A 108,752-nucleotide genomic window follows, 5' to 3' on the forward strand; every position below is an offset into this window, starting at 1 on the left:
ACAGGGAAAATGCATTCCAAATGTAGGAGCTGCCGAAGGCTGCGATCTTTTGATCTTGAATGAAGCCCGACCGGCTTGAACGGGCCGGGCTTTTTACTGATTACTCAGTGGCGAGCACGCCACGACGCACTTGGTCACGCTCGATCGATTCGAACAAGGCCTTGAAGTTGCCCTCGCCGAAACCATCGTCACCCTTGCGCTGGATGAACTCGAAGAACACCGGGCCCATCAGGGTTTCCGAGAAGATCTGCAACAGCAGACGCTTGTCACCCTGCTCCGACGCGCCATCGAGCAGAATGCCGCGCGATTGCAGTTGATCGACCGGCTCGCCGTGGTTCGGCAGGCGTCCTTCGAGCATTTCGTAATAGGTATCCGGCGGCGCGGTCATGAAGCGCATGCCGATCTTCTTCAACTGATCCCAAGTCTTGATCAGGTCGTCAGTGAGGAACGCAACGTGCTGGATGCCTTCACCGTTGAACTGCATCAGAAACTCTTCGATCTGCCCGGCACCCTTCGACGATTCTTCGTTGAGCGGGATGCGGATCATGCCGTCCGGCGCGGTCATCGCTTTCGAGGTCAGGCCAGTGTATTCGCCCTTGATGTCGAAGTAGCGGATCTCGCGGAAGTTGAACAGCTTTTCGTAGAAGTTCGCCCAGTAGGCCATGCGACCGCGATACACGTTGTGCGTCAGGTGGTCGATGATCTTCAGGCCGGCACCGACCGGGTTGCGTTCAACGCCTTCGAGAAACACGAAGTCGATGTCATAGATCGAGCTGCCTTCACCGAAACGGTCGATCAGGTACAGTGGCGCGCCGCCAATACCTTTGATCGCTGGCAGGTTCAGTTCCATCGGACCGGTTTCGATGTGGATCGGCTGAGCGCCAAGTTCCAGTGCGCGGTTGTAGGCTTTTTGCGAATCCATGACGCGGAACGCCATGCCGCACACCGACGGGCCGTGTTCGGCCGCGAAGTACGAAGCGACGCTGTTGGGTTCGTTGTTGAGGATCAGATTGATCGCGCCCTGACGGTACAGATGCACGTTCTTGGAACGGTGCGTGGCGACTTTGGTGAAGCCCATGATCTCGAAGATCGGCTCCAGGGTGCCCGGCACCGGAGAGGCGAGCTCGATGAATTCAAAGCCCATCAGGCCCATTGGGTTTTCGTATAAATCTGCCATGGTGGCACCTCATCATTTCTTATCAATTAACCAGGGTTATTTGTCAGTCATGTGAGGTCGGTGGGTGGCGCGCAGGAGATGCCGCGCACACTGCGGGCAAGGAAGTCACCGTAGATCAGTTGAAACCCGAATATCTTCATTGTCGACCCAAGGCTCTTGCGGGCGAGGCTTCTGCTGCCAGAAGACGATTATTATTGTATGCGTAAACCGATTCTACACAGCGTAAATAGGCTTGTCTGCCCTCTCTATAAAATCCGCTTTTTTCTGACCGGTGCAAGGGGTTTGTTGCACAGGTAGATGCCCGCAAGGATCAGCGCGCCGCCCAGGCACATTGCCGGCGTTAGCTGCTCGCCGAGCAGCAACGCCGCGAATATCACGGCGGTCAGCGGATTGAGCGCGATAAACACCCCAGAGCGGGTCGCACCGATCTTGCGGATGCCGTCGTAGTAGCCGATGTAGGCCAGTGCTGAACCAAGGACGCCGAGGTAGACCAGGCTCAGCCACTGCGGCGTACCAAGCTCCAGTAGCGCCGGCCAGTTCAACTCACCCCGCACCAGTGCCAGCGCGCAGAGCATCAAGGTGCCGAGCAGAATCGAATAGGTCACAGTTTGCATCGGACCCAGAGTCTGGTTGAGGTTTCGGGAAAACAACGAATAAACACCCCAGCCCAACACACAACCGAAAATCAACAAATCTCCGATCCAGGCATCCGCTGTCGTGGCGAGCAATTGTGGATTGCGACTGACAATCACCAGACTGGCTCCGGCGATGCAGATCGCGATACCCATCACTTTCAACCGGCTCAAACGCTCCTTGAACAGCATCCATGATGCCAGTCCGATGACTGCCGGATTCAACGCAACAATCAACGAGGCCCGCGATGCATTGATGTAACGCAGCCCATAAAAGAAGCACAGGTTGTAAAAGAAAATTCCGAAAAACCCCAGCAGCGTCAGTTGCAGCCATTGCCGTGGCGTCGGTCGCGCCATTGGAATCCGCGCCACACATAGAAAGCTCAGCAATGCAGCGCTGGCCAGCAGAAAGCGCAGGCTGGCGGCAAACAGCGGACTCAAACCACCGGCCAAGTAGCGTCCGGCAACGAACGTCCCGCCCCAAATCATGGTGACGGCTGCCAGCGTCAGGTAGACCGGCAGGTCGGACGCGGTGGTGGAGGTTTGTTCGAATTGCCGCATGATGCACCCGACGAAAAAGCTTGAGGATGACGTATCATTCACCTCATTCAACCTCATCGTAAAATGAGCAAACACTCATGACCCTGACCCAATTGGAGATCTTCTCGCGGGTAGCCGAACTGCGCGGCTTTACCCTCGCGGCCCAACGTCTGGGCATCACCCAATCCGCCGTCTCTCACGCGATGAAATCCCTCGAACAAGAACTTGGCGTTGAGCTGCTGCGCCGGCACCAGTCGCAAGTCGAACTCAGCGACATTGGCGAGCAGTTGCTACTGCGGGCGCGGGCGATGCTCGGCCTCGCCAACACCTTGCGCCAGGAAGCGGCGGATGCGCGCGGGATGAAAAGCGGCACGTTGCGCATCGGTTCGTTCGGCCCGACGTCATCGATCAAGTTGCTGCCGGCGATTCTTGAGCCCTTTCGCCGGGCGCATCCGGGCATCGAAGTGCACATCGATGAAGGCCCGGACCGGCAGGTCTTGCAGTGGCTGGAAGAGCGACGCATTGACGTCGGTTTCGTGGTGTTGCCGGAAGAGCGTTTCGACACGTTTGCCTTGGGTGAAGATCAAATGGTCGCCCTGCTCCCCCTCGGCCATCACTTGGCGGGGCGTCCGGCGGTAAGCCTGAAGGATCTGTGCAGCGATCCGTTTGTGCTGACCGAGGCCGGGTCATCGGAATTGGTGTCGCGGTTGTTCATCGCTGCGCGCCTGCAACCGAACATCCGTTTCCGCTGCTCGCAACTGCTCAGCACCCTCGCCACCGTGGCGCGTGGCGAGGCGATTACGGTCGTAGCCGAAGGCTCATTACCCGATGAGGCGAACCCGCAATACGTTAAAGTGCCGCTGCTGCCCATGGTGCAGCGTCAAGTCGGTCTCGCCGTCCTTGATCGGCGCCAGGCATCACCGGCGACACACGCCTTTATCGAACTGGCCAGGCGAATCCACCGGCCGTGAGCGGCGCAAGCGGCATCTGCCATCTATTCTCCCTCTGGCTGAAAACGCATTTCAACGGCGCGCCGTTCGGCCTGCGTTCAAGCGCCTCACCCCATCGCGACAGGATGCGCCCATGCCGTTGACCGTCAGACCGCGCCGCAAGCGCAGCACCCGCATCGCCATCACCCTGTTGAGTGGTCTGCTGCCAATATTGCTGGGTAGCGTGATTCTTTACATGCAAGCCGAACGCACCCTTGAGCAGAGCGCACGGCACACTGCCGATGAGGCCCTGCGCCAGTTCGAATTGATGCTCGACAACACTGCGCAAGCGGCGCGGGACTTGTTGCCGCTGGCCGGTGAAACCTGCGAAGAAGTCAAACTGGCCTTGCGCGAACAAGTGACGCGTCGCCCTTTCGTGCGCTCGACCAATCTGGTGTGGGACAACAATCTTTACTGCAGTTCGCTGTTCGGTGACTTCAAAGAGGCCGTCAACGAGGGGGATTATCACGAAGGCAAGTTGTGGCTCATGAACGGTAACCCGGTGACGCCCAATACCGCGCTGCTGGTGTATCGCCTCAGCGATGGTCGCGGCGGCGCCCTGACCACATTGGATGGCTACCACTTGAGTAACATTTTGCGCTTGATCGGCCGAGAGACCCTGCTGCTACTGCAAGTGGGCAACAACTGGCTATCGGCCGACGGTCAAGTTCACCAAGGCCCCCTGCCGCCTCTACCTGTAGCGCAAAGCATGCTGGTGTCCCCGGATCATGCGTTCAGCGTTTCCGCCGGTTTCCCAAAGGGAGAAACCTGGCGCTACATGGCTGACGAGTACCCACCGCTGTTCAGTCTGCTGATCTTTTTTGGCGCGGTCTCGGGTGCGATTGGCCATGTCGTTCAAAAACGCTCGACTTCGCCCAGCCATGAAATGCTTCGCGCGCTGGAGGCCGGTGAATTCATTCCTTATTTCCAGCCGGTGGTTTACGGCGATAGCAAAAAGTGGTCGGGCGCCGAAGTATTGATGCGCTGGAACCATCCCAAAGAAGGACTGGTGCGCCCGGACCTGTTTATTCCGTTTGCCGAGCACTCGGGGCTGATCGTACCGATGACCCGCGCCTTGATGCAGCAGACGGCCGCCCTGCTGGGCCCGCAATCAGCAGTGTTTGCGCAGCCTTTCCGTATCAGCATCAATATTACGGCAAGCCACTGCCGGGATCTGGAACTGGTCGAAGACTGCCGTGAATTCCTCGCCGCCTTCATCCCTGGCAGTATCAGCCTGGTTTTGGAACTGACCGAACGCGAACTGATCGAGCCCACCGACATTACCCTTCAACTGTTCGAACAACTGCATGCCTTGGGGGTAATGATCGCGATCGATGATTTCGGCACCGGTCACTCGAGCCTGGGTTACTTGCGTAAATTCAATGTCGACTTTCTCAAGATCGACCAGAGTTTCGTCGCCATGATCGGCATCGACGCACTGTCGCGTCATATCCTGGACACAATCATCGAACTCTCGGCCAAGCTTGATCTGGGTATTGTTGCCGAAGGTGTCGAAACACAGGAACAGGCCGATTACCTGACCGCTCATCACGTTAACTTTCTGCAAGGCTATCTGTTCGGCAAGCCCATGCCGGCGGCTGAATTTCTTCGCGCATTAAGTCATGATTAACTAATCAGGTTTATGCCGGCCATGCCGACGAAGCGCCCCAAATTGATTCAAAAGACCACTGTTGTTACATGAAGACAACATCAGGATTTACTCTTGGCGCATTAACTACTACAATTTTTTCAACCTGAGCAAAATTCGCAGGTGAGCCATTTATCACCGAGTCGCTTCAAGGCTCTTGGCTTATAGCTTTGTTTGCGGTTGGTATCAGCCAAACACACTATTGGAGTAAAGATATTGTCCAGACTCGCTGAATTTCGTGCAGCCGAAAAGGCCCTTCAGGAACAGCTCAAGCAGCTGGAATCGCTGAAGAACGATGCCGGGCTCAAGAAAGAAATCGAATTCGAAGAAAAGCTCCAGGGGCTGATGAAAACTTATGGCAAAGGCCTGAAAGACATCGTTGCCATTCTCGATCCGAACCCGGCCAAGTCGGCCCTGCAAGCGTCTGCGGCTCCAAAGACCCGTCGCGCTCGCGTGGTCAAGGTTTACCAGAACCCTCACACCGGCGAACTGATTGAAACCAAAGGCGGCAACCACCGCGGGCTGAAAGCCTGGAAAGAACAATACGGTGCTGCCACTGTTGATTCCTGGTTGCGCGGTTAACTTTTTAACGGCCACAAAAAAGCCCTGCATCTCGCAGGGCTTTTTTGTTGACAATATCTAACAAATGAAATGAATTTCATCGAACAAGTTGCGACAACCGTGTAACGTCCTTGAAGCAGATAGCTAAACATTTTGCTGCTCAATGTTGCAGCAGAAGGCCAATGTTAAACTTTGTGCTTAATCCCTTCGAGTATCTAATCTCGACCGCGTTTAGATCCGACGAATTAAAGTTTCAGGCTGTTTCTCACCTCGACTATTTCGTCTGCGCTCGCCTTATAAACCTCCGCCTGACCGGCGTAGGAAAGAACATAAGCCTTATCCGCCTCGACCGCCGCTACCAGCGTTTGCGATAACACATGTCGACCGTTTTCCGTGATCGTGCAAGTCGACTCCAGCGCTGGCAAAGAGCCGAGCGTCGCCGGGTGGACCTTGTTGCAGACACTCTGATAACCGCCCTGGAAAAAATCCTTCTGGATCGATTTACGCATCTCCAGCAGCACACCTTGCAAGTTGACCTGATGCCCTGCCTCAACCTGAGTCATGGTCAACTCCATGACCATTACCTGATTGCCTTCGCCATCATTCTTCACCGCCCGCTGCCGAGAAACCTGCGGTGACACGTCAGGGAGCGCCTCGACTTCCCAGCCGGCCGGCCAGGTAATGCTCGGTTCGCCCGCAATCACCGGCGCTACGATCAGAGACAAGGCAAAAAAAACAAACAGGGATTTAAACAGTCGGATCATTACCGGACGCACTCGAAGATTGAACGGCAAAGTCTGAGCCCCGCCCGCCCGCAGGGCAAGCCCGCCCTTTCATTTGGCGATGCTGGCAGGCATGCGTATCATTGCGTCCATTCACTCGCCCATAGCTATTGGAGGGCCCATGAGCCTGCAAGAACTGAACACTTTCCCCGGCGTCACTGCCACGCCAGACAGCGCAACCCGCAACTTTGTCTTCAACCACACCATGCTGCGTGTAAAAGACATCACCAAGTCCCTGGACTTCTACACCCGCGTGCTGGGTTTCTCGCTGGTTGAAAAGCGCGACTTCGCGGAAGCCGAGTTCAGCTTGTACTTCCTCGCCCTGGTCGACAAATCCCAGATCCCGGCGGATGCCGCGGCACGCACCGAGTGGATGAAGTCGATCCCTGGCATTCTGGAGCTGACCCACAACCACGGCACCGAAAACGATGCTGACTTTGCCTATCACAACGGCAACACCGATCCGCGTGGTTTTGGCCACATCTGCATCTCGGTGCCGGACATTGTTGCCGCTTGCGCGCGCTTTGAAGAGTTGGGCTGCGACTTCCAGAAGCGCCTGACCGATGGCCGCATGAAAAGCCTGGCGTTCATCAAGGATCCGGATGGCTACTGGGTCGAGATCATCCAGCCAGCGCCGCTGTAAAAGATCGCAGGCATCACCAGTTCCGACACAATCTCTGTAGGAGCTGCCGCAGGCTGCGATCTTTTGCTCCAGGCATAAAAAAACCCGTGATCATTCACGGGTTTTTTCATTTCTGCCAGGACGTTTAAGCCGGAGCAGACGTGCGAATCAAGTGATCAAACGCGCTCAGCGAAGCCTTGGCGCCCTCGCCCACCGCGATCACGATCTGCTTGTACGGCACAGTGGTTACATCGCCGGCAGCGAAGATGCCCGGAATCGACGTTTCACCACGGTTATCGACGATGATTTCGCCACGTGGCGACAGCTCGATGGTGCCCTTCAGCCAGTCAGTGTTCGGCAGCAGACCGATCTGGACGAAGATCCCTTCCAGCTCGACCGTGCGCAACTCGTCAGTGTTGCGATCCTTGTAGCGCAGGCCGTTGACCTTCTCGCCATTACCGGTGACTTCAGTGGTTTGCGCACTGGTGATCACGGTGACGTTCGGCAAGCTGTGCAGTTTGCGCTGCAATACAGCGTCGGCGCGCAATTGCACGTCGAACTCCAGCAGCGTTACGTGCGACACGATGCCGGCCAGGTCGATGGCCGCTTCAACGCCGGAGTTACCGCCGCCGATCACCGCCACACGCTTGCCTTTGAACAGCGGGCCGTCGCAGTGCGGGCAGTACGCTACGCCTTTGTTGCGATATTCCTGCTCGCCCGGCACGTTCATTTCACGCCAGCGCGCACCGGTCGCCAGGATCACGCTCTTGGCTTTGAGGGTCGCGCCGCTGGCGAAGCGGACCTCGTGCAATTCGCCGTTTTTGCCCGGGATCAGCTTGTCGGCACGCTGCAAGTTCATGATGTCGACGTCGTATTGCTTGACGTGCTCTTCCAGCGCCGTGGCGAGTTTCGGCCCTTCGGTTTCCTGCACGGAAATGAAGTTCTCGATGGCCATGGTATCGAGCACCTGACCGCCGAAACGCTCAGCCGCAACACCGGTGCGGATGCCTTTACGTGCAGCGTAAATCGCCGCCGAAGCACCGGCCGGGCCACCGCCGACGACCAATACGTCGAAGGCTTCTTTCGCGCTGATTTTCTCGGCCTGACGCTCGATGGCGCCGGTGTCGAGTTTGGCGAGAATCTCTTCCAGACCCATGCGGCCCTGACCGAAATTCTCACCGTTGAGGTAGATGCTCGGCACCGCCATGATCTTGCGATCATTGACTTCATCCTGGAACAGCGCGCCGTCGATGGCGACGTGGCGGATATTCGGGTTAAGCACGGCCATCAGGTTCAGCGCCTGCACCACGTCCGGGCAGTTCTGGCAAGACAGCGAGAAATAGGTCTCGAAGCTGAACTCACCTTTGAGCGAGCGAATCTGCTCGATCACTTCAACACTGGCTTTCGATGGGTGACCGCCGACTTGCAGCAAGGCCAGTACCAGCGAGGTGAACTCGTGGCCCATCGGGATCCCGGCGAAACGCAGACTGATGTCAGCGCCCGGGCGGTTGATCGAGAACGATGGTTTGCGGGCATCGTCACCGCTGTCGATCAGGGTAATTTGGCTCGAAAGACTGGCAACGTCTTTCAGCAGTTCCAGCATTTCACGGGATTTCGCACCGTCGTCGAGGGAAGCAACGATCTCGATCGGCTGGGTGACCCGTTCCAGGTACGATTTCAACTGGGCTTTAAGATTGGCGTCCAACATACGGGCGATTTCCTTTATTTGAGGCGAAAAAAAGCCCGAGCGAATCTCGCCCGGGCATTTTTAGGGGGCGGTGCAGCGAACTTAAAGAGGTGCGGCGTACCGCCCTGAGTTGCGTGTCACAGACTTAGATCTTGCCGACCAGGTCCAGGGACGGTGCCAAAGTGGCCTCGCCTTCTTTCCACTTGGCTGGGCAAACTTCGCCTGGGTGTGCAGCAACGTACTGAGCAGCTTTGATTTTGCGCAGCAACTCGGAAGCGTCACGGCCAACGCCGCCATCGTTCAGTTCAACGATTTTGATCTGGCCTTCAGGGTTGATCACGAAGGTGCCACGGTCAGCCAGGCCAACTTCTTCGATCAGCACGTCGAAGTTGCGGGAGATGGCGTGGGTCGGGTCGCCGATCATGGTGTATTCGATTTTGCCGATAGCTGGCGAAGTGTTATGCCAGGCAGCGTGGGCAAAGTGGGTGTCGGTGGAAACGCTGTAGATCTCTACGCCCAGTTTCTGGAAGGCAGCGTAGTTGTCAGCCAGGTCTTCCAGCTCGGTTGGGCAAACGAAGGTGAAGTCGGCTGGGTAGAAGAACACGACCGACCACTTGCCTTTCAGGTCAGCGTCCGAGACTTGAACGAAGTCGCCGTTTTTGAACGCGGTAGCTTTGAACGGTTTTACTTGGCTGTTGATGATAGGCATTGATGACTCTCCGTCAGGGGTTGTGAATTCGATGGGTGAATCCTACCCACTCACTCGACGGATGGCTCATTGGCAAACCTCATACTCCTGATTTGTTTTCGCTATTAGCCGACTGTATTAATAGAAGAAAACGATCTCTACGACGAAGCCGGGTTATCCATAATCCGAGCCATCCCCTGGAATGGGCTGGCTTCAACATAGCGCATGGCGGACTTCATGTCCTTCCAGCCGACGTAGCTCATCAGCGATTTCAGATCCCAGCCACTTTGATGCGCCCACGTGGCAAAGCCGCGACGCAGGGAATGGCTGGTGTAGTTTTCGGCGGCGATCCCGGCGCGCTGCAAGGCCTGACGTAGCAGAGGAATGATGCTGTTGGCATGCAGGCCCTCTTCGTTGAGATTGCCCCAGCGGTCGATACTGCGGAAAGCCGGACCGCGAACCAATGCGGCTTCGGTGATCCAGTCGATGTAGGCCTGCACTGGGCAGAGCTTGAGCAGCGCCGGGGCCTGATAGGTCTGCCCGAGGTTTTCCCGATCACCTTTGCTGCGCGGCAAATACAAGGTGATGCCTTTGCCGGCGTGTGCCTGCACATGTTCGATTCGCAGGCGGCACAGCTCATCGCTGCGGAAGCCGCGCCAGAATCCCAACAGGATCAGTGCTCGGTCGCGATAAGCCTTGAGCAGTGACGGACGGTCCTGCTGCTCTCTCGCGGCTTGCGCTTCTTGCTCCAGCCAATCGACAACTCGCTGCAGATCCTGCAACTGCAACGGCTCAGCTTGTTTCTCCTGCGCCGGGTGCAATGCGCGGATGCCTTTGAATACCTTGCGCACCACTGGCGATTTGGTCGGGTCGGCAAAGCCTTGGCTGTTGTGCCATTGCGCCAGTGCAGAAAGGCGCAGCTTCAGCGTGTTGATCGACAGCTCGCCGGCGTGCGCCACCAGATACCGCGCGACGCTGTCAGCCGTCGCCGGCAAGAACCCGCCCCACTTCACCTCAAAATGTTCAATGGCCGCGCGATAGCTACGGCGCGTGTTGTCACGGGTGGCGGCTTGAAGATAGCGATCCAGATCGCTCATAGGCTGTTTTCTCGCTGGCGTACTGTTGCAGACATGCGGATGCGTATTTTGCCCCCTGACATTGGGTAATACCAGTATATCCCGTGTCTTTTATTTCAAAGGTTTACCTTTATTTTCAGGATGGTACACTGCGTACTTTAGTGGCATGTACCACAGTACGAAACCGTAGGAGTTCACATGGCCCGTGGCGGCATTACCAAAGCACTGGTGCAGATCGCGCGCACAGCGATCCTCGCCCGTGGCGAACACCCGAGCATTGATGCAGTACGCATTGAAATGGGCAATACCGGCTCGAAAACCACGATCCATCGTTATTTGAAAGAGCTGGATGACGGCGCGCAGCCGATTGAAGCGTCGGCAGAACCGATCGATGACGAACTCACCGCGCTGGTCTCTCGCCTCGCCCAGCGCCTGAAAGAACAAGCGCAAGAGCCCATCGAACAGGCTCGCGAGCAGTTCGAAGAACAGCGTGAGGCCCTGGAATCAGAGTTGAAGCAAGTTCGTCAGGCACTGGAAAAAATCGAGCACGAACACAGCATTCAAGGTGCAGCGCTGGAGCGCGAATCCGAAGCACTGAACAACACCCGCTCGATGTTGCAGACCGAACAAACCCGCAACGCCGGGCTGAACCAGGCGTTGGCCGACTTTGAATTGCGCCTGCAGGATAAGGATGAGCAGATCCGCTCACTGGAAGAAAAGCACCTGCACGCTCGCGATGCGCTGGAACACTATCGCAACGCCGCCAGAGAACAGCGCGAGCAGGAACAGAGTCGCCACGAAAGTCAGATGCAACAGGTTCAAGCCGAACTGCGTCAAGCGCAGCAAAGCGCACTGGTCCGCCAGGACGAAATCACGCAACTGCACCGTGATAATGAACGCCTGCTGACCGAGAACCGCGGCACCCAGCGCGAATTGAGCCTGACGCAGGATCAGCTCAAGCAGAGCAATCAGCGCCAGGATCAACTGCTCGAGCAAGCGACCCGCGTCGACAGCGAACGCACCCTCCTCCAGGAACGTTTGCGCGTAGCCACGCTGGAAAGCCAGACGCTTAAGCAAAACGTCGAGGAGCAGACGCTGCTTAGTCAGTCACTGGAAAAGGAATTGAGCAAGACTCAAGCGAGTCTGGAAGAAAGCCAGCGCCTGGCAGCCACCGTTGCGGCAGCGCCAGACACAGGCAAACCGAACGACGCTTAAGCGCCGACCGGTGTACGCATGGTGACAAACTCTTCGGCGGCCGTCGGGTGCACCCCGATCGTGTCGTCGAAGTCACGCTTGGTCGCGCCAGCCTTCAGCGCAATTGCCAGACCCTGGACGATTTCACCAGCGTCCGGACCCACCATGTGGCAGCCGAGCACTTTGTCGGTCTTGCCGTCGACCACCAGCTTCATCAGGGTTTTTTCCTGACATTCAGTCAGCGTCAGTTTCATCGGGCGGAAACGGCTTTCGAAAACCACCACATCGTGGCCAGCCTCGCGCGCTTCCTCTTCGGTCAAACCGACCGTGCCGATGTTCGGCAGGCTGAACACCGCCGTCGGGATCATCTTGTAATCCACCGGACGGTATTGCTCAGGTTTGAACAGACGTCGCGCCACGGCCATGCCTTCCGCCAACGCCACAGGCGTCAGCTGTACACGACCGATGACATCGCCCAGCGCCAGAATCGATGGCTCGCTGGTCTGATATTGCTCGTCGACTTTGATAAAGCCTTTGTCGGTGAGCTGCACATCGGTGTTCTCCAGCCCCAGATTATCGAGCATCGGACGGCGACCGGTTGCATAGAAAATGCAATCCGCTTCCAGAACTCGGCCATCTTTGAGCGTGGCTTTCAAGCTGCCGTCAGCCTGTTTGTCGATACGCGCGATGTCGGCATTGAATTGCAGATCCAGACCACGTTTGGTCAACTCTTCCTGCAAATGCTTGCGCACCGAACCGTCGAAGCCGCGCAGGAACAGATCACCGCGATACAGCAGCGTGGTGTTGGCGCCTAGACCGTGGAAGATCCCGGCGAATTCGACCGCGATGTAACCGCCGCCAACCACCAGCACCCGCTCAGGCAGCTCTTTTAGGAAGAACGCTTCGTTCGAACCGATTGCATGCTCGCGCCCCGGAATCTCCGGAATCTGCGGCCAGCCACCGGTGGCGATCAGAATATTTTTCGCGGTATAGCGCTCGCCATTCACTTCAACTTCATGCGGGCCAACGATCTTCGCGTGCGCTTCATGCAAGGTCACGCCGCTGTTGACCAGCAAGTTGCGATAAATGCCGTTGAGGCGGTTGATCTCGCGATCCTTGTTGGCGATCAGCGTCGCCCAATCGAAATTCGCCTCACCCAGACTCCAGCCGAAGCCGGACGCCTGCTCAAATTCTTCGGCGAAATGCGCGCCGTACACCAACAGTTTCTTCGGCACGCAGCCGACGTTGACACAGGTCCCGCCCAGATAACGGCTCTCCGCCACCGCCACTTTCGCACCGAATCCGGCCGCAAAACGCGCAGCGCGCACACCGCCGGAACCGGCACCAATCACATAAAGGTCAAAATCGTAGGCCATTTCTATCTCCTCGGCAGGGGATCAGCATACCTGCAGCCATCCATTGGGCAAGCGCTGCCAACCATATAAGGGCGGAAAATGAAAAAGCCACCCGGAGGTGGCTTTTTCGTGCAGACCCATCAAGCGCTGTTAATAAGCCTTGCCAGTCTTGTAGAAGTTCTCGAAGCAGAAGTTGGTCGCTTCGATGTAGCCTTCAGCACCACCGCAGTCGAAACGCTTGCCTTTGAACTTGTAGGCCATCACGCAGCCGTTCTGGGCTTGTTTCATCAGGGCGTCGGTGATTTGGATTTCGCCGCCCTTGCCTGGCTCGGTCTGTTCGATCAGGTCGAAGATGTCCGGGGTCAGGATGTAACGACCGATGATCGCCAGGTTCGACGGTGCGTCTTCAGGCTTTGGCTTCTCGACCATGCTGTGAACGCGGTAGATGTCGTCACGGATCATCTCGCCAGCGATAACGCCATATTTGCTGGTTTCCTGCGGATCGACTTCCTGGATGGCGATGATCGAGCAGCGGAACTGCTTGTACAGCTTGACCATCTGGGTCAGAACGCCGTCGCCGTCGAGGTTGACGCACAGGTCGTCCGCCAGTACCACGGCGAACGGTTCGTCACCGATCAGCGGGCGACCGGTCAGGATCGCGTGACCCAAGCCTTTCATTTCGGTCTGACGGGTGTAGGAGAACGAGCACTCGTCGAGCAGTTTGCGGATACCGACCAGGTATTTCTCTTTGTCGGTGCCTTTGATCTGGTTTTCCAGCTCGTAGCTGATGTCGAAGTGGTCTTCCAGAGCGCGCTTGCCACGACCGGTAACGATGGAGATTTCTGTCAGGCCAGCATCCAGAGCTTCTTCAACGCCGTACTGGATCAGTGGCTTGTTTACCACCGGCAGCATTTCTTTGGGCATGGCTTTAGTCGCTGGCAGGAAGCGAGTACCGTAACCGGCTGCTGGGAACAAGCATTTCTTGATCATATAAGTCCTTGAAAGGGCTGTGTGTACGAGTTTCGGCGCAGTCTAATCAGGCGGCGTGCGCCTTACAATGCCCCGCACTGGCTAACCGATGCCATCATAGAGAAATATTCTCGCCGATAGTTCCATCCGCCTTTTTGCGTGGCTCGATCAGCGTAGCTCAAAGACGTCGACAAACTGCACCACCATACGCTCATCGCCCCCTAATGCGAGCAATTGCCGGTATCATGGCGACTTTGAACCAGCGAACGAGACAGATAGATGGCTGCGGTAAAAATCGTCAACGGGTATGTGATCGACAAGAAGGACGGCAAGTGGACGCTGACCACTACCAATGGCGAGCACATCGCCGGTCCATTCGACAGCGAGCAAATGGCGACGGATGTGGCATCGGTGTTTACCGACACGCCGGCATCGTCGAAGCGTCGCGGCAAAGATCAGGACTGATCGGTGTCGACATGCCCTCAGCCCTGCCCTCGCGCAGGGCTTTTTTGTGCCTACGTCAAAACAAGTGGCCAATCGCTATAACCTTTTCATTGCGGCGCTGTCAGAGCGTCTAGTCCCCTCCTAGCTGAAGACGACACACACCATGAATATGAATAAATGGCTGCCCCTGATTGCGGTGCTGATGTTGAGCGGCTGCGCGACCTCTGAAACCGCCTACCTGAACAATGGCGAGCAAGGTCTGAGCATCGACTGCTCTGGCGAAGCCAATTCCTGGGCCACGTGCTACGAAAAAGCCGATGCATCCTGCGCCGGAACCGGCTATCGCATTGTTGGCACGGACGGCACACCTCAGCCCAAAGAGAGCGACAAAACTCTGGGCGTGGACGTTGGCAACTATAAGACCCGCAGCGTGCTGGTGGTTTGCAAGTAAGCGTTACATGTGGATTTCGGCGAACTTGATCCCAAGACCGCGCACGACTTCGATCAGATCGTCGAGCCGGTTGAATGACTCGACTTCGTCGTTATCGTCCACCAGAAAATAACTGCGTCCGGCGCTTTTCTTGAAAAACACAATCCACTCGCCCGGATTGGCCGGATTCTGAATCACATGGGTGGCCGAGATCAGGCCCTCTACGTGGCGTTCCCTTACTTGCTCTCGCTTCATCGCGACTCCAGAAATGAAAATGCCGTCACAGCATGGCTGTGACGGCATCGGTGCTGATAGCGAATAGTCTATCAGCCGGAAATGCACGCAGTGGCGGCCTTCTGCACATCCTTGGGGCGAACCGGCACATTGGACATGCGCTCGTGCAACTTGATGCTGCTGCCGCCGGAGCGATCCTCGATATCGAACACCGCCGCCGGGCCGGAGGACAGCTTGCCTGGAACGATCACGCGAACCCCGTCCTTCTGTGGCTGTACCTGCAGCGCGCCACGGCTGTCGGCGAGCTGATCGGTCAGGCACTGGGCATACTCATGGGGCTTCTTGCCGGAGATCACATTCATGGTCGGCAACGTTTCATTGATTTCCGAAACATTTGCACAGCCACCCATCATCAGAACCAACGGCAGACACACCACACCCCACTTCATACAAAACCTCCGTTAAAGACCGTCCGACAGCACAAATGCTGTTTTTCTCCGGGGCCTTCTGCATTTAACCCGCATCCAATCGCGAATATCTGTTCAAAATTGTCAAACCAATGCCCGACGGCCAGATAATAACCCGTGCGGGCTGATAAACTGCGCCAATCGACAAGCTATCGTTTTGATTTTGTAGAAAAAGCCCTTCTGGAGGCGCCCATGAAATTTATTCACCAGCGCGAGCACCTCAACGAAGACGACATCGTCGTCATCCAATGCTCGCAAATGTGCAACATCCGTTTGATGAACGACGCCAACTTCCGCAGCTTCAAGAATGGCGGTCGTCACACCTACCACGGCGGCGCATTTGATACCTTCCCGGCCCGCATTACCGCGCCGAGCACCGGTTTCTGGAACATCACCATCGACACCGTCAACCGCCGCGCGATCAGCGTCACGCGCAAGCCGACACTGACCCACTCGATCAAGATCATCCGTCGTTCCAGCACTAAACTTAGCTGAAACACTTGGCTCATTCAGACAGGAAAGCATGAACGTGGCCCAAACGACCAAATACGTCATCAAGTACAAGCTCAATGGTGAACGCCGCTTCGAATTCGCTCAGCTGGTGAACGGCAGCGAAGAAGAAGCCAAGGCTGAGTTGGACAAGCTGCACGACCAGACCGATGTGATCAGCGATATCGCCGTCAGCAAAGCCCTGTAAGGCATCGCTGAAGTTTGCCCCCAAAACCTGCGATCACTTGAGCGCCCTGTATCCGCAGGCCGAACCGTTTCGTTCGCAGGTCATCATGGCCCGTCACGATGTCAGTCGCCTGCACAGTGGAAATCGGCATACCCTAGGCATCATCTTCCACGATGCGTCATAACCGCCATGCAACCGAGCAATTTTGACCTGTTCGCCGAACACGAACCCGAACAACAGCCGCGACGCGAGCAGATTGGTGAGCAATCGTGGCTGCTGCGCGGATTCGCTCTGGGCGTGATCGATCAACTGCTACCAGCCTTGAACACGGTCCTTGCCGAAGCGCCCTTGCGCCACATGGTCACTCCGGGCGGCTTCAGCATGTCGGTGGGCACCAGCAGTTGCGGTGAACTCGGCTGGATCACTGATCGCAGCGGCTACCGTTATTCCAGCGTCGATCCGCTCAGTGGATTGCCGTGGCCGCGAATGCCTTCAGTGTTTGCCGAACTCGCACATGCAGCGGCCGAGGCCGCCGGGTTTGCTGCATTCGACGCCGATTCCTGCCTGATCAACCGCTATGTTCCCGGCGCCAAGATGTCATTGCATCAGGACAAAGACGAAAACGCCTACAGTGCGCCGATCGTTTCGCTGTCACTCGGCTTGCCGGCGATGTTTCTGTTCGGCGGTTTCAAGCGTCGCGACAAACAACAGAAGATACCGTTACTGCACGGCGATATGGTGGTTTGGGGCGGGGTTGATCGCTTGCGCTTTCATGGTGTGTTGCCGATCAAGCAAGGTCGGCATCCGCGCCTTGGCGAGCAACGGATCAACCTGACGTTCCGCGTTGCCGGATGACGCAAAAATTTGACCGCAAGGCTCGGAGTGTTGCGATCATCGGCGCTGGTTAACCTGAATCAAACAGGTCAACGGATCACCCCTCATGAAAACGCTTTCGCCCCCTCTCACTACCGAAAACGATCCACGCTGGGCGGCTGTTGTTGCACGCGATTCGCGAGCGGACGGGCACTTCGTCTACGCGGTGAAAACCACTGGTATTTATTGCCGCCCTAGCAGTCTGGCGCGTTTGCCAAAACCGCAGAACGTCGAATTTTTCGACACTGCCGAACAGGCTGAAGCAGCAGGTTACCGACCGAGCAAACGCGCCAGCAAGGATCAGAGCGACGTTGCCGCACAACATGCCGCCACCGTAGCGACCGCGTGCCAGCAGATTGCATCCGCCGAGACGTTGCCGACACTCAATGAGCTGGCCGAAACCGCCGGGCTCAGCCCGTTCCATTTTCATCGGGTCTTCAAAGCAGGGACAGGCTTGACGCCCAAAGGCTACGCAGCCGCTCACCGTTCGCGCAAAGTGCGTGAACGTCTCGCCGATGGCGGCTCCGTGACAGATGCGTTGTACGACGCCGGTTTCAACTCCAACAGCCGGTTTTACGAAGCGGCGGATCAACTGCTGGGCATGAAGCCCCGCGATTACCGGTCTGCCGGGCAGAACAACGACATTCGTTTCGCCGTCGGCCAATGCTCGCTGGGCGCGATCCTGGTTGCCCAAAGTGAACGTGGCGTTTGCGCGATCTTGTTGGGTGACGACCCACATCAACTGGTGTGTGATCTGCAGGATCAGTTTCGCAAGGCGAATCTGATTGGCGCCGACAGCTGCTTCGAACAACTGATCGCCGAAGTCGTGGGTTTCATCGAAGCGCCGGCCATCGGCCTTGATCTGCCGCTGGATGTCAGAGGCACGGCGTTTCAGGAGCGCGTGTGGCAGGCGTTGCGCGAAATCCCGGCAGGCAGCACCGCCAGTTACGCCGAGATAGCCCAGCGCATTGGTGCACCGACTTCAATGCGTGCGGTGGCGCAAGCCTGTGGAGCTAACCGCCTGGCAGTGGCCATCCCTTGCCACCGTGTGGTCCGCAGCGACGGCAATCTCTCGGGCTATCGCTGGGGTGTCGAGCGCAAACGTCAATTGCTTGAGCGCGAAACCCAGCCTTGATATCGCGACTGACTCGGGGCCGTTATGGGCCTCGAAGTCAGTGGCGTTTCGATTGACGTGCGCTCGTTGCTTCAACGATTGACATCAACCACAACCCTGCCACGCAGCTTTCCGGCGAGTAGTTCTGGCGCGGCAGCGATCGCTTCGCTCAGCGCGATTTCGTGGCTGATCAAGTCCAGCAACGAGAAGTCCAGATCCTTGGCCAAACGCCCCCAGGCCTCCAGCCGGCGGGCCTTGGGTTGGGTCACACTGTTGATGCCCGCCAGAGTTACACCGCGCAAAATGAACGGCGCCACCGACGCAGGGAAATCCATGCCCTGCGCCAGACCGCACGCGGCAACGGTGCCCTCGGCGCGGGTGCTGGCGCAGGCGTTGGCCAAGGTGTGGCTGCCGACTGAGTCGATGACGCCTGCCCAACGTTCCTTGGCCAACGGTTTACCGGGCTCGGACAAGGTCGCGCGGTCGATGATTTCGCTGGCACCCAACTGCTTCAGGTATTCGTGCTCGGCCACCCGGCCAGTCGACGCCACCACTCGATAGCCAAGCTTGCTGAGCAGCGCGATGGCAAAACTGCCGACGCCGCCATTGGCGCCGGTCACCAGTATTTCCCCTTGCTGCGGCGTCACGCCGTTACGCTCCAACGCCAGGATGCACAGCATTGCCGTGTAACCGGCGGTACCGACGGCCATGGCTTGGGCTGCGGTAAAAGCCTTGGGCAAAGGGATCAGCCAGTCGCCATTGAGTCGCGCTTTCTGCGCCAGACCGCCCCAATGGTTTTCGCCAACGCCCCACCCATTGAGCACCACCTGATCGCCCACTTTATAGTCAGGGTGCGCGCTGGTTTCCACCGTCCCGGCCAGATCGATGCCTGGCACCATCGGAAACTTGCGCACCACCGGGCTGCTGCCGGTGATGGCCAAGCCGTCCTTGAAGTTCAGGGTGCTGTAGGCAACCCGCACCGTCACGTCACCTTCAGGCAACTGATCGTCGTTGAGTGGCTGCACGTTGGCGCGGTAACCGCTGTCGTCTTTGTTGATCACAATGGCGTTGAACATGATGGTCTCCAGTGACAGGTTTCAGAGTCTCGTGCCTTGAAATACCACATCGCAACACATTGCCACACTCGACTTTCCGCCAAACCGTGAATCGGCCGGGTATTTCCATCGCGGGCGACTATGCTTTTTCGACGGCCGTGCTTTCGCGGTTATTTGTTCAGAAATCGGCCTGTCGATGGAGCTGACGATGTCTTACCCGCGTGCATTTTTGCTGTTGTTGATGCTGTCCCTGATGACCGTCGGAAATGCCTGGGCGGCGACTCCGGCGAAGGCAGTCGATGCCGCGCCAAGCGAGCCGACGTGGCCTCAGGTGATCACCAGCGGCAAAGCCAAATTGACGGTGTACCAACCGCAACTCGACAGTTGGGACGGCTATACCCTCAATGCTCGCGCGGCCGTCGAAGCGACCGACGCCGATGGCAAAGCGACCTACGGGATTGTGCAATTCAGTGCGCACACGCTGGTCGACAAAGCCACACGCTGGGTCGCCCTCGACCAATACAAAATCATCAAGGCTGACTTCCCGGCAGATGCCAGTCAGTCCGCAACCTGGCTGGCGGCACTGCAGAAAGACGCCGAAAGCCGCAAGAAAACCATTTCTCTGGATCAACTCGAGGCGGCGGTTAGCGTACTCTCGGCGGAGCAAAAGGCCGAAAGCGCGCCACTGGAAAACACACCGCCAACCATCATCAGCTCGGATGTTCCGGCGCTGCTGGTGTATATCGATGGCGATGCGGCTTACCGCCCCGTCGAAGGCACGGAGTTGCAACGAGTCATAAACACACGCCCGTTGCTGCTCAAGGACGGGCAAGGCAAGCATTACCTGCACGTCTTCGATGGCTGGATGAGCGCCGACCAGGTGAACGGTGACTACACCCGTGTGGCGGCTCCGCCAGCCGATCTGGCGAAAGCCAAACAGGCCGCGATCAAGAGTCGCCAGGTGGATCTGCTGACCGGTCAGAGCGACCCGAAAGACAAAATTCCCAGCCTGGCCAAGCCACCACAGCCGAAGATATTCGTGGCCACGACACCCACGGAATTGCTCGTCACCGACGGCGCGCCGCAATGGCTGCCCATTCAGGGCACAAGCCTGTTGTATGTGAGCAACACCACCGGACATATCTTCAAGGAAATCGGTGACCAGAACAGTTACGTGCTGATTTCCGGACGCTGGTTTCGCGCCAGCGACATGAACGGGCCGTGGACCTTCACCCCGGCAAACAAGCTGCCGGCCGACTTTGCCAACATCCCCGACGACAGCCCGAAAGAAAACGTCAAAGCTTCTGTCGCTGGCACACCGCAGGCCAAAGAAGCCGCCATCGCCGCGACGATTCCACAGACCTCGGCGATCAAGAAAAGCGCAGTGAAAATGACGGCACCGCAGTTCGACGGCGAACCGCAACTCAACGCCATCAACAGCACGCCACTGCAATACGTGGTCAACAGCGCCACACCAATCATTCGTGTCGACAGCAACAGTTGGTGGGCGGTGGAAAACGGCATCTGGTTCACGTCCACCACGGTCAACGGCCCATGGGCCGTGGCCAGCTCGGTGCCCGCGGTGATCTACTCGATCCCGCCAAGCTCACCGATGCATTACCTGACCTATGTGAAAGTCTACGAGTCCAGCGGTGACACGGTTGTCGTTGGCTATACGCCGGGATACCAAGGCTCGAACCTTGACCCTGCTACCGGCGTGGTGGTGTATGGCACCGGTTATCCGTACACACCGTGGGTGGGCAGCGTCTGGTACGGGCCGCCAGTGACTTATGGTTTCGGCGTCGCAATTCGCTATACACCGTGGACCGGTTGGACCTTCGGTTTCGGCTTCGGCTGGAGCTGGGGCGGCAGCACGGTTGCCATGGGCTGGGGCTGGGGCGCGTATCCGTGGTGGGGCAATTACGGCTGGGGGTATGCGTGGGGCCCTCACCTGTATCCGGCGCCGCTAGCCTGGGGCGGCGCAGCTTATGGCTATCACGGCGGTGCCGTCGCCTGGGGCCCCGGCGGCTGGGCGGGCACTACCGGCAACATCTACCACCAATGGGGAGATCGGGCCACGGTCAGCCGATACGGTGCGGGCTACAACGCCTGGACCGGCAATCGCTGGGCCGGTCAGGTCGGCTCTTCCTATAACTCACGCACTGGGGTGGCGGCCGCCGGTCAACGAGGCGCCGTGCATAACGTCTATACCGGCAATTATGCCGCCGGGCACAGCGGTGAAATCGGAGGGCCGAATGGCGGCGCGATCGCCGGAGGTCGGGTAACCGCCGGCAACGTGCGCAACGGCAGCCAGGTCACGGCCAATCGCGGCGCCGTCTACAACCCCAACACGGGCAACACCACGCAGTTTGGCGGCATCCATGGGCGCAATGGCGGCGCTGCTCATTATGGCGACAACGTGTACGCCGGCCATGACGGCAACGTCTATAAAAAGACCGACAACGGCTGGCAATCGATGGTCGGTGGCGGCGCGACGCGAACGGCGCCGATTAACAACAATGCGCAGTTGCAAAACCTCAACCGCGATTCCGCCGCGCGCAATTTCGGTAATCAGCGCACCAACAATTTTCACAGCTCCTCGCAATTCATGAACCACTCGTTTGGCGGTGGCGGAGGTGGTGGCTTCCATCGGCGCTGAAAAACTGCACAAGATGTTCTGAATTTCAGACTGGCTCTGGATCCGGTTTAACTGTTAAAAACCGGATCAGCCTTACCTGCCCGTTTCGTCGTTCGGAGAACCGTTTTCATGAGCCAATGGCCAGACACCCGCATTCTCGACCTGCTTGGCATCGAGCTGCCAATCATCCAGGGCCCAATGGCCGGTGCCACGAACTCGTCGATGGTGATTGCGGTGTGCAATGCCGGCGGCCTGGGGTCGATGCCGGCGGCGATGCTCAGCGTCGAGCAATTGCGCGAAGAGCTGAGGACGATTCGTCAGCACACCAACAAGCCGTTCAATGTGAATTTCTTCTGCCATAAACCGCCCGCCGCCGATGAGCAACGCGCCCTAGACTGGAAGAACTTGCTGGAGCCGTATTACCGCGAACTGGGTGCCGACTTCGATGCACCGACACCGGTCTCCAATCGCGCGCCATTTGATGCAGCGGCGTGCGAGGTGGTGGAAGCGTTTCGGCCCGAGGTGGTGAGCTTCCATTTTGGCTTGCCGGAAAAAGCCCTGCTTGATCGGGTCAAGGCAACCGGGGCAAAAATCCTCTCTTCTGCCACTACGGTCGATGAGGCCGTGTGGCTGGAGCAAAACGGCTGCGATGCGATCATTGCCATGGGCTATGAAGCGGGTGGCCATCGCGGGATGTTTCTCAGTGATGATCTGAGCACCCAGGTCGGCACGTTCGCGTTGGTACCACAAGTGGTCGATGCCGTAGACATTCCAGTGATCGCGGCTGGGGCGATTGGCGATGCTCGCGGGGTCGCGGCGGCATTCATGTTGGGGGCGTCGGCGGTTCAAGTCGGCACCGCGTATCTGTTCACGCCAGAAGCAAAGGTCAGCGCCTCGCACCACAATGCGCTGCGCACGGCAAAGGAAAGTGAGACAGCTATCACCAATATTTTTACCGGGAGACCGGCGCGGGGCATTCTCAATCGAGTCATGCGCGAACTCGGGCCGATGTCAGCGCAAGCGCCGGCATTTCCACTGGCCGGCGGTGCCTTGATGCCGTTGCGAACGAAAGATGACGCGCAATTCGCCAACCTTTGGGCCGGTCAGGCACTCACGTTGGGCAAGGAAGTCAGCAGCGCCGAATTGACCCGGATATTGGCAGAAGGCGCTTTGGAAAAACTCGCTCGCCGATAACGTGAACCCAGCGAACCAATGGTTGCGCTACGCCAGTTTCAACCAGCACTTCCCGTTTAACGGCATTTCGCTATATATTTCGCTATATAGCGAAATCACCCCTCGCATCGGCGCAGTCCACCACCACCAACAATAACTGCACCCTGCACTGCCAACAACGGAGCTGTTACATGACCATTCGTGCCTCACGTTTTGCCCCCACCTGCCTGGCTTCTTTGCTCGCCGTCTTCGCCGTTGGCGCTGTTCAGGCCGATGAGGTGCAGGTGGCTGTTGCCGCTAACTTCACCGCTCCAATCCAGGCTATCGCCGCCGATTTCGAAAAGGACACCGGGCACAAACTGGTCGCCGCCTATGGCGCCACCGGCCAGTTCTACACCCAGATCAAGAATGGCGCGCCATTCGAAGTGTTCCTCTCGGCCGACGACACCACACCAGAAAAACTCGAAAAAGAAGGCGATACCGTCAAAGGCTCGCGCTTCACTTACGCCATCGGCACCCTGGCGCTCTGGTCGGCCAAAGAAGGTTATGTCGACGCAAAAGGCGAAGTGTTGAAGAAAAACGAGTACCAGCACCTGTCCATCGCTAACCCGAAAGCTGCGCCGTACGGTCTGGCTGCCACGCAAGTGCTGGAAAAACTCAAACTGACCGAAGCGACCAAAGCCAAGATCGTTGAAGGCCAGAACATCACCCAAGCGTATCAGTTCGTCTCCACCGGCAACGCCGAGTTGGGCTTCGTCGCCCTGTCGCAGATCTACAAGGACGGCAAAGTCAGCAGCGGTTCGGCGTGGATCGTCCCGGCCAACATGCACGACCCGATCAAACAGGACGCTGTGATTCTGAACAAAGGCAAGGACAACGCCGCAGCCAAGGCGCTGGTTGAATACCTCAAAGGCCCGAAAGCCGCTGCGGTGATCAAGTCCTACGGTTACCAGCTCTAAAATGTCGCTGACGAGTGCCGATTTCGCGGCGATCTGGCTGACCCTGAAACTGGCGTCCCTGACCACCGCGATCCTGCTGGTGATCGGCACTCCGATTGCCCTGTGGTTGTCGCGCAGCCGTTCATGGCTGCGCGGTCCCATCGGGGCAATCGTCGCCCTACCCCTTGTATTGCCGCCCACCGTTATCGGTTTCTATCTGCTGTTGATGATGGGCCCGCACGGCTTCCTCGGCCAGTTCACCCAATGGCTGGGCTTGGGCACCCTGACTTTCAGCTTCACCGGACTGGTGATTGGCTCGGTGATCTATTCCATGCCGTTCGTGGTGCAACCGTTGCAAAACGCGTTCTCGGCGATCGGCACTCGCCCACTGGAAGTGGCCGCGACTTTGCGCGCCAATCCGTGGGACACGTTTTTCAGCGTGATTCTGCCTCTGGCACGCCCTGGCTTTGTGACTGCGGCGATCCTCGGCTTCGCCCATACGGTCGGCGAATTCGGCGTGGTGCTGATGATCGGCGGCAACATTCCCGACAAGACTCGCGTGGTCTCGGTGCAAATCTACGACCACGTCGAAGCCATGGAATACGCGCAGGCCCATTGGCTGGCCGGCGCGATGCTGGTGTTTTCGTTCCTGGTGTTGCTGGCGCTGTACTCCAGCCGCAAGACTCGCGCTGGCTGGAGCTGATCGATGATTGATGCACGCCTGAAACTCGCTTACTCCGGCTTTGACCTGGACGTTGACCTGCATCTGCCCGGTCGCGGTGTTTCTGCACTGTTCGGTCACTCCGGCTCCGGCAAAACCACGTGCCTGCGCTGCATCGCCGGGCTTGAACGTGCCGAGCAGGGGTTCGTTCAGATCAACGACGAAGTCTGGCAGGACAGCGAAAAAGGAATCTTCGTCCCGCCGCACAAACGTGCACTCGGTTATGTGTTTCAGGAAGCCAGCCTGTTCCCGCACTTGTCAGTACTGGCCAATCTGCAATTCGGCCTCAAACGCATCGCCAGATCGCAGCGTCGAGTGGACATGGCTCAAGCCACCGAACTGCTCGGCATTGGCCATTTGCTGGAAAGACATCCGCAACATCTGTCCGGTGGCGAGCGTCAGCGCGTCGGCATCGCCCGCGCCCTGTTGACCAGCCCGAAACTGCTGCTGATGGATGAACCGCTGGCCGCCCTCGACAGTCAGCGCAAAAGCGAAATCCTGCCGTACCTGCAACGCCTGCATGACGAACTGGATATCCCGGTGCTTTACGTTAGCCATGCGCAAGATGAAGTCGCCCGACTGGCCGATCATCTGGTGCTGCTCAGCGACGGCAAAGCCCTGGCCAGTGGTCCAATCGCTGAAACCCTTGCGCGTCTTGACCTGCCGTTAGCGATGGGCGACGACGCAGGCGTGATCATCGAAGGTCAGGTCAGCGCTTACGATGCCGACTATCAACTGCTTAGCCTGCAACTGCCGGCGACCGAGATGAACATCCGTGTGACGCATGCGCCGATGGCTGTTGGCCAAGCCCTGCGTTGCAAGGTGCAGGCACGCGACATCAGCCTGAGCCTGCACAACAGCGAGTTCAGCAGCATCCTCAATCGCCTGCCGGTCACCGTCGTCAGCGAGCACGCGGCGGACAACGCCGCCCATGTGCTGATCCGCCTCGACGCTGGTGGCACGCCGCTGCTGGCACGGATTACGCGTTTCTCCCGAGATCAACTCGGCGTACATCCCGGCCAAAAACTCTGGGCGCAGATCAAAGCGGTGGCGGTACTCGCGTAAATCCTTCGGCACGACGGCAACGGTGCGCGGTCAATCGTTTACAGACCGCCGCGCTACCCAAGGAAGCCGCCATGCCAGACACCGCGCTGACCGACGCCCTGCCATCCGACCTGCACTATGTCGATGACACCCAACCCGGTATTACCCGCAAGAAACTGCGTGGCAAATTCAGCTATTTCGATCCGTCAGGTCAGCGGATTACCGACCCGGACGAGATCAAACGCATCAACGCCCTCGCCGTGCCACCGGCCTACATCGACGTATGGATTTGCGCCGACCCGCGCGGCCATCTGCAAGCCACCGGTATCGATGCCCGTGGCCGCAAGCAATATCGCTATCACCCGCGCTGGCGCGAAGTGCGCGACGCCGACAAGTATTCGCGCTTGCGCGAGTTCGGTCTGGCCTTACCGAAGTTGCGCAAACAGCTCGAAACCTTGCTGGCCGCGCCGGGGTTCAGTCGCGACAAAGTCATGGCCACGGTGATCACGCTACTCGACGCCACGCTGATCCGCGTCGGCAATTCGCAATACGCACGGGATAATCGCTCCTACGGTCTGACCACCCTGCGCAGCCGCCATGTTGAGGTTAACGGCAGCGCAATTCTCTTCCAGTTTCGCGGCAAAAGCGGCATCGAGCACCAGATCACCGTCAAGGATCGACGCTTGGCGCGCATCATCAAGCGCTGCCTGGAAATTCCCGGTCAGAACCTTTTTCAGTATCTGGATGAGCACGGCGAACGCCACACCGTCAGTTCGTCCGATGTGAATGCGTATCTGCAAACCCTGACCGGCGCTGACTTCACGGCCAAGGACTACCGCACCTGGGCCGGTAGCGCTCTGGCGCTGGCGGTTTTGCGCGAACTGACCCACGAGAGCGAGACCGAAGCCAAGCGCCATGTGGTGGAAATGGTCAAAGGGGTTGCCAAGCAGTTGGGCAACACGCCGGCCGTATGTCGCAAGTGCTATATCCACCCGGCCGTGGTGGAAAAATTCATGCTCGGCGCCCTCGCAGAATTGCCGCGACCACGCGTGCGTAAAGGGCTGCGTCCCGAAGAAGTAGCCTTGGCGATGTTCCTCGAGCGCATGAGTGAGGTGACAGACGTGCCTTGATCCCTGCGGCAACGTCCTCTAGGCTAGCCACCTTTCCCTCCCTCCGGATGACCGCAGAAGTGAACAACCCAGCCTTCTAAAAATGCCCTCGCGACACGCCGCTCTTGGCGTTTTGTCAGTTTTTACGACATTTTTTGGAGGTGCCGATGACTCACGTCTCGCGTACGCCCGCTCTCGTCTCTCTGAATCAAACGAGTTTTCAGTTCGCTAATGGCGAGACGATTTTCGATGCCCTGAATCTCACATACGATCATCAATCGACCGCTATCGTCGGCCGCAATGGTGTTGGCAAAAGTGTCCTTGCACGCCTGATCGCCGGGCAATTGCAACCCACCGCCGGCACTGTCATCCACTACGCAACCGCGCATTACGTTGCGCAATCATTTGTCGCAACTCCTGGGCAAACCGTTGACGAGGCAACCGGCACTGCGTCGACCCTAGCGGCATTGGAGCGGTTGAATCTGGGCAGCGCCTCCGTAGACGATTTCGACCTGATCGGCGAGCGCTGGGATCTACCGGAACGCCTGCGCCAGAGCCTCGATGAGGCTGGCCTGGAACACATCACTGCAGCAGATCTGACAGAGAACCTCAGTGGCGGTCAGCAAGCCCGAATCGCCCTGATCGGCGCGCTGTTGAGCAACGCGCAATTGTTGGTGCTGGATGAACCGACCAACCATCTCGACAAGGCAGGTCGCGCATGGCTGATGAACAGACTTGAACAATGGCGCGGCGGCTTGATCGTCGTCAGCCATGACCGCCAACTACTGGAACAGATGCAGCGCATCGTTGAACTCACGCCGTCGGGTACGAACGTTTTCAGTGGCCGCTATTCACAATTTGTTGAGCAGCGCCAAACCCAGCGCGACGCTGCCCAGGCGCAGCTCGATCAGGCGCGAAGCGAACGCCAACGTGAACGATCACGGCTGCAGCGTGAGCACGACACGATCCAGCGACACGCGGCGGGCAGTCGACGCAACGCGCAAACCGCCAACGTTTCCGGCTTTGAACGCGCGGCCCTGAAGGCTGCAGCGAGAGACATCATGGGGCAGGTCAAAACCGGCCATCAAACGCGCAAATCTGATCTGGATGCACGCGTCCGTGAGGCTTACGCCAAGGTCTTGCCCGACGATGGCGTGCTGATTAACCTGCCGGGTAGCGTTGTGCCAAGTACCCGTCAGGTCTGCACGTTGAAGGACGACAGTTGCCATGGTTGGCCGCCGATGCGCTGGCATCCCGCCTGAGTCTGGCTGTCTATGGACCGATGCGCATCGCCGTCAGTGGCCCCAACGGTTGCGGCAAATCGACTTTACTGAAAATGCTCGCGACAGAACTGCATCCGGTGAGTGGTGAATGTGTAACTCGCGTGCCGTATGCCTTTCTCGATCAGCAGTTGCGACTGCTCATGAGCGAACTTCAATCGTCGAGCAGTTGCAGGCGCAGCAAACACCGTTGAACGAAGGCACTTTGCGCAGCTATCTCGCCCAGTTGCAACTGGATGCGCGGCGTGCGACTCAACCCTGTGCCTTGCTCAGTGGCGGTGAGCGATTGAAGGCGGCCCTCGCCCTCGCGTTGTGGCGCAAGACCCCAGCGCAGCTATTGCTGCTCGATGAGCCGACCAATTATTTGGATCTGCCATCGGCGGCGGCTTTCGAACAGGCCTTGCAGACTTTTCCTGGTGCCATTGTCGCGGTTTCCCATGATCAGGCGTTTCTGCAGGCGTTGAATCCAAGCCACCACTTGCACTGGCAGCCCGATGGCTGGCACCTGCAACCGACGAGCTGAGCTGTCTATTTTTTGCACGATTGCTGAGGGCTTCTATAGTTGATCTGACACGAATCAGCTGCGGTGACGCCATGGAAGACATTTTCGTCGTGAAGCGTTGCAACAAGATCATCATTCACGGTCGACGCGCCGGAGAAGCCCAGCATGAACCTGCCGAAGCGATTGGCTGGTTTCGCATCTGCGACACCCGCACGGGCGGTTTCATCGGCGATGGCTACGACCTGGAGCTGGACGCACACGTCGAATGTCAGCGCCTCAACGCAGCCAGTTCCCCATCACCGGCCCGCCTGTTTTCCGGCTGATGCCGCTCTAAACCGGGTCTATACTGAAACCAGCTGATGGAGCAGCGCCCCACGGCAGAATGCTCGCGACTCGCGGGCTTTTTGCTGCAGCTCAGGTTTCATAGAACGGAGGTGTTCCATGTCCGAAAAAGAGTCCATCACCACCCTCCTCACCTTGCTCGACGCCCGACAAGCGCGCCTCGCAGCCGCCTGTAAAGAGATCGCCGACTGGGTCGACCATCAAGGCGGGCATCCGACGGCGCTGCGCATCCGAGATCGTCTGAACGACATCGAAAAAGACGCGCCGCTGATCCGCAATACGCTGTCGTCACTCAAGCCTGTCGATCGGCCACTGCCACGATTCAGATAAGTACTTGCAGCGACACCTCGGTATACGAGCGTTTGATTTTCAGGAACGCCTGCTTTCGCACGTGGTCAAAAAATGTACACGTCACGAAGGAGGCGACTGATGGTTATTCATTTCAGTATCGACGGACATCTGGCCTGTGGACACAAAGGCCAACATCTCACGGCAAGTCGCGAACTCAATCGCGTCAAATGCCGCAGCTGTCGCAACACAGATGCGTATAAACAAGCCCGCAAAGATCAACGAAACGCGGCACGCCGCGAGTCCCGCCAAGGCAAAACTGCGCACAGCGCGGTGAGCTGGCGCAACGAGTGGCAGCAACGCCTGACGGCGATGTCTGGCCGCCAACGCTTACCGCGGGGGTTCGCTCGCCAGGCTTACGTTTAAGCGTTCAAAAATAGAAAAAGGGTCGAATAATTCGACCCTTTTTTAATGTCTGCAACTTATTTTACTCAAGGCAAAAAATAAGGGCTTGCATGAAGACATTCATGCAAGCCCTTGATATTCATAGTGCCCGAAGCCGGAATCGAACCGGCACGCCCTTACGAGCGGGGGATTTTAAGTCCCGAGTGAAAATCAATCAGGCCGCACCTTGTGATAGGTTTTCTGGTCCGCAATCAACCTTGAAAGGCTGCCATGCAGCCCAATGTTTCCGCATCTCTTGAAATGATTGCGGCCCGAAAAAAAGGCTCTGAAATCCACGTAAAGTTTCTTGTCTTATCGGCTATTGCAGACTCGCGGTATACCGATTCTGCATGATTCAGCGGTTTACCCTCCTCCGGCGTTCTGCCGACAATGAATCCCCCTGCTACTCTGGTTTCGTCCACGGAGGAAACCAATATGCCGAATTCAGATCTGCTCCCTTCCCTGCTATTCAAGATCAACGAAAATCAGCTCGCCCTCGAAGCCGCCATCATGGAGCTATCGAATTGGGTCGAGCAGCGTGGATCGGCCGACGTCGCCGAGAACGTCCGCGGCGCCCTATGGGCGATCGACAAAAATGAAGAGTTCATCAAGATGACTTTGGCTGTATTGATGACCCCTGACTGACACTTCGTCGCCTCCCCCTCGCCCGGCTGCCTCGCCTCGATTACTGTATATCCAAACAGTAATCAGCAAGGCACCTCCGTGGACCCCCTCTATATAGAAGACACAGACGATTGGCTCGGGAACCCTGAGCCTATCGAGACCTGCCGGCACCAGCTCCGGATGTACGAAAACGAATTCGAATCCCTGACGCTCAAGCTGGACCGAGCACTGGAGAACATTCAGGGCTTGGTCAAAGATAATGACGCACTCAGGCAGGAAATGGCTTCGTTGCGCACAAAGCTGGTATCAGCCGAAACCGAGGCGGCGGACGCCAAGCGGCGCGCCGTGGATATCGAGACGAAAAGCAACTGGGAGTTGATGGCGAAAGGCAGGCACATCAGCGAGCTGACTACCCAGATCCGAATCCTCAATGGAGACAGTCCGTTCAAAGACCCCTTCCCTCATCAGCGCGAAACCGACCGCACGTAATCCTGGCATGCCTGTAGCGCGATCAGTCCACGGTCGCCGGTGTCGGTGATGGCGACAATTCGTTGAGCATGCGCCGGGTCAAGTCGGGCGCGTACGGCTGCATGATCCACGCCGCCGGCGCCGGTGGCGGCAGACACTGAACAGCCACCGGCTGAATCCGCGGCGATGAGGACTGACAGCCGCACATCAGCAGTGGCAAGGCGATCGCGCAGGCGAGCCTGATCGTTTTGTGCATTGGTCATTTTCTCGAAGTGGGTTTTATCGCTGGCCACCAGCTTCTGCTCGAGCGCGATGCGCTTGTCCTGCTCGGCTTGTTGCGCGGTGGCGCCGACCACGGCCAGTTGATTGAGAGTTTCGGCGCTCAGCCTGTCCTGCTCGGCAAGTTGCTGGCCATACCGCCAGTCCTGAAACTGCCAAGCGCTGCCAAAGCCGGCGAGGACGAGCGCCAGCGCGCCTACAACCTTCCACGGCACCGCAATCATGGAACGTCCTTGAAGAAGACGTGGCCGCCCAGACGAAGAGTCTGCTTTGCCTTCGCTGCCCAGGCCGGTGCCTTGATGCTGGTCGCGTAATAGTGCGTGGCGCCGCCGGTAGGATCTGGCACCGCGCCGTCGATCACCTTGTCAGCAGCGATACGTGCCTGCGCCAGTTCGCGGAACGGGATCTGCTTCACGCCGATGAGGAACTGATAGTTCGGATCGGACTTGTTCCAGCAACTGAACTGGTACGGTTTCTGGCAAACCCCAGCGTAACCCTCGCCCCACCAAGAATTCGTCTTGCCATCGAAAACACGGTTGCGAACCGTCCAGGCCACGGCGATCTGGCCGGCAGTTCCTTCGCCGCGCGCCTCACCCCAAAGTGTGCGGGCGAGGATGTCTCGGTCTTTTTCAGTGACAGTCATGCTTTTCTCCAGGCAAAAAGAAGCCCGCTCAATGGCGGGCTATCAGGATTCAGGGGTTTCAGGCCAGTCCGGGTTCGCCGGCCAGCCTTCACGTTCTGGCGTTTTGCTCAGTGCAATCAGGTAGCGTTTCCACGCCTTCCAGCGATTCCGATCGGCATCACTGATTTCTTCCAGATCAACGCCGGCCTGTAATGGACTGATGGCCGTATTTGCTTCCTGCACCAGTCCACTCAGTGAAGCCTTCGCGTCCCTTACCAATTCATCGACCGCGACCTTCTGAGTCAACCAGTCCGGCAGTTCCTCCACGTAAGTCTCCCCGGGATCTACCGCCCAGCCCTCTTCGATACCGCGCCAGCCAGTTTCAGTAATTGCATAAGGCATATTCAGCGCTCCATTCCATAGCCGCAGACATCGATGAAGAGGGTTCCGCCGGTGTTAGTGTTGGCATAGGTCACGTTTTGTGAGGCGTCAGTGACAAACTCGAACTGGTAACGCGACCCCACATCGAAAAGCGCCATCGCACCCGAACCGGCCGAGGGGATCGAAAGTTGCGAGACAACGCCCGTGGCGGTGCAACGAAGCACAGGTGTTTGGCTGGTGATGGGTACAACCGGGGCCAGAGAAACCACCGTGTACGCCGTAGCGGTTCCACCAGCAAGACGCCGAAAAGGCGCGCTTGACGTTGCCGCACCGTACAAAAGCGTTCCAGCATTGCTTATCTGAAACCCGTAAAGCGTCCCGCCCGCTCCAGATCGCAGTGCGCAAACAAACCTCCGGGAAGTGTCGCCAGTTTTTGACCGCGCCGTTCCCGAGTACGGTGCGGCGGGCGCGACAGCAGAGAGTTCAATCGCGGAAGTCCCGGCATTGTCGTAGAGATAGAGGTAATAAAAGACGTCGGGGGTGAGCCCACCTATTCCCGTCAAAGTGATGGGTGACGTAAGGCGCAGCACCTTGTTCGAACTCTGAATGAAAGCCGCACCCGGGGGAATGGTGATCGAACTGCTCGAGTTCCAAACCGGAATCAAGCCATCGATGTAGCCCGGGCCGACACCCAACGCGGCAGCCGTTGCGGCGGAGGCAGCAGCATTCGTTTCAGAGAGCGCAGCTGCGTTCTTGGAAGCCAAAGCGGCGGAAGCCGAATTGCCCGCATTCGTTTCGGAGGTCGCCGCGGCGTTCTTGGAAGCGAGCGCCGCCGAGGCTGACTGAGCCGCATTGGTTTCCGATGTTGCTGCCGCGTTCTTTGAACTCAGCGCAGCACCGGCGGACGTACCGGAATTGGACTCTGACGTCGCAGCGGCATTTTTGGAAGCGAGCGCCGCTGCTGCAGAGTCTGCCGCCTGCAGCACGCTTTCTTCCAGCCCATCCAGCGCGTCGCCTACTTCTGTTGAGGCCTTGCGGAGTGCATCGGCAGTTGCCTTTACATAGCCCTGCATCGGCGCCAGCGCATACACTCCGCCAGCGGTAGTTGGCCCTTGATAGTTTGGCGAGATGGCCAGCGCGGTGTCGCTCGCGATGTTGACGACCTCATACCAGTTGCCGTCCGGCCCCCGGAAGGCATCACCCACGCGGCTATTCGCGATGAAAGCAGTGCTGGTCCCGATCACGGCACTGGAATTTTGGGTGACAGACACCGTTCCTGATTTGTACCAGGTCATTTATTTCTCCAGATTTTGAGGGTCAGGCCACTAATTTGGCGCAGAGGAATGGCCGGTGGCCCTGATCAGTCCAGGCAGTGGTGGCTAGGCTGTACATCATGATTCGCCCCGCGGCGTAATCCACGCCGATCGCGCAGCCGCCGCCGGTAGCGTTGTTATGGCAGTTCATGGTGAAAGGGTTAAGAGAAACGTACTCCCCCGCACCAAGCGCCTTGGAAATCCCCCAGATATACCGCCGACCTACAGGCAAAACCTCGTCACCGAAATAGGTCCAGTTACCGGCGGCGAAAGACACGACCACCGCCGGTGCGCCACTGTCGTAGACCAGCGCTCCCGCGGCATCCCACAGCCTCATGCCGTAGATCGCCGTGCCCATGGATGCCCACGCGGACACGAAATACAGGCCGCTCAGCGTGGAGTTGACGTTTGACGCCTTCATCGCAAACCCAGTCCAGCCGCCTGACCCACCCATGAACCAAACCGATATCGGCACCTGAATCGAACCCGTCTGATCCGGTCGGATAAACACCATGGGAGGATCTGCGCTTGTGATGACGCGGGGGAATGCGACGACTGCGTCGGTCGTACCGGAGTAACTCCCCTTCGCCAAAACGCAAAGCCTCGGTGCATCTGAGTCGATTTGAACAAATAAATTGTCGTTGAAGCTCTGAAAGCCGTAAGTCATGTCCCGTACCTGATCGCGTACCCCTTGGCCACGACTCTGGATTGCAACGTCGAAGCGCTAGAGGAAGGGTTTTTCGGCAGAACTGTCACCTGGCCTACAGCCGTGGTGACATAGGGATACGATTTGGTGTTACCACTCCCGTCTAACTCCGATGACTGCACGTCTTGCGCCCTCGTCGGAATGATCATGAATACGCAGTTGGCCGGGTTGAATCCGGGAATGCTCAAGGTGTAGCTGGGCACCGTTCCGCTGAAGTCAATCACGCCCTGCCAAAGCACCTGGTACGTAAAGGAGTTTGTGTCCATGGCGAGAAATCCGTTCTCGTCAAAGACACGCAGACCAAATAGAGCCATTGATTACCCCAGATAGCCGAGACGGACACGCAGCACGTTGTTGGCGTCGTAGACCGAGACGTTCAGCGAGTTGATCACCAGTCGGCCCTGTCCGGGCACGATGCCGTTGATCTCCAGCGTTCCGTCTTTATTGAGAATCCAGCCTTGCTGGCCGGCGATATAGTTGTTCGAGCTGATGAAGTTGCCGATCTTGGCATTGGTGATGCTGCCGTCCTGCAGGAACGCTGAGCGCATGAACACCTGGCCGCCCTGCACTGCAAACGGCACCGAGATCGCGCCGCCAGCAATCGTGTTGACGATGGCGAACCGATCCGCCGCAACCAGGAACTGGCTCTGAAAAACACCGTTCACGTTCTCGATGCCCAAGCCAATGCCAGCAGCCACGTACTGACCATTCGCGGTGACCGACATCTTCACCGACCACATCGTTTTCAGGTTGCCATCGAGATCGGCAAAAGCCTCGGCAGTCTCCTGGATGGCGGATGTGTTGTCTCCGACCGTTGCTGTCAGTTGCGAGATTTTGGTGGCAGTGGCCTCTTCGTTCGTGGCGACCGTACGCTCCAACTCGGTCAGGTTTGCAGCGTTTTCACCCACCTCGGAATCAAGCGTTGTTACCCGCTGGGTAAGCGCGCTGTTTTGCGAGGCCCGGACCTTTACTTCTTCAGCAAAGCTGGTCGTAGCATTCCAGCCACGCAAGGCATCCTGTGCGTCACCCTCTCCATCTTCGTCGCGGTAGGAGGCCCGCAGTGCTTGGAAAGCTGTCGCTTGCGCAGTCACCACGCCGTCGATTTCGGTGATGTCGGCAGTGTTGGTTTGAACCTGCTGAGCCAAGCCGTTTGCCGTCTGCACTGTCTGCCCAACGTCGAGCCAGTAAGCAGGGTTAGGCGGAGGGGTATCGAGCGGAACCGGGTCGGTTGCTTGATATATCCGCTTGCCAACCACCACAAGATCGTATTCCTCATAGGTCGCTTCCGGGTCGTAACCCTTCAGCCCGTCGAGTGCATCGATCTGCTCTTGCAGGCCCGGGATCTTGTCGATCTCCTCGAGGATGTCCTTGCCCAACTCGGTACGCCCAATCTCCCCGGCGATCATTTCCAGAATGGCCGCAGCGTCGGAGCTCGACTGCCCCTGCACACCGATGCCGATCGGATACCACGGCCCGATGTTGCCGATCTTGTCGACGATCCGCCCCCAGAAGTAGAACGTCACGCCGGCGCGCAGGCCGAGCATGGAGAAATCGCTCTGCGGGTAAGCCAGGTCGGTCAGTTTGGTAGCCATGTCGAGTTGGGTGGTTTGGCTGTACCAGATTTCAGTCCTTTGGCTATCCTCCGCGCCGGCAGGGAAACCCCACTTCAGGTAGATGCCGAACAGCAGTGGCGTGGCATTCAGGTAGCTGAGAGCCGGCGGCAATCCCTGCTTGCCTTTGAGATTGGTCAGGATCGAATTGCGCCAGATCGACGTGATATCGAACGCACTCACCGCCCGCACCCGGGCCACGTAGGCGCCCGCGTAAATCCCAACGACATCGACATTGGTCATGCCGGTGCGCTGCAGCTTGATCCAGTTGCCGCTGTCTTTGCGCCACTCGATGTCATAGCCCACAGCACCAGGCACGGCAGGCCAGCTGATGGTCATGGTGGCCACGGCCAACCCTTGGACAACCGCCGAAGTGGATACCAGCGTTACGCTCGCCGGTGCCGGCACCACCGTGATCGGAATCACGCTGATTGGTCGCTCTTCAAGCCGGGCGCCGGTGTCGATGTAGGCGAATTTGCTTGGGTCGTATTGCAGCGCACTGATTTCAAAATCGCCTTCGATGGTGCGCCTGGTGCGCAGCACGCGGTACAGCGGAATCGCCAAGTCATTGGCATCAAGCGCCCATTGCAGTTGCGCGATCGGCGGCTCGCTGTAGTTCGTGGTGACGGTCACGTCGCGCCCGATAACCTTCTGCACGGTGCGACCTTCTGCGCGGCCGCCCGGCAGGTTGATGATCAGGCGGTCACCGACCTTGGCTTGGGTGTCACGGTCGAGCGTCACCACGCGGCCAGACGCGGCCGAGATACGCCCGCCAACTTCACGCCCAGCGAGCAGCGAATCCGCCACCGGAATGATGTGCCCGGGCAACGGGATCACGCCTTCCATGCCGGTCTTGAACGATACGGTGCGATCCTGATTGTTGCTCAGGATCGCCCACTTGCCGCGACGCTGGGCCTCAGATGCGCGAGTGCAACCAATGGCACTCAGTTCGGTCGGGCGATCACCGTAGCGGCGCTGCAATTCGAGGTCAGCAAAAGGGATGACGTCTGTGTCGTAGTTGTTTGCAGGGTTGTCGTAGCTGACCAACGCACGGGTGTAACGCGTCTTCGCCGAGGCGCTGCCATACGAAAACTTGCCGTCGATAACGTTCGCGCGAGTGAAGACGTAGTCGAAATCCTGCGCGCGCGGCATGTCGGCCTGCATCACCAGCTGTCCCTGCGCCCAGTAAGTCATGCCCCGATAGATGCCGGCGATATCGCGCAGCAGCGACCAGGCGTCAGCCTTGCCCTGCAGGTTCATATCGCAGAGGAAGCGCGGCTCCAGACCTCCAAGCCCGTTCGGCACCATCTGATCGCAATACTGGGCGATCCGGTAGAGCTCCCACTTGTCGACCATGAACGGCTTGATGCGCTTGCCCAGACCGAACATGTCGTTGGTGCACACGCCGTAGGTGATCCACGCCGGGTTATTCGTCCAGGCTGATTTCATCGAGCCGTCCCACGTTCCGGTGTAGGAGCGCAGGATGGGGTCGTAATTGCTCGGTACCATCCAGCGCCGCGCCTTGCACTTCACGGTCACCGCCGGGATGTTGGTGAACTGCTCGGCGTCAAATTCGATGTAGAGCAGCGCGGTGTTCGGGTAGCGCAGCTTGGCGTCGATGACTTCGGTGTAACCGGCGACCAGCATGGTGTCGGCGATCTTGTTGCTGTTCTGGTTCAGCGTCAGGCGGCGCACGCGGATCTGCCAGCCTGTGGTGGCGTCCGGCAGATCGATGCGGCGAGAGCGCTCGTAGCGCGTGGTGGTCTTGCCGTCGACGGCGTCCACCAGCACCTGCTGGTAGGCGCCTCCATCGGTGGCCACATCGATCGCGTAATCGATACGGTAACCACCGACATTGCCTTCATCGTCAGCGCGCTGCAGAGCTGGCCAGGCCAAGCGAACGCGCACAGCCGACAGCTGGGTGTTGGTGATGGAACGCACCCACGCCGCATCGCTGCGCAGCTCGACATTCAGCGACGTCTCATTCTCCACGGACGGGATGCCGGGTATGTACGTCTGGTTCACTGAGCCAGGGCGCCAGTCCCACTTCACACCAGGGAAGTTGTAGTTGCCGCTGGCATCGCGGATCGGCGTGTTGTCGAGATAGATGTCGTACTCGGTAGGTACCGCGTCGAACTCGCCCTCGCCCACGGCGATGAGCAGCTTTGCCAAGTTGGTCGAGCGCAGGCTGTCGCTGGCCTCGACTGGCGAGTTCGGCTTACTGCTGCCGCCCTTCTCGCCGTGGATATCGATCTTTGCTGCTGCGCCCATGCTTTCCTCCAGGCATAAAAAAACCCGCCAATGGCGGGTTTTCAACGAATATGGATTACTATTTACTTTGGATGTTTATAAAAACTTGGGTTGAATCAACGCCGTAGTATTTCGCAACCGCGTCTTGCGCATCAGACAACGAGAGTCTCGGCTCTCCACCAAGCTCATAAATCGAAAGACCGCCGAGTACGTCTCCTGCATTAGCGTATTTCATACCGCTACTAAAGGCCCCTCCAACTGAAAAACCATTATTTTTCTGCGCACTCTCAAGATAATGATTCGTTACGTGAGGCGAGAGAGAGTTGCGCTTGCAAAAACGAACTCGCCATTCATAAGGCCCGGACTCGGTGGATGATTTTACCCACTCATCGATTGCAAAAATAAAAGCACTTCCATCATTTTGCGGCACTAAAACCCACTTGGTAGCCAAGACGTCTGCGTCATCTATCTCTGCTGGTAGTTTGTACCATACGGTAGAAAGCGTCGGATCTACTCCGACCGGGGTGCACCAGCCACACATTTCACGCTTTTCCATTTTCAAAAGAATCCAATTGACTGATGGTTGCGGCAAGATCAACGCTGAGAAAACTTTAGTCAAGTTTTGTCTTCAGCCAGGATCGAAGCCGAGATGATCATGCCACCCCACCGGCGTTCACCGATGCAGATCGGCACGGGGTTTCCGCTGGCGGTGGTGTTCTTGGCGCTGCCGAAGGCATAGGACGGGGAGTTTTCGGGGGATGCGCTTTGCTTCAGGCCTGAGGCTTGGGGGCTCAGCATTTGAATCACACCGCCCGCGACCAAGCCAATACCCGCGCCGATCAGCGGCGCCCCGAAGGGAGTTGTCGATAAAAACGTACCCGCAACAATCAGAACCGCACCGACAATGGTTTGAATCAACCCGGCTTTCTTGCTTCCGTGAATGACCGGCACGATTCGAATGTCAGTCGCCCCACCCAAGCCAAATTCCGTCTCGCCAACGTTCTTTCGATTGCGAAACACCGCGAAGCGCATACCCAGCCGATCAAGGCGCTGTATCTCCTCCTTGAATCCTTCAAGCGTCGCCTTCAACGCTCGGAATGCCTCCCAAGTCTGGCCAGAATCCAAGACTCGACGATGAACTCTGCCAAACTTGGCCGCCAGAGACCCGGATAGCTTGATTGTGGTCATCGGCTGATAGTGAGCGGCGATCGACTGCATAACTTTCTCCAGGCATAAAAAAACCGCCCGAAGGCGGCTGATTGCAAATTCACTTACTGATAATCGACGTAAGGGCCAATGAAAAAACCGCTCATGTCTCCACTGATTCGGTAGAGGCTTTCTTTGCCACCCTGCACATTGGCAGAGATCGTACGGATGGCTGCCCCGCCACAGAGCCCAGAGCCGGCAAGGCCTGCTCCGATACTTGGGTTGCCCGGCGGCAGGTAAAAGGAAGCGCGCTGTCCGGTTCCGATCTTTGCCGCCTTCCGGCCATCGACGTAAACCACGATGTCACAACCAGACCCAACCATTCCCGAGTCCCGGACGACCGTCACCTTGCCGCTTTCGCCGCCCGGCTTATTTTGAAAGGCGTACAGCTCATCCCGCGGCACCGGATCAGCCTGGCTAACCGGAATTGCAGAAGAGGCACACCCCGCCAACAGCGCTACCGCCAGCGCTCCTACGATCAGTTTCATGCAGGTCACTCCTGTGAGAAAGAGTGCACGATATCATCACGCAAACTGTCTGGACATCCAGCATGGATAAATGCCCAGTAGAGGAATTGGATCCAGCAATAGTAGCATTTGGCCTTGATCGAGAATTTTAATTTTTCGAAAACTGTGAGTGTTATGTATATGGAAAATTTAACCATCCCCCCCACGATATATATCGCTTTCGGTGTAGTAACCGCAGCGCTTCTTACGGGTTTTTTTTCATTCCTCAACATGGTGAGCGCCAAAGAGAATAAGGTTTCGGAATTTCGCTTAGCATGGGTAGATGGTTTGAGAGAAGAAATCGCAGATTATACATCCGCGGTTCAGGAACTCGTGAGAATAGAGGTGAGACGATTTAATACGGATCAGCAACCCTATGAAGTGGCATACAAATCCACACAAGCTTGGCTGAAACTCTCGAAGGATGCTTTCGATAAAGCAATTGGCAACATGACAAAAATCCAGTTGAGGCTCAATCCAAATCACATCAAGGAAAAACCTGATAGCCCAGAAGCCATACTTATGGTTCATATTAATAAAGCAAGAGAGGAATTCAACAATGGCGATTACCAAGCTGCTTTTAACTGCTGCATCGACATTAGATCCGCGGCAGCTCCATTATTGAAAACAACTTGGGACCTGGTAAAGACGGGTGAACTCGAGTATCAGAAAATTAGAAAAAACGCACAACGGATAGTGATCGGAGGAACCGCACTTACTATCGTCCTCGCAATAACTTTAGGGGGCTTTTCATTTTTCCACTCTCTCAGCAATTCATTAAACTCAAAACCACATGAGTCGTTCGATGCAAACGGAATTCCGATTAAGGAAATACCAACCACGAATGTTAAGGCGCCCGAAATCAGCCTAGAAGAGCGCAAAGTCCCCCCGCTTAAAACCGACAATTAAAAATCTCGCACATCGCAGAAAGTTCATAGCCAAACTGGGTGTAACTTATCTCCGCCATGGGTAGATTGCATCTTTATGCCTCAGAATAAGGCGCATTCGGTCTAGCCATGGCCCACCGAACACGATGACCTCCGACGGCCTACCGTACAGGTGATGCAGGAGAAACGGGCCGGGGCCGAACGTCGCGGCATCCTCGCCGGGCAAAGCCGGATCGGCGCCGAGGAAGATCCCAGCGTGATTTGGGTAAACAGTGCGCCCTACTTCCATAACGATCATGTCGCCGCGCTGTGGCTGGTCGACGCGGTAGAAGCCGGCTGCCTCGTAGTTCGCTTCGTACAGGCTGGTGTTGTCCTTGCTTTCCCACCAACCATCGGCGCGCTTGAAAGCTTCAAACTCCAGCCCCCATTCGCGCTTGTACCAGTCTGCGCAGACCTGCCAGCAGTCCCACGCGCCGTGGACGAAAGGCCGCTTCAGTAGCGGCACCTCGCCGGAAGGTATGACCGTCCGAAGATCACCTTCGGGCCAGCTCAGGATGTGCCAAGGCAACGCAGTCGCTTCGCACATAGCGAGATCGCGCGGCGAAGGCCGGCTGGTGGCGTCCGGGTGCGAATGAAACACACCGATCACCTCGCCGATGTCCTCGGCCGCGGCGTACTCCTCCGGGTCGATGCGAAACTCCTCGTTCGGTTCGACAGAGACGTTGCGGCACGGGTAGTACTGCTGCTTGCGGCCAACAGCCAGCAGGAGCCCGCAGCACTCTTTCGGGTATTCGGCTGCCGCATGCGCCTGGATCGCGCTCAAGATGTGCTTTCGCATGTCAGCTCCGTGCGATCAGGGAAACGGCCGGGAAGCCACCGAACGGCAGCGGGTTGCCCTCGCCGAAGCGCGGGGTGCAGCCTTTGCCGAGCGTGGCATCGCATTCGTCCAATTCGGGGTTGTCGGTTATCACGCCATCCTTCGTGACGTACGGGCCGGTGTAACCGCAGTTCGGCCCGCGATATCCACCGGTGAGACACCAATGGCACAGCGTCGTGGCCTGCCGGCCAATGGACTCATTACCGACGTCGCCCGGGCTGGCCAACTCCCAACTGACCGTCTCCCCGTCCTCGTTTGTCTTCTGGTCGATGTACCAGACTTCAATCGTCTCTTGGGTTGGGTCTGCCGTTGGATTGCCCGCCGGGAAGTTCGACGCGTCGAGGTAGGTGCCCAAGGTGTGGCGCATCGTCAGCTTGAACTCGAGCAGATCCTCGAATGCCAGGCAGAGCGCAGTGATCCGCCCGTAGACGTTGCCCACCGAAAGAGTGGGCCGGACGGCAGTGCCGTCGCCGTTCGCCTCGATGCCGTCAATCTGCATCGGCCAGGCGCTGTACTCGTTGCCCTGCCAGTAGATGGCCTTTGCCGGCAATTGATCGGCATCGGCGCCAGCCGCGATCAACTCTGCAGGCGTGTGCGGAATCGCGTGCCCATGAAAGCGCAGCACGTCGGCGCCATAGTCCGTGCCGTCCAATTCAAAGAGCAGCACTTCGCTGCCAGGCTCAAGCACCTGGATGTCACTGATCAGCGGCATGATTACCCCTTATGGTTGGAATGCCCGCTCGAACGTAGCGGTGAGTTTGAAGACCCCTCCACCCATTGGTGTGGGAGCAGGATTTTTGCAGGTGAACAGCCCAAGCTCGCCGAGCGGCGTTGTCCAGAGGAACGCCTTTGCCCCGGCATGCCGGTCGAGGAACGCCATGATCTCCAGCACCATGGCCTTCTGACCGGCGTAGGTGATCGGATACGAGTCCTCTTTGTTGTTCGGGCCGTCGCCAATGTTCTGCGCATAGCCATTGCCGAACTTCGAGGTGCGCACCCGATAATTGATATCGGGCGTTTCCCCCCGCTCGGTTGGCCAGGTGAATTTCTCGATGGCCATCAGGCCCTCCCATTTGCATTTCGGAAGCTGGTACCGCCCGCGCGCCAAGAGTCGGCGACGGCTCTTTCGGCCACCGCCTGCATCTGCGACTGTAGGGTTCTCGACAGGGCTTGCTGATCGATCTGCATGCCTTCGGAGCTGCGATCCTCGGTCACTACCGTGACCGGTGCATTGATGCTGATCGCAGTGCCCGAGCCTCCGCCGGCAGCGATAACACCCAGCTTGCCGCTGGAAGTCCGGGTCAGCGGCATGATCGCCTCCGGCCCCGCCTCCCCCATGACGCCCGCCCGGCCGCCGGCCATGCCGAACGCGGTCGGCGCGCTGACGATGCTGTTGGTGAAGGCGCCGCCGTTGGCGAACATCTGCACACCCGACGACCAGGCACCGCCGAGCGCCTGCGGGAAGTAGGTGCTGGAGTAACCTGCCGAGGACGCGCCGAGATTCGACGACGTTGCACCTGCTGAGCCAGCCGCCAGCCCATTACCGCCACCACCGCCAGTGAAGTAGCTGGTGGCAGCGCCGACGAGACTGCTCAGCAACGCCGAGCTGGCCTGACGGGTAGCGATACGCGCCATGTCCGCGAGAATCGACTTGGTGAAGTCAGCAAACGAAAGCTTGCCGGTCATGGCGAAGTTGACGATTGCGTCCTCCATCGAGCTGAAGGCATTGCCGAACAAGGTTTTCGTCTGGCCGGCAATGTTGCTCGCCGAATCCAAGTAGTTGGCCCAGGCCGATGTTGCGCCCTTCGTCCAATCACCCTGTGCAGCCTCCACATCCGCGTAGTTCTGGCGGATTTGGTCGGTGGCAGCTTTGTTCGCATCAGCCAGAGCCTGCGACTTCCGAGCGAACTCCTCCTCCGACATGTTCCGCGACGGATCGGATTTCTGGTTTGCAAGTTCCAGCGACTGCTGAGCGAACCGGTCCTGCTGGCTGTTCAGCTCATTGTTGAGCGCGTTCTTGCGGTCGCCCTGTCCGACGCCAAGCACTGCGCGCTGCCCTGCCAGCTCCAGTGCGCGCTGCTGCTGAGCCAACGCCTGAACGTAGGTCGTGATCGCCCGCTCTTGCCGGGCAAGGCGGCCGGTTTCATTCGTGGCCAGTACCTCGAGCTGGCTGTCCGCGTCCTTCTGCGCTTTGACCATCCCCGCGCGCGCGTCGGCGATCTTCTGGTCGAGCTGGATGCCTTGCGCAGCAGAGGTGGTTTTTTTCGCCTTGGCAGATTCCAGCGCTGCGATCTCAGCCTCGTAGGCTGCGGTCACCTCGTCGCGCTCGTTACCGATCAGCGCTTCGCGCTTCAGGGCATAGTCGGCTTGAGAAACGAGTCCAGCCTTCTGTGCTGCGTCCAGTTCCTTCTGGGCGTTTTTGTACTCTTCACTGATGGCTGCGAGGTTGTTCTTGGCGTTGTTGAAGCCGGTCAGATCGACCTGAGTGCCTGCCGTTTTCGCGTCCTTGAACTGGTCATTGATGTTCGCCAAGTTCTTGTCGATTGCGGCCTGATTCAGGCGCGGATCGTTCGGCGCTACCTTGCGGATGTCTTCGAGCTGCCGCTTGTACTCCTTGATCGCGTCGGTACGTTTCTGCTCATTCGTCCATGCTGACTTGGTGAGTGCGTCGACCTTCGCCATTGAGGAGACGGCATCGCCCTGAGCTTTCGCCTGCTCTCCTTGCCATTTGGCGATATCCGCTTCAGCAGCCTTCTGATCCTCAAGCATATTGAGACGATTCTGGTAGAGATCAATCATCTCCTGCTTATTCTGGAACAGGCCGACATTGCCAGCCTGTGCGCCGGCCAAATCGCGGCGGGCTTGCTCGATGTCTGCGCCGATATCAGGTCGCCCGATATTTTTCAGCCCATCTGCGGCGCGCGCAACGGCGTTGTAACCCCTTTCCCAGAAACTGAGGTTTTCCAATATCCTCGGTGTGCGTTCGTTGATGGCGTCGGCGAAAGACTCAGTGGCCAGCTTCACAGCGCCTGCATGGTCGCCTTGCTTCTCCAGTGCAGCGATCTGCGAGTAAACGGACGCGGTCAGGTAGTGGTACTGATCATTCAGCGCGGCAGACGCCTTGACCGGGTCGTCAGCGAGCTTGGAAAACTCGGCAACTGTCTCGCTCACTGCCTTGCCTGTCGCTTCCTGCATCGACACGGCGGCTTGGGTGATTCCGGTGAAGCTCTCGCCGGCAATCTTGCCATTGTCGGCAAGCAGAGCCAGCACGGCTGCGGCTTGGCCAGTGGTGCCAACGGTTGCGCTGACCTGACGGGCCATGTCGCCCAATTGCCCGGCGCTCACACCGGCGTAATTGCCGGTGAGGATTAGCGATTTGTTGTAGCTGTCCTGCTCTTCGCTCCCCTTGTAGAAAGCGTATGCCAGCCCACCCACTGCGGCGGTGGCTAGCGCAAGAGGGCCAAGAATGGCGAGCAGTCCCGCCGCGCCCTCACCCGCACCAGCGCCCAGTTGTGCGACTGCGCGAACGCCGCTACCCCAGTCTCCCGAAGACAGCGCATTCCCCAGCTGCACCACGTTTTCCTGCGCCTGGCGCGTGCCGAGTCGCAATTTGTCGAAACTGGTGGTGGTTCTGTTGAGCTTGTCGTAGTCCTTGTCGATCTTGCTCAGGGCGGTGTTGTACTCGTCCTGGCTGATGCGGCCGGCATCCAGATGTTTGCCCAGTTGCTCGACCTGAGTATCGAGTTTCGCCAGCGCGGCACGTGCCGGGTCAATGGCGCCCAGCAGGCTGTTCAGTGCCTTCTGTTCATCCATTGCCGACTTGGCCAGAGCCACCTGCTGCTTGTCGAGCTGCGCCGAGATATTCGCGGCCTCAGCCTCGCCGTAAGCGCCGGTCTTGGTCAGCTTGGCCAACGCATCACGCTGTTTGGCAAGGTCCTGCGTGGTCTTGGCGCTGGTGGAAAGCGACTTCTCCAGCGCCTGCATTTCGTTCATCAGCGAAACGGCGGACTGCTCTGCCCGGCCGCCGGCCTTCGCCATTTCATCCAGGCTCGTTTTGGCCTCGATTGCATCGGCCGAGTCGATCTTGACGCCGAGTTCTGCAATGTTCATCGACTCACCTTGAATAAGTGCCCGTGATTACGGGCTGTTTTCCCTTTCCTCCGCCATTACGCGCAGGGCTTCGCCTTCCAGCACTTGAAGGTCAGGAAAGATTTCAGCGAGTTTCTTTTTCTTGATGCCGAGGAATTCGGCGACGTCGCGAATGCAGTTGTAATCGAGGCCGATTGCGCCACCGGTGCCGACCCGCCACTGCGTGGACATTCGGTTGAACAGGAGGAAGGCCGGCCAGTTGCATGGCCAGACCTCTACATCGTCACCCGACAAATCGGCAGCCGTCAGCCCGAGGATTGCCAACTGCTCAGCAGATGGTCCGCTTTCGTACAACGCCGCGGCGGCCGCCCTCAGTTTCCCAAGCGGGCCTGATTGAATGCGCTCTGGTAGGCATTCACTACCGCTTCGGCAGTACCTTGGCATGACTTCACAAGGGCAAGGATGCTCTTGTCGTCGAACTTGTCATCGAAGCCCCAGCCCGCTACCAGATCCTTGATCTGCTGCACCTGATACTCGGTTTCGGCAGCAACGACATCCGATAATGTGGTGCCTTCCCCGAACCCCTCGCGCATTTCCTTCGCCTTCCTGTTCCACTCGTCGAACAGCGCGGCGAGTGCCGGGCGATCGCGATACTTGAAGGTGAACTCAATTGATTCGGGCTCACACCCAACGATTGGAATGGGCACGAAGGCTTTGAACGTGGGGTTCTGAGCGATCCTAATCTTTGCCATGAGAAGTCCTATGCGCCGGCCAGGTAACGGAGCGAGCGAGCAGAAAGCCCGATGCTGATGGTTCGCGTCATGACGTTGTTTCGCTCCATCGTCGGATCAGGAGTGATGCTCACATAACCCGGGTAGAGGATCTGATCGCCATTGCGCAACTTCATGCGCACGACGGCCAGCTCTTTGGTGTCATCGAAGCCTTCGACCGTCTCGACGTATTGAGCGGTCGGCTGATCCTCCACCACGATGGTGATCGTGGTCGGGTTGCGGTTGGTTGGAAATTGTTTGTCGTCGTCATCTTCCAGGTAACCGACTGTTTGGTATTGCTGCTCGCCGCCGGAGGATGTGAAAGAAGTGACTTTCGAGATCTGCGTCCATCCGGAAACAGGAATCACTGACCCAGAACCAGCACCGGCAGTGAATTTGTCGGTGTTGGTGGTATTGAGACCAGCCAAGGCAAAAGCATCGGCGGTAACGCCGGACGCTTTTACTGCGCGGTCATTGATTAGCGCCCAACCGGAGTTGATCAGCAAAACGTCGCCGTTTTCAATGTCGTGCCCTACAGAGGCAGCAACCGGTGGTTTCGCATTGGTCAAAGCAGTGAAAGCAACGGCGGATCCCATAACGCTGGCGATCTCCAGCACAGCGCCGTTCGGCAGCGGGAAGCGTGCGGCCATGGTGTGTTTCCTCTTGAGTGCCCGCCTGACGGCGGTAGGTTATGCCCCAGCGGGCGGTTGATCTGCGACACCTGCGTAGGTGAAGCTGGCCGGGACCGTGTAGGTCGCCGACTCTGTGATTGTTGGCCCTTGATCTACTGGTTCCGTGATGAGCCCATCGAATCCGTTTCGGGCCAGTGTTGTGTCGACACGAAAGAGTTGAGTCAGCTCTTCAACAAGTGTCTCTGCGGTGGCCATGGCTTGGGCAGATGGACAAACGATGCTGATTTGATAGACGCCGGTGTATTCGTAGGCGTCCCCGCCGAGATAACGGCAAGTGGTGCTGGCTGGTAGCTGGAAGGCCCGCAGATAGGTTTCAGATGGATTCGGCGTAAATGGCTGATTCGAGTAGGCCACTCGTATTGGGCGCGCAGCCGACCATGCGGCCAGCTTCGTTTCGATGGCCTGACGGGCGCGTGCGTGACTCATACCTGATTGTTCCTGATGGCCTCCTGCACGATCTGCTGGAAGCGAGCCACGGTTACCCGAACCATGCCGCCGGGAGCCTGGGTCGAATGACCGAACTCCAGCGGAATCGCGTAGGGCAAGTTGTTGATGATGTAAGCCATCTGGCCTGCGGTGAAATCGCTCATCGCTGCGACCAGGGCAGCGACAGTCTCGGCCCCGCTCGGGTCAACCTCGTCGAAGGTGATGCTTTCGACCACACCGAGGGAAATATGCCAGTTCGCACGGAACCGGCCACCGACGTAGCCTTCTGGCGCCTTGACGTCCATGCCGTCGTTGAGCTTGCGGCCTTTCTTGAGCCTGCCGCCCATGGTCAGGTTGTACGGATCGCTGCGCAGCGCTGTGTTGTGTTCGTCGACCGCTTTGTTGTACTCGGTCGCGACTGCGTTCTGAGCCCAAATCTCCGGGTTACCCACGGGCGACATGCGGATCAGGCTGCTCCCGACCTCGATGATGATTTCGCGCACACTGGCATCGATCGCTTCGCTGGTCTGCGCCGCGAACTCGGCCAAGCTCAGGGCAAAGCTGCCGGATTGAGCGGCCATGTCATTTCCTCAGTTGTGCTGTCCACGTCGCGTCAGCAGGATCGGCAGACACATTCATCACGCGCATGCCGTTGACGATATCGCCGATGGCTGGGGCAGCCGGTACCGCCGTCGGCATGCCGCCCTCTGACACGGACAGCTCGTTTTGCAGCACTAGTAGCTTCATGTCGCTGGTCTGGATGAGGGAGCCGTCGATTTCCTTGGACAGGTAGCTGCCCAAAACACCGCGCCCTATGTACGTGATTGTGGTCTCCGGCGTCTCGCCGCCCAGGTCGGGGTCATACTCGCCCGCGACCTTGCGTACGCCCTCCACTGGCTTTACCGCGTCGGCCAAGCCCTCGGGGTCATCGAACGCCTCAGCCATTTCAGCCTGGATCTCTTCACGCATACCCATGATCAGATCCTTTTGAGCATCATCACGCCGGAGCGCTTGATCCAAGGCTCCAGCAGCGCTAGGGCGAAGTTCACACCCGCCGACTGATCAGTAGATCCGGCCACGTAGGTCTTGCTCACAGAGGTGCCGGACTGCGCCGAAACCGTCTTGCTCTGCACTTCCTTCTGCGTTGCCGTGTACAACTTGCCCGCTGCCGCCTCTTTGGCGACCTGGGCGCCGGCTGTTTTGATCTCGGTCGGAACCGGATCAGGAACAACTCGCTTGATCTTGGCCGTGAGCCAGGCGTTGGCCATGGTCACAGCAAGGACCGGATCACCGGTGCCGGCCCAGCCAGGACCAAGCTGAGCGTCAACATCGGCGACGGTGATGAAGTCAGTCATGTGCTTGTCCTTATTCCGCCGGCACCAAGGCCTGCAGGTCTTCTTTCTTGGCGGTCGGATCGAAGGCGATGCCCTTCTCGGTCAGCCATTCTTTCAGTTGGGGAACCTTCATTTTCAGAGGGTCGGTTTCCGGGGCTTCCTGCTCATTGCCGTCGGATACCTTGATGCCAGCCGCTTGGTAGGCATCGACGATACCCGGGGCATCGCCATCGACGACCACCTCGGTAGCGGAGCCGATGACACCGAAGAATTCGCTCAGCAGGCGGTAGCACACGCCGCGCTCTTTGCCCGGCTTGTCCGTGTACATCACTTTCATAAGTCACCTCAAAAGCATCCCGGCGCCATACGGGCGCCAGGTTGTGTGGGCCGAGTTACGGCGTGGTGGTACCGCTGATCACAGCGGCGAACGGAACCTGCTTGCGGCTGAACACGCGCTGCCAGTTCGCAGCAGCGGCGTATTGAGTGGCGGTCGGGCTGAGGTTCTGAGCCTCGGAACCCTTCCAGCTGAAGCCGGCAGGCTGGAGGATGTAGGTCTTCCGCTCCCACAGCACTTCGGCACCACCACCATTGCCGCCGCCCGGTTTGCGTTCAAGTTCCACCGGCACCTTTGGCGTGCCTTCGCCGTAACCGAAAGCGCCCTGGCCGAAGAACACAGACAGGTACTTGCCAGCGCCATACACCAGAGCGTCGTCCATGAAGACTGGCTTGCCGAGGTAGGTGGCCAGGATGATCTTGCCGTCGGAGTCGCGCAGGTACTCGATCAGGTCTTGCTTGACCATCTGGTTCATCACGACCGAGTGCACGCCGATCGCGCCGAACTGATCAGCAGCATCGCCCGCAGTGAACGCGGCGTCTTGGAAGGCATTGGCGTTGATGGTCGCGCCCGCGTCGATAACCATGTCACCGCCGTTATTGGCAATGTTCGAGGCGATGATGCCGCGAGCGGCGCCCAGGGTGTACCGCTGCCACTGACGGGTCCAGTAGGTGCCGAAGCGGTTACGGATCTGCTGCTGTGGCTCGGTATTGGCGAGTTCGGCAGTCAGATCGGTTACGCCGTAGCCTTTGTTGAGGTACAGGACACGGGCACGCATGCTGTCCTGCTCAACCTTGCCGACTTCGCCCTGATCGTTCGGGTCATCGTTGCTGATGTTTGGGGCTTCATCAGCGTTGAGATCCTGCCAGTAGCTGATCTCAGCAGTGCCTTGACTGCCGGAGGCGATCGCATCCAGCACAGGCGAGCGAGTCACGATACCCGACTCGTACACAGCAGTCTTTTCCGGGCTGTTAACCGGTGCCAGCGAGGCGTAGTAGTCACCGACAAAGATATCGGTCAGTTGGGTAGTTGCCATGGATTAGGTTCCTTTGGTGGCCTGGAGTTTTTTGAATGCGTCGGGGTTGTCCCGGGCCAGCGCGGCGCGCTCCTGCTCGGTGTACTCGCCCCATTTCTTCGTGGCCTTGCCACCGTTGTCGCCGATCTGCCCGGCGCCCTGAGCCCTTGGCCACAGGTGTGTTGCTGTTTCACGCAGCGATTCCGCCCATTCGAGCGGCGACAGCGGGGTTTTCCCGTCCTTCCCGTAAACGACCTCGCCGTCACGGTCCGTGGCAACTGCCTCGCCGTCTTCACTGAGTTTGAAAGTGCCCCGGGCGCGCAGGATGATGTCCTCGGCCGCCTCGGGGAGTGCGCCGGCCTTGATGGCAGCAGCGCGGATGGAATCGGCCAGCACCTTATCGCTGTACTTGGCAGCGAAGGCTTCTGCCTTGTCGGCGCGCTCATTGGCGGCTTTGATTTGCTTCTCGGAGTCAGTGCGTAGGCGCTCGGTTCGACGGTTGATCACCTCGTCAAGTTTGCCTTCTGCAATCAGCTTCGTTTCTTCGTCCTGACCTACCTTGGCCAGCAAGCCTTTCACCGCGTCGATATCCAGGCCTTCAAACTGACCTTTCAGCTTGTCCAGCTCGGTCTTGATGGTGCGGTTAGAGCCCAGCAATTCCTGATTCTTGGACTTGAGCCCGTTTACTTCCTTATCCAGATACTCCTGAACCTTTCCGCCAAGCGCCTCCTGAAGGGCTGCGGTCTGAGTTGCGTCGAGGGTGAGGCCAGCGGCGGCCGGGTCAAATTCAAATGGCATGGGTATCCCCTGGGGATTGGTTGGCCCGCCTAACGGGCATAAAAAAACCCCGGCATGGCCGAGGTCGGAAATACAACAAAATGCGGAGTGTGGGCTTACGTCCCTTCAACGCGGACTCTAATGTCCAAGATCACAGACTGATAAAGATTTGACTCTCCAAATGTGCCGGTAAAACCCAGCTCCTCGAAGTCTCGAATGCGTTCTTTTCTTTCGAATTCAATAAGCCTTGGATCGAAAGTGATCTCCTCAAAGATCGAATTAGGGTCGATTTTTACCTTAAAAACCGAACTCCCATTGGGCTGAGGAGCGATCACCCCCACTCGGACTTCTCTTTCATGGGAAAAACCGTCTCGCTTCAGCATCAACAAACGAATCCTGTTGGCCGGATCATCGAAGACGTGAGGCCCCGCTGTAGCAATCAAGCCGCTTAAACAACTGTGCAACTCTTCGGTCGACAAATAGAGCACATCCCCTATAAACGGAGAGGCGTCTGTTCCGTTGGTGCCATCCAAAACTGCCCTAATCAGTTTCCTTGGAGTGGTTCTGACTTTTACGCCCTCTTCTCCAGGGCAAGTGTTCCGCCCATGATGAGGGTGTTTCACTACCCTCGAATACGCTCGCAAAAGCGTGTCTGATTCCGCTGTAGACGACCAGCTTTGAGCAAAAACAGGAGTAAGCCCACCACCAAGGATTATCTGCGGACGAGCTATCTCACCGTCCATTACGGTCACAGCAATTTTGCGTTCAATAATCTCGTAAGGATCCTCCCAAAAATGGGGAGGCACCAAAGTTAATTCCTTCAATCGAAGAGCTTCCGCGAGCGCCCATTGGGGAAAAATTCGATAAATCGGCTTATCCAGATCATCGATATCAAGCAGCTTTTCTATTTCTGACTCTTCCAAACGAGATCCCCTTCTTTCGAGAAAGGCGCACATTCAACACTCACTCGGATACAAGCCGCAACCCGCGCATCACTAGATAATCGGCAAATTGCGCCCTACTCGGTGCATATGGCGGCGGGCGTGTGCGAATGCCCGGCGTATCGCGATTGAGCCGAGTTCGTCGCCCGTTTGGCTCCGTGCAATGCGTTGGCTCTTCGAGCTGAAAACCCTGCTCGGCAGCGTACAGTTCAACCGCCAGCCGTACCTGGCCCCATTCAAGCTCAAAGGGCACGAATGTCTCGGGAAGCGTCTGGTATTCGATCTTGCAGTCACGTCGAGGCCAGGCCATGGCCTGATCTGGATTAGCCTTTTGCCCTTTCCACTGCCGGGCGTTGATGTCTGCCGCGGCGCGAAGTAGCAACGCGACCTGATCGGCCTCAGTCTCAGGGAATCGAAAGCCGTAGTAGTCGCGGTAGAAGGTCAGCTTCTCCAGCGGCACGAAGCTATTCGCGTCCGGTCTACCCTTCCCGTCCTCAACTATGATCTGCATGCGGTATCTCAGTCTGGTTGAGCGCCGAGTGTAACGCCTGCTCGGATGAACATGTCAGGTTCGGCTCCCTTAAGCTGCGCCAGGGTCAGCGGTTTGAACGACTTGTCGAGCTGCAGCTTGGCGAACTTCTCCGGCGTCAGGCCGCCATCACGGAACAACTTGGCTCGCACAGGGCCCAACGCATGATCTTGAAAGCTCGCCGGCTGAGTTGCCAGCCACTCGTAATAGTTCAGGCTGGCATCAACCTGCGCACCGCCATTGTCTCCCACCGAAGCGCGCGTGGCGTCCTTGGCGAAAAGCTCCGAAAGCCTCGTTGTCGGCACGGTGGTTGACCGGCAGTTAATGTGCGCCGGCGGCAGCGGCCCTTTGCCCAGGTCGAACCGCATGCCATCCAAGCCCTTGCACTGCTGTGAGGTCTTGCGATCGAGTGTCGACACCCAGCGGTAGCCCAGCACCACGTCACTATTGGCCTTCAGCGTTTCCATCCGGGCCGTGGTGGCCACATGCTGGATTGCCGTCTGCACCACAGAGGCGGCGTTGCGATTGCTCACCGCCAGAATGCCGTCCGTGAAGTTCTGCGCCGCGGTGCCGCGAATCGCTTGGATGATCTGGGCGTTGGTCTGGCCCTGGCCGAAGCCGAGCCGGATTGTGTTCGTGACTCGCATCGTCTCGGTGCGCGTCCAGCCACTGACGAAGCTCTTCAGCAGCTTGCCGCCATCGATGCCCTTCACCTGCAGAGGATAGGAGAACACCGCCGCGCGGATCACCGTGTTGGTCGGCACCACCGCGTCGATAGACAGCGCATTGCTCAGGCTGTTGGCCTCAAAGGTCGACTCATACAGCGCGATGTCGACCAGATCGGCCTGCACCAAGTCGCCGTAGGGCTTGTAGATGTCCAGCAGTTTGCCGTCCACCCGGGCCAGAAACTGCTCAAGACGGTCCCGGCTGTAGGTGGTCAGCTCCTTGCGGGTCAACTGCTCGCGCACCAGCTTGTCGATCTGGCGCAGGTACTTCTCGAACTTTTTGACCTCGCCTGCCTTAAGCCGCTCCAGCATTACCGAGTGACGGGTCGTCTGCTCCAGCAGTTGGCTGTCCGCCTGCGCCTGACTTGTCGTTGGCATCTTCTTTGTCCAGGTTGATGCCGGCCGACTCGCGCTCATCGCTGATCAGGTCGGCTTCATCTTCATATGGGCGGTCCGGCAACTTGCCGGTGGTGAGGTACTGCCAGTAGGTGTCGGCGCTGATCGTGCCAGCCATCACACCTTTCAGCAGCTCGGCGAGCACTTGGGCGTCGACCACCGGGGTCACAAACTCAGGGCTCACCTTGAACTTGACCTGCTTGGGGTCGTAGCCCTTCCACTCAGCCGCGTACCGCAGACCCTGCTCCACTGCCTCTGCCACCGTGACGACAATGCTGTGCAGCGTGGCGTGCTGGTCGTTCTGACGTGTTTTACGCGCCTCACCCGACTCGGTGCCGCCGACATCCATGACCTTGGCACCCGCTTCAAGCGCCGCGTTCTTCTGGTCATCCATTGCCTTGCGGACGGCTTCAATCCCGGCACCCTGGAACTCTAGATAGCCGCATTGACCGGATGGACCGAGATCCCATGCCGCAGATGGCCCGGTCACGCTCAGCTCCACAGAATCATCAAGGCCAGACACCCAAGGTTGCGGATGGCTGGTCTGGTGTAGCGCAGTGAAGTAGTCAGCGCTCAGTTGATAGGACTTCAGCGCGGCGCGCGCCATCGTGAGCAGCGGCACCTCGTCCACTTCCGGCGAGTTGTCGGTCGAGCCGCAATAGATCACCGGGAGGTATGACAGGCCTTTGACCAGTCGGTTGTCGGTGCCAGTGGTGCCCAGCTGCCGTTCATCCTCAACCAGCTCCCCACCTTCGTTCCGCACTGCGGTGTGGCAGACAGTGTCTTTCATGAAGAACTCACGGAAAACCGTGTCGCAGTCGTGGCTGTAGCGATCGCCGCCCTTCTTGCGAAACTCGCGGAACACCGAGAGGACCAAATCCTGCCGGCCGCCCTGATCAGCGGTGTCCCAGTTGATAGCGTTGCGCGTGGCATACGTCGAGAAATACGGCTCGCCGCGCTCATCGATGTTCACCACCAGCGGCACCCGACCGTGCGAGATCGCCTGGCGCACCATGCGGAAGAACAGCTGCTTCAGGCCGAAGCCATCCGCCGTGGCATTGTCCTCCAGCCCCTTCAGGCCGGCGGGCAGTTCAATTTCCGGGATCAGTCGCGAGACTAGGCCCATCATCGAACGCAGCGAGTCACGCACCCAGTGTTCGTACTGAGCCCGGTTCGTGTAGTTCTCGTAGAGATATTTGTTGCCGGTACCGTCGAGCTTCTCAGCTTCAACCATGCCGCTAGGCTTGGGCAGGTTGCGCTCATTGCGCTTGACGGCGCACTCACCTTCGAGCGCATCGTCCATCATTTCCCACTCGGCGATGTGCGCGTCGTAGCCCGGGTTTGTCGATTGCACTGGCATCAGGCCAAGCCTCCAATTCGGCGTGTTCCGCCTGTGCGTGTTTTGATCGGGTACCGCTTGGCAATGAAGTAGCCAGGGGCATCCACCAGGTGGTCGTAGCCGGCCTTCTTATCGGGCTCGCCCTTGTCCGTGTAAATCTGGCGCTCCAGGCACTGCGTGTATTTCGGACACTGGTCGACGTTGACCAGATATCGATGCTCGCCGTAGGTATTGGCGAACATCGCGCACATGGCGTTGACCCGATCCTTCACAGCGGGGTTGGTCGAATCCACCACTACGGTAAATCCCGCCTTTTTCAGCAGTGACAGATCAGATTCGCTTGCGCTCTTGCTGCTTGTGTTCTGGCCGCTGGCGTCCGGGTAGATCGCAATGCTGTGGTCAGGAAAGCGGAGCTTGATCTTCTCGATCATCTCAGGCGTGTCCCGCACATCTGAAAACTCGCTGAGCGCCAGTGGCAGGTCATCGCGAATGACGTGCACGACTGCCGCCATCTTCATGACGTTGAAGTCCATGCCGATGTGCAAGGCCTCGCCGCGCTTGATGGTTTCGCTGGTGCGGTTCGCCTCACGATTGAACGTGTAGTAAACAACACCTGCGTAATTCTCAAAGCTGGCCTCGTATTCCTGCCGAAAGGTGCGAGGGTCCATCTTGCGGCGCGCCGCATCCAGCTCTTCAGCCGGAACGTTGCCGCCATCGAGCGAGGTGTAGAGCCAGCTCTTGTGATCAGGCTCATGCCCCGGCCGGCCGTCTTGAAACGTGTCGTAGCAGTGATTGAATCCCTTGGGCGTGCCGATACGTAGCGCGTGACCGCCCTTCCGCATGCCGATGCCCGGTATTGAGTATTGGCAGGTCGAAAGCATCGGCCGCAAAACCTCTTCCCAAGCCTCCCATGGACAGTCAGCCCATTCATCCACCAGGACGAAGAACAGACCGGAGCCGCGCAAGTTGTCGTAATTGTCGAGCCCTACCACACGCATGACGTGACCAGACTTGAGCGTGATCGAACATTCCGTTTCGTTCGGGCGGTGTGCACGCCACGCTTCAGGGATTGCCTGCTTCAGTCGACGCCAGAACACGCGCTTGGCCTGCTTGAACGTCGGCGCGCCGTACCAGATCTCGTCCTCGACACTCACGCCCCACTCAGCAGCTAGCCGAGCAGCGCGTCGCATTTCAGCTTTACCCAAGAACGTCTTTCCGAACCGTCGACCACACACCGCATCGCGGAAGCGCGCCTGCGGCTGGAAACCCCAGCAGTAAATGTTTGCCTGTTTCGGCGTCAGCTTTACCGGCGGGTCATAGGTACGGGGTAGCGGGGACATTCTCATCAGGCTCCAGGGTGTACTCAGCAACGGCGTGCTGCTGGTCCGCTTGGGAGCCCAGAGGTTTCTCAGGTTCAAGGCGGCGATTCACGTAAACGTCGCCAACTTCTTTGGCTGCCTGCTCCAGCAACTGGGCAGTCAGCGCCATGTTCTTCATGTTCTCGGCCTTCTCGGCCATGCGTCCCAGGGTGCGAAGTCGATACGCCCGGTTGGCGATCGGGATCTCTGCCGTCTCTTCGCGAAACCTCTTACGGGTGTCGTTGAACAGCGTCTGCCACTTCACGTGCAGGTTGCGTCCAACGTACTTGGTTGGGTCGTATGCCTCGCACTGTTGGCGGGTAACTTCGAGCCCGAATCTTTCTTTGACGGACGCCACCACTTGCGATGGCGTGTCAAAGCAGGCGAGAGCCTGTACAACAAAGGCTTTCACCTCGTCTCTGAGTGCGGCCATAAGTGGGCATCCGTCAAAGTACTGTCAAAGTCAGGCCGACTTGAGCAGACAGGTTCCGCAGGCCCTCGATATGTTCAATTTCCCCACCTCAGCAGGATTGTTTGCAGCGTCCACCAGCTCTTGCACTTGAGGACTAGCCCCATACCGCCGCACTACACCGACGAACTCTTCAACGTCATGTCCACGCATCTCAAGCTTGGGCAATCCTTCCTGGGTGAACTTGGGGGCGCCGTACTGATCGGTCGCTTGGGCTATGTGATACAGCTCATGCTCGACCAGGGCGCAGAAGTCAGCGTCGGAGCAATCCGCGCAGTAGTCGGCAGCCAGGGTGATGATGTAGGCCGGAACGTCGCCGAACCAATCAAGCATTTGCTGCTCCATTCGAGCCTTCTGCCAGCCACCGGCGCGGAACGCTACCTGTTCGGCTTGACCGACCACCGAGCGCCCCTTCTTCGTGAATGCGGCAGACGCCCACATCACACGAATGTCCGCATCGATCAGATGGGCGTGATCTTCGTTGTGGATGCTGCCGGTGTCGGCAAGGATCTCGGATTGGAGCCATTCCCATACATCCGGTGCCGGAGTCAGACGGATGCCGAAATCGGATAGCTCAGACAGCTCAAGCAATGACGCTGGCGGGTATGGCCTGTCCATGGATCACCTTGCGCTTGAAATGATGGCTGGATGCCGGTATTGATGGGAATCAACTAACTCTGCGCAAGGAAGGCAACATGTCTGACGCGATCAAAGCAATTTCTGTAAATGGCAACTTGGCATACGCTCGACTCCAAACGGACACCCAAAGAGCAGTAGCGGTAGGCGCTGCTTTGGAATTGATTTCCAACCGAGTCCTAAGCTCGGCGTCCGTGCATCTGAGCCAAGAACTGGACAACCTCTCGAAGTATGCAGATCAGATTCAGGAAGCCCTGAAAGCCAAATGAACTGCCAGTGCCGCACTCACCTGCGGCACACCTACCCGCTTGAACTCGCAGAGGCGAACAATGCATAGATACGAACTGAGCTACGAGTATGCCAAGGCCCCACAAACAAAAATCGGCGAGGCGCCTGAGCAAATAGATGCTCATGAGCTGCTTCTGGAAGTCCTCGGCCTCGGCAAAGGCGGTCAAATCATCGGCTCCATGTCTCTTCAACACTCACTCGAACTGATGCGTTTCACTAACGTCAGCGTTAAATGGCAGTAAGGACGCCATCAACAACCAATGGTCGTCGTGGGGGCCTCAACTGAAGGGATCGGCAGGCTTGGCAATCGAACGCACGAACCACATAAAGCCCTGCTGCAAGTTGGTCTTGGCCAACGCAAGCAGGCGCGGATCGACATCTTCAATCTGACCGATCTGCTTGAACAGTTCGCCGGCGTCGGCTTCCAGAGCCTTGATCGAGTTCATACCGTCGATTTCGGACTGGGTCAGGTCACGGTAGCCGGTGATCTTCTTGTGCTGGTTATCCATGCAGCTCTCCTCGTCGCGTGTCGCGACACAATTTGCTCATTCGCGAAACGTGCCGCGACTTACTTGGATCGACGCTCGATCCCGCCCGGGGCCTTGTCACAGCCTAGGCAGTGTTCGCAGTTCAGCATCCGGCAAAGCCAGGCTTTCACCCGCTGCCACCAGATGACCATGAAGATGTGGCGCATGCCGGCAAGAGCCAGCGAGACGTGCAGCGTGATCCCGGCAGTGGTCGGCCCCATCATGAAGATGTTCTGCTCCCGGCTCATCACAACGAAACCGCTAATGGCGATCGCCGAATAGATCAGCTTGCCGATGACACCGTCCCGCACTCGACCGCTCAGAACACACCAGGTCGCCCACAAGGCAATCAAGCCGCAGGCGATGGAGTTGATCAGTTCAAGATTCATGGTGGATTGCCCCCCCCGAACCGCTGGCGAATGAGCGCCCAGAGGTCAGCGGCTTTGATGGCTCGGTTGATGGCTGCGAGCAGCGATCCGCCGAAGGTGCCCAGCAAGAAGCCAATGCCCGCGACGATCTTCGGCTCGGTCACACCCAGATAGGTGCTGACCATGCTCGTCAGGTACAGAGAGCAGGCAATGCCGGTGACTAGAAAGATCATCCAGGCACGCCAGTCGGCCAGATCGTCTTTGTGCCACCAGCTTGCGACGACAGCGCCGACCAGTCCTGCGATCAGCAATTCAAACCTGTCGATCTTGTCGAGCAGGCGCTGCAATAACTCCATGCGCTCGACTCCGTGGGTGCATGCGAATAGGTCGGCCCCGCTGCACTCCTAGCTCGGAGCAATGGGTGTGGGGAGCCGAAACGAAAAGCCCCAGCGAATGCTGAGGCCAGAAATTGATGAAAAACAGTTCGTTAAGGATTGTCGGACAATTCTTTGAATTTTTCGGGCACACAAAAATCTCTACTTCATGAGCAACAGGAGGACTCATGAAACCGGTAGATCTCTTCGTAATCGAGTACAGACTTCATGGAAAGCCGAAGTCATTCATCATTCGAACGAAAATGATGAACAACACGGAAGCATGGCAGTGGGCGAGCTGCGACGCAGGCCTCGTTCCAATACCCAAGCCAGGCCGGCCGCCGCTTAAACGTTTTTCCAAGCCTATGGCGGAAAGGTTTGGCGTTACAGATGTCCGGTGGCGAGAGTCACAAGCCCTCGCTTGGGACGAGGAGCACTCCAATGACCGAGAGCATTCTGGGTTTTAGAGATGAGCGTTTTTGGGACGACGAACTAGCCGCCAACACTGAGCTTTTTCGTCAAGCAGACGCGCTCGATGAAGCCGCTTACAGGATCATTCAGTACGACCGAGGAAGTGCTGAAGCCTGGACCCGCTTCTCTGAAGCAAAAGCTATTGCAGATGCAAAACGAACGGCCGCTTATCAGGACTGGATGCGAATTAAGCGCGCGATGAGGAATTGATTGTTCCGAAGCCCCGCGATATGCGGGGCTTGCGCAATTTGTCGCATAAAAAAGCCCGCACGGAGCGGGCAATGGGAAATTCTATTTCACGCGCCGGATTCAGGATCGGAGGCCGGAACGTCGCGCGGCTCCTTCAAATCATCGCTTTGGCCGACAAAATTCGAATCAGCATCAGGAGTCGCACCGCCATTACCACGCCCTGTCTGGGCGTCTTGATCAGAGCCAGGGTTTCCGGGCGGTGGGTTCCAATCTTCTGGTCGTTCGTCAGTGCCTTGCTTCGGCTCAGATTCAGCCTTCTCTAGGCCTGAGTCATGACTTCCGCCAGTGTCAGGCGCTTGCTCGCTTGGTCCTGGATATGGCGCTTCAGGGCCGTTGTTGTCTTCGATCATGATTCTCTCCCGTCAGACGCGCAGGGTCTGCGCTTACTACTGAGAGAAGTTTCGAAAACACGGAGTGCAATCTCTTCGACGAGTGGCCCTTAAAAAGCCTCTGCACGTGCAGAGACCCTGAATAGGTGCGCTCGTCTTTCCGAGCTGTCGGCCAAAGACCATCCCAGCGTCGACACCCCTTTGCATCGATCTCGCTGTTCCTGTCTCGCGCCACTCTGAAAGCATTGTGAGGTCAGAGTGCGCGGGCTGCCGGCGTTGATCCGTGCGTCGCACTATCCGGCTATCGACGTCCAGGCCTTCCCGAAGGCTGTCCTGGCTACAGGTGAATTCGAGGCATAAAAAAACCCCAATCGACGATGTCGACCGGGGTCCTGTTGGTTGCGCTGGACTCGCGAAACCGGTGGGTTATTAAATCACCCGAATGCTAAGTGCTGGAAGGTTGTTAACGAGTAGGGCCGTTGAAGCGTTTGCCACGAATGTTGCCAAGGAAACACCAATTAATTTAGCCATACCATTATCCCCTTTTGGTCCAGTTTGTTGAGTGTTAGAAGTAAGTTTTAAAGCGACGCACCACATAATCAGAACAATAAATCCAAAAAACGCGGCCCCTCCTAACGTCAACAACTTTCCTGCACCGCCCGCTCCGAAGAGTACGAACTGGTCGTCACACCTTGATGCACAAAGGAATGACAGGATGGGTGAATAATGGCTCAATGGATCACCGCCCGTCAAGCGACTTCTGATATCACAAGGCCTTCATGCTCAAGGATGTGCTGAGCCTCGACTAGGGCCAGGTCTACACTGCTCTCCAGCGCTTTGCGAATGTCCCGCCTCCACCGTTCCTGGGTCTTGATCGGGTGCGGCTCGTTCGACCAGTTGTCCATCTCGTACCAGCCGGCCGGCAGCACGTTCGTGGAGCGCTTGCCATCCACACCTGGAAGCCGAGGGAATGCCCAGGTCACCACCGCGCAGTGCAGGAACCGCTCCGGCGCGGGTGAGCGCAACACTCGGGTTAGTTCAGCAATAGCCGCATGCTTGCGTTCGGTATGCGTGGAGAACTTCGCTACCAGGGCGCGCCAATGCTCCGCAGACAGCGCCTTGTGCAGGCGCCCGAAAACCCAGCAGTCCGTCAGGAGAGCAGCCTCCTTGCCGACAATCTCCCCTCTCTGCTTGGCGCACTGCACCTTAGGCTCAAAATCGCAGCCCCCTGCCGAAGTGATTGTCTCGGCGGCCAGCGCCCGGACTACAGCGGAAACCACGTTGCGATAAGTCATGCTGCAGCCCTCTTCAGTTCGCGTGTCTTGGCTCGGTATTCGGCCTTGATGGTTTTGATCTCTTCGACGGTGTACTTGCGGGGATCATGTGGTCCTTCGAGCCATGCCACCGTTTCGGCGCCGATGCGCAGCACCAAGCGGATGCGGTACTCGACAGCGTTGCCGGACAGGTTGCGGTTGCACTTCACGCACTGACGGTGGATGTTCAGCGGTTCGAAACGCAGCTCCGGACAGGCGCCGACGGACCGGTAATGCCCAGCATCCCAGCGGCTGCCGGTCATGAGGTCGTTGTCGTTCGGCATCGAGTCGCAGCTGATGCACGGCAGGTGCGCGTCACGCACGCGGACGTACTCATTCACCGCTGCCTGGGCTTCGCGCAGGTGATCCGCCCTGCTCTTCAGCTTCTCCTTGCGAATCTGGATCTCGCGGCGATCGCGCTGGGCGATGGCCTTGCGGGCTTTCTCGGTGTTCGCCGGCGCCATGGCCAGCGCGCACTTCGGACTGCATACCGCCTGCCCCAAGCGCTGCGGCGGGAAGCTGATGCCGCATGCCGGGTTCTTACACTTCTTCGGCTTTGGCGCCTTCTTCTCCTTGAGGGCTACGCGCATGGCTCGGCCTCCTTGGGAACAATCGTCGCGTGAGCAGACCGATAGCTGTAATCACCGCACACCGAAACTACGGTGTAATCCTTGAAGCCCAGTCGGAAAGTGTCGCCACACTCCGGCGGCGTTTCTTCGGCAGTTTTGATGATCGCGGTGCCCTGCAGATACCAGGTGGTAAGGCACTTGGTGAGCGCGTCGGCGATGGTGAAGGTTTTGGCTTCTCGCATCAGTACCGCCCTCCCCACTTGTCCTGCTCAGTCCAGCGCACGTCATGCTCGCCGCCGAAGGCATGCATCAGCTCGAACAGATCGCTGAACCACTTCTGCGACTGCTTGCGGGTCGATACGGCCATCACCACGAAGCCACCGTCGAGGCCAGGCTCCGCGCGCTGCTTCTCCAGCGAGGCACTGAAAAGGCACTTCCAGTCCTCACTGGTCAGCTTCTTGCCGTGCCAGATGACCTGCTCGGATACGTCCTTGAGCATTGCCCACATCTTGCGGTTGCAGACGTCCGGTCGCTTCTCGTCCTTGATGACTACGATCTTGGGTTTGGTGAAGTCGGTTGCGTGCAGGACGCCCATTAGACGGCTGATATCGCGCTGGCTGCGGATTGCGAACTCGCTCATGCCGCAACCTCCGTCACCATAGCGTTCGTGTATTTCTCCACCAGGTGGGAACGTGAGACGAACGCATCGACGACGAACCCTCCGAGATCGATTGCGAGCGGATCACCCTTGCCCTGGCCGCGCGGCACGTAATATTTGCGATCCTCGCGGCCCTGGACCGGGTCGATCACGAAGTAACCCTCATCGGTCACCTCGATCAGGATCTGGTGATTGCCAGCCTCGATATTGAGCGACGGCGCCGTGCAGAGATAAACGCCCTCGTCCGCCAGGGGCGGATTGTCGACACCGAAAAACGCCGTGTATTTGATCCCGAGGTATTCGAGCATTTCGCGCATGGTCAGCTCGCACTCGCGGTATGGCTTGTGCAGCTCATCGATGACCTCGGCAGCAGGTCGACCGGCAAGCATCGCTAGGCACGTTGAAACGCAACTCACCGGACACGGTTGCATCTGTCGAACGATCAGTGGATTCATGGCTGCACCGCCTTGCTCATTGCGGTATCGACGAGCGCATCCAAGTCATCACCGGTCATACCGGTAGCGTGCGGGCCTATCCATTCGACGACTTCGATGTAGCCACTGTGCCCGTGCTGAAGCCACCGGTAGCGCTCGGCATCCCTGGTCAGTTCGGCGATCATCGACTCTTGACCCATTGTGGTTTCGGCAAAGATTTCGCACTCGGCTTTCAGCCGCCCGTTCTCGGCCAGCAGCTCCAGCGCTACCTCCTCCACGGTTTTCTCCCCGAGAAAGTCTTGCAGCGCCTCGGTGTTGCGCTTCCAGTCTGCACAATCGGTGCGGTACGACGCCGCCTCGGCCCACAGCAGCTTCTGGAGTTTTGTTTTGTCGATGGTCATTGAGCCGCACTCCTTGCTTCCAATTGTTCGGCCTGCTGAATGAGCAGCGCCCGGCGATCCGCCAGCTCATTGGCTGCCAGAATTCGCAGTTCTGTTTTTTCCTCTGCCGATGCTTGGCGCATGGCGAGCATCGAATCCTTCACCGCGGCGAGCTTCTCGCGCAGTTTTGGCGAAGGCCGCGCAACCTCACCGGTGAGCAGCGCAACGACGGCCCGGCCGTCTTCAGTGACCGGCGCGACACTCAAATCGGCCAGGTACTGCTGAGCGCGCTCCTGAGGGATTCGCTGCATCTGCACGGCTTTGGCAATCGCCTGTGTGCGGCGGTTGGCGTCGAAGCCGACCGACACGTGCCAATTGACGTTTTTATTGTCCTCCCGAGCCTGCCCCACCAGGCGCTCGTAAGCGCTGTTGAACGCCATGCGCGCACCGACCTTATCGCCGGCGTCGAGAACAGGTTTCGCGGCTGCCAGCGCGAGCTGGATTTCATCGGTCAGCACCACGGTTTCGAACTCGTCGTTCGTAGTCATGGCGATTGCCCAAGCTTCGTCCTTGCCCGGTCGACCATCTGCAACCTGAACTCGCTGGAGGATGTCAGCCATGGCCAACTTGCCTTTCACTTCGAAGCGGCAAGCCTTCAGCGCGGCCTTCACCACCTGCACCGGGTAAGCACAGAGATCTTCGGCCATGATCGCCGCGGTGCCCGGGTTCATTTCCTGACCCATGGCCTCGGCAGTGGCGCAGATCGCAGCAGCGAGCCCGGCGACCTGCTGGTCATTCATTTCAAAGGTATTCATTGCGCTCTCCCGCTTGGCGCTTAGCCAAGACCATTTGCGCGGCCTGTTCGGCAGCCGAAACGTTCGCTTCGGTACGTTCCATCTGGCGGGCAGTTGTCCCGTTGATGCGCTGCCCCGTCACCCACTGGGTGTGGTAGCTCTCGGCGTTGGCCAATAGTTCGTTGAGGCTGTGGCACTTGCGCAGCACCGCGGCATCGGAGGTTTTAAGGAAATGAGCAGCGACGTGGTGAGCGACATCGGCACCGAGTCGGTCGACAAGCTGACCAAGCTGGCCACCGACCTTGGCGTTCCACACCGGCCAAGTGCTGTAGCGCTTGCGGTAGGCCATGGCGTAGTTCGCCCAGACCTTGAAGGTTTTGCAGGATTGGTCTTTTGGGCCTGGCATGTCGGCAGGAATCTCAACCCGTGGCGCATCGGTGCGATCAACCACCAGAACCAGATTGCGGGCCGGCTTGTCCGGGCTGCCTTGCGAGTCCTGACTGGTATCCTGATTAGTACCCTGATGATTGGTAACCTGATTTGTCGGAGATTTTTCCGACCCTTGCTCGGATTTTTTTCCGACCTTGATCGGATTTTTTTCCGAGGTAGATCGGATTTTTTTCCGACCTTCGTTCTTTGGTGGGGTCGGATATTTTTCCGACCCATCAAGCTTCTGGTTCCACTCGATCGCTTTCTCGGTCAAGCGAAAAAGAGTGATGTTCGCGGTGCTGGAAAGCTCAATCAAACCGGCTTCTTCCAGAGCCTTCAGCATGCGATAAGCAGTGTCTGGCTTGTCAGTGAGCAGCGGCAGCTCCTCGATGATCTTGGCCTTGCTCAGCGCGAAGAAGATCCCGTCGTCAGTCTTGATTGGCTTTGTCCAGCTTGGGCAGCCATAGACAAAGGCGAACAGCAGAGCCTGCTGAGAATTCAGCCCCCACTCCAACGCCTTCACCTGATTGATCGTGACGGTGAATTGCATATCAGGCCTTCCCGACCAGTTTGGCCAGTTCGAGGAAGCGATCGACGTACCAGTGAGGCTGCGTCTCGCGTGGGGATTGGGGGTTGGTCAGGTTCTTGCCGTAGGTCATGCCCTTCTCGGTCACCGACCAGAACGGAACCATTTCCTGTTTGGAGTTCTTGCGCTGGAGCTGCTTCAGTAAGCCCTTGGTTTCCAGTGCGCGGTTGAACGCAGCGGGAGACACGCGAATGCCGTTGTCTTTCAGCAAGGCCGTGGCTGACTTGGTGGGCATAGAGGATCCGCCGGTAGCATCTGGCGCGGCGTCGACGGCGTAGCCTGGGAGAAACTTCGGGTCAAGTCCGTTGTTCTGGGCGATCTTCGTGAGCATGGCCATCTGGCAGGATGGAGCCGGCTTCAGCAGGCGCGTAAAGCACTCCATGATGGCGATCTCACCAACGACCTTGGTGCCATTGAGCAGAACCTGCTCGCGGGCGCCCTGCTGCTGCTCCAACTCCCGCCAACGGCGAATCACCTTCATGCGCATCGGGGCGCTGTAGCCGGTGAGCAGGCAGTCAGTGTGTTCGCGGTCGAGCATGTATTCGACCTGCTCCCGGTTTTGACCGTCCAGATAGATGTGCTCAAAACTGAGCACATCTAATTTCAGTTCTTTCAGCATCGCAGCGATGTCGCGCTTCACGTTGGCGTGCCGCTTGCCGGTGATGTTAGCGATCTCGCGGGAGGACATCGTGGTACGCGACACGTTTTCAGAATTCGAAAAACGTGTCGCGACACTGTTCGGGGTATTGCTTGAAGTAGGTTGGCTATGCATAATCGGCCTCATCAAGTGTCAATGAATTAGCCGGGGCGCAATCCCGGCTTTTTTGTGCCTGCGATTCATGCAAGCTTCAAATTCGGTTTGTGTTTCGCAAGCAGGGTCTCGGCCTTCCGTCCTAACTCCCCCGCCCGAGCCTCGACCTGACGGCATTGCTCAGCGAACGCCGGCAGGTGCGGCAGGTCCTCTTCGCACATAACCTGGTCATCAAATACTTCGCTGCCGGTATCGATCACGTCGCCCAGCGCGCGGATCAGTGCACCGAAGCTTTTGTTGGCGCATTGGTCGCTCTGCATTTGGCGTGCACCGGTCAAGCCATGACGGCCGGCCAGCTCATTGATGCAGTTGTCGCGAAACTCAGGCTGCAGTGCATTCACCCAGGCCTCTTCCAGCCAAGACGGCATTTCCTGATCGCCCGAGAGCCAGCGCTGCACGCGCTTTAACCAGCGGCCTGTCGCCTTTACGAATTCGCCCACATCGTTAAGGCGCGCCAACTCATTGAAGTCTGGGACCTTTGCCTGGACGATCTTGGCGGCGGGAACTCGCAGGCAGATCTCCCGGCTCAAGGCTTGGGCGAAATCGTCCTGGCTCAAGCTCGTGCGTGCGATCTGGTTTTGAGCGTGGGCGACCAGCACTTGGTCGCGGGTTTGGGCGCTATGTCTTGGACTGGACGTTTCCATGGGGACTGCTCTCTTCTAATCTGGCTTCAACGGATTGGCGGACAGGGATGTCGTTTAGGCGGCCATCTCGGCCCAAGGAAACGACGGGCACAGGTTTTCTTTTTTGAAAGCACCTTCGGTCAACGCCTCCGCTCGTTTGGCAATAACCGGAGACATGCCGTGCTTCCCCCGAACCCAGCCGGAAACGGTGCTTTGATCAACCTTGAGCTTTTCGGCGGTGGCCTCCTGGGTGCCGAAGTAGTCAACGAGGCCCTTGTAAATTGCGTTCATGATGCCCCTCCATACGGGAATACCCATATAGTAGATTATGGGAATACCGATTTGCAAGGGTATGGGAGCGCCCGTAATACTTCACGGATGGAATTTAAAGACCGACTTAAAGCAGCCCGTCGCCACGCCAAGCTCAATCAAACTGAGCTTGCAGAGCGCGTCGGCCTAACGCAGACCTCAATCTCCGATCTGGAGAGGGGTAAATCGAAGGCAACGGCCTTCGCAGCTCAGATCGCCTCTGTATGTGGCGTGTCCCCAATGTGGCTGGCTGAAGGTGTCGGCGACATGCTCAAGGGTGTACCCGATCATCATGCTGAGCGAATTCAGCCCGGCGCTAAACTTGGCACCATCGAGATCTGGGATTACGAAACACCGCTCGATGACGATGAGGTTTATGTCCCCTTCCTCCATGAAGTGGAACTGGCGGCCGGATCGGGCAGATTTGCGATTGAGGAAAGCAGCGAATCTCGCTTGCGCTTCAACAAGAAGGATCTGCGTCACAACGGCGTTCAGTTCAGCAATGCGAAGTGCGTAAAGGTTGGTGGCAACAGCATGGTGCCTGTGCTGCGTGATGGCGCCACGGTTGGCGTGAACGTAGGGAAAAACTCACTGAGCGATATAGTTGACGGCGAGATGTACGCCATTAACCACAACGGTCAGCTTCGCGTGAAACAGGTCTACCGGATCCCGATCGGGATTCGCTTGCGCAGCTTCAACCGTGACGAACATCCGGACGAGGACTACACATTCCAGCAGATCCAGGAGCAGCAGATCTCGATCTTGGGGCATGTGTTCTGGTGGGCGATGTACTCGCGCTGAATCCGCTGCAGCGCGCAGAGCTCGACATGCATGAAAAGTCGAAAATCGACCCCCACTATATTGGTGGGCATCACAAGGATTACTGAGCGAAAACCATGGCAGAAAATGAACCAGAAGTTCAACACGACTCTACAAATTTGAAGCTAGCGACAGTGGTGACTTCGCTCGCGTCCGTCATTGCAGCGCAGAACCAAATGCTGATGCAAATGACAGATCGGATAGCTGAGGCGAAACTGCTACAGAACCCAACGGCTAAAGACTCCTATTTTTCATCATTCACAAAGGTCCTGAATGAGACGACCACGCTCAACTCTTCGATAAAGGAACTGATCGTGGCCCTCCAGAATGAAGATATCGCTGCAGTCCAGGCCGCACATGAAGAGTGATTACGAACATCAGCAGGCCTATCTGCAACTCTACGCACTGGCAACGGAACAGAATGTAGAGCTTTGCGCACTTCGTTCTTTTGTAAATGGAGATGATCCCAAGAGCCGCGAACCTGACAGAAACGCAAACAAGCCGTATATTGGATCTATGAACGACATAACGCGCGAAGAATTCAACGCAAAACTCGAGACCATTGAAGTAAAAATGGATGCTCGAATCGAGTCTGTTTCCTCTAAAATCGACTCCTTCGTTGCCATACAAGCTGAGCGGGATAAAAGAATGGAGGAGATTCTGAAGCAGATCTCTTCCAATCATGCAGAGACAAAAGCCAGCATTGGGTCGATGAAGACAACGATGATCGTCACAGCGGTGTCAACCGTGCTAGCTATTGTGATAGGTATCGCAGGATTCAACGCAATGCTTACCTCAAACATGATCGCCTCATTCCAGATGGGGCGAAGTGAGAAAGCATTTGAGTCGCAGCAAGTACAACCCACTGAACCAGCGACACCTTCCGCACAAAAGAAATGAATAGCCCGGCCCAGCGCCGGGTTTTTCATGCCTGCCCTACCCTACCATGTCTGCGATTATTTGCTCGACGTCACTGGCTCCGGGTATCGCAGCACGAACCCTTTCAAGGCTTTTTTGCTCGCCAACTCGTCCATAGAGGCATTGGCCTCTGCCCTGGTTGAGAATGGTCCGAGGAAAACTCGGCTTTTGCCCTCCCTCCTCGTCATATAGGGCGTCCAGCCAGAGGCGATAAGTTCTTGGCTAAGTTTTGCCGCTGTCTGCTCGTTGCTAACAGAGGCCACTTGAACGGCCCACTGGACACCGGGAATCTCCTTTGTCTGTTGCGGCTCTTCTACTCGCGCCCCGGCAATTGTATAGCCGCAAACCTTACTGACGAATGGATCTGATAGGGCGGAGTCGATAATCACATCGAAACCATCTGGCCTTTTCATGGCAAAGAATGGAGCGAATCCAGAATAGGCGCCAAAACCATTTTTTCCGTTCACCTCTCCACAAACGCCGCCATCGGCGACCTGTCGCTCATTTCTGAACTTTGCAGAGTCAGGGTCTTTCAAGCGATCAGCGACTGCAGTTCGAGCTCTATCAATATCGCTGCCTCCGCATCCCGCCACCGCGAAAGCCAGGCCCACTACCAGTAATCCGCGCATCCATACCTCCATGGTCAAGTCGCGCGATTCTACCAGCCAGATAGGCCTTAAGAAGGACAGCGCGCCGGATTTCTGCAAATGAAAATATAGGAGCTATCAAATTTTATGGGAATACCCGTTGACATAAAATATGGGTGTGCCTATATTTCATTCATCGCAGCGACACACAACCACTGCGAAGGGCCTTAACAGACCCGCCGCTCTTTAGCGACACCCCTTGCCGGATCACCACCGGCCCAGATTCGAAGGCAGCGATGAACCGGCCTCAACGGTTCAGAGGGTTGGCAACTGACCCGGGCGTGCAGCGTAAAACGTCGAAAGCAGTTATCCAGCGGGAGAACAAGCCGAAAGGCCCGCGGCTGGACGAACAATTTGGGATAGGCCATTGACCGACGCCAGAAGCGGGTCACGGCATCAAAGATTTACTGATGCCGCTTCGATGAGGCGGCATTGGAAATCAACGGGAGAAGCGCCATGGCTAAAGCAGTGGTGATCAAATACGAGTGCGATGCATGCAACCAACTGCACGATGATGAGGATGGGGCTCGGGAGTGCTGCATGCCTGGCGTCATTGAAAGGTTTTTCTGCCCCATTTGTGACGAGTCGCACGACGAGGAGGCAGGCGCCCAGAAATGCATTCTAAGCCACGCAGATATTGAGTCTGCAGACGACGAGCATTGCCCAAACTGCCTGCGCCCTGCAGATACGGCTCAATTCAGAATTGAGATAGCTGTTGCTGGGCATTGCAGCACATGCAACCCGATCTACTCGCCAGATCAAAACCTGCGAATCAAATACGCACTTGAGCCGAAAGGTTTTTGAGCTGCGCGGGCCTTTTCACTGATGCAACTGGTGACGGGTGCATTGGGAAAACAACCGGAGAATCATGATGACGCGCAATGAACATGAAGAAGTCGAAAGCTACGCACTTGCAGCAATGATTGGACTTGTGTCCTTCGGCGGTGTGTCGCCAGAACTCATCCCAAGCAAGGCCTTCGATATCGCGGAGGCGTTCCAGCAAGAAAAGCTGAAGCGCATCGGCGAGAAGCCGCCTTACGACGCGTGAACAACCAGCGCCACGACAGCCGTGTCGTTAACTGCCCGATCCTCTCTATGAGAGCGCGTCGGTTTGCGATCTTCCAGACAGGGCGCCCGCTCGCGAGGGAGGTGCTGATTGAAGTTCAGCGAGATCGCAATCCGATGCGGACGAAACTGCGGCCTATAACCGCCCACCTGCATCAAAACCCAGAATCGGTTGTTATCGAGCGCTGGCGAACTGAACACGGCCGTGGAACTCGGCGCCGGAGACGTAACCGGCAGCTCGGGTAACTTGAGCTGGTCCCGCAGGCATGGTCAAATAAGTAATGGCCTTTTGCTACGGTAATCCCAGTTGAAACAGAATCGCGGAATAATCATATTTTTCTCGGCAGTGACTTTGCTCTTTATCTTGGTACAGGTATGGCATGCGAAGACTGCTCCGGAAGAGAAAATGCAGGAGCGTGAACGCCAGCTAAAGGGTCTCGCGCTAATCATGAGTGTTCAGTCCGGAAAAGCATCTGATGACTCAACTCGCATCGACTCGGTGGCCTACAGCGATGAGGTCATGCGTATCTCTTACACACTCACAAAAGTAGCGAAGGACGAAATCGATACCGATGAATTCACCAAGGACGCTAAAGCGCTTGCAGTTTCTGCATTCTGCAATGAAAAAGGTTTAGGACAATTCGTAAAAACGGGTCTTTCCATAAACCTTCTGTACAAGGATTCAACCAGCTCACCGATAGTTGAGTTTCAGATAGGCAAGTCCGACTGCCTCTGAAGACTGCCCACTGAAGCCCGCCTCTCTCGCGGGCTTTTTTCTGCGTGTCGTACCGCAATGAGTCCGCGCAGCTAGTCATCAATCTCCCCGACCAATCCCGAATGCACTCCCCTCCGCGCCCAACGGCAGCCAGCGGAGCGGATGAGTGCATCCGAGTTTTGTTGGATTAACACCCGCCACCACGGAGGCGACCATGGCAACGAGCTATGCAGACAGCGCGCAGGCCCGAGAGTGGGACAGGCGCTACGACGACTGGGGGCGCCCAAAAACGCCGCAGGTCGAAGACTTCCACGACTACGAAGCTGCCGCGCTTAAGCGCACTCAGCATCAGGAGCTGATGGCAGCTCAGGAGCTGATCGACCGCAAGGCGCGGGCCACGCGAGTCGCTGCAGCGGTGGTCGCCTACGGCGAATTCTGGGGGCTGAAATGAACGTTCAGCAGCGTGACCACCAGACGGCGATCACTTGGATCGAGGGCGAGATCAACAACATGATCAAAGACCTTGGACAGCCCAACGCCAGCGCCGCCGCAACATCTGCGATCACCCTCGCCTTTCTGCTTCGCGCAATTGATAACGATGAGCACCGGCATTTCCGGGCGCGCATCGATCAGATCTACGCCTCCTACAACGCTTCGATCACGCAAGGAGCTGCAGCATGACAACGCCACCGGTAAAAACGCTGGTCGATGAGCAGCTCGACGATATCGAGCGCCGCATCGCGATCCTCGGCTTCGGCCTACCCTTCAACGAGGTGATCGGCCGCAGACGCGATGAACTGGTTTCCAGTCTGCCGCAGCGCTTGGCACCGACCATGAAAGGCGGTCGCATCGCCGTGAGGGTTCGGCCATGAAGCTTGTCTACTGGATTCTCGCCACTGTGCTCGTTGCCGGGATGGCCGCTTACACCACAGCGCGCGACTCGTCTGGTGTGTGTGAGGTGCCGCACTCAACCACCTACCGGGTTTTCCGGTGACCAGTCTTCAGCGAGCGCGCCGCCTGTTGATTCGGCGCGGCTCGTTCTCCGCAATCGGCGTTTACACCCTCTTGATGCTGCTCAGCGCCCTCGCCGAACGCATCACGCAGTAGGTCCACATGAATACATCACCCCGCTTGGCCGCCCAGTTCGACTGGATGACGGTCGGCGCATTCTCGCCCGAGCAGTTCAACGGCGAGCAGCGCAAAGAGTACGAAGACGAAGCCCGCCGCATTGAACAGCAGTGGGACAACCAACCGAACTGAGGAAACTCGCGATGTTCAAGAAAGCCGAACGCAAGCAGGCCAAGCTACGGCTGGCACTTGCCGGGCCATCTGGATCAGGAAAAACCTACTCCGCTCTTCTGCTCGCACAGGGGATTGGCGGGCGAATCGCGGTGATCGACACCGAACATGGCAGCGCCTCGCTGTACGCGGACATCGCTGACTTCGACACGCTTGAGCTGCATGCGCCCTACTCCCCCGAGCGCTACGTCGATGCCATCACCGCCGCCGAGAAGGCCGGTTACAGCGTCCTCATCATCGACAGTTATTCCCATGAGTGGACCGGATCCGGCGGATGTCTTGAGGCTAACGAACAGCTTGCGCACCAAAAATTCCGGGGCAACACCTGGGCAGCGTGGAACGAGACGACCCCGCGTCATCGCCGGCTGACCGACAAGATTCTGACCAGCTCGCTGCACATCATCTGCACCATGCGGAGCAAAACAGAAACAGTCCAGGGTGAAGGAAAAAAGATCCTCAAGCTGGGCATGAAGTCCGAGCAGCGCGACGGCACCGATTACGAATTCACCGTGGTGCTGGACCTGACCCACGACGGCCACACCGCCACGGCGAGCAAGGATCGAACGAAGCTTTTCGAGGCGCCCGAACTGATCTCTGAAGAGACTGGCCGGCGGCTACTGGCTTGGCTCAACTCGGGGGTGAGTCCTGAAGAGCGCGCCAAGGAGCTGCTGGTGGACGCGCTGGCCGATATCGCTTCAGCCAAGGACATGGCCTCACTCCAATCGGCGTTCAACGCGGCCAAGGCGATTGCCGTCGGCTTCGACGACCTTGTGCAGTGGGTCGTGACGGCGAAGGACAAACGCAAAAACGAACTTTCCCCAAAAAGGCAATCAGCATGACCGCATACATCTTCGACAGCGAAACAACCGGTTTGAACGATCCGCACCTGGTCGAGGCGGCATGGCTGAAACTCAGTGGCGTGAGCAGTCTCGCCGTGACTGACTCTTTCTTGCACCGCTACAAACCGGGCAAGCCGATTGAGCTGAGCGCGCTCGCCACCAGCCACATCCTCGACGAGGAATTGGCTGATTGCCCACCACACACCGATTTTGCTTTGCCGGGAGACGTCATCTACCTGATCGGGCACAACGTCGATTACGACTGGCGCGTGATAGGCGAGCCAGATGTGAAGCGAATCTGCACGCAGGCTCTGAGTTCGAAGCTCTGGCCGCACGCAGGTAGTCACACGCAATCGGCAATGATCTACCTGCACTACCGCGCCGAAGCGACCGGCCTGCTCCGCAACGCCCACGCAGCGCTCGATGACGTGAAGAATTGCCGACTGTTGCTGGTGAAGATCCTCGACCAGTTCGCTAGTGAGCTTGGCCGTCCAGTCAACGACTGGGAAGAGTTGTGGCAAATCTCCGAGGATGCCCGCATCCCTACGATCATCGGCTTCGGCAAACACAAAGGCACGGCCTTCGCTGATCTCCCAAGCGACTACCGGCGCTGGCTTTTGAATCAGCCCGACCTTGACCCCTTCGTTCGAAAAGCGCTTTCGCGCTGATGGTGAATCATGATTAGCAACCACCTCAACCTCGTCGAGCAGCACCGACCGGACGCCGAATCGATTTCTGAACGAATCGCGCAATACCTGGCCGCCGGCGGGCGGATCGATCAACTGAAAAGCCCGCCGCGCAATCCTCTTCCACCACCTCGCTCGAAGAAAATAGACCCTGAAACGGTCCTCAAGCGTCGGCCAAAGCCGATATCGGCAGCCGACCGCAAGACACTGCGCAAAATGGCGGAGTCGCTGTGAAGTCGAAACGCAAACCCAACAACGGCTTCGCCCGGGCTGAACGTAGTTGCCGGGCGCTGCTGCGCACGAACCATGTCGCAGTTGTGAACATCGACCCCAGCGGCAGCCAGATTATGGCGAACTGGAAGAGCTGCCGGCAGATCCGCAGTTTGGCGATCGCCAATGCGATTTTCGATTTCTCCTACCGCTGGACGATCTACATCGGCGCCATGTGTCGCGACGAGCGCGGCGCCGAGTACATCAAGTCCGTGGAGATCTCGCCCGAGGGCATCTACAAGGTCGAGCGCCTGACCGATGCCATTGAGCATTACTACCTGGCGTTGCGCAACAGCGCGAACCCCGCCCATCTGGTCGCATCAGGCTGGATTGCCATTCCCGACGAGATATCGATGGACGAAGCCCAAGCCGCGAAGCTGTTCTACGCCGCCGGCGCCTGGCATCAGGTGAAGGTCGCAGCGTGACGCCAAGCATTAACATTGAAGGAATCCATCCAAGCGACTACTGATGTTTAAATCGTAACAATATCGCAACTCAAAACGCTATGAACGCTTTCACATCTACTTTTTTTGCTAGCGTTTCAATAATTTCATCATTAATAGGAATAACGGATCTAACCTCCAAACTGCGTTGAAGCGAATTTCCAGTCTCTACCTTTGTCTTCCCCATATTGACACGAACAACACCTTTATAGCCGCTAATCAGCATCGCAAATTTATCTACATTCTCGACATCGCCTTCTGCCAATATATAATAAGTAAAAATTGGCGGCGGAGGGGGTCTACTTGACGGTGTAAATGTTTCTGCAACCGGCGCACTCTTCGAATTCACCAAACTTACCAACAACTCCTCAATACTATCTAAACGATCAGCTAGTATTTCGTTGGCATCGCCCTGCTCCAAGCTTTCAATTAACACCTTATGCTCTCTCACACGAAGCACAGGGTTATCTACAATCGGCTTCTCCTCGTTTGCGATTATCACTTGCCGAAGTGCCGAGATTAACTCTACTACGCCTCGCATATCGTCCGTAAAAAATATCGTCCGCTCTTCGGCAATGTCGAACGGCAAATTTGTTCCATTTTCAGCAATCGTGACAACCGGTTTTCCGACGCAATGCCTAACTGCGAGCTCGTACATCACATTAGGATTTAAGTTCGTGAGGTTGGCGACGACCAAATCATCCTCAAGAAGATGCTGCACTACCTGCCTTGTTATGGAACCTGTTAGTGAAATCTCGTGCGCGACATGAACATCATAACCGAGATCAGTAAGCACAGGTTTAAGCACCGAACTGATTAACCCATCGGTTGCTCTTCGCACCTCTGACACAGTCGCCCCGATCGGAGTGACAATGAAGCACTGTTTTTTTGACGCAACAGGCGTCTCCCCAGAACTCTTCTGCTCAAGCATTACTTTGGTCAACGTGTACTCCCTCTAACCGCAGCTCATCAAATTTCGACATAAAACACTATTTATTGGCAGTTCGCCACCATGATTCGCGGAAGGCGCTCAACCAACCGGTTGCGTCCCGTAGCCAACACACCTAGCTGGACTTGCCGGCCAGCGGAATTGAAGAGGTAGGCCATGGCCAAGAGCAATGCAGATCGCTCAGCGAAAGCCGCGGCGAAGAGGAAGGAGCGCGGCGAAGAGGAAATCAGGCTGCACTGCCTGCCAGGTACGCGCCAAGCACTTGCTGAGCTGATGACTTGGAGCGGCATTGAGGAACAGGGCGAGGCGATCACGCTGATGATTCACCACCTGCATGGCCTCGGCCCGGGCGGCGCCCTGCCCCTACTCACGCCGCCGCGACACGAATATGTGATACCCGAAAACGTGTCGCGGAAGTTGAAGCTCGCCTATCAGCGGGAAGCGCTTCGTATTGGTCAGGAAGACTGATTTCGGTGCGCCTCGAGCGCCAGCCCGTAGCCCGCATTGATAGCGCCGTCAGCGAGCGCGATTATTTGCGGATCATCACGCATCTGAGGGTCTTCGCGAATCAGCTGCCTTGCTTGAGCGGTTAACGCGCCCGGATCAATTCCAAGTTTATCGGCCGCTTCCACCAGCGCTGTGACAGCGCCAGCTAGTGCTCGGGTGTACGTCACGTTCATATATCGACCTCAACCGGCCCCATGCCGGTCACCCGTAATACCCCAACCCAAACCAAATTGCCACCACCGGTCACGGAGGGCGGCGCCTGACTGGAGATAATCCATGGATCACAACTGCGCGTACGTCCGGCAGCACTATCAGGTGCCTGCCGAAATCGGTCGCCGCGTCATCGCCTATGGAAAGCCCGGTGTGATCCTGGCAGATCGCGGCCACTACATCGGTGTGGTGCTGGATGAAGACCCAAAGAAGCGCATCGGCAATTACCACCCCACCCACGAAATGCAGTACGGCGACATGGCCGAGACGCTGCCGCTCAAGGAGTGGCTGGTCCTACCGTTCAAGCATGACTGGGACGATCTCGACTGGAACCGGGAGGCCCGCGAAGACCTCGTCAGGGTGTGGGCAGCAACTCGAAGTCAGGCTAAGTACAAGGCCTACGAGCGGCTTCAGGATTACTGCCACAGCATCAAGGCGATGCTGCACTTCAAGGTCCGGCGCGCCTGAGCAACTGTCATTTTAATTAGGGTGAGGGTTTACCGACCGGCAGCAAGTCCCCAAACCCCCATACCAGCGATCCAATAAATACGATTGCGATAGCGATGCGCCCACACAAAACGATTTGCCTGAAGTATTTGTCCTTCGTAGGCTTAAAGCTCTTATCGACCATACCGCTTGGCTTCAGCACGCCCATCATGGCGTCCGACTTTAGGTGTGCAAGAAACGCTATGCCAGCCATCACGGCTCCTGAGCGCGAAATCCAAGAGCTTGGCTTATCTAGCACCCCTACAGTCAGCGTCACGATGATCGGAATCGCAATTGCGAGTACCGACCAAAACACGAACCAGCCCCTCGCGTGGAGAATTCGGTCCTCGTAATAACGCTCTTCTCTTTCTGCCATCAGCCCCATCCTTCCGGCTCCATGCCGGGCCGAACACAAATACCCCACTTCTACGAATCACGCCAGCCGGTGAGGCAATCGGCTGTCTGGAGCAATTATGAATCCCTACCTGATCACCGGCCCGGCCCAGATCGGCATCAGCGGTGGTCGCACCAGCGGGCACATGGTCTACAAGATCCTCGAAGCACACGGCGGCACCCTACCGCATGATATGCACCTGTTCTTCCAGAACACCGGCAAGGAGCGCGAGGAAACGCTGGTCTTCATCGACCAGATCGCGAAGCGCTGGAACGTGAACATCGTTTGGATGGAGTGGTGCCGCGTGTACGGCCAGCCCGATGACGCGCCTTGGTACAAGCTGGTGGACTTCGAAACAGCAAGTCGCGACGGCGAACCATTCACCATGATGCTCGAGTATTACGCCGCGTACAGGAAGTCCGAAAAGAACCTGCCACCGGTGCTGCCAAACTTTTCGAACAACATGTGCACCGCATACCTCAAGGTGAAGATCGGCGAGAAGCACATGCGTGCCCTCGGATACACCGAATGGGATTGCGTCGTCGGCATCAGGTACGACGAACCGAAGCGCTACCACCGCATGATGGCTGCCAACGATCGCGGCGGCACCCGGTGGGACAATGTCTGCCCTTCCTACACTGCCGGTGTCACGAAGGAAGATGTTGTCGAGTTCTGGGCGACGCAGCCCTTCGACCTTGGCATGGACTCCGACTTCGGCAACTGCGATCTGTGCTGGAAGAAGAACGAAGGCAAGCTAATCAAGACCATCATGGATGACCCGGCGCGGGTGATCTGGTGGTCAGGCACTGAAGAGCGATTCCGGCAGGTCTTTCGACAGGATCGAGCCGATTACAAGACGATGGGATGGTCTGCCGAGCAACGATCCAGACAGACCAACTTCGATTTCGAGTATCTCGCCGAAGACATCGACTGCTTCTGCGGAGACTGATTCAGCCTTTAAATGCTGATACCAAACCAGTGATCGCACCGATCAGCCCAACGGCAATTCCGAACCAATACCCCACTGCCTCTCGTTTGTGTTTCTGTTCGGCCCGAATAGAGTCTCTTACGGTTCGAAGCCCTAACGGCGTCAAATAGTAGGGCTCATCAGGATGATCGTCCCAGTCCACGCGCGCAAACATTGCTGAGTCAGACTCTTCAGGCATCTGAACCAGAAGTGACTCGGCCTTCCTTCGGTAGTAGTTCGTTTGTATCGAGGCGCGCCATTGCTCAGAAAGCTCCCATCTGTGGATGTAGTCGGCCATTTCTCCGCTCTCGTAGTATTGCTCACTGTCCGGCGGCTCGCTTTTTGAGAGAGATTTAGCTGCTTTTTTCTGTTTGAAAAGCTCGTAACGGTACTGAATGTAGTTCGGCAACATCCGTTTATTCCCTAAAAAATTCCCTATCGCAATATACCCGGCGAGGATCCCCTATGTCCGCACAACAGATCGACGAAAAGAAACTCGAGCGCGCGATCCGCAAGATTAAGCACTGCCTGGCGCTGGCCCAGAGCGCCAACGAGAACGAAGCCGCTACGGCGTTGCGGCAGGCTCAGGCACTGATGCGCGAGTATCGTCTGACCGAAATGGATGTGAAGCTGAGCGACGTCGGTGAAGTCGAGTCGGATCTACACCGCGCCAAGCGTCGGCCGGCATGGGATCAGCAGTTGAGCATCGCCGTAGCAGATGCATTCAACTGCACGACACTGCGACGCAGGAAGTGGAGCCCTGCGAAAGAGCAAGTCATCGAATGCGCGACATTCGTCGGCGTTTCTCCCGCCCAGAACATCGCCCTGTATGCGTATGAGTCCCTGCACAGAAAGCTTACCCAGGTCCGAAAGGAGTACTGCTCAGCAGTCAGGTCTGGAGTCCGGCGCAGTGAGTATTCGGCAGAAACTGCCGGCGACCACTTCGCACTGGCGTGGGTCTGGGAAGTTCAGTCGAAGCTGAAAGCGCTCGTGCCTCAGGCCGATGAAGACCCGCTCGACCAACCCGCCACCGGCCAAGACCTCATTGCGATTCAAGCGCAGGACAAAGTATTGATCAGCGAATACCTCACCAACCTAGACATCAAAGAGTCCCGGAAAAGCAAGGGCGTCGAGTTGGATATGAATGCACAGATCGCCGGCATGCTCGCCGGTCAAAAGGTAGAGCTGCACGCCGGCATCGCACGCGGCGGCGACGCTCCTGTGCTATCGCAACCGGCTTTAGATCCACAGCTGTAGCGACGCAATCCAGTATCCGGTAAAAAACTCTGATGATCGCCAAAGAGAAGGTTTACAGCTTCCCTTACTCAATAACTCCAACTTGTAATGAGAAAGCAATCGATTACATAGCGGCCTGCGCCTTCGCATTTAAGGGTCTTCTCGTGTAATAATTAAAGAGCAACCCGGAAGGATAAAACTCTCTTTTAATAACTTTGCCCGGCACATACTTTTTAACTCCTTTCGCCAACCCCCTAACTGCAAACGCACTACTTAAAAACAGCACCAATTCGCAAGGCTCCATTGCATCGACCATTATTGAGAAATAGTATTTCTTTCTAGAAAATTTTAAACTTGAGCCATCAACAAAATGATAAACCTTCCAAGCTCTTGCCATTGTCTTCGACAATTTGTCTTTTACAAACACTTCCTTTATGTGCTTTTTCACATTTCTAATCTGATTCCGCAGTTCAGCCTCATCAAACTCTATTCGTTTTTTCCTGATATCCTGAAGCATTCGAAGACCAACTGAGAGCTTGTCCTTCTCAGTATGAATTCTAAGATTAACTTCAGCGATGCTTTCATAACGTTCCAGCAATTTATAAAAGGTAGACTCAAAACGCTCTTCTTCCATAAGTCGCTGCTGCTCAAGCATTATGACTGATGTTTTTCTAGCCTCGTCAGTCTGAATCAAGGTCGTTCTTAATAAAACTATTAACGCAACAAAACTGAGCACCGGATTAGTTAACCCACCAACAAAATCTCCTACCTGACCTAAGTTATTGCCAATCTCAAATCTATCGTCAACAAAAACATAGAACATAAACAAAATAAAACTTGCAAACCCGAGCGCACTACCTCCTATCAAAAACTGACTATAGGGTTGAAAACCCTCAACGTCTTTTTTTTTCGTCAAGCTATAGAAATAGAGTGCTATCGATGCAGTAAAAATCTGAAGAACGATTAAAGCTATTAAGGCCAACATGTACATTCGGTCAGTTCCTTCCAATGGGCGCACACATGATAGTCCTTGTCTATCGACTTTCCAATTCCATATTGCCACTAGGGCTCTACGATCCCACATCGATCTATCAATCCCGCGCCAACCAGCGGCTGAGCAGTGCCTATCTGGTGAAGTACTACGGCAACAAGAAAGACGGCATCCCGCCGAAAGAGCCGATGCAAAAGTTACCAACGATAGATCGCGAGACAGAGGTCGAGACAGAGCGGGTGCGCGACACGCTGACGCCTGAGCAGATGGAAGGAGCGCGCCGCTGGGCTGCGTTCATGCACAAATATCTGCCGGAGCACTTCAAAGACCCGGCTGAAATAGTGAAGGTTGTCGGCTATGTGCTGATCAATATCACGCTACGCATGCTGCAACCGCCTGAATTGAAGGCCGCGCAAGGCTTCGACAAAGACTACATCATCCACCGCGGGCTGTTCGTCGACCCGGTCATTAGCGCCGAGGAATGGCGCGACATTAACAAAACTGACCAGGTGCGGCTGATCGGCAACAGCGTGTCCAGATGAGGCGGAGGCACTTGTAGCAGCAAACGCCGCAGACATCATTGAGCTTTATCAGCGCTTAGCAGCTCAAGTAAGTAAGTTTAAAATTCAATTTAAAAACGGAAGCTTCCTCACATAATAGCTGTAACCATAACCCTCCTCATGATAACTGACAGCAATAAACTTTTGCGAGTTGGACGCGCCGCTTCTTGTTTTGTACTCAACTACAACCTCAAAATCTTCCCACTCATGAAGATCGTCAAACCGTATCGAACAAGAGGCCCCGGTTATTAGTGGGTCAGCGATTCTTTCACTACTTTCAGTGGCGGTTAACTTTATGAGTACTGACTCACAGTAGCCTCCAGTATTATTGATAATTAAGGAAACACAAAACTCCCCTTCCTGCCAATCCGCACTCGAAACCTGCAAATGCAGCAGAGGTTCAAGTGATCTCTCATAGTTTTGTAGAGTTACTTTTTGTGATGCAACCATTTCGCATTGTTGGGCAACGGAGTTTTTCAGTTCCTCAGTCTGCATGCGCAGCGCTTCGGAACTCAGCTTCAGTTCACGTCCCTGCTGGATGTATCCGAGTACCAACCACAAAAACGCCACGGGCCCAAACGCTCCAGCTGCGAAATCTCCAAGCTCATTCAATTTCAAGGAAATAAGTTCATCAAATTTTGCCCCCATGATGAGAAAGGCACCGCCGATATAAAACGCCGTGACGTGAGCTGCCCACCATTCCAAGCTTCGCCCACGCCACAATTGAGCCTGATCTATCCAATACGTGCTTAAGCGATTCAATGAATTCTCCTTGTAAGGGTTTATAACGACACTCTAGCAAAGAATATTCGCTAAAAAGCCTGCGCAGCCAAATTACCCTCCCCCTTCAAAGTCAGCCGCTATAGCGGCAAGGACGAAGTCATGTCTGAAGAAAACCAAGTTCCTGAATTCGAACACAACGGCAGTCAGCCGGCCCGCCCTATCCTGCTTTGCTTCCAAGTCGGCGATTGCGACTGGGTTGCTGCCCGCGATGAAGACGAAGCACGCCGCGTGCTCGCCGAAATGAACGGCGATGACCCATCCAAATATGCGGACTGGGATGTCGAACTGACCAGCGAAGCGTTCCTCGATAAGCAGTGGGTCGACGAAGAACCACCCCACCCAGAGTGCGGTTGTCTTCGTCAGTGGCTGGAAGAGGCAACCGAACCTTCCTACCTGATTGGCACGGAGGGCTGAGCCATGATCCTCGCCCCGCTCTACATGGCCTACCTCATCTACAAGGGGCCGTGGCGATGAGTGCACCGATTGAACCGCAGGATTACCTGTACGGCGTCAAGGTCGTGCAGATCGAGGATATCCGGGTTGCCCGCGGCCTCACTCGCCGACCTTCATCTTCATGTACCCACAGGAAGATGGTCTACGACCACAACGAGCGCCGCATCTGGTGCAGCGACTGCGAAAGTGAGGTCGAAGCGTTCGATGCCTTTCTCCACCTGGTGGAGAAGTTCAGCGCCGCAACAAGCCGGATCAATCGCCGCGCCGCAGAACTGGCCGAGGCGGAAAAATTCCAGATCCGCAGTCGCGCCACCAAGGTGATGGACGAAGCCTGGCGCAGCACGAAGATGGCGCCGCTCTGCCCTCCCTGCAATACCGCGATCCTCCCCGAGGACGTTGCCGGCGGCGTGGCAAGCACCTCGAAAGCATTGGTTGCCGCTGCGCGTAAACGCCAGCAGCCGAACAAGCCTTAACCCCTCCCCCAACTCAACAGCCTGCCGGTGTACGGCGGACGAGGAACTCTGCATGCCGAAAATAATGCGATCGGTCTCAGATCCAGGCGCGGAACGCGGTTTCCGAGTTGAGCCTGCAACATATGAACAGGCCGAAGCGGCAGCAGGGTTCAGGCTTGATCGTCGGCGCAAGTACTGGATCACCGAAGACGGCGATGTCGAGGAAGAAGGCGTTGTGACCCTTTCCTGTAGCGGGTGCAGTTGCGGATGTGAGGGTGGCTGCAGTTGCGACCCATCGTCCGGATGCAGCGAGTGCGGCTACACGGGCAGGCGGCGTTTTCACTTCGGGTACCCCGCTCAATCCCCTGAACAGCGAAAAGAACTTCGAAACCTTTAACCACCTTCTGCCGCCACGCGCGGCATGGAGCATCACAATGACCATCCAGTTTCTGTCACACGAGGAGGTTTGCGAGCTCACCGGCGCGCGGACCAAGGCAGGTCAGATCCTCAACCTGAAAAAGAATGGCGTTCGCCATACGATTAAAGTGAACGGCTGGCCGAGTGTCACCGCGATGGCGGTCACCGCCGTCGGCGCATTTGAATCAGAAAAGCCCGTCTGGAAATCACGTAAGGCCAGCTGACATGGGAAGACGACCAAGTAAACCCGGCTCGATCGCCAGGCTGCGGGAACGCAAGAAAGCCAGCGGCCGGGTGTTCTACTACTACGATACGGGCGGAAAAGACCGAAAGGAAATTCCCCTGGGCAGCGACTACGGCTTGGCGATCATGGAATACGCGAAGCTAGAGCGTGATCGCACCGCAACCGATCTGGTCGCCAAGGTCATCACGTTTCGCTACGTCGCCGAAAAATACATGGTCGACATCGTCCCAACCAAAGGAACAGCCACCCAGGCTGACAACAAGCGCGAGCTGAAAAACCTGATCGCTTTCTTTGACGATCCACCGGCACCGCTGGAAACGATCGAGCCATTGCACGTTCGCCAATACCTCACTTGGCGCAAGTCCGCGCCAGTGCGCGCGAACCGCGAAAAGGCTCTGCTCAGCGCAATCTGGAATTACGCCCGGGATAAGGGCTACACATCGCTTGCCAATCCATGCGCGGGCATCAAGGGCAACAAAGAGACCGGCCGGGACACATATGTCGAAGATGCGCTGTTCAAGCGCGTGCACGACAAGGCGGACGCGGGCCTACAAGACGCAATGGACCTCGCCTATCTGACTGGCCAACGGGTGACCGACACCCGGCTGATGGATGAGCGCGACGTGCGCGACGGGCAGATCTGGGTGCTTCAAGGCAAAACGAAGGCAAAGCGTCGGATTGAAATAACAGGCGAGCTGAAGGTTTTGATTGATCGAATCATGTCCCGGAAGTCAGAACATAAGGTCCGCTCGACGCGGCTGATCGTTACAGAGGACGGCACACCAATGACGGTGGCGATGTTGCGCAGGAGGTTTGACTTGGCCAGGGAAGCGGCCGGGGTGGAGAAATCTGAATTTCAGATGCGGGATTTACGCGCCAAGGCAGGTACTGACAAGGCCGAATCCAGCGGTGACATCATGCAGGCCAGAGATCAACTCGGGCATACTACCGTGGTGATGACTGAGCAATACATACGCAATCGCATGGGCAAGAAAGTTACTCCCACCAAGTGAATTGCGGACCAACATCAAAATAGCGGACCAGAAACAAACAAGGGTTTGCATCAGCTTTCGCTCGCAAACCCTTGATTTAAGATGGTGCCCGAAGCCGGAATCGAACCGGCACGCCCTTACGAGCGGGGGATTTTAAGTCCCATGCGTCTACCAGTTTCGCCATTCGGGCGGTAGCGCGGTGTAGCTTTCCATTCAACTGCCAAGTCGCGACTTTCACAGGATGCGCGCTGAGCAGCCGAGCGGGAAATATATACATCACTTCCCGGTGAAGCAAGTTCGCAATCGCCGTTTTTCAAGACTAAATCTTGCAGCGAACTGCAAATAAAAAAGCTCCGTAAATCATGGATCTACGGAGCTTGTTTATAGTGGAGGCCGAGGTCGGAATCGAACCGGCGTAGGTGGATTTGCAATCCACTGCATAACCATTTTGCTACTCGGCCTCAAAGCATTTGCTGTCAGTAGCACAACAACAAACACATACAAACTTGGAGCGGGAAACGAGACTCGAACTCGCGACCCCGACCTTGGCAAGGTCGTGCTCTACCAACTGAGCTATTCCCGCTTGGTGATGCGCATTCTATAGAATTAAGAAGCTCCGTCAACCCCTTGATTCAAAAAAGTTTTATTTCTTTTCAACATCGGTCTTCAGATGCGGCCAGGCAGCGCGGAGGTACTGAACCATCGACCACAGCGTCAGGCCAGCGGAGACCATCAGCAAGGAGTAACCGAGAATAACCCAGAAGCTGAAATCCTTTGGATTGGCCAAGAGGATCACCAGCGCAAGCATCTGTGCAGCGGTTTTCCATTTGCCCAGATTCGATACAGCAACATGGGCGCGAGCCCCGAGTTCAGCCATCCATTCACGCAGTGCAGACACCACGATCTCGCGACCTATGATGACCGCCGCTGGCAATGTCAGCCAGAGATTGCCGTGTTCTTGTACCAGCAGGACCAGCGCGACAGCAACCATGAGTTTGTCGGCAACCGGATCAAGGAACGCACCGAAGGGGGTGCTCTGCTCCAGGCGGCGCGCGAGGTAACCATCCAGCCAGTCCGTGGCTGCCGCAAAGGCGAATACCGAAGCGGAGGCCATGTAACTCCATTGGTAAGGGAGATAGAACAGCAAAATGAAGATCGGGATGAGCAGGACGCGTAGAACGGTAATCAGATTAGGGATATTCATCGGCACAACTGGCTACGAGGTGAAGGGGCATTCTACTCGCTATGCAGGTTCGCATAAATCGACTCAGCGAGCTTTTTACTGATCCCCGGGGCTTTGGCGATCTCTTCGATGCTTGCACGAGACAGCTCCTGCAATCCACCAAAATGTTTCAACAAATCGCGACGACGGGTTGGCCCGACGCCGGCAACGCCTTCCAGCGTTGACGTTCGTCGTGTTTTGCCGCGCCGCGCACGATGTCCTGTAATCGCGAATCGGTGAGCTTCGTCGCGAATCTGCTGAATAAGATGCAGGGCCGGTGAGTCACCACGCAAGGTGAACTCGTGCGCCGCATCATTCAGATACAGAGTTTCGAAACCCGCCTTGCGTGTTGCGCCTTTGGCGACACCCAGCAAGATCAGATCCGGCACTGCCAGTTCGTTGAGCACGTCGCGGGCCATCGACAACTGACCCTTGCCGCCATCCACAAGAAGAATGTCGGGCAGCTTACCCTCGCCTTCCTTCAACTTGCTGAAACGTCGGGTCAAGGCTTGATGCATCGCGGCGTAGTCGTCACCCGCCGTGACACCTTCGATGTTATAGCGACGGTAATCCGACTTGATCGCCCCTTCCGGACCGAACACCACGCAGGACGCCACCGTCGCCTCACCGCTGGAGTGACTGATGTCATAGCACTCCAGGCGCTGCGGCGGTTCGTCCAGATTCAAGACTTCCGCCAAGGCTTCGAAGCGTGCAGCGGTATGTTGGCGGTTGGCAAGCCGCGCGCCGAGCGCCTGTTCGGCATTGGTCACCGCCAGTTGTTGCCAGCGCGCCCGTGTACCGCGCACCCGATGACTGATGGCCAACTCACGGCCACGCAACGAGTGAATGGCCTCGATCAGCGTCGGAAAGTCTTCGTGGACGACGTTGACGATCAATTCGCTTGGCAGATCGCGCTCAGGGCTGCTGATGAAATATTGGCCAAGAAACGCAGCCATGACTTCGGAAACGTCTTCTTCTATACCAACCTGTGGGAAGAAGTTTTTGCTGCCGAGCACCCGGCCGCCGCGCACGCTGATCAAATGGACGCAAGCGCCACCCGGATTGACGAAAGCGGCAATGACATCGATATCGCCGGTGCCGCCCTCCATGCTCTGTTGATCCTGAACCCGTCGCAGTAAAGCAATCTGGTCACGCAACTCGGCGGCGCGCTCAAACTCAAGGTTGATCGCAGCCTCTTCCATTGCCGTGGACAGCTCGTTGGTCAGTGCGTGACTGCGTCCTTCGAGGAACATCACCGAGTGACGCACATCCTCGGCATAGACCTCGGGTTCGACCAGACCAACACACGGCGCCTTGCAGCGTTTGATCTGATACTGCAGGCATGGACGCGTGCGGTTCTTGTAGTAGCTGTCTTCGCATTGCCGAACGAAGAAGGTTTTCTGCAACAGACTCAGGCTCTCGCGAATGGCGCCGGCACTCGGATAGGGCCCGAAGTATTTGCCTTTGGCTTTTTTCGCCCCGCGATGAATGCTCAGACGCGGAAACTGACCGTCCGACAGAAACACATAGGGGTAGGATTTATCGTCGCGCAACAGAATGTTGTAAGGCGGCCGCCATTCTTTGATCAGCGTTTGCTCAAGCAGCAGTGCTTCGGTTTCGTTGGCGGTAATGGTCGTTTCGACCTGAGCGATGCGCCCCACCAGCGCAGCCGTTTTCGGCGCCAGGCCAGTTTTGCGAAAGTAGCTGGCCAGACGCTTCTTGAGATTTTTGGCTTTGCCAACGTAGAGCAGACGCGCATCGCTGTCGAACATGCGATAAACGCCGGGGCGCCCACTGACCGTTGACAGAAAGGCGCCGGAATCGAAAGTATCAGTCATGGTCAAGCGCTGGCATCAACCATGCCGTGACGAACCGCTAACAGTGTCAACTCAACGTCGCTACTGATCGAAAGTTTTTCGAAGATGCGGTAACGGTAGGTGTTCACGGTTTTCGGGGACAGACACAACTTGTCGGAAATGATCTGGACCTTCTGGCAGCCAACAATCATCAACGCGATCTGAATTTCCCGCTCAGACAACGCATCGAATGGGGAATCATTGGTGGGTTGAAAGGATTTGATCGCCAATTGTTGAGCAATCTGCGGACTGATATAACGCTGACCGGCGAACACCAGGCGAATGGCCTGAACCATTTCCGGCAGGCCTGCGCCCTTGGTCAAATAACCCGCGGCCCCCGCTTGCAGCAAGCGCGTAGGGAAAGGGTCTTCTTCACACACGGTGACGGCAACCACCTTGATATCCGGGTGACTGCGCAGCAGTTTGCGCGTGGCCTCCAAGCCGCCGATGCCAGGCATCTTGACGTCCATCAGGACCACATCGGGCTTCAGTTCACGGGCCTTGATCAGGGACTCTTCACCTGACTCGGCCTGACCCACCACCTGCAGGCCATCAATATCGGCCAGCATCCGTGTAATGCCTGTACGAACGAGATCATGGTCGTCGACCACTAGCACCCTAATCAAGCAGACACCTCGCGATATGGTCTTATTGGGATGCCGACACCTTAGCAAAAAGCGCCGGACAGACCTAGCGGAAAGCCGCATTTAAAAAGTTTCAATTCATCATTGAAGGCATGCGGGCCGTGGGTTTCAGCGCACAGATGCACTGATATCGAGCTGCATCCTCAGGAAACACTCATCCTCGCCCTGAACGTGTAGTCCTTTTCTTTCATACAAGTGTCTTGCCGGATTATTTTCGAAGACAGTCAGGCGCAAAGCTGGCCGCTTTTCTGCGATTGCCATATCGATAACCTGATCAAGTGTCCAAAATCCCGCACCCTTCCCTTGAAAAGCCTCGGCGATCTGTAATTCACGAATATACAGCGCCCGTCTGTCCCGGCTAAGACTGAAAAAACCTACCACTGTTTCGCCTCGCAATATCAGCCAGTTTTCACGTCCTGACCAGGCCACATCGAATGCTTCGTCCTGCCATAACAGGTCATGATGAATGTAGTAACGCAACATGTTCTGACAGGTAAGTCGACGTGCGAAGGCCATATCGTCCGCTGTCGCAAGACGTTTCAGGTAAGTCATGCAGTCTCCGAGACCATGGTTCAACCTTGTTTTCGAACGAAACACCGAGTGTGTCACAACTGTTGTGGCGCTCAATCGATAGGGTTTCTGTTGAACAGGCGATAGCATTTTCTGATTGCCGATGCGTGCCAGCCTCTTGTAAGCTCGGCGCATTCATTGGAGACAGACCATGCTCAACGCCCTTTCACAGCTACGTACTGCCAGCGCTCTGCGCTCGGTCGCGGCTGCGCGGGTGAATGACGTTTGCGCTCCAGTCAGCTTTTATTTTGGGTATTGGTTTAGCCACTGGCGCGCCTGATACCCACACGGCGCCCATAACAACGGGTCGCCTACCAGAGAATTCTCAACCCCCGGTCGGCCTCCCGACCGGGGGTTTTGTTTTTTCTGCCCCCACACTTTTTTCGGCATCACACCAGACACTTTGAGGAATCACGAAATGAACTACGCCACCTATTACCGTTACGACACTTTTTCCGCCTGGCGATTTACCAGCCTCCGCTCGGGACAGCCTGCCGCCTCCGATCGGTCACCCACAGGTGGCAAGCACACACACGTAGCCAATACGGCCAATTGTCGAACACCCCAGTAGGGCCGAGCGAGCGGGAAACACCCGCCGTCAGCCCAGGAAGACCGAATATGAACTCGTCCGTTTCTGCTCTGCCACTGTCCAACCTCGATTGCGCTAACGAAGCACTGACGTTGCGCCTGCCCAGTTCGTTGCAACTCAAACAGCAACTGCCCCTGACCGCAGCTTTGAGTCAGCAGGTCGCCGCCCATCGTCAGGCGGTTCGCGCCATTCTCAACGGTGAAGACTCTCGTTTGCTGGTGATTGTCGGCCCTTGTTCGATTCATGACCCGCAATCTGCCCTCGAATACGCTGGCAAACTGGCCCGACTCGCCGCTGAAGTCAGCGATTCGATGCTGCTGGTCATGCGTGCCTACGTCGAAAAACCTCGCACTACCATTGGCTGGAAAGGCCTCGCCTACGATCCCCATCTGGATGGCAGTGACGACATGGCTGGCGGCTTGACCTTGTCCCGCGAACTGATGTTGGAAATGATCCGACTCGGCCTGCCCGTGGCCACCGAATTGTTGCAACCGATGGCCGCCGGCTACTTTGATGATTTGCTCAGTTGGGTTGCCATCGGCGCACGCACCACTGAGTCCCAGATCCATCGCGAAATGGCCAGCGGCCTCGGAATGCCGGTCGGATTCAAGAACGGCACTGACGGTGGCGTGGCGGTGGCGGTCGATGCAATGCGCTCTGCAGCCCACCCGCACCGGCACTTCGGTGTAGATAGCCAGGGTCATCCAGCGATGATCCAGACCGCTGGCAATGCCGATACACACGTGGTCCTGCGCGGCGGGCATCAAGGTCCCAACCATGACCGCACCAGCGTCGACCGCATCACGGCAGAGCTGAACCGCTTGAAGATCCCTGGCCGGATCATGGTCGATTGCAGCCATGCCAACAGCGGCAAAGACCCGTTGCGCCAGCCTGGCGTGTTCAATGAAGTGCTTGAACAACGCCTGCAAGGTGATCGCTCACTGATCGGCATGATGATTGAGTCGCATCTGTTCGAAGGCTGCCAGCCGTTGAGCAAATCGCTGCGTTACGGCGTTTCCGTCACCGACGGCTGCCTTGGCTTCAGTGCAACGGAGCAGTTGCTGTTGGAAGCCGCGCAACGCCTTGCTTTCACCGCTCAGAACTGACACCTCCCGAAAAAGCCCTCCAGTTTCAAGGAAAACGGAGGGCTGGGGCATTACCCTTTAAGCCTCGACAAGTATGCGCATCACCGCAGATTGCTGGCTGACATCATCCAGGCGCTCCACCGAATAGCTGACGCTTACGGTTGAGCCCTGATGCTCGCGCCAGAAGGAATGGGGAACAATGAAAATCAGCGGCCGGCCAGCCGTTTGCGCAGTGATGTCGCGGTCATCCCGATGACTGAATAACTCGCCATCGCACCTGAGATAGACCAGCTCACCCTCCTGGGTCTGTGCGTCGCCAATCACAAGGGTAACGCCGGCAATCGAATCCGCTACGGATAGCACGCCATCTGGAGCTTCAAGCACATCGGGTGCCGCCAGCTCACCGCGAATCAAAGGCCCTATGAAAACCTTCGTCGGGTCCGACGCTTCAACCTCACCGTTCGCACGTTCGACGCGGTAAGTCACCGTCACGGCCAATCCCCGATTGGCTTCAATGCACGCAGGCGGAATCCAGAATGACAAGGCCTCGGCGACAGCAAAGGCTTCAACCTTCAACATATCGTTGAAAGTCTCCACGGACGCATCGCTTTTACACGACAAGAGAACCCGGTCACCGACGGACATTCTGGCGTAAGGCTGCAGCGAGACTAGCGTCCCTTCCGGTACCCGCTCAGGATCAAGCGAACCTCCCACAGCATTTTCAATCTGCGGCGCGAGGAGATTCGTTCGCACATCGCCGACGGACAACTGCAGACGCTCGGATTCGAGCGGTTGCGGCAAATTGGAGGTCAGCAGCGTCCAATAGACTTCCAGCGATCCACCATCCAGTGCCGCCAGGTGCAGGCCTTTAATGACGAAAACGAGTTCCTTGCCCACCTGTGCTTCGCTGACAAACCGAACCATCTCGTGCTGATAGGCAAAGCCCTCGATATCCAGACCGTCCCAGCTCAACAGCAACTGATCGCCACACGCCATGTCGGGATAGGCCGCGACCCGAACGAGTACCTTGGTCAGAGAAGGGTCCAGCACATCATCATTTAACGAATCGATCGTCACCGCCGGCAATGCGGAGGGATGTGCGCAGGCGCTGATCGGGTGGCTGGCGCGGTAATAAAACTCGACTTCATGCGTGGTCATGCTTGGCCCATTCCTTGGATAAGGCGCCGTCATCATTGACAGCGTCGACGACCCATATTGAAAGTGAATTTCCGCGGCATTGATGTCAGCTCAATACGTCGCGACCCCGGGGCAAAGGCTACGGGCCAAGTAAGAGCGCAAGACGAAATCACACTTTTCCTAGCGCTGGATGGCGAGAACTTCCGATTTGGAGTTCAGAGAACTCCGAAATTTCATACAGACCCTAGTCCAGATTCTCCAGCCACCTGAAGCCTATTCGTACTTCTTCAACAGAATGAGTGTTTTAGAGTGAGCGACGTAATTACTCGATGAACTTCTGCGAAAAAGGTCTGAACATGCAACGGAATGCTACAACGCGCTATCCCATCCTGTTGGTACACGGCCTGTTTGGATTCGAGCGTATCGGTCATGTCGAGCTGTTCCATGACGTCAAGAACGTTCTGAAAGCGGCCGGCAACCGGGTGTTTGTTCCACACCTCTCCGCCACCCACAAGAACGAAGTCAGGGGCGAACAATTGCTGACTCAAGTCGAGGCTGTTCTGCGTGGCACGGGTGCCAGTAAAGTCAACCTCATCGGCCACAGTCAGGGTGCACTGGCGGCACGATATGTGGCGGCGCTTGCCCCACACAGCGTAGCCTCGGTGACCTCGGTCAGCGGGCCTAACCATGGTTCGGAAGTGGCTGACTTCCTGCGCAAGGCCCTCATTCCCGGGCGTCTTCCAGAGAGGGTCGCGCAGAGCGTGGCGACGTCGTTTGCCGATTTGTTGTCATTGCTCAGTGGCAGCCTTTCACTGCCGCAAAACGCCGTCGCTGCGCTCAACGCCCTGACGACCGAAGGTGTCGGGAACTTCAACGACAAGTATCCGCAAGGGTTGCCCGAATGCTGGGGTGGACAGGGTCCCGAGCAGGTCAACGATGTCCACTATTACTCCTGGAGCGGCGTTCTACCGAGCAATGCGCCACGCTCTCTCGACCCGGCTCAACGCATCTGTCAGGAAATGGCCCAGTACTTTACGACCGAAGCCCAGCAAAATGATGGTTTTGTTGGCCGCTTCAGCTCGCACCTTGGCCATGTGATCCGGTCCGATTACCCCATGGATCATTTAGGAAGCCTGCGGCGCGACCCCGGCGAAAAACATCTGGCAAATGACCCGATTCAACTTTACGTTGAGCACGCCATGCGCCTGCAGGCCGCCGGCCTCTGATGAGCGCCAAGGTTTATCGAATGGAACTTTGCCGAGAATTCGCCCACTGATTCCGGTAGGCTCCACACTTTACTGAAATAGATTGGAGAGTTTCCCCATGGCTAAAGCCACTGCCCGCCACATCCTGGTTTCCAGCGAAGACAAGTGCAACGAACTCAAGGCCCAGATCGAAGGCGGCGCCGATTTCGCCGAAGTCGCCAAGAACAACTCCACCTGCCCTTCCAGCCGTCAGGGCGGTGATCTGGGCTCCTTCGGTCCTGGCCAGATGGTCAAGGAATTCGACACAGTAGTGTTCAGCGCGCCGATCAATGTCGTGCAAGGCCCGGTGAAGACCCAGTTCGGTTATCACTTGCTGGAAGTCACCAGCCGTCAGGACTGATTCGTCGCCTGATCGCTCCTCAACGGCCCACCTTTTGGTGGGCCGTTGTGTTTCAGTTACACATACGGCTGGCGGCTGACGCGTCTCTCGCGTACAAATTGCGCTTATCGATTTTCCGGTTCCAAGGCTGACAATGCGACTGGTTTTCCCCACATTGATGCTCACCGCTCTCGCGCTGCTTTCGGCCGCCGGCAGCGTGAACGCGGCACCTCAACACGCGTTGACCGTTTACGGCGAACCCGCCAAATACCCAGCCGGTTTCAGCCACTTCGACTACACCAATGTGCAGGCCCCGAAGGGCGGGACGATGCGCCGCTCGGCCATGGAGATCGGTCATTTCGACCATGTCCTCCCTTATATAGACAAGGGCATCGGTGTCACTCAGATTGACGGCCTGTTGTACTCGCCGCTGGCTCAGCGCTCACTGGACGAGCCTTATACCGTCTATGGCTTGGTGGCGCAGAAGATGGAGCGCTCCGACGACGGTTTATCCCTGCGTTTCTTTATCAATCCCAAAGCACGCTTCGCCGACGGTAAGCCCATCACCGCCGAAGACGTTCGTTACACCTACGACCTGTTGATGACCCAGGGCAGCCTGCGTTATCGCACCCAGTTTGCCGACGTCAAAGGCGTCGAAGTGGAAGCGCCGCTGACCGTACGCTTCGACTTCAAAAGCAACGAAAACCGCACGCTTCCGCTGGATATCGCGACGCTGCCGGTGTTTCCTGAGCATTGGTGGAAGACCCGCGATTTTGCTGGCGGCGGCGGATATGAGCCACCTTTGGGCAGCGGCCCCTACCGGGTCGGCAAAGTCGACTCAGGACGCAGCATTACCTTTGAACGCAATGCCGACTGGTGGGGCAAGGATTTGCCGGTTAGTCGCGGGCTCTACAATTTCGACCATTTCAGCATCGAGTACTTCGGCGATACCGACGTGGCTCGCCAGGTACTGCGCGGCGGCGCCTACGATTACAACCGCGAGTTTTCTGCCACCGGTTATTCGATTGGCTACGACAGCCCTGCCCTCAAGGATGGCCGCCTGCAAAAGGCTCACCTGGCCACCGAAGCGCCGCAGTCGGCGCAGGGGTTTGTCTTCAACCTGCAGAAACCGATGTTTCAGGACCGCCGCGTGCGTCAGGCCCTGGCCATGCTCTGGGATTTCGAATGGAGCAACCGGCAGATGATGCGCAACCTGTACATCCGCCAGCAAAGCTACTTTTCCAACACTGAACTTGCCGCGCGGCAGTTGCCGGACGCTCAGGAACTGAAGATTCTTGAACCGTTGCGCGGACAGATTCCCGACGAAGTCTTCAGCACAGTCTTCGAGGCACCTAAAACCGATGGCAGCGGAATTATCCGTGACAAACAGCTGCAAGCCCTCGAGTTGTTAGAGCAGGCAGACTGGAAGCCGGATGGTGATCAATTAGTGAATGCCGCCGGCGAGCCGCTGAGCTTCACCTTTCTGGTCAGCCAGAACGGCATGGATCGCTTGCTGCTCCCGTACAAGCGTACGCTCAAGCAGATCGGCATCGACCTCAATATCCGCCGCATCGATTCCTCGCAATACGTCAATCGCCTGATGAGCCGCGACTACGACATGATCGTCACCGGCTATCCGGTCAGCACCTCACCGGGTGGCGAGTTGTTGAATTACTTCGGTTCGGCGTCCGCCAACGACCCCGGCGCCAATAACTACATGGTGCTGAAGAACCCGGCGGTGGACACTTTGATCAACGGCCTGATCCGCGCCTCCACGCAACCGGACATGCTGCACTATGCCCACGCACTGGATCGGGTGCTGCAATGGAACTACTACTGGATCCCCAACTATTATCCGCCGGGCACGTCCACCGTGTGGTGGAACCGCTTTGGCATTCCGTCGGTACAGGCGAGCAATGACGAAGCCATCGAGAGCTGGTGGGAAATCAGCAGCACGCCGCTGACCAATCAGCAGATGACTGCCGAGAAAATAAGCCGTGGCAGACCCGGGGGGCCGCACTGATGTGGGGTTACATACTGCGGCGTCTGCTGCTGATCATTCCGACGCTGGTGATCATTCTGCTGGTCAATTTCGTGATCATTCAAGCCGCGCCGGGTGGCCCGGTGGAACAGGCTATCGCTCATCTGCAAGGTATCGGTGGCGCCAGTGTTGGTGGCGGCGCGAGCGAGACCATGAGCGGCACGTCCCGCGCCAGTCGCGGCCTCGATCCTCAACTGATCAAGGACATCGAAAAACAGTACGGCTTCGACAAACCTGCCCATGAACGCCTGTGGTTGATGCTCAAGAACTACGCGCAACTGGACTTCGGCAAAAGCTTCTTTCGCGGTGCCACGGTCACCGACCTGATCTTGGAAAAGATGCCGGTGACCATTTCCCTCGGGTTATGGGCAACGCTGATCACCTATCTGGTTTCGATCCCCCTGGGCATCCGCAAAGCGGTGCACCACGGCAGTCATTTCGATATCTGGAGCAGCACGGCGATCATCATCGGTTACGCGATGCCGGCCTTCCTGTTTGCGATGTTCCTGATCGTAGTGTTTGCCGGAGGCACCTCGCTGAACTGGTTTCCGGTGCGCGGCCTCGTTTCGGACAACTTTGAATCGCTGTCGACCCTGGGCAAGATCGCCGATTACTTTTGGCATCTGGTATTGCCGGTGACGGCGCTGGTGATCGGGGGATTCGCGACGTTGACGATCCTCACCAAAAATTCGTTCCTCAACGAGATCACCCGCCAATACGTGGTCACCGCCCGGGCCAAGGGTTTGAGCGAACGTCGCGTGCTCTATGGGCACGTGTTCCGCAACGCGATGTTACTGGTGGTGTCGGGTATTCCCCAAGCGTTCATCAGCGTGTTCTTTGCCGGGTCTTTGCTGATCGAGGTTATTTTTTCCCTCGACGGTCTCGGCCGCATGAGCTACGAAGCGGCGGTGTCGCGGGATTACCCGGTGGTGTTTGGCTCGCTGTTCATCTTCACCCTGTTCGGGTTGCTGATAAAACTGATCGGTGACCTCTGCTATACGCTGGTCGATCCGCGCATCGATTTCGCCGCGAGGAACGCCTGATGTTCACACTCTCGCCATTGGGCCGTCGCCGATTCGAACGCTTCAAGAAAAACCGCCGGGGCTGGTGGTCGCTGTGGCTGTTTATCGGTCTGTTTCTACTGACGTTGGGCGGCGAGTTGATCGCCAATGACAAACCGCTGGTGGTCAGCTATCAGGGGCAGTGGTACTTCCCCGTGTTCAAGCGCCACACCGAACAGGAGTTCGGCGGGCAACTGCCCTTCCAGGCCGACTATCGCAGCGACTATGTGCAGAACCTGATTCGCAAGGACGGCGGCTGGCTCCTGTTCCCACCGATTCCGTTCAGTGACGACACGCCGAACTACGACCTCAACAAACCGGCGCCGAGCCCGCCCACCTCAGTCAATTGGCTGGGTACCGACGACCAGGCGCGAGACGTGTTGGCGCGGGTGATTTTCGGCGCGCGGGTGTCGATCCTGTTTGCGCTGATGCTGACATTTGTCAGTGCGCTGATCGGCATCGCCGCCGGCGCATTGCAGGGCTACTACGGCGGCTGGGTCGATCTGCTCGGGCAACGTCTGCTGGAAGTCTGGTCGGGATTGCCGGTGCTGTACCTGCTGATCATCCTTTCCGGTTTCGTCGAGCCGAATTTCTGGTGGCTGCTGGGGATCATGGCGTTGTTTTCATGGCTGGCACTGGTTGACGTTGTGCGCGCCGAGTTTCTGCGTGGACGCAATCTGGAATACGTCAAAGCCGCGCGGGCATTGGGCCTGACTGATCGCAAAGTGATCGTCCGGCACATCCTGCCCAACGCCATGAATGCCACGTTGAGCTATCTGCCGTTCATTCTGACCGGGGCGATTTCTACCTTGACCGCGCTGGACTTTCTTGGCTTCGGCATGCCCGCCGGCAGTGCCTCGCTGGGTGAACTGATTGGTCAGGGCAAGCAAAACCTGCAGGCACCGTGGCTCGGGTTGACGGCATTTTTCACCCTGGCATTGATTCTTTCCTTGCTGGTATTCATCGGCGAAGCGTTGCGTGACGCATTCGACCCCCGATCCTGAAGCGTGGCCATGACTGATAACCTGATCGAAATTCGCAACCTCAATGTCGCCTTCCACGGCCAGCCCGTGGTGCGCGACCTGTGCCTGGATATTCGCCCCGGTGAATGCCTGGCGCTGGTCGGCGAATCGGGCTCGGGCAAATCGGTGACGGCGCATTCGATCCTGCAACTGCTGCCTGAAAGTGAAGCGCAAACCACCGGCAGTATTCGCTATCGCGACCAGGAACTGGTCGGCGCCGATCCCAAGGTCTTGCGTGAATTGCGCGGCAACCGCATCGCGATGATCTTTCAGGAACCGATGACCTCGCTCAACCCGCTACACACCATCGAAAAGCAGATTGGCGAAACCCTGCTTTTGCACCGAGGCCTGAGTGGTAAAGCGGCGCAACAACGCATTCTCGAATTGCTCGGTCTGGTCGGCATTCAGAAGCCCAAGGAACGACTCAAGGCCTATCCGCATCAGCTGTCGGGTGGGCAACGCCAACGGGTGATGATTGCCATGGCACTGGCTTGCGAGCCCGAACTGTTGATCGCCGACGAGCCGACCACCGCGCTCGACGTCACCGTGCAGCGCAAGATTCTGCTGCTGCTCAAATCCCTGCAACAACGCCTCGGCATGTCTCTGCTGCTGATCAGTCACGACCTCAATCTGGTGCGCAGCATTGCCCAACGCGTTTGCGTCATGAAGGCCGGGCAGATTGTCGAGCAGGCACCGTGCGAAACGCTGTTTACCGAACCTAAACACCCTTACAGCTGCGTATTGCTCAACGCCGAACCTGAAGGCGAAGCCTTGCCTCGGGATGAGCGCGAGAACGTGCTGGAAGTCGAAGATCTGCGCGTCGAGTTCGTCGTCGGTGGCGGGCTGTTTCAGCGCAAGCAATACCTGCGCGCCGTGGACGGCATCAGCCTGAGCATTCAGCGCGGCAAGACCCTGGGCATCGTTGGCGAATCCGGTTCAGGCAAATCGACCTTGGGCCAAGCGATCCTGCGCCTGCTCGACTCCGAGGGCAGCATTCGGTTCCAGGGGGAGGCGCTCGACGGCCTCAATCAGAAACAACTGCGGCCGTGGCGCCGCCAGATGCAAGTGGTGTTCCAGGATCCCTTCGGCAGCCTCAGCCCACGCATGTCGGTGGCGCAGATCATCAGTGAAGGCCTGGAAGTGCACTGCGAATCGACCGCCGGTGAATGCGATGAGCAAGTGATCCGCGTACTCAAGGAGGTCGGTCTCGACCCGGAAAGTCGCCATCGCTACCCCCACGAATTTTCCGGTGGCCAACGGCAACGCATCGCCATCGCTCGGGCGCTGGTGCTGAAACCGGCGCTGATCCTGCTCGACGAGCCGACGTCGGCGCTGGATCGCACCGTACAGAAACAAGTGGTTGCCCTGCTCCGCGATCTTCAGGAAAAGCATGGCCTGACTTATCTGTTCATCAGTCACGATCTGGCGGTGGTGCGCGCCCTCGCCCACGACATGATCGTGATCAAGGACGGCAAAGTGGTCGAGCGCGGCCCCAGTCACACGGTGTTCGATTCGCCGCAGCATCCGTATACCCAGGAGCTGTTGGCGGCGGCGCATCCGGGGTAACCGTTTACAAGCCTTGTTCGAGCGGATTGAAAACGAAGACCTGGCCGGTGGCAGCGCCCAGTGTGATACGCAGGATCGGGATGGAGCGCCCGGTGACCTGAAAATAGTCCTTCTGGTCGTACTGGGCACCGGGCAAACCATTGCTGGGCACCAAGGCTTGCACGTTGTAGAAAAACGCCTCAATGGGTAATTGCACAGGATTGTCTTGTGGCCATGCAGCGACCATGAACTCGTTCCAGCCGTACACATCACCACGGTTCTTGCGCACGTCGATACTGAGCTGAAATTGCTGCGGATCGACGTTGAACGCACACGAACCGTTAACGCGCCCGCCATACCGTGCAACCCAGGCATCGACACTGTTGACCCCCAACTCACTGCAAAGACCACCGTGTGTTCGGCAAACATCGGCGCTACCACCGGTGCCGGCATCATAGGGGTAAGCGCAGCGCAGGCTCATCGGATTTCCAACAGGGGCTGCTTGCTCACGGATGACGAAGCCTTGGGATTTATAGAACCTGCTGACACCCGCGTCGGCTCGCAGATAGCTGAACGAAGCACCATTGCCTCGCACGGAGCCGGGGCTCGGATTCCACGAATGAAATGCCGTCGACTGGTCCGTCGTACGAATCAACACGCCATTGCAGTAAAACGCTGCGCGCCCATCGCGACAGGTCGGTGACGTATCGGCAAACCTTGCATTGAGTCGCGCCGCCACTTGATAGCCGACATACAGCTGATCCGTCTGGTTGAAGCCGAAGAGACTCTGCTGCGCCTCATCACGTTGCAGTCGCAGGATCGGCAGCCACTCGCCCGTGGATTGAAAGTAAACCAACTGATCCTTTTGCGCGGCCCGCAGCGATCCGCTTACCGCCAGGTTGTAAAACAATGCCTGCAACGGAATGCGCAGTGGTGCGGCATCGTCCCAGTTTTTGACTAATACCTGAGCATCAGTAGCGCCTGGGTTGCCTTCCAGTGATTTGCCGATTCCGATGGCGGTAAAGGTGTCCGTGAGCACAAACCCGTTGGGTACCATTGCGTCGGTGGGTTCACGATCCAGACGCCAATAATCAAACCGTTCAACGCCCGACGCCACAGCTTCAGCACTGAGCATCCAGAACGGCACGTTCGCTGGATTTTGCGAGCGGCGCGACAGCACACCACTACAGAAGTACACAGCCGTACCACCCGGACAGGCCGCTTCCGTCAGTCGAAATCGTGCATTGAGCACCTGCACGATGTCCGGGCCGGTGAGCGCCAGAGCCTCCTGCAGGGTGAGAAGGCTCAGTGAACACCAAGCCAGGCAGGCAACCATTACCTTTCTGATACCCACGACAATTCCTCCTTGAACTCCACTTGCCGCCGGACTACTGCACACCCTGATCCGCAGGCTCATAGGCAAACGGCGCACCATTGGCGGCATTGAGCGCAATGCGCACCACCGGTACCGTGCGAGCAGTCTGTTGATAGAAATCACGCTGAATGAACTGGGCGTCTTTGAGTCCTGCGCTGCCAGCCACGACAAAAATCGCTTCGAGGGGTAACTGCTGGGGAATGTTTTGCGGCCAAGCGGCGATGATCACCTCGTTCCACGCCGGGTTACGATTGCGTACATCGATGCTCAGTTGCACCTGCGCCGGTGTTAGGTTGAACGAGCACGTGCCACCCTGCGCCCGGTACGCTGCCACCGTGGTCACGCCGAGGGCATCGCAGTAAGTGCGGCAACTATTGGGAATGCCACTGGTGCCGGCATTGGTCGGATAAACGCAGCGCCACGCCGCGTTGTAAGGCGTCGGCGCCGCGGCCTCCTTGAAGATCAGCCCCTGACTAGCGGCGATCTGCACCATCCCGACGTCGGCTCTGGCCCAGGAGAATGACACGCCATTACGACTCACTGAGTTGGGGCTCGGGTTCCACGCATGAAACTGCGTCGACGCCGCCGTGCCACGCAGCAGGACGCCATTGCAGTGAAACGCTGCGCTGCCGTCGCGACAGGCCACGGCGGTGTCACGAAACCGCGCATTCAGCCGCGCGGCAATCTGATAACCGGCATATAACTGGTCTTGTTGGTTGAATCCGAACACCTGTTGCGCCGCATCGCGCTGATCCAGTCGCAAGATCGGCAGCCACAATCCGGTGGCCTGAAAGTAGTCGCGCTGATCACGCTGAGCAGCCAGTAGCCCAGTCGGCCAATTGCGGTCGTAAAACAATCCCTGAACTGGAATCTGCTGCGGTGACTGGTCGTTCCAGTTCCGAACCTGCGCTTCCGCGCGCAGGTCTGGCTGCAACACTTCCAGCGTCTTGCCCAATCCCAGCGCGGTGAAGATGTCGGTGAACACATAGCCGTTCTGCAACAGCGAAGGGTCGCGGGCAATGTCTTTGCGCAGATAGGCAAATCGTTCGTAGCCCGCGCCAATCGCTTCGGCGCTGAGCATCCAGAACGGGCGCCCGGCGCTGGCCTGCGAACCTCGCACCAGCACACCACTGCAATGGTAAGGGTCGGTGCTGCCCGGACACAGTTGCTGATCGGTCGCGTAACGACTGTTCAGCACCTGCGCCACCTCCGGCCCGGTGACTGCCCAGGCCAATCCGCCAAATAACAGGCAAAGCAATAGCGTGCTGCTGACCAGCAAACGATGGACATTCATGGAATCCCTCCCGGAGTTACGACATGCGCAGACTCAGCTCATCGAAACACCCAGCACCTGATGCAGCTCGCTCAGGTCAGCCGAAGTGGGATTGGGATCCAGCGGGTCGTCTTGCGGTTTATCCAGATCGACGATCCATGCGGTGTTGGCGCCATTGAGCTCTCCGGTCCAAAACGGATACGGCAAGCGTCCGAGATAATCGGTCAGCGACCCGGCATGGTTGTCGTAGATCTTCAATAATTGACGCATTTGCGCCAGTGTGGCTGGCTGCAACCCGGCCGCTGCACAGGCATCGCGCATCCCTGCCCAGTTGGCGGTGGCCGTGAGGAAACTCAATTGGCCGATGCCGCTGATGGTCAATTGAAACTTCTGCGTCTGGCCAACGCTGTCAGTGGCGCTGATCAGGCACGTTCCATTACCGGCGACCGTCACTTCTGCCTGCTGATCAACCACGGCTACCGTGGCATCGCTGCTGCTGTACTCATAAGGCGCCACTCCCCACGTCGCTTCGCGGGTGAAACGGCTGAAAGCTGGTGGATTGCGCGGAGGCTTGCCGGTGACGAGCACGTAATTGAACGAGCTCAGGTCCAGATTTTGCTCGCCTTCAAAGCCAGCCTTGATTTCAAGGCGCAGCGATTGCGAGGTGTGCAATCGCTGTGTACCGAACGACACCTCATAGTTCAACTCGATAAAACTGCCCAGGTATTGCGCGAACAGACTCGAGTCGACCAGGAAAAAGGGGGCCGTCTCACCCTGGTTGGCCCTGATCTTGATTTTGTCGACCAGCCTTGGCGCGCCACCTGCGGCCGTCAGCAACAGGTCGATCACATCATTGGCTTTCATGCCGGGATAGGCGCGGACACGCACGGCAGTCTTCGGATCCAGCGCCTGCGGATCAAGCGTTCCATCGACTGCACCATCAACGGTCGGCGCGGGAAGCGTTGCCATGACACCGGTGTTTTCTTCGAGCATTTCAGTCACCTCAGAGTCGGTTAGACACGCATCACCCACACGGGCGATGCGTATTGGAAAGGTCGCCAGGTTCTATTCGAGCTCAGCCGCTTCGTTCGCCTCGACACTCGCCCCTTCCATTACGGAGGCGGTGCCGTCGATATAGGAAACGAAACCGTTGAGACCGCTCGCGCCACCGATACCCGTCGCTTGCCCCCAGGTGACGACGCGTTGGTCAGAGGTCAGAGCAATGAAACCGTGGGAGTTGGTGTAAATGGCCACAACGTTGATCAACTGCGCCGCTACCGGAGAGGTATCACCGCCGAGCGTTGCATTACCCCAGGCGAAGACACGGCCATCAGCGCAGAGCACGGCAAAGGCATGCGAGGTGCCGACCACCTGAATGGCATTGGTCAACGCGGCAATGTGGGCAGGCACGACACCGGCAGGTGCGACACCCCAGGCGGCCACACGATTGTTTTCGGTGATGCCGGCAAACGCCTGCCAGGTGGAGGCCACATCAACGAAGCGTAATGCGGCGATACCAGGGAAACTGGCGAGATTGCCGCCATAGCTGGCCTCACCCCAGGCGACCACATTCTTGCTGGTGGTCAGCGCTACAAATGCCCGGGCATTGGCACAGCAGAGCCTTTGGATATCGGTGCGGTTGGCGATATCGGCAGGAATAGGTGCGCCGTAACCTGCATTTCCGAAAGCGAACAATCGTTTGTTGTGGGTGATGCCCGCATATGCTTGGTAAGAGCAAATGATACGGTCTACGTTGGTAATGCCCGGAATTGGGTTCGCCGGCAGCTTATGCCCCCACACGACAATACTGCCATCGTTACGTTCGGCACAGAATGACACGCCACCATTGAAGATTCGTTTGATATTGCTCAAACCGCCGGCAGGTAATGCGCCACCGTACTCCACCCGCCCCCAGCATCGCACTTCCCCAGTAGTGGTAAGGCCGGCAAATGCGTAACCACTGGTAGCTATCGTCTTAAACCCGCTAGGGCTGACAGTGCCCATACTGCCGCCGCTGGCAGCCTCACCGAAGGGCAGTGCTACCCCATCTCGGCTGAGCGCGACAAAAGCCCCACCTGAGCAAAACACGTTCTGAATATTCTCCTGAATCAGGTACACCGGCGGAATCGACCCCCCGTAGGAGGCATTGCCAAAACTCGCAAGGTCCCGTCCTCCCGTTGCGCCACCAGCGGACACCCGAGGGTCACGAATCACCACGACAGCGGCGGCGCCACTCACGTTGGAATCGACACCATTGCCACAGACATTGACCGGGTTGAGCGTGACCTGATCGGTCGCCGATCGCACCTGCAACCCTCGCGAGGATGCGGTATCGATGAACTGTGTACCGGCGATCCACGCCGCATCGCCGACATAGCGCCACTCCGAAAGCATCGGCTGCAGCGTCTGCGCATTGAGTGCCCACATCAGGCAGGGGGCGCTGGAGGAGCGATAAGTATTGGAATTATGCCGTGCGCCCATGACCTTCAGTCGGCCCGAGCCGATCACGCGGCGAACATCAAAGTTTTTGAAACGCGACGGCTCGTCCGCCCCACCCGCCCTGCGGCGAATGGTGTACCCCAACGTGAAACTGCCGCCATTGTGACTTTCGATCACCGCACGGGGGATTCGCATGACCAATTCGCGCCCTTCATCCGTACGCAAAATCGTCCTGACGATGGGCGTTGCACCACTTGGCAGCAGCGTCACCACATCGCCTTCCTTGAGCTGCGCCGTCACACCGATCCGAGCGCTGGCCCCCTCGACCGGTACGTCGTCCGGATTGATCTGATCACGATTGGCCCCGGTGGCCTCACTGATCGCCGGCAACGGCAACTCTGCGCGTTGTACGCTCAACAACAACACATCAGAAAACTGCTCACCTCCCGCGTCGCGCTCCACGGTATAGGACACTCTGATGCCCATTTCCTGGTTGGCCTGCACGTAACGCTGGGGCACCTGATGGTTGAAAGGCTTACCGTCACCATTGAAGGAAATCTGCTCCGCATACGAATAATCACCCTCCGGTGCATCGCCATCCCAAGTCAACGTGAGGTAGTCGCCAAATTTCAGGTCGGCATCGTCGATGACCACCGAGGCACCGCGGCTGGCCGTGTCGATCGGATTCAAGACACCCGCCTGATTGGCCTCCAGAACCTTGGGCGGTGCCAACGGTTGTTTCGCACTTGCGCCGATCGCAACTCGCGTATTGGCACCAAAGCGCTCAGCGCCGGAACCGTTCGTAGGCTCCACCGAATAGCCGATCGTCAGGTTGTAACCCACGTGCTCCTTGAGAAAATCCTGCGACAAAAAAAACGAAACCGGGATATCAAGATCGCGATCATCGATGTCCACCGAATCCTCGTAGCGCTGCGAATCCTGCGGGTTATCGGACTGATACCAGAGATAAACGGTCTGCCCCTTCATGTCCTTGAACGGTAGAACGTGTACTTCCGCATCGGCAAATGGCGGCAGTTGTTCGGGATCCAGCACACCGTCAACCGCATCCACGACGACGGCCGCTTGCAGATCCGGTTTCGGCTCGCCAACCCTCACGGAGTGGCGCAGGGATTCGGCGGCCAGCGGATCATCCTTGCTGGTGCCCACCTTGTAATACACCTCGAGCGGGCCGCCATCGATTTTCGCCAGGTAGGTCGCGGCCAGCGGAAACGTCATGTCTCGCCCCGCCTGCGAGCTACTGATACGCCGTCCGCTGTCATAAAGCTGTTCCACCCCGCCCGGCGCCGTGCCTTGGGCATAGAAGTGCAGCCAGGCTTGGGCGGTAATCCCCGCATGGGGGGAAACGATGCCGGTGGCGGCCTTGGCAGGATCGACCACAACACCATTGATCGGGAGGATTTTCGGTGCCGGCAGGTTCACCGCACTGCCCTTGAGCCACACCGTGGTTCGGCTTGATCGGCGCGTTTCACCGGTGCTTTTGCTGGTCAGCTCATAGCGAAAATAAATGTGTTCACGGGCCAGCTGTACCACCGTAACGTTGGGCACGAAAAAGCGCACGGTGCTGTTGATCTGAGTGACGGGTTTGGTCTCGCTGAACACCTCCGACTCGACACCACCCATGACTGTCGAAGCCCACAACCTCACGCTGTCGCCGATCTCGAAGGTTACCGGTCGCGTGACCACGTCAGCCTGAATGTTTTTGCTGCCCAGCGTGGCAAGGTCATAAAACAGCTCACCGGTGTCCGGATCGACTTGCACTTCATCGAGAATTACCGGACGCAGCAAATCAGGCGTCACTTCGCTGTACACGGTTTTGCGCAACGACCAGTCGCTGGCGCGGTTATGGACTTCGTCGAGGGGGCGGTAGATGAAAACCTGGTCGCCATTGCCGGCCTTGAGGATGACATCCAGCGGGATCGTGCCCTGAATTTCCTTGCCGACCTGCTCCATCGTTACCGTGTGATAAAAAAACACGCCGCCAAAACTCAGGGTAATGGCGTCGAACTGACGCATGTTCAGATAGGCCGAAATCGCGAATTGCACGCCTTCAGCGGACTCCGCCAATTCGCGGGTAATGCCTCCCGCCGGCACATTCAGCAATCGTGGCGCCAGCAAACGATAGTGCCCAGGGCGGTCAGGCTCCGGGTCCGTGCCACCCGGCATCAGAAACCGGATAAACACATCCAGCGGCGGAGAGCTGCCGAGGTTTTGGCTCTCACGCATGACTTCGTAGTGAAATGTCTGAAAGCCTGGCTTGAGCAAATGCCCCGGCAGGAAAACATGGGACGTTTCATTTTCCTGTCCCGCCGCCAGGTTGAATGACAGCAACTCGACCCGGTCAAGGCTGCTGAAAATACGGATGTTGTCGCCCTCTTCCGCGTTGAGATACGGATCGACATCAACCAGCAGGCCCTTGGCATTCGACGTACACATGCTGCGGTTCACGCCAAAGCGATTGACGTTAGGCGTGCCGTCCGCATCGTGGATCGCCGGAATCTGTCCCGGTATGTACAGCGGCTTTAGCGCCAGAATATTCGCGTCCTGTGCAGAAAGCTCTTCCGGTAATACTTCTTCCTTGGTCATTGGATGTCTCCTTGATGCACTGGGGCGCTGGCCTGGATTTGCTCTTTGGCGCCGGGTACAGCCATTGGGCGACTGAAAGCCAGCCTGCGCAACTGTCAGAAATTACAGGTGGGCGCACATTCCAGACGAACGGTCGGGCGCTTTTTCTGGGCTTTCAAATGAGCCTGTCACCCACGCGAGATGATGATCTCGTGATCCACCGGCATAATGGCGCGCGGCATCCGACGGTGCCGCCAGAGCTCATCCATCCTGGAACGCACGATGAACACCACCGAAAGCCTCAAGGACTATCAACGGGTTCGCTCCCTGGCGATCCGCTCGCTGTTCGAGATCATCGAGCAGTCCAGCGAAGGCACGGTGATCGTCGATCGTGACGCCAATATCGTCTGGATGAATGAGCGCTACGCCCGGCGCTTCGGCCTTGAGTCCGCCGCCGTCGCCATCGGCAAGCCCTGTGAAAGCGTGATCCCCGGCAGTCTGTTGCGCGAAGTGGTGCGCACCGGGCGGCCAATCCTGCTCGACATGCAAGACACGCCGAAAGAGCCACTGGTGGTGATGCGTCTACCGATCCACGACGACGCTGGCACGGTGATCGGCGCCATCGGTTTTGCCCTGTTCGATGAGCTGCGCACGTTGTCGCCAATGCTCAAGCGCTACTTGAGCATGCAGGAGGAATTGGCCTCGACCCGTTCACTGTTGCGCGCAAGGCAGACCAAGTACAACTTCGCCCATTTCATCGGCACCAGCGCCGCCAGCCTCGAAGTCAAACGGCGGGCGCGGCGCAGTGCCAGTGCCGAATCGCCGGTGTTATTGCTCGGTGAAACCGGCACCGGCAAGGAGCTGCTGGCCCAAGCGATTCACAGTGCCTCGCCACGGGCGCACAAGGCGTTCGTCAGCATCAACAGCGCGGCGATTCCCGAGACGCTGCTGGAAGCGGAGTTCTTCGGCACGGCGCCCGGCGCGTTTACCGGCGCCGACCGCAAGGGTCGCACCGGCAAGTTGCAGATTGCCCAGGGCGGCACCTTGTTCCTCGATGAAATCGGCGACATGCCGTTGCCCCTGCAAAGCAAGCTGCTGCGGGTGTTGCAGGAAAAGGAATTCGAACCGGTCGGTTCCAACGAGGTGATCCAGAGTGATGTTCGCGTGATCGCCGCCACTTCGACTGACCTGCAAGCGGCGATCCAGCGTGGCGAGTTCCGCGCCGATTTGTATTACCGCCTCAATGTGTTGCCGATCCAGGTGCCGCCCCTGCGTGAACGACTGGACGACTTGCCGGCACTCAGTGAAGCGATTCTGGAGGAGCTGCGCAGTCAGCACGAATTGCACGGCGATGCGCTGGAGCTGCTAGGGCAGCACGCGTGGCCGGGGAATATTCGCGAGTTGCGTAATGTGCTGGAGCGGGCGGCGTTGCTCAGTGATGCGTTGATGTTGACCGAGAGCGACATTCGCGCGGCGATAGGTACGTTTACGCCGGTAGATCGTGGCGTGGCACCGACGGTTGAACCGTTAGTGCAGGAGACATTTGCACAGGCACGGGAGCGTTTTGATCGGCAATTGATTCAGGCAGCCCTCGATCAATGCGGCGGCAAAGTGCCTGAGGCGGCAGCCTCACTAGGACTGGGGCGGTCGACGCTTTACAAGAAAATGGTCGCCTTGAGCATGGTCTGATCTCAATAATGAGACCTAAGTCTCTATCTAAAGACAGATCAAAAACTTCGCGAGCAAGCTCGCTCCCACAGGCTGTCCGCATTCCAATTGTGGGAGCGAGCTTGCTCGCGAAGAGGCCAGAACAATCAACGAAAATCTCAGAAAAGAGACAAAAACACTCCAAACACATTAAAAAATCAAAATAGATCATATATTTCAAATACTTACCCATCTGGCACAAATCTCGCTACAGCCTCTCCCACACCCGTTTCACCCACAAAAATAACAATTCTGGAGAGACACACCATGAGTGTGATCATTGCCTTGGCGGCCCTCGCGCTGCTGATGCTCGCCGCCTACCGTGGCTACAGCGTTATCCTCTTCGCGCCGATCGCCGCCCTTGGCGCGGTGCTGCTCACCGACCCATCTGCCGTCGCGCCCGCGTTCACCGGGGTGTTCATGGAGAAAATGGTCGGTTTCATCAAACTGTACTTCCCCGTGTTCCTGCTCGGCGCCGTGTTCGGCAAGTTGATTGAACTGTCGGGGTTTTCACGCTCTATCGTCGCGGCGGCGATTCGTTTGCTCGGCACCAAGCAAGCGATGCTGGTGATCGTCCTGGTTTGCGCCCTGCTCACTTACGGTGGCGTGTCGCTGTTCGTCGTGGTGTTTGCGGTGTATCCGTTTGCCGCCGAAATGTTCCGCCAGAGCAACATCCCCAAGCGTCTGATCCCGGCGACCATCGCCCTCGGCGCGTTCTCATTCACCATGGACGCCCTGCCCGGCACCCCGCAAATCCAGAACATCATCCCCAGCACCTTCTTCAACACCACCGCGTGGGCGGCGCCGTGGCTGGGCGTGATCGGTACGATTTTCGTATTCTGCACCGGCATGCTGTTTCTTCAGCGCCAGCGCAACAAGGCGCAACGTGCCGGCGAAGGCTACGGCACCGAACT

131 protein-coding genes, 4 tRNA genes and 2 pseudogenes (1 of these 137 running past the window's edge) are annotated in these 108,752 nt (G+C 57.5%); 61 read left to right on the forward strand and 76 right to left on the reverse strand.

The window, feature by feature from the left end; translation table 11 throughout:
• Positions 1-100 precede the first annotated feature (100 nt).
• Together hppD and EJA71_RS17140 are read right to left on the reverse strand one after the other, a co-directional pair.
• Complete coding sequence (gene hppD / locus EJA71_RS17135; protein WP_158958686.1) at positions 101-1,177, reverse strand: 4-hydroxyphenylpyruvate dioxygenase; 1,077 nt, start codon at positions 1,175-1,177, stop codon at positions 101-103.
• 245 nt (positions 1,178-1,422) lie between these two features.
• Positions 1,423-2,370: a DMT family transporter gene (locus tag EJA71_RS17140; protein WP_158958688.1), complete on the reverse strand. Its 948-nt coding sequence runs from the start codon at positions 2,368-2,370 to the stop codon at positions 1,423-1,425.
• Between the two features lie 77 nt (positions 2,371-2,447).
• Here EJA71_RS17140 and EJA71_RS17145 point away from each other — a divergent pair, with 77 nt between their 5' ends.
• The 3 genes from EJA71_RS17145 to EJA71_RS17155 all read left to right on the forward strand — a co-directional run bounded on the left by EJA71_RS17145 (position 2,448) and on the right by EJA71_RS17155 (position 5,568).
• Positions 2,448-3,320: a LysR family transcriptional regulator gene (locus EJA71_RS17145; RefSeq protein ID WP_158958690.1), complete on the forward strand. Its 873-nt coding sequence runs from the start codon at positions 2,448-2,450 to the stop codon at positions 3,318-3,320.
• Between the two features lie 112 nt (positions 3,321-3,432).
• Positions 3,433-4,968 (forward strand): cyclic diguanylate phosphodiesterase, encoded by a 1,536-nt coding sequence (locus tag EJA71_RS17150; RefSeq protein WP_158958692.1) that lies wholly within the window; start codon positions 3,433-3,435, stop codon positions 4,966-4,968.
• A gap of 234 nt (positions 4,969-5,202) precedes the next feature.
• Entirely contained in the window at positions 5,203-5,568 is a 366-nt protein-coding gene (locus EJA71_RS17155) for a histone-like nucleoid-structuring protein, MvaT/MvaU family (RefSeq protein WP_158958694.1), read from the forward strand.
• Positions 5,569-5,792: 224 nt separating this feature from the next.
• Here the strand turns inward: EJA71_RS17155 and EJA71_RS17160 are convergent, their stop codons facing one another.
• Positions 5,793-6,311 (reverse strand): DUF4946 domain-containing protein, encoded by a 519-nt coding sequence (locus EJA71_RS17160; protein WP_158958928.1) that lies wholly within the window; start codon positions 6,309-6,311, stop codon positions 5,793-5,795.
• Between the two features lie 139 nt (positions 6,312-6,450).
• On the opposite strand from EJA71_RS17160, the gene gloA reads away from it, so the two are divergent.
• A complete protein-coding gene (gene gloA / locus EJA71_RS17165; RefSeq protein WP_158958696.1) occupies positions 6,451-6,972 on the forward strand; it encodes a lactoylglutathione lyase in 522 nt (173 codons plus the stop codon).
• Positions 6,973-7,096: 124 nt separating this feature from the next.
• Here gloA and ahpF read toward each other — a convergent pair whose 3' ends face one another.
• The 3 genes from ahpF to EJA71_RS17180 all read right to left on the reverse strand — a co-directional run bounded on the left by ahpF (position 7,097) and on the right by EJA71_RS17180 (position 10,423).
• On the reverse strand, positions 7,097-8,659 hold the full coding sequence (gene ahpF / locus EJA71_RS17170) for an alkyl hydroperoxide reductase subunit F (RefSeq protein ID WP_122599919.1): 1,563 nt from the start codon (positions 8,657-8,659) through the stop codon (positions 7,097-7,099).
• Positions 8,660-8,783: 124 nt separating this feature from the next.
• Positions 8,784-9,347 carry an alkyl hydroperoxide reductase subunit C gene (gene ahpC, locus EJA71_RS17175; RefSeq protein ID WP_007912224.1) on the reverse strand — a complete coding sequence of 188 codons (564 nt, stop codon included), beginning with the start codon at positions 9,345-9,347 and terminating at the stop codon, positions 8,784-8,786.
• A 137-nt stretch (positions 9,348-9,484) separates the two neighbouring features.
• Positions 9,485-10,423 (reverse strand): site-specific integrase, encoded by a 939-nt coding sequence (locus EJA71_RS17180; RefSeq protein WP_158958698.1) that lies wholly within the window; start codon positions 10,421-10,423, stop codon positions 9,485-9,487.
• A 177-nt stretch (positions 10,424-10,600) separates the two neighbouring features.
• On the opposite strand from EJA71_RS17180, the gene EJA71_RS17185 reads away from it, so the two are divergent.
• A complete protein-coding gene (locus EJA71_RS17185) occupies positions 10,601-11,617 on the forward strand; it encodes a DNA-binding protein (protein WP_158958700.1) in 1,017 nt (338 codons plus the stop codon).
• Here EJA71_RS17185 and gorA read toward each other — a convergent pair.
• Positions 11,614-12,972, reverse strand: coding sequence for a glutathione-disulfide reductase (gene gorA, locus EJA71_RS17190; RefSeq protein ID WP_158958702.1), 1,359 nt, complete (start codon positions 12,970-12,972; stop codon positions 11,614-11,616). The two genes, EJA71_RS17185 and gorA, sit on opposite strands and share 4 nt — an antisense overlap.
• A 129-nt stretch (positions 12,973-13,101) precedes the next feature.
• Entirely contained in the window at positions 13,102-13,941 is an 840-nt protein-coding gene (galU, locus tag EJA71_RS17195) for a UTP--glucose-1-phosphate uridylyltransferase GalU (RefSeq protein ID WP_053120371.1), read from the reverse strand.
• A gap of 258 nt (positions 13,942-14,199) precedes the next feature.
• On the opposite strand from galU, the gene EJA71_RS17200 reads away from it, so the two are divergent.
• Positions 14,200-14,385: a hypothetical protein gene (locus tag EJA71_RS17200; protein WP_129394027.1), complete on the forward strand. Its 186-nt coding sequence runs from the start codon at positions 14,200-14,202 to the stop codon at positions 14,383-14,385.
• A gap of 148 nt (positions 14,386-14,533) precedes the next feature.
• Positions 14,534-14,815: a hypothetical protein gene (locus EJA71_RS17205; RefSeq protein WP_178113717.1), complete on the forward strand. Its 282-nt coding sequence runs from the start codon at positions 14,534-14,536 to the stop codon at positions 14,813-14,815.
• Positions 14,816-14,818: 3 nt separating this feature from the next.
• Here the strand turns inward: EJA71_RS17205 and EJA71_RS17210 are convergent, their stop codons facing one another.
• Both EJA71_RS17210 and EJA71_RS17215 read right to left on the reverse strand, forming a co-directional pair.
• Complete coding sequence (locus EJA71_RS17210; RefSeq protein ID WP_008082673.1) at positions 14,819-15,049, reverse strand: hypothetical protein; 231 nt, start codon at positions 15,047-15,049, stop codon at positions 14,819-14,821.
• A gap of 71 nt (positions 15,050-15,120) precedes the next feature.
• Positions 15,121-15,477 carry a hypothetical protein gene (locus EJA71_RS17215; protein ID WP_158958706.1) on the reverse strand — a complete coding sequence of 119 codons (357 nt, stop codon included), beginning with the start codon at positions 15,475-15,477 and terminating at the stop codon, positions 15,121-15,123.
• A 210-nt stretch (positions 15,478-15,687) separates the two neighbouring features.
• On the opposite strand from EJA71_RS17215, the gene EJA71_RS17220 reads away from it, so the two are divergent.
• From EJA71_RS17220 to ada, 5 genes and pseudogenes are all read left to right on the forward strand, one after another.
• Positions 15,688-15,990 carry a DUF1883 domain-containing protein gene (locus EJA71_RS17220; RefSeq protein WP_007912251.1) on the forward strand — a complete coding sequence of 101 codons (303 nt, stop codon included), beginning with the start codon at positions 15,688-15,690 and terminating at the stop codon, positions 15,988-15,990.
• Between the two features lie 28 nt (positions 15,991-16,018).
• Positions 16,019-16,192: a hypothetical protein gene (locus EJA71_RS27375; RefSeq protein ID WP_178113712.1), complete on the forward strand. Its 174-nt coding sequence runs from the start codon at positions 16,019-16,021 to the stop codon at positions 16,190-16,192.
• 82 nt (positions 16,193-16,274) lie between these two features.
• Positions 16,275-16,355: pseudogene (locus tag EJA71_RS17225) on the forward strand (2OG-Fe(II) oxygenase); the annotation flags it as partial.
• 5 nt (positions 16,356-16,360) lie between these two features.
• Complete coding sequence (alkB, locus tag EJA71_RS17230) at positions 16,361-17,026, forward strand: DNA oxidative demethylase AlkB (protein ID WP_158958708.1); 666 nt, start codon at positions 16,361-16,363, stop codon at positions 17,024-17,026.
• Between the two features lie 85 nt (positions 17,027-17,111).
• Positions 17,112-18,179: a bifunctional DNA-binding transcriptional regulator/O6-methylguanine-DNA methyltransferase Ada gene (gene ada, locus EJA71_RS17235; protein ID WP_158958710.1), complete on the forward strand. Its 1,068-nt coding sequence runs from the start codon at positions 17,112-17,114 to the stop codon at positions 18,177-18,179.
• A gap of 71 nt (positions 18,180-18,250) precedes the next feature.
• Here the strand turns inward: ada and EJA71_RS17240 are convergent, their stop codons facing one another.
• Positions 18,251-19,234: an MDR family oxidoreductase gene (locus EJA71_RS17240; protein WP_158958712.1), complete on the reverse strand. Its 984-nt coding sequence runs from the start codon at positions 19,232-19,234 to the stop codon at positions 18,251-18,253.
• A gap of 187 nt (positions 19,235-19,421) precedes the next feature.
• On the opposite strand from EJA71_RS17240, the gene EJA71_RS17245 reads away from it, so the two are divergent.
• The 10 genes and pseudogenes from EJA71_RS17245 (at position 19,422) to EJA71_RS27585 (ending at position 29,674) form a co-directional block, all read left to right on the forward strand.
• The gene (locus tag EJA71_RS17245; RefSeq protein ID WP_158958714.1) at positions 19,422-21,872 is read left to right on the forward strand and encodes an autotransporter; all 2,451 of its coding nucleotides are present in this window, start codon (positions 19,422-19,424) and stop codon (positions 21,870-21,872) included.
• Positions 21,873-21,980: 108 nt separating this feature from the next.
• Positions 21,981-23,045, forward strand: a complete 1,065-nt coding sequence (locus tag EJA71_RS17250) for a nitronate monooxygenase family protein (protein ID WP_158958715.1) — start codon at positions 21,981-21,983, stop codon at positions 23,043-23,045.
• Positions 23,046-23,215: 170 nt separating this feature from the next.
• Positions 23,216-23,983: a molybdate ABC transporter substrate-binding protein gene (gene modA / locus EJA71_RS17255; protein ID WP_158958717.1), complete on the forward strand. Its 768-nt coding sequence runs from the start codon at positions 23,216-23,218 to the stop codon at positions 23,981-23,983.
• Between the two features lies 1 nt (position 23,984).
• On the forward strand, positions 23,985-24,665 hold the full coding sequence (modB, locus tag EJA71_RS17260) for a molybdate ABC transporter permease subunit (RefSeq protein WP_158958719.1): 681 nt from the start codon (positions 23,985-23,987) through the stop codon (positions 24,663-24,665).
• Between the two features lie 3 nt (positions 24,666-24,668).
• Complete coding sequence (gene modC, locus EJA71_RS17265) at positions 24,669-25,748, forward strand: molybdenum ABC transporter ATP-binding protein (protein WP_158958722.1); 1,080 nt, start codon at positions 24,669-24,671, stop codon at positions 25,746-25,748.
• A gap of 71 nt (positions 25,749-25,819) precedes the next feature.
• A complete protein-coding gene (locus EJA71_RS17270; protein WP_158958724.1) occupies positions 25,820-26,857 on the forward strand; it encodes a DNA topoisomerase IB in 1,038 nt (345 codons plus the stop codon).
• Between the two features lie 146 nt (positions 26,858-27,003).
• Positions 27,004-28,639: pseudogene (locus EJA71_RS17275) on the forward strand (ATP-binding cassette domain-containing protein).
• A gap of 71 nt (positions 28,640-28,710) precedes the next feature.
• A complete protein-coding gene (locus tag EJA71_RS17280; protein WP_158958726.1) occupies positions 28,711-28,941 on the forward strand; it encodes a hypothetical protein in 231 nt (76 codons plus the stop codon).
• Positions 28,942-29,059: 118 nt separating this feature from the next.
• Entirely contained in the window at positions 29,060-29,290 is a 231-nt protein-coding gene (locus EJA71_RS17285; protein WP_158958729.1) for a hypothetical protein, read from the forward strand.
• Positions 29,291-29,389: 99 nt separating this feature from the next.
• Positions 29,390-29,674 carry a hypothetical protein gene (locus EJA71_RS27585; protein ID WP_256671767.1) on the forward strand — a complete coding sequence of 95 codons (285 nt, stop codon included), beginning with the start codon at positions 29,390-29,392 and terminating at the stop codon, positions 29,672-29,674.
• Positions 29,675-29,798: 124 nt separating this feature from the next.
• Here the strand turns inward: EJA71_RS27585 and EJA71_RS17290 are convergent.
• Positions 29,799-29,873, reverse strand: a tRNA-OTHER gene (locus EJA71_RS17290).
• Between the two features lie 254 nt (positions 29,874-30,127).
• On the opposite strand from EJA71_RS17290, the gene EJA71_RS17295 reads away from it, so the two are divergent.
• Both EJA71_RS17295 and EJA71_RS17300 read left to right on the forward strand, forming a co-directional pair.
• The gene (locus tag EJA71_RS17295; protein WP_016774031.1) at positions 30,128-30,337 is read left to right on the forward strand and encodes a hypothetical protein; all 210 of its coding nucleotides are present in this window, start codon (positions 30,128-30,130) and stop codon (positions 30,335-30,337) included.
• Positions 30,338-30,496: 159 nt separating this feature from the next.
• Positions 30,497-30,805: a hypothetical protein gene (locus EJA71_RS17300; protein ID WP_178113713.1), complete on the forward strand. Its 309-nt coding sequence runs from the start codon at positions 30,497-30,499 to the stop codon at positions 30,803-30,805.
• Here EJA71_RS17300 and EJA71_RS17305 read toward each other — a convergent pair.
• From EJA71_RS17305 to EJA71_RS17345, 9 genes are all read right to left on the reverse strand, one after another.
• Entirely contained in the window at positions 30,781-31,287 is a 507-nt protein-coding gene (locus tag EJA71_RS17305; protein ID WP_371925698.1) for a lysis system i-spanin subunit Rz, read from the reverse strand. The genes EJA71_RS17300 and EJA71_RS17305 overlap by 25 nt on opposite strands.
• The gene (locus EJA71_RS17310; protein ID WP_158958730.1) at positions 31,284-31,706 is read right to left on the reverse strand and encodes a cell wall hydrolase; all 423 of its coding nucleotides are present in this window, start codon (positions 31,704-31,706) and stop codon (positions 31,284-31,286) included. Before EJA71_RS17310 ends, EJA71_RS17305 begins: the two co-directional genes overlap by 4 nt.
• A gap of 42 nt (positions 31,707-31,748) precedes the next feature.
• Positions 31,749-32,087 (reverse strand): tail fiber assembly protein, encoded by a 339-nt coding sequence (locus EJA71_RS17315; protein WP_158958732.1) that lies wholly within the window; start codon positions 32,085-32,087, stop codon positions 31,749-31,751.
• Between the two features lie 2 nt (positions 32,088-32,089).
• Entirely contained in the window at positions 32,090-33,361 is a 1,272-nt protein-coding gene (locus EJA71_RS27590; RefSeq protein ID WP_256671768.1) for a hypothetical protein, read from the reverse strand.
• 22 nt (positions 33,362-33,383) lie between these two features.
• A complete protein-coding gene (locus EJA71_RS17325) occupies positions 33,384-34,046 on the reverse strand; it encodes a hypothetical protein (protein ID WP_158958734.1) in 663 nt (220 codons plus the stop codon).
• Positions 34,047-34,402: 356 nt separating this feature from the next.
• The gene (locus tag EJA71_RS17330) at positions 34,403-37,966 is read right to left on the reverse strand and encodes a host specificity protein J (RefSeq protein ID WP_158958736.1); all 3,564 of its coding nucleotides are present in this window, start codon (positions 37,964-37,966) and stop codon (positions 34,403-34,405) included.
• Positions 37,967-38,024: 58 nt separating this feature from the next.
• Positions 38,025-38,564 (reverse strand): hypothetical protein, encoded by a 540-nt coding sequence (locus tag EJA71_RS17335; protein WP_158958738.1) that lies wholly within the window; start codon positions 38,562-38,564, stop codon positions 38,025-38,027.
• Positions 38,561-39,163, reverse strand: a complete 603-nt coding sequence (locus EJA71_RS17340) for a tail assembly protein (protein WP_158958740.1) — start codon at positions 39,161-39,163, stop codon at positions 38,561-38,563. Before EJA71_RS17340 ends, EJA71_RS17335 begins: the two co-directional genes overlap by 4 nt.
• 53 nt (positions 39,164-39,216) lie before the next feature.
• Positions 39,217-39,639, reverse strand: coding sequence for a hypothetical protein (locus EJA71_RS17345; protein ID WP_158958742.1), 423 nt, complete (start codon positions 39,637-39,639; stop codon positions 39,217-39,219).
• 159 nt (positions 39,640-39,798) lie between these two features.
• On the opposite strand from EJA71_RS17345, the gene EJA71_RS17350 reads away from it, so the two are divergent.
• Complete coding sequence (locus EJA71_RS17350) at positions 39,799-40,566, forward strand: hypothetical protein (RefSeq protein WP_158958744.1); 768 nt, start codon at positions 39,799-39,801, stop codon at positions 40,564-40,566.
• A gap of 45 nt (positions 40,567-40,611) precedes the next feature.
• On the opposite strand, the gene EJA71_RS17355 is transcribed toward EJA71_RS17350, so the two are convergent.
• The 21 genes from EJA71_RS17355 to EJA71_RS17455 form a co-directional block, all read right to left on the reverse strand.
• Entirely contained in the window at positions 40,612-41,382 is a 771-nt protein-coding gene (locus EJA71_RS17355; RefSeq protein WP_158958746.1) for a C40 family peptidase, read from the reverse strand.
• Between the two features lies 1 nt (position 41,383).
• Positions 41,384-42,133: a phage minor tail protein L gene (locus EJA71_RS17360; protein ID WP_158958748.1), complete on the reverse strand. Its 750-nt coding sequence runs from the start codon at positions 42,131-42,133 to the stop codon at positions 41,384-41,386.
• A 9-nt stretch (positions 42,134-42,142) separates the two neighbouring features.
• Complete coding sequence (locus EJA71_RS17365; RefSeq protein WP_158958750.1) at positions 42,143-42,481, reverse strand: phage tail protein; 339 nt, start codon at positions 42,479-42,481, stop codon at positions 42,143-42,145.
• Complete coding sequence (locus tag EJA71_RS17370) at positions 42,481-45,531, reverse strand: phage tail tape measure protein (RefSeq protein ID WP_158958752.1); 3,051 nt, start codon at positions 45,529-45,531, stop codon at positions 42,481-42,483. The genes EJA71_RS17365 and EJA71_RS17370 overlap by 1 nt, the downstream gene beginning before the upstream one ends.
• Positions 45,532-45,558: 27 nt before the next feature.
• Positions 45,559-45,828, reverse strand: a complete 270-nt coding sequence (locus EJA71_RS17375) for a DUF1799 domain-containing protein (RefSeq protein WP_158958932.1) — start codon at positions 45,826-45,828, stop codon at positions 45,559-45,561.
• Positions 45,829-45,881: 53 nt separating this feature from the next.
• The gene (locus EJA71_RS17380; RefSeq protein WP_158958754.1) at positions 45,882-46,262 is read right to left on the reverse strand and encodes a phage tail assembly chaperone; all 381 of its coding nucleotides are present in this window, start codon (positions 46,260-46,262) and stop codon (positions 45,882-45,884) included.
• A gap of 8 nt (positions 46,263-46,270) precedes the next feature.
• Positions 46,271-46,930, reverse strand: a complete 660-nt coding sequence (locus EJA71_RS17385) for a phage tail protein (protein ID WP_150594764.1) — start codon at positions 46,928-46,930, stop codon at positions 46,271-46,273.
• Positions 46,931-46,969: 39 nt separating this feature from the next.
• Positions 46,970-47,398 carry a phage tail terminator-like protein gene (locus EJA71_RS17390; RefSeq protein ID WP_158958757.1) on the reverse strand — a complete coding sequence of 143 codons (429 nt, stop codon included), beginning with the start codon at positions 47,396-47,398 and terminating at the stop codon, positions 46,970-46,972.
• A complete protein-coding gene (locus tag EJA71_RS17395; protein ID WP_158958759.1) occupies positions 47,395-47,979 on the reverse strand; it encodes a hypothetical protein in 585 nt (194 codons plus the stop codon). Before EJA71_RS17395 ends, EJA71_RS17390 begins: the two co-directional genes overlap by 4 nt.
• 1 nt (position 47,980) lies before the next feature.
• Positions 47,981-48,373 (reverse strand): hypothetical protein, encoded by a 393-nt coding sequence (locus EJA71_RS17400; protein ID WP_158958760.1) that lies wholly within the window; start codon positions 48,371-48,373, stop codon positions 47,981-47,983.
• Between the two features lie 2 nt (positions 48,374-48,375).
• On the reverse strand, positions 48,376-48,753 hold the full coding sequence (locus EJA71_RS17405) for a hypothetical protein (protein WP_158958761.1): 378 nt from the start codon (positions 48,751-48,753) through the stop codon (positions 48,376-48,378).
• A gap of 10 nt (positions 48,754-48,763) precedes the next feature.
• On the reverse strand, positions 48,764-49,069 hold the full coding sequence (locus tag EJA71_RS17410) for a HeH/LEM domain-containing protein (protein WP_158958762.1): 306 nt from the start codon (positions 49,067-49,069) through the stop codon (positions 48,764-48,766).
• 55 nt (positions 49,070-49,124) lie between these two features.
• Positions 49,125-50,102, reverse strand: a complete 978-nt coding sequence (locus tag EJA71_RS17415) for a major capsid protein (RefSeq protein ID WP_158958764.1) — start codon at positions 50,100-50,102, stop codon at positions 49,125-49,127.
• A 3-nt stretch (positions 50,103-50,105) separates the two neighbouring features.
• The gene (locus EJA71_RS17420) at positions 50,106-50,879 is read right to left on the reverse strand and encodes a hypothetical protein (protein ID WP_158958766.1); all 774 of its coding nucleotides are present in this window, start codon (positions 50,877-50,879) and stop codon (positions 50,106-50,108) included.
• A 95-nt stretch (positions 50,880-50,974) separates the two neighbouring features.
• Complete coding sequence (locus tag EJA71_RS17425; RefSeq protein ID WP_158958768.1) at positions 50,975-51,781, reverse strand: hypothetical protein; 807 nt, start codon at positions 51,779-51,781, stop codon at positions 50,975-50,977.
• Positions 51,782-51,821: 40 nt separating this feature from the next.
• The gene (locus EJA71_RS17430; protein WP_158958770.1) at positions 51,822-52,310 is read right to left on the reverse strand and encodes a DnaT-like ssDNA-binding protein; all 489 of its coding nucleotides are present in this window, start codon (positions 52,308-52,310) and stop codon (positions 51,822-51,824) included.
• Between the two features lie 8 nt (positions 52,311-52,318).
• A complete protein-coding gene (locus tag EJA71_RS17435) occupies positions 52,319-53,431 on the reverse strand; it encodes a minor capsid protein (RefSeq protein ID WP_178113714.1) in 1,113 nt (370 codons plus the stop codon).
• Positions 53,349-54,809 carry a DUF4055 domain-containing protein gene (locus EJA71_RS17440; protein ID WP_158958772.1) on the reverse strand — a complete coding sequence of 487 codons (1,461 nt, stop codon included), beginning with the start codon at positions 54,807-54,809 and terminating at the stop codon, positions 53,349-53,351. Before EJA71_RS17440 ends, EJA71_RS17435 begins: the two co-directional genes overlap by 83 nt.
• Complete coding sequence (locus EJA71_RS17445; protein WP_038861476.1) at positions 54,809-56,128, reverse strand: terminase; 1,320 nt, start codon at positions 56,126-56,128, stop codon at positions 54,809-54,811. The genes EJA71_RS17440 and EJA71_RS17445 overlap by 1 nt, the downstream gene beginning before the upstream one ends.
• Complete coding sequence (locus tag EJA71_RS17450; RefSeq protein WP_056785392.1) at positions 56,103-56,579, reverse strand: DUF2280 domain-containing protein; 477 nt, start codon at positions 56,577-56,579, stop codon at positions 56,103-56,105. Before EJA71_RS17450 ends, EJA71_RS17445 begins: the two co-directional genes overlap by 26 nt.
• A gap of 30 nt (positions 56,580-56,609) precedes the next feature.
• Entirely contained in the window at positions 56,610-57,233 is a 624-nt protein-coding gene (locus tag EJA71_RS17455; protein ID WP_158958774.1) for a putative metallopeptidase, read from the reverse strand.
• 77 nt (positions 57,234-57,310) lie between these two features.
• Here EJA71_RS17455 and EJA71_RS17460 point away from each other — a divergent pair, with 77 nt between their 5' ends.
• Positions 57,311-57,520, forward strand: coding sequence for a hypothetical protein (locus EJA71_RS17460; RefSeq protein ID WP_158958776.1), 210 nt, complete (start codon positions 57,311-57,313; stop codon positions 57,518-57,520).
• A 60-nt stretch (positions 57,521-57,580) separates the two neighbouring features.
• Positions 57,581-57,781: a hypothetical protein gene (locus tag EJA71_RS17465; RefSeq protein WP_158958778.1), complete on the forward strand. Its 201-nt coding sequence runs from the start codon at positions 57,581-57,583 to the stop codon at positions 57,779-57,781.
• A 36-nt stretch (positions 57,782-57,817) separates the two neighbouring features.
• Here the strand turns inward: EJA71_RS17465 and EJA71_RS17470 are convergent, their stop codons facing one another.
• From EJA71_RS17470 to EJA71_RS17480, 3 genes are read right to left on the reverse strand one after another with little or no spacing between them, the layout of a single operon-like run.
• Positions 57,818-58,048: a hypothetical protein gene (locus EJA71_RS17470; RefSeq protein WP_158958780.1), complete on the reverse strand. Its 231-nt coding sequence runs from the start codon at positions 58,046-58,048 to the stop codon at positions 57,818-57,820.
• Positions 58,049-58,107: 59 nt separating this feature from the next.
• Complete coding sequence (locus EJA71_RS17475) at positions 58,108-58,455, reverse strand: hypothetical protein (RefSeq protein WP_158958782.1); 348 nt, start codon at positions 58,453-58,455, stop codon at positions 58,108-58,110.
• A complete protein-coding gene (locus EJA71_RS17480; RefSeq protein ID WP_097090027.1) occupies positions 58,452-58,790 on the reverse strand; it encodes an MFS transporter in 339 nt (112 codons plus the stop codon). Before EJA71_RS17480 ends, EJA71_RS17475 begins: the two co-directional genes overlap by 4 nt.
• Before the next feature lie 206 nt (positions 58,791-58,996).
• On the opposite strand from EJA71_RS17480, the gene EJA71_RS27595 reads away from it, so the two are divergent.
• Positions 58,997-59,275 carry a DUF6555 family protein gene (locus EJA71_RS27595; RefSeq protein WP_256671769.1) on the forward strand — a complete coding sequence of 93 codons (279 nt, stop codon included), beginning with the start codon at positions 58,997-58,999 and terminating at the stop codon, positions 59,273-59,275.
• Positions 59,250-59,489, forward strand: a complete 240-nt coding sequence (locus EJA71_RS17485; RefSeq protein WP_158958784.1) for a hypothetical protein — start codon at positions 59,250-59,252, stop codon at positions 59,487-59,489. The genes EJA71_RS27595 and EJA71_RS17485 overlap by 26 nt, the downstream gene beginning before the upstream one ends.
• 86 nt (positions 59,490-59,575) lie before the next feature.
• On the opposite strand, the gene EJA71_RS17490 is transcribed toward EJA71_RS17485, so the two are convergent.
• The 12 genes from EJA71_RS17490 to EJA71_RS17545 all read right to left on the reverse strand — a co-directional run bounded on the left by EJA71_RS17490 (position 59,576) and on the right by EJA71_RS17545 (position 66,745).
• On the reverse strand, positions 59,576-59,878 hold the full coding sequence (locus tag EJA71_RS17490; RefSeq protein WP_178113715.1) for a hypothetical protein: 303 nt from the start codon (positions 59,876-59,878) through the stop codon (positions 59,576-59,578).
• Positions 59,879-60,606: 728 nt separating this feature from the next.
• Positions 60,607-61,152 (reverse strand): hypothetical protein, encoded by a 546-nt coding sequence (locus EJA71_RS17495; RefSeq protein ID WP_158958786.1) that lies wholly within the window; start codon positions 61,150-61,152, stop codon positions 60,607-60,609.
• The gene (locus EJA71_RS17500; protein ID WP_158958788.1) at positions 61,149-61,760 is read right to left on the reverse strand and encodes a recombination protein NinG; all 612 of its coding nucleotides are present in this window, start codon (positions 61,758-61,760) and stop codon (positions 61,149-61,151) included. The genes EJA71_RS17495 and EJA71_RS17500 overlap by 4 nt, the downstream gene beginning before the upstream one ends.
• Positions 61,751-61,981 carry a hypothetical protein gene (locus EJA71_RS17505; protein ID WP_158958790.1) on the reverse strand — a complete coding sequence of 77 codons (231 nt, stop codon included), beginning with the start codon at positions 61,979-61,981 and terminating at the stop codon, positions 61,751-61,753. Before EJA71_RS17505 ends, EJA71_RS17500 begins: the two co-directional genes overlap by 10 nt.
• A complete protein-coding gene (locus EJA71_RS17510; protein WP_158958792.1) occupies positions 61,981-62,379 on the reverse strand; it encodes a recombination protein NinB in 399 nt (132 codons plus the stop codon). The genes EJA71_RS17505 and EJA71_RS17510 overlap by 1 nt, the downstream gene beginning before the upstream one ends.
• The gene (locus tag EJA71_RS17515) at positions 62,376-62,852 is read right to left on the reverse strand and encodes a hypothetical protein (RefSeq protein WP_158958794.1); all 477 of its coding nucleotides are present in this window, start codon (positions 62,850-62,852) and stop codon (positions 62,376-62,378) included. The genes EJA71_RS17510 and EJA71_RS17515 overlap by 4 nt, the downstream gene beginning before the upstream one ends.
• Positions 62,849-63,232, reverse strand: a complete 384-nt coding sequence (locus tag EJA71_RS17520; protein ID WP_158958796.1) for a hypothetical protein — start codon at positions 63,230-63,232, stop codon at positions 62,849-62,851. Before EJA71_RS17520 ends, EJA71_RS17515 begins: the two co-directional genes overlap by 4 nt.
• On the reverse strand, positions 63,229-64,026 hold the full coding sequence (locus EJA71_RS17525) for a hypothetical protein (RefSeq protein WP_158958798.1): 798 nt from the start codon (positions 64,024-64,026) through the stop codon (positions 63,229-63,231). Before EJA71_RS17525 ends, EJA71_RS17520 begins: the two co-directional genes overlap by 4 nt.
• The gene (locus EJA71_RS17530; protein WP_158958800.1) at positions 64,013-64,984 is read right to left on the reverse strand and encodes a phage replication protein; all 972 of its coding nucleotides are present in this window, start codon (positions 64,982-64,984) and stop codon (positions 64,013-64,015) included. The genes EJA71_RS17525 and EJA71_RS17530 overlap by 14 nt, the downstream gene beginning before the upstream one ends.
• 1 nt (position 64,985) lies before the next feature.
• Entirely contained in the window at positions 64,986-65,708 is a 723-nt protein-coding gene (locus tag EJA71_RS17535) for a Rha family transcriptional regulator (RefSeq protein ID WP_371925702.1), read from the reverse strand.
• 149 nt (positions 65,709-65,857) lie between these two features.
• A complete protein-coding gene (locus EJA71_RS17540) occupies positions 65,858-66,475 on the reverse strand; it encodes a hypothetical protein (protein ID WP_158958804.1) in 618 nt (205 codons plus the stop codon).
• Between the two features lie 54 nt (positions 66,476-66,529).
• The gene (locus tag EJA71_RS17545) at positions 66,530-66,745 is read right to left on the reverse strand and encodes a YdaS family helix-turn-helix protein (protein ID WP_016773984.1); all 216 of its coding nucleotides are present in this window, start codon (positions 66,743-66,745) and stop codon (positions 66,530-66,532) included.
• Between the two features lie 87 nt (positions 66,746-66,832).
• Here EJA71_RS17545 and EJA71_RS17550 point away from each other — a divergent pair, with 87 nt between their 5' ends.
• From EJA71_RS17550 to EJA71_RS17560, 3 genes are all read left to right on the forward strand, one after another.
• Positions 66,833-67,564, forward strand: coding sequence for a helix-turn-helix transcriptional regulator (locus EJA71_RS17550; protein WP_158958806.1), 732 nt, complete (start codon positions 66,833-66,835; stop codon positions 67,562-67,564).
• 95 nt (positions 67,565-67,659) lie between these two features.
• Positions 67,660-67,950 (forward strand): hypothetical protein, encoded by a 291-nt coding sequence (locus tag EJA71_RS17555; protein ID WP_158958808.1) that lies wholly within the window; start codon positions 67,660-67,662, stop codon positions 67,948-67,950.
• Positions 67,940-68,482, forward strand: a complete 543-nt coding sequence (locus EJA71_RS17560; protein ID WP_158958810.1) for a hypothetical protein — start codon at positions 67,940-67,942, stop codon at positions 68,480-68,482. Before EJA71_RS17555 ends, EJA71_RS17560 begins: the two co-directional genes overlap by 11 nt.
• 56 nt (positions 68,483-68,538) lie before the next feature.
• Here the strand turns inward: EJA71_RS17560 and EJA71_RS17565 are convergent, their stop codons facing one another.
• Complete coding sequence (locus tag EJA71_RS17565) at positions 68,539-69,129, reverse strand: SPOR domain-containing protein (RefSeq protein WP_158958812.1); 591 nt, start codon at positions 69,127-69,129, stop codon at positions 68,539-68,541.
• A gap of 474 nt (positions 69,130-69,603) precedes the next feature.
• Between EJA71_RS17565 and EJA71_RS17570 the strand changes: the two genes are divergently transcribed.
• The 11 genes from EJA71_RS17570 to EJA71_RS17615 all read left to right on the forward strand — a co-directional run bounded on the left by EJA71_RS17570 (position 69,604) and on the right by EJA71_RS17615 (position 74,446).
• Positions 69,604-69,951, forward strand: coding sequence for a hypothetical protein (locus EJA71_RS17570; protein ID WP_158958814.1), 348 nt, complete (start codon positions 69,604-69,606; stop codon positions 69,949-69,951).
• Between the two features lie 67 nt (positions 69,952-70,018).
• Positions 70,019-70,195: a hypothetical protein gene (locus EJA71_RS27380; protein WP_178113716.1), complete on the forward strand. Its 177-nt coding sequence runs from the start codon at positions 70,019-70,021 to the stop codon at positions 70,193-70,195.
• A 324-nt stretch (positions 70,196-70,519) separates the two neighbouring features.
• Positions 70,520-70,948 (forward strand): hypothetical protein, encoded by a 429-nt coding sequence (locus EJA71_RS17575; RefSeq protein WP_256671770.1) that lies wholly within the window; start codon positions 70,520-70,522, stop codon positions 70,946-70,948.
• Positions 70,949-71,141: 193 nt separating this feature from the next.
• Positions 71,142-71,378 (forward strand): hypothetical protein, encoded by a 237-nt coding sequence (locus tag EJA71_RS17580; protein ID WP_158958816.1) that lies wholly within the window; start codon positions 71,142-71,144, stop codon positions 71,376-71,378.
• The gene (locus EJA71_RS17585) at positions 71,375-71,608 is read left to right on the forward strand and encodes a hypothetical protein (protein ID WP_158958818.1); all 234 of its coding nucleotides are present in this window, start codon (positions 71,375-71,377) and stop codon (positions 71,606-71,608) included. Before EJA71_RS17580 ends, EJA71_RS17585 begins: the two co-directional genes overlap by 4 nt.
• On the forward strand, positions 71,605-71,799 hold the full coding sequence (locus EJA71_RS17590; protein WP_158958820.1) for a hypothetical protein: 195 nt from the start codon (positions 71,605-71,607) through the stop codon (positions 71,797-71,799). The genes EJA71_RS17585 and EJA71_RS17590 overlap by 4 nt, the downstream gene beginning before the upstream one ends.
• Before the next feature lie 241 nt (positions 71,800-72,040).
• Entirely contained in the window at positions 72,041-72,187 is a 147-nt protein-coding gene (locus EJA71_RS17595) for a hypothetical protein (protein WP_158958822.1), read from the forward strand.
• A gap of 11 nt (positions 72,188-72,198) precedes the next feature.
• Complete coding sequence (locus EJA71_RS17600) at positions 72,199-73,065, forward strand: ATP-binding protein (RefSeq protein WP_158958825.1); 867 nt, start codon at positions 72,199-72,201, stop codon at positions 73,063-73,065.
• Positions 73,062-73,733, forward strand: a complete 672-nt coding sequence (locus tag EJA71_RS17605; RefSeq protein ID WP_158958827.1) for a 3'-5' exonuclease — start codon at positions 73,062-73,064, stop codon at positions 73,731-73,733. The genes EJA71_RS17600 and EJA71_RS17605 overlap by 4 nt, the downstream gene beginning before the upstream one ends.
• Positions 73,734-73,742: 9 nt before the next feature.
• The gene (locus tag EJA71_RS17610; protein WP_158958829.1) at positions 73,743-73,985 is read left to right on the forward strand and encodes a hypothetical protein; all 243 of its coding nucleotides are present in this window, start codon (positions 73,743-73,745) and stop codon (positions 73,983-73,985) included.
• The gene (locus EJA71_RS17615; RefSeq protein ID WP_158958831.1) at positions 73,982-74,446 is read left to right on the forward strand and encodes a hypothetical protein; all 465 of its coding nucleotides are present in this window, start codon (positions 73,982-73,984) and stop codon (positions 74,444-74,446) included. Before EJA71_RS17610 ends, EJA71_RS17615 begins: the two co-directional genes overlap by 4 nt.
• 70 nt (positions 74,447-74,516) lie before the next feature.
• Here EJA71_RS17615 and EJA71_RS17620 read toward each other — a convergent pair whose 3' ends face one another.
• Positions 74,517-75,407, reverse strand: coding sequence for a hypothetical protein (locus EJA71_RS17620; RefSeq protein ID WP_158958833.1), 891 nt, complete (start codon positions 75,405-75,407; stop codon positions 74,517-74,519).
• 162 nt (positions 75,408-75,569) lie between these two features.
• On the opposite strand from EJA71_RS17620, the gene EJA71_RS17625 reads away from it, so the two are divergent.
• Positions 75,570-75,881: a hypothetical protein gene (locus EJA71_RS17625; protein ID WP_158958835.1), complete on the forward strand. Its 312-nt coding sequence runs from the start codon at positions 75,570-75,572 to the stop codon at positions 75,879-75,881.
• Here the strand turns inward: EJA71_RS17625 and EJA71_RS17630 are convergent.
• Positions 75,869-76,093 (reverse strand): hypothetical protein, encoded by a 225-nt coding sequence (locus tag EJA71_RS17630; protein ID WP_158958837.1) that lies wholly within the window; start codon positions 76,091-76,093, stop codon positions 75,869-75,871. The genes EJA71_RS17625 and EJA71_RS17630 overlap by 13 nt on opposite strands.
• A gap of 103 nt (positions 76,094-76,196) precedes the next feature.
• Between EJA71_RS17630 and EJA71_RS17635 the strand changes: the two genes are divergently transcribed.
• Positions 76,197-76,598: a hypothetical protein gene (locus EJA71_RS17635; protein WP_158958839.1), complete on the forward strand. Its 402-nt coding sequence runs from the start codon at positions 76,197-76,199 to the stop codon at positions 76,596-76,598.
• A 16-nt stretch (positions 76,599-76,614) separates the two neighbouring features.
• Here the strand turns inward: EJA71_RS17635 and EJA71_RS17640 are convergent, their stop codons facing one another.
• Positions 76,615-76,992 carry a hypothetical protein gene (locus EJA71_RS17640; RefSeq protein WP_158958842.1) on the reverse strand — a complete coding sequence of 126 codons (378 nt, stop codon included), beginning with the start codon at positions 76,990-76,992 and terminating at the stop codon, positions 76,615-76,617.
• A gap of 97 nt (positions 76,993-77,089) precedes the next feature.
• On the opposite strand from EJA71_RS17640, the gene EJA71_RS17645 reads away from it, so the two are divergent.
• Positions 77,090-77,959, forward strand: coding sequence for a hypothetical protein (locus EJA71_RS17645; protein ID WP_158958844.1), 870 nt, complete (start codon positions 77,090-77,092; stop codon positions 77,957-77,959).
• Between the two features lies 1 nt (position 77,960).
• Here the strand turns inward: EJA71_RS17645 and EJA71_RS17650 are convergent, their stop codons facing one another.
• Positions 77,961-78,389, reverse strand: a complete 429-nt coding sequence (locus EJA71_RS17650; protein ID WP_158958846.1) for a hypothetical protein — start codon at positions 78,387-78,389, stop codon at positions 77,961-77,963.
• 53 nt (positions 78,390-78,442) lie between these two features.
• Here EJA71_RS17650 and EJA71_RS17655 point away from each other — a divergent pair, with 53 nt between their 5' ends.
• Positions 78,443-79,234, forward strand: a complete 792-nt coding sequence (locus tag EJA71_RS17655; RefSeq protein ID WP_158958848.1) for a DUF2786 domain-containing protein — start codon at positions 78,443-78,445, stop codon at positions 79,232-79,234.
• Between the two features lie 103 nt (positions 79,235-79,337).
• Here the strand turns inward: EJA71_RS17655 and EJA71_RS17660 are convergent, their stop codons facing one another.
• Entirely contained in the window at positions 79,338-80,204 is an 867-nt protein-coding gene (locus EJA71_RS17660) for a hypothetical protein (protein ID WP_158958850.1), read from the reverse strand.
• A 29-nt stretch (positions 80,205-80,233) separates the two neighbouring features.
• Here EJA71_RS17660 and EJA71_RS17665 point away from each other — a divergent pair, with 29 nt between their 5' ends.
• On the forward strand, positions 80,234-80,746 hold the full coding sequence (locus tag EJA71_RS17665; RefSeq protein WP_256671771.1) for a hypothetical protein: 513 nt from the start codon (positions 80,234-80,236) through the stop codon (positions 80,744-80,746).
• An 84-nt stretch (positions 80,747-80,830) separates the two neighbouring features.
• Here the strand turns inward: EJA71_RS17665 and EJA71_RS17670 are convergent, their stop codons facing one another.
• On the reverse strand, positions 80,831-81,526 hold the full coding sequence (locus EJA71_RS17670) for a hypothetical protein (protein ID WP_158958852.1): 696 nt from the start codon (positions 81,524-81,526) through the stop codon (positions 80,831-80,833).
• Positions 81,527-81,646: 120 nt separating this feature from the next.
• Between EJA71_RS17670 and EJA71_RS17675 the strand changes: the two genes are divergently transcribed.
• The 4 genes from EJA71_RS17675 to xerC all read left to right on the forward strand — a co-directional run bounded on the left by EJA71_RS17675 (position 81,647) and on the right by xerC (position 84,126).
• Positions 81,647-81,961: a hypothetical protein gene (locus tag EJA71_RS17675; protein WP_158958854.1), complete on the forward strand. Its 315-nt coding sequence runs from the start codon at positions 81,647-81,649 to the stop codon at positions 81,959-81,961.
• Between the two features lie 56 nt (positions 81,962-82,017).
• Positions 82,018-82,473: a hypothetical protein gene (locus EJA71_RS17680; RefSeq protein WP_158958856.1), complete on the forward strand. Its 456-nt coding sequence runs from the start codon at positions 82,018-82,020 to the stop codon at positions 82,471-82,473.
• A 413-nt stretch (positions 82,474-82,886) separates the two neighbouring features.
• On the forward strand, positions 82,887-83,093 hold the full coding sequence (locus EJA71_RS17685; RefSeq protein WP_056785291.1) for a DUF4224 domain-containing protein: 207 nt from the start codon (positions 82,887-82,889) through the stop codon (positions 83,091-83,093).
• A 1-nt stretch (position 83,094) separates the two neighbouring features.
• Positions 83,095-84,126, forward strand: a complete 1,032-nt coding sequence (xerC, locus tag EJA71_RS17690; protein WP_158958858.1) for a tyrosine recombinase XerC — start codon at positions 83,095-83,097, stop codon at positions 84,124-84,126.
• 82 nt (positions 84,127-84,208) lie between these two features.
• Here xerC and EJA71_RS17695 read toward each other — a convergent pair.
• The 7 genes from EJA71_RS17695 to EJA71_RS17725 form a co-directional block, all read right to left on the reverse strand.
• Positions 84,209-84,295 (reverse strand) — tRNA-Leu (locus tag EJA71_RS17695).
• A 197-nt stretch (positions 84,296-84,492) separates the two neighbouring features.
• Positions 84,493-84,566: transfer RNA gene (locus tag EJA71_RS17700), tRNA-Cys, on the reverse strand.
• A 46-nt stretch (positions 84,567-84,612) separates the two neighbouring features.
• Positions 84,613-84,688, reverse strand: a tRNA-Gly gene (locus EJA71_RS17705).
• A gap of 60 nt (positions 84,689-84,748) precedes the next feature.
• Positions 84,749-85,309: a CDP-diacylglycerol--glycerol-3-phosphate 3-phosphatidyltransferase gene (gene pgsA, locus EJA71_RS17710; RefSeq protein ID WP_158958938.1), complete on the reverse strand. Its 561-nt coding sequence runs from the start codon at positions 85,307-85,309 to the stop codon at positions 84,749-84,751.
• A gap of 32 nt (positions 85,310-85,341) precedes the next feature.
• Positions 85,342-87,165, reverse strand: a complete 1,824-nt coding sequence (uvrC, locus tag EJA71_RS17715) for an excinuclease ABC subunit UvrC (protein WP_158958860.1) — start codon at positions 87,163-87,165, stop codon at positions 85,342-85,344.
• 2 nt (positions 87,166-87,167) lie between these two features.
• On the reverse strand, positions 87,168-87,809 hold the full coding sequence (gene uvrY / locus EJA71_RS17720; protein WP_024012761.1) for a UvrY/SirA/GacA family response regulator transcription factor: 642 nt from the start codon (positions 87,807-87,809) through the stop codon (positions 87,168-87,170).
• Between the two features lie 126 nt (positions 87,810-87,935).
• The gene (locus EJA71_RS17725) at positions 87,936-88,379 is read right to left on the reverse strand and encodes an N-acetyltransferase (RefSeq protein WP_158958862.1); all 444 of its coding nucleotides are present in this window, start codon (positions 88,377-88,379) and stop codon (positions 87,936-87,938) included.
• 636 nt (positions 88,380-89,015) lie between these two features.
• Between EJA71_RS17725 and EJA71_RS17730 the strand changes: the two genes are divergently transcribed.
• Positions 89,016-90,092: a 3-deoxy-7-phosphoheptulonate synthase gene (locus EJA71_RS17730; protein ID WP_158958864.1), complete on the forward strand. Its 1,077-nt coding sequence runs from the start codon at positions 89,016-89,018 to the stop codon at positions 90,090-90,092.
• 57 nt (positions 90,093-90,149) lie between these two features.
• On the opposite strand, the gene EJA71_RS17735 is transcribed toward EJA71_RS17730, so the two are convergent.
• Positions 90,150-91,229, reverse strand: a complete 1,080-nt coding sequence (locus tag EJA71_RS17735; protein WP_158958866.1) for a hypothetical protein — start codon at positions 91,227-91,229, stop codon at positions 90,150-90,152.
• 335 nt (positions 91,230-91,564) lie between these two features.
• On the opposite strand from EJA71_RS17735, the gene EJA71_RS17740 reads away from it, so the two are divergent.
• The 6 genes from EJA71_RS17740 to EJA71_RS17765 all read left to right on the forward strand — a co-directional run bounded on the left by EJA71_RS17740 (position 91,565) and on the right by EJA71_RS17765 (position 98,482).
• A complete protein-coding gene (locus EJA71_RS17740) occupies positions 91,565-92,434 on the forward strand; it encodes a triacylglycerol lipase (RefSeq protein WP_158958940.1) in 870 nt (289 codons plus the stop codon).
• Between the two features lie 97 nt (positions 92,435-92,531).
• Entirely contained in the window at positions 92,532-92,813 is a 282-nt protein-coding gene (locus tag EJA71_RS17745; protein ID WP_158958868.1) for a peptidylprolyl isomerase, read from the forward strand.
• 133 nt (positions 92,814-92,946) lie between these two features.
• Entirely contained in the window at positions 92,947-94,815 is a 1,869-nt protein-coding gene (locus EJA71_RS17750) for an extracellular solute-binding protein (RefSeq protein WP_158958870.1), read from the forward strand.
• Complete coding sequence (locus tag EJA71_RS17755) at positions 94,815-95,876, forward strand: microcin C ABC transporter permease YejB (protein ID WP_016984328.1); 1,062 nt, start codon at positions 94,815-94,817, stop codon at positions 95,874-95,876. Before EJA71_RS17750 ends, EJA71_RS17755 begins: the two co-directional genes overlap by 1 nt.
• Complete coding sequence (locus tag EJA71_RS17760; RefSeq protein ID WP_158958872.1) at positions 95,876-96,898, forward strand: ABC transporter permease; 1,023 nt, start codon at positions 95,876-95,878, stop codon at positions 96,896-96,898. Before EJA71_RS17755 ends, EJA71_RS17760 begins: the two co-directional genes overlap by 1 nt.
• Before the next feature lie 9 nt (positions 96,899-96,907).
• The gene (locus tag EJA71_RS17765) at positions 96,908-98,482 is read left to right on the forward strand and encodes an ABC transporter ATP-binding protein (protein WP_158958874.1); all 1,575 of its coding nucleotides are present in this window, start codon (positions 96,908-96,910) and stop codon (positions 98,480-98,482) included.
• 4 nt (positions 98,483-98,486) lie between these two features.
• On the opposite strand, the gene EJA71_RS17770 is transcribed toward EJA71_RS17765, so the two are convergent.
• The 4 genes from EJA71_RS17770 to EJA71_RS17785 all read right to left on the reverse strand — a co-directional run bounded on the left by EJA71_RS17770 (position 98,487) and on the right by EJA71_RS17785 (position 106,152).
• The gene (locus tag EJA71_RS17770; protein WP_158958876.1) at positions 98,487-99,815 is read right to left on the reverse strand and encodes a hypothetical protein; all 1,329 of its coding nucleotides are present in this window, start codon (positions 99,813-99,815) and stop codon (positions 98,487-98,489) included.
• 34 nt (positions 99,816-99,849) lie between these two features.
• On the reverse strand, positions 99,850-101,130 hold the full coding sequence (locus EJA71_RS17775) for a hypothetical protein (RefSeq protein ID WP_158958878.1): 1,281 nt from the start codon (positions 101,128-101,130) through the stop codon (positions 99,850-99,852).
• A 33-nt stretch (positions 101,131-101,163) separates the two neighbouring features.
• Positions 101,164-102,102, reverse strand: a complete 939-nt coding sequence (locus EJA71_RS17780; RefSeq protein ID WP_158958880.1) for a hypothetical protein — start codon at positions 102,100-102,102, stop codon at positions 101,164-101,166.
• Positions 102,103-102,174: 72 nt separating this feature from the next.
• The gene (locus EJA71_RS17785; RefSeq protein WP_158958882.1) at positions 102,175-106,152 is read right to left on the reverse strand and encodes a hypothetical protein; all 3,978 of its coding nucleotides are present in this window, start codon (positions 106,150-106,152) and stop codon (positions 102,175-102,177) included.
• A 261-nt stretch (positions 106,153-106,413) separates the two neighbouring features.
• On the opposite strand from EJA71_RS17785, the gene EJA71_RS17790 reads away from it, so the two are divergent.
• Positions 106,414-107,820: a sigma-54-dependent Fis family transcriptional regulator gene (locus EJA71_RS17790; RefSeq protein WP_158958884.1), complete on the forward strand. Its 1,407-nt coding sequence runs from the start codon at positions 106,414-106,416 to the stop codon at positions 107,818-107,820.
• A 285-nt stretch (positions 107,821-108,105) separates the two neighbouring features.
• Positions 108,106-108,752, forward strand: partial view of a GntP family permease gene (locus EJA71_RS17795; RefSeq protein WP_158958886.1) — the 5' end (the start) only. Its footprint extends 745 nt past the window's final position; the window shows 647 of its 1,392 coding nt (coding positions 1-647); its start codon is at positions 108,106-108,108; its stop codon lies beyond the right edge, outside the window.

The organism is Pseudomonas sp. PB106, assembly GCF_009764645.1.
In the GTDB taxonomy this organism is placed as follows: Bacteria; Pseudomonadota; Gammaproteobacteria; order Pseudomonadales; family Pseudomonadaceae; genus Aquipseudomonas.

Coding starts and splice junctions, on each gene's coding strand:
- EJA71_RS17430 (WP_158958770.1), bottom strand. CDS start 52,310: ATGCAGATCATAGTTGAGGACGGGAAGGGTAGACCGGACGCGAATAGC.
- EJA71_RS17530 (WP_158958800.1), bottom strand. CDS start 64,984: ATGCAATTCACCGTCACGATCAATCAGGTGAAGGCGTTGGAGTGGGGG.
- EJA71_RS17305 (WP_371925698.1), bottom strand. CDS start 31,287: ATGATTGCGGTGCCGTGGAAGGTTGTAGGCGCGCTGGCGCTCGTCCTC.
- EJA71_RS17180 (WP_158958698.1), bottom strand. CDS start 10,423: ATGAGCGATCTGGATCGCTATCTTCAAGCCGCCACCCGTGACAACACG.
- EJA71_RS17520 (WP_158958796.1), bottom strand. CDS start 63,232: ATGACCATCGACAAAACAAAACTCCAGAAGCTGCTGTGGGCCGAGGCG.
- EJA71_RS17450 (WP_056785392.1), bottom strand. CDS start 56,579: ATGGCCGCACTCAGAGACGAGGTGAAAGCCTTTGTTGTACAGGCTCTC.
- EJA71_RS17785 (WP_158958882.1), bottom strand. CDS start 106,152: ATGACCAAGGAAGAAGTATTACCGGAAGAGCTTTCTGCACAGGACGCG.
- xerC (WP_158958858.1), top strand. CDS start 83,095: ATGGGAAGACGACCAAGTAAACCCGGCTCGATCGCCAGGCTGCGGGAA.
- EJA71_RS17540 (WP_158958804.1), bottom strand. CDS start 66,475: ATGGAAACGTCCAGTCCAAGACATAGCGCCCAAACCCGCGACCAAGTG.
- EJA71_RS17470 (WP_158958780.1), bottom strand. CDS start 58,048: ATGGATAACCAGCACAAGAAGATCACCGGCTACCGTGACCTGACCCAG.
- EJA71_RS17445 (WP_038861476.1), bottom strand. CDS start 56,128: ATGTCCCCGCTACCCCGTACCTATGACCCGCCGGTAAAGCTGACGCCG.
- EJA71_RS17740 (WP_158958940.1), top strand. CDS start 91,565: ATGCAACGGAATGCTACAACGCGCTATCCCATCCTGTTGGTACACGGC.
- EJA71_RS17490 (WP_178113715.1), bottom strand. CDS start 59,878: ATGATCGAAGACAACAACGGCCCTGAAGCGCCATATCCAGGACCAAGC.
- EJA71_RS17580 (WP_158958816.1), top strand. CDS start 71,142: ATGGCAACGAGCTATGCAGACAGCGCGCAGGCCCGAGAGTGGGACAGG.
- EJA71_RS17295 (WP_016774031.1), top strand. CDS start 30,128: ATGCCGAATTCAGATCTGCTCCCTTCCCTGCTATTCAAGATCAACGAA.
- EJA71_RS17340 (WP_158958740.1), bottom strand. CDS start 39,163: ATGCAGTCGATCGCCGCTCACTATCAGCCGATGACCACAATCAAGCTA.
- EJA71_RS17755 (WP_016984328.1), top strand. CDS start 94,815: ATGTGGGGTTACATACTGCGGCGTCTGCTGCTGATCATTCCGACGCTG.
- EJA71_RS17200 (WP_129394027.1), top strand. CDS start 14,200: ATGGCTGCGGTAAAAATCGTCAACGGGTATGTGATCGACAAGAAGGAC.
- EJA71_RS17250 (WP_158958715.1), top strand. CDS start 21,981: ATGAGCCAATGGCCAGACACCCGCATTCTCGACCTGCTTGGCATCGAG.
- EJA71_RS17280 (WP_158958726.1), top strand. CDS start 28,711: ATGGAAGACATTTTCGTCGTGAAGCGTTGCAACAAGATCATCATTCAC.
- EJA71_RS17515 (WP_158958794.1), bottom strand. CDS start 62,852: ATGAATCCACTGATCGTTCGACAGATGCAACCGTGTCCGGTGAGTTGC.
- EJA71_RS17745 (WP_158958868.1), top strand. CDS start 92,532: ATGGCTAAAGCCACTGCCCGCCACATCCTGGTTTCCAGCGAAGACAAG.
- EJA71_RS17565 (WP_158958812.1), bottom strand. CDS start 69,129: ATGCGCGGATTACTGGTAGTGGGCCTGGCTTTCGCGGTGGCGGGATGC.
- EJA71_RS17510 (WP_158958792.1), bottom strand. CDS start 62,379: ATGAGCGAGTTCGCAATCCGCAGCCAGCGCGATATCAGCCGTCTAATG.
- EJA71_RS17380 (WP_158958754.1), bottom strand. CDS start 46,262: ATGGCAAAGATTAGGATCGCTCAGAACCCCACGTTCAAAGCCTTCGTG.
- gorA (WP_158958702.1), bottom strand. CDS start 12,972: ATGGCCTACGATTTTGACCTTTATGTGATTGGTGCCGGTTCCGGCGGT.
- EJA71_RS17415 (WP_158958764.1), bottom strand. CDS start 50,102: ATGGCAACTACCCAACTGACCGATATCTTTGTCGGTGACTACTACGCC.
- EJA71_RS17485 (WP_158958784.1), top strand. CDS start 59,250: ATGACCGAGAGCATTCTGGGTTTTAGAGATGAGCGTTTTTGGGACGAC.
- EJA71_RS17655 (WP_158958848.1), top strand. CDS start 78,443: ATGTCCGCACAACAGATCGACGAAAAGAAACTCGAGCGCGCGATCCGC.
- EJA71_RS17625 (WP_158958835.1), top strand. CDS start 75,570: ATGGCCAAGAGCAATGCAGATCGCTCAGCGAAAGCCGCGGCGAAGAGG.
- EJA71_RS17500 (WP_158958788.1), bottom strand. CDS start 61,760: ATGCGCGTAGCCCTCAAGGAGAAGAAGGCGCCAAAGCCGAAGAAGTGT.
- EJA71_RS17790 (WP_158958884.1), top strand. CDS start 106,414: ATGAACACCACCGAAAGCCTCAAGGACTATCAACGGGTTCGCTCCCTG.
- pgsA (WP_158958938.1), bottom strand. CDS start 85,309: ATGAATATCCCTAATCTGATTACCGTTCTACGCGTCCTGCTCATCCCG.
- EJA71_RS17550 (WP_158958806.1), top strand. CDS start 66,833: ATGGAATTTAAAGACCGACTTAAAGCAGCCCGTCGCCACGCCAAGCTC.
- EJA71_RS17390 (WP_158958757.1), bottom strand. CDS start 47,398: ATGAGTCACGCACGCGCCCGTCAGGCCATCGAAACGAAGCTGGCCGCA.
- EJA71_RS17775 (WP_158958878.1), bottom strand. CDS start 101,130: ATGAATGTCCATCGTTTGCTGGTCAGCAGCACGCTATTGCTTTGCCTG.
- EJA71_RS17310 (WP_158958730.1), bottom strand. CDS start 31,706: ATGACTGTCACTGAAAAAGACCGAGACATCCTCGCCCGCACACTTTGG.
- EJA71_RS17495 (WP_158958786.1), bottom strand. CDS start 61,152: ATGACTTATCGCAACGTGGTTTCCGCTGTAGTCCGGGCGCTGGCCGCC.
- EJA71_RS17240 (WP_158958712.1), bottom strand. CDS start 19,234: ATGTTCAACGCCATTGTGATCAACAAAGACGACAGCGGTTACCGCGCC.
- EJA71_RS17460 (WP_158958776.1), top strand. CDS start 57,311: ATGTCTGACGCGATCAAAGCAATTTCTGTAAATGGCAACTTGGCATAC.
- EJA71_RS17765 (WP_158958874.1), top strand. CDS start 96,908: ATGACTGATAACCTGATCGAAATTCGCAACCTCAATGTCGCCTTCCAC.
- EJA71_RS17330 (WP_158958736.1), bottom strand. CDS start 37,966: ATGGGCGCAGCAGCAAAGATCGATATCCACGGCGAGAAGGGCGGCAGC.
- alkB (WP_158958708.1), top strand. CDS start 16,361: ATGCAACCGAGCAATTTTGACCTGTTCGCCGAACACGAACCCGAACAA.
- EJA71_RS17725 (WP_158958862.1), bottom strand. CDS start 88,379: ATGACTTACCTGAAACGTCTTGCGACAGCGGACGATATGGCCTTCGCA.
- EJA71_RS17595 (WP_158958822.1), top strand. CDS start 72,041: ATGAATACATCACCCCGCTTGGCCGCCCAGTTCGACTGGATGACGGTC.
- EJA71_RS17405 (WP_158958761.1), bottom strand. CDS start 48,753: ATGACTGACTTCATCACCGTCGCCGATGTTGACGCTCAGCTTGGTCCT.
- EJA71_RS17750 (WP_158958870.1), top strand. CDS start 92,947: ATGCGACTGGTTTTCCCCACATTGATGCTCACCGCTCTCGCGCTGCTT.
- EJA71_RS17680 (WP_158958856.1), top strand. CDS start 82,018: ATGAGTGCACCGATTGAACCGCAGGATTACCTGTACGGCGTCAAGGTC.
- EJA71_RS17300 (WP_178113713.1), top strand. CDS start 30,497: ATGTACGAAAACGAATTCGAATCCCTGACGCTCAAGCTGGACCGAGCA.
- EJA71_RS17315 (WP_158958732.1), bottom strand. CDS start 32,087: ATGCCTTATGCAATTACTGAAACTGGCTGGCGCGGTATCGAAGAGGGC.
- ahpF (WP_122599919.1), bottom strand. CDS start 8,659: ATGTTGGACGCCAATCTTAAAGCCCAGTTGAAATCGTACCTGGAACGG.
- EJA71_RS17370 (WP_158958752.1), bottom strand. CDS start 45,531: ATGAACATTGCAGAACTCGGCGTCAAGATCGACTCGGCCGATGCAATC.
- uvrC (WP_158958860.1), bottom strand. CDS start 87,165: ATGACTGATACTTTCGATTCCGGCGCCTTTCTGTCAACGGTCAGTGGG.
- EJA71_RS17395 (WP_158958759.1), bottom strand. CDS start 47,979: ATGGCCGCTCAATCCGGCAGCTTTGCCCTGAGCTTGGCCGAGTTCGCG.
- EJA71_RS17660 (WP_158958850.1), bottom strand. CDS start 80,204: ATGTACATGTTGGCCTTAATAGCTTTAATCGTTCTTCAGATTTTTACT.
- EJA71_RS17350 (WP_158958744.1), top strand. CDS start 39,799: ATGGAAAATTTAACCATCCCCCCCACGATATATATCGCTTTCGGTGTA.
- EJA71_RS17145 (WP_158958690.1), top strand. CDS start 2,448: ATGACCCTGACCCAATTGGAGATCTTCTCGCGGGTAGCCGAACTGCGC.
- EJA71_RS17535 (WP_371925702.1), bottom strand. CDS start 65,708: ATGTCCTCCCGCGAGATCGCTAACATCACCGGCAAGCGGCACGCCAAC.
- EJA71_RS17560 (WP_158958810.1), top strand. CDS start 67,940: ATGAAGAGTGATTACGAACATCAGCAGGCCTATCTGCAACTCTACGCA.
- ahpC (WP_007912224.1), bottom strand. CDS start 9,347: ATGCCTATCATCAACAGCCAAGTAAAACCGTTCAAAGCTACCGCGTTC.
- EJA71_RS17245 (WP_158958714.1), top strand. CDS start 19,422: ATGTCTTACCCGCGTGCATTTTTGCTGTTGTTGATGCTGTCCCTGATG.
- EJA71_RS17475 (WP_158958782.1), bottom strand. CDS start 58,455: ATGAATCTTGAACTGATCAACTCCATCGCCTGCGGCTTGATTGCCTTG.
- EJA71_RS17760 (WP_158958872.1), top strand. CDS start 95,876: ATGTTCACACTCTCGCCATTGGGCCGTCGCCGATTCGAACGCTTCAAG.
- EJA71_RS27375 (WP_178113712.1), top strand. CDS start 16,019: ATGAACGTGGCCCAAACGACCAAATACGTCATCAAGTACAAGCTCAAT.
- EJA71_RS17325 (WP_158958734.1), bottom strand. CDS start 34,046: ATGACTTACGGCTTTCAGAGCTTCAACGACAATTTATTTGTTCAAATC.
- EJA71_RS17685 (WP_056785291.1), top strand. CDS start 82,887: ATGACCATCCAGTTTCTGTCACACGAGGAGGTTTGCGAGCTCACCGGC.
- EJA71_RS17735 (WP_158958866.1), bottom strand. CDS start 91,229: ATGACCACGCATGAAGTCGAGTTTTATTACCGCGCCAGCCACCCGATC.
- EJA71_RS27595 (WP_256671769.1), top strand. CDS start 58,997: ATGAAACCGGTAGATCTCTTCGTAATCGAGTACAGACTTCATGGAAAG.
- EJA71_RS17440 (WP_158958772.1), bottom strand. CDS start 54,809: ATGCCAGTGCAATCGACAAACCCGGGCTACGACGCGCACATCGCCGAG.
- EJA71_RS17780 (WP_158958880.1), bottom strand. CDS start 102,102: ATGCTCGAAGAAAACACCGGTGTCATGGCAACGCTTCCCGCGCCGACC.
- EJA71_RS27380 (WP_178113716.1), top strand. CDS start 70,019: ATGACGCGCAATGAACATGAAGAAGTCGAAAGCTACGCACTTGCAGCA.
- EJA71_RS17585 (WP_158958818.1), top strand. CDS start 71,375: ATGAACGTTCAGCAGCGTGACCACCAGACGGCGATCACTTGGATCGAG.
- EJA71_RS27590 (WP_256671768.1), bottom strand. CDS start 33,361: ATGACCTGGTACAAATCAGGAACGGTGTCTGTCACCCAAAATTCCAGT.
- EJA71_RS17630 (WP_158958837.1), bottom strand. CDS start 76,093: ATGAACGTGACGTACACCCGAGCACTAGCTGGCGCTGTCACAGCGCTG.
- EJA71_RS17465 (WP_158958778.1), top strand. CDS start 57,581: ATGCATAGATACGAACTGAGCTACGAGTATGCCAAGGCCCCACAAACA.
- EJA71_RS17150 (WP_158958692.1), top strand. CDS start 3,433: ATGCCGTTGACCGTCAGACCGCGCCGCAAGCGCAGCACCCGCATCGCC.
- EJA71_RS17455 (WP_158958774.1), bottom strand. CDS start 57,233: ATGGACAGGCCATACCCGCCAGCGTCATTGCTTGAGCTGTCTGAGCTA.
- EJA71_RS17210 (WP_008082673.1), bottom strand. CDS start 15,049: ATGAAGCGAGAGCAAGTAAGGGAACGCCACGTAGAGGGCCTGATCTCG.
- hppD (WP_158958686.1), bottom strand. CDS start 1,177: ATGGCAGATTTATACGAAAACCCAATGGGCCTGATGGGCTTTGAATTC.
- EJA71_RS17140 (WP_158958688.1), bottom strand. CDS start 2,370: ATGCGGCAATTCGAACAAACCTCCACCACCGCGTCCGACCTGCCGGTC.
- EJA71_RS17605 (WP_158958827.1), top strand. CDS start 73,062: ATGACCGCATACATCTTCGACAGCGAAACAACCGGTTTGAACGATCCG.
- EJA71_RS17355 (WP_158958746.1), bottom strand. CDS start 41,382: ATGCGAAAGCACATCTTGAGCGCGATCCAGGCGCATGCGGCAGCCGAA.
- EJA71_RS17645 (WP_158958844.1), top strand. CDS start 77,090: ATGAATCCCTACCTGATCACCGGCCCGGCCCAGATCGGCATCAGCGGT.
- EJA71_RS17365 (WP_158958750.1), bottom strand. CDS start 42,481: ATGGCCATCGAGAAATTCACCTGGCCAACCGAGCGGGGGGAAACGCCC.
- EJA71_RS17545 (WP_016773984.1), bottom strand. CDS start 66,745: ATGAACGCAATTTACAAGGGCCTCGTTGACTACTTCGGCACCCAGGAG.
- EJA71_RS17635 (WP_158958839.1), top strand. CDS start 76,197: ATGGATCACAACTGCGCGTACGTCCGGCAGCACTATCAGGTGCCTGCC.
- EJA71_RS17420 (WP_158958766.1), bottom strand. CDS start 50,879: ATGCCATTTGAATTTGACCCGGCCGCCGCTGGCCTCACCCTCGACGCA.
- modB (WP_158958719.1), top strand. CDS start 23,985: ATGTCGCTGACGAGTGCCGATTTCGCGGCGATCTGGCTGACCCTGAAA.
- EJA71_RS17410 (WP_158958762.1), bottom strand. CDS start 49,069: ATGAAAGTGATGTACACGGACAAGCCGGGCAAAGAGCGCGGCGTGTGC.
- EJA71_RS17665 (WP_256671771.1), top strand. CDS start 80,234: ATGATAGTCCTTGTCTATCGACTTTCCAATTCCATATTGCCACTAGGG.
- EJA71_RS17570 (WP_158958814.1), top strand. CDS start 69,604: ATGGCTAAAGCAGTGGTGATCAAATACGAGTGCGATGCATGCAACCAA.
- EJA71_RS17400 (WP_158958760.1), bottom strand. CDS start 48,373: ATGGGTATGCGTGAAGAGATCCAGGCTGAAATGGCTGAGGCGTTCGAT.
- EJA71_RS27585 (WP_256671767.1), top strand. CDS start 29,390: ATGGTTATTCATTTCAGTATCGACGGACATCTGGCCTGTGGACACAAA.
- EJA71_RS17205 (WP_178113717.1), top strand. CDS start 14,534: ATGAATAAATGGCTGCCCCTGATTGCGGTGCTGATGTTGAGCGGCTGC.
- EJA71_RS17185 (WP_158958700.1), top strand. CDS start 10,601: ATGGCCCGTGGCGGCATTACCAAAGCACTGGTGCAGATCGCGCGCACA.
- EJA71_RS17730 (WP_158958864.1), top strand. CDS start 89,016: ATGAACTCGTCCGTTTCTGCTCTGCCACTGTCCAACCTCGATTGCGCT.
- EJA71_RS17360 (WP_158958748.1), bottom strand. CDS start 42,133: ATGCCGCTGATCAGTGACATCCAGGTGCTTGAGCCTGGCAGCGAAGTG.
- gloA (WP_158958696.1), top strand. CDS start 6,451: ATGAGCCTGCAAGAACTGAACACTTTCCCCGGCGTCACTGCCACGCCA.
- EJA71_RS17525 (WP_158958798.1), bottom strand. CDS start 64,026: ATGAATACCTTTGAAATGAATGACCAGCAGGTCGCCGGGCTCGCTGCT.
- EJA71_RS17285 (WP_158958729.1), top strand. CDS start 29,060: ATGTCCGAAAAAGAGTCCATCACCACCCTCCTCACCTTGCTCGACGCC.
- modA (WP_158958717.1), top strand. CDS start 23,216: ATGACCATTCGTGCCTCACGTTTTGCCCCCACCTGCCTGGCTTCTTTG.
- EJA71_RS17610 (WP_158958829.1), top strand. CDS start 73,743: ATGATTAGCAACCACCTCAACCTCGTCGAGCAGCACCGACCGGACGCC.
- EJA71_RS17345 (WP_158958742.1), bottom strand. CDS start 39,639: ATGAAACTGATCGTAGGAGCGCTGGCGGTAGCGCTGTTGGCGGGGTGT.
- EJA71_RS17505 (WP_158958790.1), bottom strand. CDS start 61,981: ATGCGAGAAGCCAAAACCTTCACCATCGCCGACGCGCTCACCAAGTGC.
- EJA71_RS17640 (WP_158958842.1), bottom strand. CDS start 76,992: ATGGCAGAAAGAGAAGAGCGTTATTACGAGGACCGAATTCTCCACGCG.
- EJA71_RS17160 (WP_158958928.1), bottom strand. CDS start 6,311: ATGATCCGACTGTTTAAATCCCTGTTTGTTTTTTTTGCCTTGTCTCTG.
- EJA71_RS17600 (WP_158958825.1), top strand. CDS start 72,199: ATGTTCAAGAAAGCCGAACGCAAGCAGGCCAAGCTACGGCTGGCACTT.
- galU (WP_053120371.1), bottom strand. CDS start 13,941: ATGATCAAGAAATGCTTGTTCCCAGCAGCCGGTTACGGTACTCGCTTC.
- EJA71_RS17270 (WP_158958724.1), top strand. CDS start 25,820: ATGCCAGACACCGCGCTGACCGACGCCCTGCCATCCGACCTGCACTAT.
- EJA71_RS17555 (WP_158958808.1), top strand. CDS start 67,660: ATGGCAGAAAATGAACCAGAAGTTCAACACGACTCTACAAATTTGAAG.
- EJA71_RS17650 (WP_158958846.1), bottom strand. CDS start 78,389: ATGTTGCCGAACTACATTCAGTACCGTTACGAGCTTTTCAAACAGAAA.
- EJA71_RS17675 (WP_158958854.1), top strand. CDS start 81,647: ATGTCTGAAGAAAACCAAGTTCCTGAATTCGAACACAACGGCAGTCAG.
- EJA71_RS17590 (WP_158958820.1), top strand. CDS start 71,605: ATGACAACGCCACCGGTAAAAACGCTGGTCGATGAGCAGCTCGACGAT.
- EJA71_RS17435 (WP_178113714.1), bottom strand. CDS start 53,431: ATGCCAACGACAAGTCAGGCGCAGGCGGACAGCCAACTGCTGGAGCAG.
- ada (WP_158958710.1), top strand. CDS start 17,112: ATGAAAACGCTTTCGCCCCCTCTCACTACCGAAAACGATCCACGCTGG.
- EJA71_RS17220 (WP_007912251.1), top strand. CDS start 15,688: ATGAAATTTATTCACCAGCGCGAGCACCTCAACGAAGACGACATCGTC.
- EJA71_RS17385 (WP_150594764.1), bottom strand. CDS start 46,930: ATGGCCGCACGCTTCCCGCTGCCGAACGGCGCTGTGCTGGAGATCGCC.
- EJA71_RS17480 (WP_097090027.1), bottom strand. CDS start 58,790: ATGGAGTTATTGCAGCGCCTGCTCGACAAGATCGACAGGTTTGAATTG.
- modC (WP_158958722.1), top strand. CDS start 24,669: ATGATTGATGCACGCCTGAAACTCGCTTACTCCGGCTTTGACCTGGAC.
- EJA71_RS17215 (WP_158958706.1), bottom strand. CDS start 15,477: ATGAAGTGGGGTGTGGTGTGTCTGCCGTTGGTTCTGATGATGGGTGGC.